Genomic DNA, 108,756 nt, shown 5'->3' with positions numbered 1-108,756 from the left:
ACCTTGTACTACTGCTGGCATCTGGTGACGATCGTGCTCGCCGCACTCGCCCTGGCCTTCGGCCTCGTCGCGACCGGCCAGGGCAGCCGCGACCTCGCGCTCTTCGCCACCGCCGGCGCTGCGCTGTTCTGCCTCTGGGGCCTTGGTATGGTCGGGCTGTTCCGCCTGCGCATCGCGCATTTCCCGCAATGGGCACTGTTCGCGGCGATCACGGCGAGCGGCACGATCGGCTTGTGGCAGTGACTGGTCTTCCCCCGCGCCGCTTCCGCCTGGGCGACTGGCTCGCGCTCGGGCTCACTGCGCTCGCCGAACAGGGGCCTTCCGGGCTGACCATCGAGGCGCTCTGCCGCCGGGCCGGCAAGACCAAGGGCTCGTTCTACGCTCATTTTCCGGCAATCGAAGCCTACCTCGCCGCCCTCGCCGGGCATTGGCGCGAGACCCATACCCTTCGCCTGATGCAGGAGGTCGACAAGGGCGGGCCGGCACAGGAGCGGCTGATCGCGCTAGACCGCATGGCGCTCGCCCTCGACGTGCGCATCGAGCAGGGCATGCGCCGACTCGCCCAGCTCGACCCCGGCGTTGCCGCGACCTGTGCCGAGGTCGATCGCGAGCGTATCGCCTATCTGGAGACTCTTCATGGCGAGAGCGGGCGCTTAGCGCCGGAAGAGGCTCTCGCGCTCGCCCGCATCGAATATGCCGCCTATATCGGCTTCCAGCAGCTCGACCTCGGCCTTTCGCCGCAGGAGCTGCATGACTGCTACGGCATCCTGATGCGGCTTTTGCACCGCCCCGCCAGCGGCTGACGGCTCAGGCGAGATGCAGCACGACCGCGCGCCGGTGCGGGCTGGTCCGGTGCTCGAACAGGTAGATGCCTTGCCAGGTGCCGAGCACGAGCCGGCCACTGCTGACCGGGATCGACAGCGAAACCGGCAGCACCGCCGCCTTGATATGAGCCGGCATGTCGTCCGGCCCCTCCGCGCGATGGGTAAGATAGGCCATGGCCGCATCGTCCGCCGGTGGCACGAGCCGGGCGAAGAAGGCGGACAAGTCACGCTGCACATCCGGATCGGCGTTCTCCTGGATCAGGAGCGAGCAGGAGGTATGGCGCACGAACAGCGTCAGCAGGCCGACATCGACCGCCGCCTCGCGTACGAAGCGGGCGACCGCGTCGGTGAATTCGTAGAGCCCCGCCCCGCGTGTCTCGATCGCGAGGCGCGTCTGCTTGCCAGCCATCACCGCTCGGTCAGCGCGAGCTTGGCGCCGAGCGCGACGAAGGCCGCCGCGAAGGTGCGCCGCAGCCAGGCCATCACCGCCGGCCGGCTCACCACCTTGTCGCGCATCGCCGCCGCGAACAGGCCGTAGAGCGCGAAGACGACGAAGGTCATCGCCATGAACACGCCCGAGAGCTCGAGCATGCGCGCCATCGGGCTGGCCTCGTTCGCGGCGATGAACTGCGGCAGGAAGGCGACGAAGAAGATCGAGAGCTTCGGATTGAGCACGTTGAGCGCAAGGCCGTCGACCAGCACGCGCCAGGCCGAGCGCTCGTCGGCCGCAGCCTCGACGCTGAGGGCGCCCTGCTCCTTCAGCGTCTGCCAGGCCATCCAGAGCAGATAGGCGACGCCGGCATATTTGACGATCGAGAAGGCCAGCGCGCTGGCATGCAGCAGCGCTGCAAGGCCCATCATCGCGGCGATCAGATGCGGCACGATGCCGAGCGTGCAGGCGAAGGACGCGAGCAGGCTGGCCTTGGCCCCGCGCGTCAGCCCGGCGGCGATGGTATAGATCGCGCCCGTCCCGGGCGAAGCGACGATGATCAGCGAGGTCAGCAGGAATTCGAGGGACATGCGTTGCTCCACTTCCTGCGACGAGGTCGGTGGCGCATCGATATCCCGGGCGTGAACGCCTTGCTAGCCCAGCCCCTCGAAGATGCCGCCGATGACGCTGACCACCGCCTCACCGGTAGCAACCACAGCGGCCCCGGCGCCCTCGACCACGGTCCCGACCACCTCCACCGCGACGCCGACCGCATCGATGGTGACGTTGCTGGCCACATCGAGCACGCCGCCGACGACGTCCCCGGCCGTCGAGCCTTCCTCTTCCTGCTTCTTCGCCTGGGGCGGAAGATTCGCCTGAAGCGCCGCCTTGGCGGCCTCGATCTCGTCCGCGGTCGGGATGCCGGCCATCTCTGCTCCTCCAAGGGAAGCCCCGATTGTGAGGCGTACCTTAGCAGAACTGTGGCGGACTGGACCGATTCTGCTTGCGCCCTGTGCCTGTCGATCGTAAAGGCAGCGCCGCGTCCCCAGGGTCAGCCGTAAGCGTCTCACGTCAGGCAACGCATCCACGAAGGCTCAGCGCCGCCGGGATGCAACAAGGCCCTGACGGCGCGGCCTGTCCTTGCAGGATGTCTCCCATGAACTCCGTCCGCAAATTGCCGACGCGCTATGGCGCGTTCGTCACACCCTTAATCCTGTCCGGCCTGATGACTCTGATCGTGTCGGGTATTTCGACCTTGCGCGTGCTCGGCCCGACGCCGGCCTTCCTGCAGGGCTGGCCCGGCGCCTGGGGCCTGTCCTGGCTGATCGCCTTCCCGGTGCTGCTGCTGGCCCTGCCGGTGGCGCGCCGGCTCACGGCGATGCTGGTCGCGCCGGCGGGGTGAGCCCGAGCGACGCGCTCAACACGTCCGCGCGATGTCGTGGACCGCGGCGAGCAGGCGCTCGATGTCGTGCTCGCTCGTGAGATAGCTGACGGAGGCACGCACGATGCCGGCGAGCCCGCGTGCCTCCATGTCGAACGGTGTATAGGCGGGCCCGTTCGCTCCCACCGAAATCCCGGCACTCGCAAGCCGGTTCTTGACCGCGTTGACGTCGAGGTCACCAACAGTGAAGGACACCAGCCCGGACCGTTGCTGCCCGAGATCATGGATGGCGACGCCGTCGATGGTCGCAAGCTCGGCCCGCAACCGCCTCGCCGTCAGGTCGATCTGGTCCCGAATCGCAGGCACGCCGAGCGCCAGCGCCTCATGCAGCGCGACGCCGAGCCCCAGCAGCAGCGCGGCCGCATGCTCGCTCGTCTCGAAGATCCGCGCATCGCCGCGCGGCACTGGCCCCTGCGCCGTCCAAGGCGCGGACAGGACATCCGAGAACACCGGGTCGAGCCACTGCCGGAACGAAGCCCGGACATAGAGGATCGCGGTTCCGCGCGGGCCGCGCAGATGCTTGCGTCCGGCACCCTTGAGCACGTCGCAGCCGATCGCCTCGACATCGACGGGAATCTGCCCGAGCGCCTGCCCGGCATCGACGAAATAGGGGATGCCGGCCGCACGCGTCACCCGGCCGACTGCCGCGGCGTCGTTGATCAGGCCGCCATTGGCCGGCAGCCAGGTCAGGGCGACGAGACGGAGGCGCTCGTCGATCATGCCTGCGAGCGCCTCCGGATCGACCGAGCCGTCCTCGCGGCAGGGGATCATCTCGATCCGCGCTCCAGAGCGCGCTGCCGCGCGCTGCATCGTCGCGAGATTGCCGCCCCATTCCTGGCGCCCGACCAGAATGCGGTCGCCGGCGCGCAGCGGCGGCAGGGCGGCGAAGGCGAGCCCCCAGCCGGCGGAGCCGCTGGGGGTGAAGGCGATCTCGGCGGGCGTGGCGTTGACAAGGCGGGCGGCATCCGCCCGTGCCTGATCCAGCCGGCCCTGGACCGCGACACTGGCCTCATGCGGGCCGTAAAGGGCCTCGCGCTGGAGTTGCTCGGTCACCGCAGCGAGCGTGCCGGCGGACATCAGCGAAGCGCCGGCGTGATTGAAGTGGATGCTGGTCGCGCAGCCCGGCGTTTCGGCGCGGAGCGTCTCGATATCGAGGCGGCTCATTGCCGAACCTGCACAAGGCGGGTTGCGTCCGTAGCCAGGGCGAGCATCAGCGAGGGGTCAGTCATCATCATCGTCGAAATCCCTTCGATCCCGACGATGGCAGCGCCGTCCGCGGCTGACCAATTCGAAACGTCCGGCGCTGCGATCGATCTGGCTCATGGGTCGAGCCTGGTCTAAGGCTTCACACTCGATGATCGGACTCCCACGACATGCGCTCCTCGCCCGTCCTGCCGCCGCTCCACGCGCTGCGCGCCTTTGAAGCCGTCGGCCGGCTCCTCAGCTTCCGTCGCGCTGGCGAGGAATTGCTGATCACGCAGAGCGCCGTCAGCCATCATGTCCGGACGCTGGAAGAGGCGCTGGGAACCATGCTGTTCGAGCGCAAGGGGCGCAGCATCGCCTTGACCGCGGCAGGCGCACGCTATCTCGACAGTATCTCGCAGGCCTTCGCTCTGGTCGCCGACGGAACCCGCGAAATCCGCTCGTACGCTACGCGCCAGGTCCTGACGGTGAGCCTGCTGCCATCCTTCGCTGCCAACTGGCTGGTGTCGCGTCTCGCCGGTTTCCGCGCCGCCTATCCGCAGATCGAACTCGTCCTCGACCCGACGCTGAACCAGGCCAACCTCGCCGCCGGGGAGGCGGATATCGCGATTCGCTACGGCGTCGGCGAATGGCCGGGCCTGCGCTGCGAGCTGCTTGCCGCCGAAAGCCTGCTTCCGGTCCTGAGCCCGGAGCTGGCGGCACGTCAGCCACTGGCGAAACCTGACGACATCCTCTCGCACACCCTGCTGACCAGCCATCGTCCCACCGAATGGGAGGCCTGGTCGCGGCATACCGCCCTCGACCTGACTTCAGCCAGCCGGCTGCAGTTGACCGACTACAACATCGTCCTGCAGGCCGCGCTCAATGGCCAGGGTGTCGCTATAGGCCGCAGCCTTCTCGTCGCGGATCATCTCCGCCGTGGCGCATTGCTCGCGCCATTGTCGGATTTCGCGACCGCGCCGGGGCTTGGCTACTGGGCGGTCCTGCCGGGCAGCGGCGCAGGCAAGCCGGCCGCGGCGATGTTCGTGAACTGGCTCAGGCGCGAAATCACCGAGGCCGGATCCGCGGGAATGTCCCGCCAAAATGAAACGGGGCGCTGAAGCGCCCCGTTCGAACTTCGCGTCAATTGTCCAGGAAGCTCCGGAGCTTGCGGCTGCGGCTCGGGTGCTTGAGCTTGCGCAGCGCCTTCGCCTCGATCTGGCGGATGCGCTCGCGGGTCACGCTGAACTGCTGGCCGACCTCTTCGAGGGTGTGGTCGGTGTTCATGCCAATGCCGAAGCGCATGCGCAGCACGCGCTCCTCGCGCGGGGTTAGCGAAGCCAGCACGCGCGTGGTGGTCTCGCGCAGATTGCTCTGGATCGCCGCGTCGATCGGCAGGATCGCGTTCTTGTCCTCGATGAAGTCGCCGAGATGCGAATCCTCCTCGTCGCCGATCGGGGTCTCCAGCGAGATCGGCTCCTTGGCGATCTTCAGGACCTTGCGCACCTTCTCAAGCGGCATGGCCAGCTTCTCGGCCAATTCCTCCGGGGTCGGCTCGCGGCCGATCTCGTGCAGCATCTGGCGCGAGGTCCTGACGATCTTGTTGATCGTCTCGATCATGTGCACCGGGATGCGGATCGTGCGGGCCTGGTCGGCGATCGAACGGGTGATCGCCTGGCGAATCCACCAGGTCGCGTAGGTCGAGAACTTGTAGCCGCGGCGGTACTCGAACTTGTCGACCGCCTTCATCAGGCCGATGTTCCCCTCCTGGATCAGGTCGAGGAACTGCAGGCCGCGGTTGGTGTACTTCTTGGCAATCGAGATCACGAGACGCAGGTTCGCCTCGATCATCTCCTTCTTCGCCTGCCGGGCCTCGCGCTCGCCCTTCTGGACCATCAGCACGATCTTACGGAATTCCTGGATCTCCAGGCCGGTCTCGGAGGCCATCGTATGGATGTCCTCGCGCAGATCCTTGATCCGGTCCTTCTCCTGCGCGACGAACTCCTTCCAGCCGCGCGAGCCGAGCTTGGAGACGCGCAGCAGCCACTTCGGGTCGAGCTCGCCGCCGATATGCTGCTTCAGGAAATCCTCGCGGCCGACGCCATAGCTCTCGGCGAGACGTAGAAGTCTCGTCTCGTGAGAAATAAGCCGCTTGTTGATGTCGTAGAGCTGCTCGACCAGCGCCTCGATGCGGTTGTTGTTGAGCGAGAGCGACTTCACCGAAACGATGATGTCGTCCTTCAGCTTCTTGTACTTGCGGTCCTGCGACGGCGAGAGCTTGGCGTTCTCCAGCCGGCCGGCAATGTCCTGGTCCTGCAGGCGGCGCAGCTTGGTGTAGTTGCTGGCGATCGAGTCGAAGGTTTCGAGCACGCGCGGCTTCAGCTCGGCTTCCATGGCCGAGAGCGACACGTTGTTCTCCATGTCGTCGTCGTCCATGCCTTCGGGCGGAGTCTCGCCCTCGGGTGCAGCCTCCTCGGCCTCAGCCACCTCCTCGCCCTCGCCCGGCAGCTGGTCCGGGTTCTTGCCGTCGGGACCGGCATAGGTCGCTTCGAGGTCGATGATGTCGCGCAGGAGAACCTTGCCCTCCATCAGCTCGTCGCGCCAGATGATGATCGCCTGGAAGGTCAGCGGGCTCTCGCAGAGTCCCGCGATCATCGCCTCGCGGCCGGCCTCGATGCGCTTGGCGATCGCGATCTCGCCTTCGCGCGAGAGCAGTTCGACCGAGCCCATCTCGCGCAGATACATGCGGACCGGATCGTCGGTGCGCTCGGTCGGCTCGAGATTGCGCTTGGTCTCGACCGGCAGCGCCGAGCGCTGCGCCTCGACCATGTCGCCGCCCTCGGCCTCGTCCTCTTCGCCGTCCTTGCCGCGGGCCGCGCGCTCTTCGCCTGCCGCTTCCGGATCCTCGTTGTCGACGACGTTGATGCCCTGCTCGCTGAGCTGGCCGAGCACGTCCTCGATCTGCTCGGAGGAGAACTCTTCCGACGGCAGGACCTCGTTCAATTCGTCATAGGTGACATAGCCGCGCTTCTTGGCGAGCTTGATCATCCGCTTGACGGCCTGATCGGTGAGATCGAGAAGCGGGCTGTCCGTGCTCGGGGGCGCCTCCGGGGAACCCGCTTCGGACTTGTCCCGCTCGCTCACTTTGGTCGCCATCAATCAGCGCTCCACCATCTTGCGCGCCGGTGCTCTGGCCCCGACGCATAAAAGGGCGCCGCGGCAGACGTCACTGCCGCGCACCCACCCAACTCATCCGCCATGGATAGCACCGACCATCGTTGATGAATCGTGCACCATCCTCAAAGCCGTCCTCGATTCTGCCGACGAAAGCAACGGGCCGGCCTGGTCATTTCTCGGGGTTGGCCTCGGTCCCCTCGATCGTCTCGAGGCGAGCCTTGACGTCCTTCATCCAGGCGAAATTGGCTTCCGTTGGTTCGTCAGCCAATGCGCGTTCGGCTGCCTTCAGCTCGCTATGTAGCGTGCGTGCGCGATGATGCAAGACGAGAGCCTGACGAATCGAATCAAAAACAGATTCAGGATCAGCCGTTTGCGCGAGTTTCAGCCGTTCGGCCGGCTGAGTGACGGCGAGCAGCGCCGCCCTCGCCTCCGCCACGCGGGTCTGCTCCAGCCTGCGCCCGAACGCCTCCTGGTCGAAGCTCCCATCGAAGGCCGCTTCGACGAGCGCCTGGCGGAAGCGCTCGGCCGCGGTCCCGTCGAGCGCAAGCTCGGCGATCTCGTCGACGCAGCGCATGACGAGGTCCGGATGGCTCGCAAGGGCCAGCAGGATGAACGCCTCGCGCGTGTTTTCGCCGTGCCTGCGCTGCATCATCTGCGAACCGGCAAGTTGCGGGCTCGGCCGCACCAGCGACAGCGGCGGCCGTTCGGAGCCACGCGGAAAGCCGCGCCCGCCGCCGCGCGCAGTACCGCCGCCGAACCCGCTCTGGCGCCGGCCCTCGAACCGCTCCTGCCGCGCCGGCGCGAAGAGCTGGCCGAGCCGCTCGTCGATCTCGCGGCGGTAGTGCCGGCGGGTGACCTCGTCGCGAATCAGGCCGAGCGGCTCCTTCAGGCGGCGCTCGAAGGCGGCGCGCCGCTCGGGCGTGTCGAGCTGGCTCGCCTCGAATTCGCGGGCCCAGAGCATGTCGACGAGCGGCTTGGCCGAACCGATCACCTCGGCGACCGCGGGCTTGCCACCCGAGCGGGCGAGATCATCCGGATCCTGCCCTTCCGGTAAAAGCGCGAAGGAGAGCGAGCGCCCCGGCTCCAGCAGCGGCAGCGCGAGGTCGATCGCCCGGCCCGCCGCCTTGCGGCCGGCCTTGTCGCCATCGAGGCAGATCACCGGTTCGCCCGCCATGCGCCAGAGCAGCGAAAGCTGGTCCTCGGTCAGCGCCGTGCCGAGCGGTGCCACCACCTGCGGGAAGCCGGCCATCGTCATGGCGATGACGTCGACATAGCCCTCGACCACGATGACCTGGCCGGTGTCGTGCGCGGCTTTGCGGGCATTGTGGTGGTTGAACAGCAGCGCGCCCTTGTGGAAGAGCGGCGTCTCAGGCGAGTTCAGATACTTGGCCGGGACGTCGGCGCTCATCGCCCGGCCGCCGAAGGCGACGACGCGACCGCGCGCATCGTGGATCGGGAACATGATCCGGTCGCGGAAGCGGTCATAGGGCACGGCGATCTCCTCGCCATGCACCAGCAGCCCCGTCTCCATCATCGCATCGGCGCCGACGCCCTTAGCCGCGAGATGGTCGCGCAGCGCGAAGCGGTCCGGCGGGGCATAGCCGATGCGGAAGAGCTGGCGCGCCTGCCCTTCCAGCCCGCGCCCCGAGAGATAGCGCCGCGCCAGCCCGCCGCGCTCCGATTGCAGCTCGGCCTCGAAGAAGCGCGCCGCCAGCTCGACCACCTCATGCAGCCCCTTGCGCTTCTCCTCCTGGATCTGCGCCTCGAAGGAGACCTTCGGCAGGGTGACGCCGGCTTCCGAGGCGAGCTTTTCGACCGCCTCCGGAAAGGACAGCCCTTCGGTCTCCATCACGAACTTGAAGATGTCGCCGTTCTTGCCGGAGGAGAAATCGAAGAAGGAGCCCTTCTGGTCGTTGACGAAGAAGGACGGCGTCTTCTCGGCATTGAAGGGCGAGAGCCCCTTCCATTCGCGGCCGGCCTTGGCGAGGCGCACGCGCTTGCCCACGACCGCCGAAACAGGCAGCCGCGCCTTGATCTCCTCGAGCACGGAGGGCGGGAACTTCATGGCTCCCTATCTGGCCGCTGCGAGCCCGCTTGCCAACTCCTGAAGGCGCCCTTGTCGGGCTTATGGTCCATATCCACAGCAAGCCCCATATGATAAAGAAAATCGCGAAAAAGGAAGAAAGCCGTGGCGCTCAACATCAAGGACCCGGAGACGGAGAAAGCGGTGCGCCAGCTGGCGCGCCGGCGCGGCCTCAGCCTGACAGAGGCCGTGCGCATGGCCGTCAGGAGCGAGCTCGACAAGGACGAATTGTCCGAGGAGGAGAAGGCGCGGCGGGTGGCGGCGGCGCATGCCTGGATGAAGGAGTTCTACAAGAAGTACGGCATCAAGCCGGCCGAGCGTTCCATGACCAAGGAGGAGATGGACGATATCGTCGGCTATGACGAGAACGGAATGTGGGGATGATCGTCATCGACGCCTCGGCAGTCGTCGCGATCATAACCGGTGAGCACGACGCTCAGGCCCTGCTCGAACGCATTGCCCTCGCATCACATCGCTGCATTTCGGCCACCAACTTGTTGGAAGCACGGCTCGTCCTCGAACTCGGCCGTGGTCTCGAATCGATTCTGTTGAACAATCTCCTGTCCCGGTGGCAGATCGAGATCGTGCCGTTCGATAAGGAAGACATCGAATTCGCCTTCGACGCCTATCGCCGCTACGGCAAGGGCCGCCATCCTGCCAAGCTGAACATGGGTGACTGCGCGGCCTACGCTTTGGCCAGGTCGCGCGGCTGGCCGCTGCTCTACAAGGGCGCGGATTTCACGCAGACCGACATCGAGCGGGCCTGATGCCGCCAGCGGTCGAGACACGGCTGCTGCGCCAGTTCATCGCCGTCGCCGAGGAATTGAACTTCCACCGCGCGGCCGAACGGCTGCACATGGCGCAGCCGCCGCTGAGCCAGGCCATCCGCAAGCTCGAGGATGCGCTCGGCTTATCTCTGTTCGAGCGCAGCAATCGCAGCGTCGCGCTGACGCCCGCCGGCGCGGCCTTCCTCATCAGCGCCCGGCGCATCCTCGCCCAGCTCGATGAGGGCATCCGCGAAGCGCGGGCCGTCGCCGCCGGCCAGGCCGGCCGGCTCGCGATCAGCTTCGTCGGCACGGCCCATGACCTGCTGCCTCTGGCGCTGCGCCGCTTCCGCGCGCAATTCCCCGACATCGAGCTCGTCCTGCGCGAGGCGACCACGGGCGAGCAGCTCGCAGCGATCACCGCGGGCGAGGCCGATATCGGCCTGATGCGCCAGCCCGGTATCATGGTGGCTCAGCTCGCCAGCGAAACCCTGCTGCGCGAGCCGATTCTCGCCGCACTGCCGGATGACCACCCCCTCGCCGGAGAGGAGAGCATCCCTCTCGCCGCCCTCGCCGGCACCGAGTTCATCGGCACGCCGCGCCAGCTCGGCATCGGCTTCCACGACCAGATCATCGGGCTCTGCCGCCTCGCCGGCTTCTCGCCGCGCATCGTTCAGGAAGCACGCCAGATGCAGACCATCGCCAGCCTGGTCGCGAGCGGCCTCGGCGTCTCGCTGATCCCGGCGTCACTGGCGCTGATACCGCGCGCCGGGGTTGCCTTCCGGCCGATCGCCGTCGAGGCGCCGCCGGAGATGACCAATATCGAGCTGATCGCGGCCTGGGATGCGACGCGTCATTCGTTGGCCCGCGACAACTTCCTCGCCGTGCTCAGGCACGTGGCCTGCGATATGCAGTTCATATCAAACTAGAACAAACAATATATTTTACCGCGATCATCGCGGCTGGCAGCCTTTCCTCGACAGCAACAACGAGGGAGCATTCGCTATGCCAAACCGCTTGCGACGATGGGGCCTGATCGGCGCGGCCCTGGCCGCGGCCGCCCTTTTCACCACCCCGACCTCGGCAACCGAACGAGTGACCATGATCGAGCAATTGCGCATCTACGAGATCTTCGAGAGCAACAAGGAGGCCTTTCACGCCCGCTTCCGCGACCACGCCGCCCGCATCATGAAGACCTATGGCTTCGACATCGCCGCGATGTGGGAGGCCAGGACCAAGGATCGCACGGAATTCATCTACGTCCTGCGCTGGCCCGACGAGGTGAGCATGCGCCAGAGCTGGGCCAGCTTCATGCAGGACGCGGAATGGTCTGCGATCAAGGAGCGCACCTCGGCCGAGCACGGCCGCCTGGTCGGCGGAATCGAGGAGCGCGTGATGCAGCGCACGAGCTATTCGCCCTGAGTAGACGCCTCTCTAAGGACACTGCAGCGGGTCGTCCGCCAGGGCTTTCGCCACGCCCTCGGTCGGCAGCAGGACGGCGGCGTCGCCGGCCCGCAATTCGATGCGCGTCGCATCGCGCAAGGCTGCCACTACCGGCTTCATCTGTGCAGCGCCGAAACTGCCGTCGGGTTTCCAGGTCAGTTCGACCTCGTCGATGCCCGCCTGCGCCGTGACCGGCACCCGCGTCGCCTTGCCGTCGGCCACGATCTCGATCGCCGACGGCAGGGCGTCCTTGAGCTGCGTCTTGGGCAGGACGGCGATCAGATAGGGGCCGCCCGCAATCGCCGGATTGGCGCGGGCCGCCGCCGCAGCGCCGCAATAGAAGGTGAGCCGCGTCCCGTCGGCACCGTTCACCCCGGCATAGGAGGTGCCCATCTGGTAGCCGGTACCCCAGCCTTCGGATTGAGCCAGAGCAGCCGAGCCATGCAGGGTCAGACCGAGCGTCAGGATAGCGATCGATCGTTTCGACATCGGAAGCCTCCTTTGCCGAAACGCTGTCCGTCGATCTGGCGAAAATGCCGCCCGCGGATCAGCCGCCCAGCAACTGCTTTACCATAGGCGAGACCTTGGCGAAGTCCATCTGGCCGGCGTAAGCCGCGCGCAGCGCGCCGATGACCTTGCCCATGTCCTTGACGGCGGATGCGCCGGTCTCGGCGATGACCTCCTCGATCGCCGCCTTGATCTCCTCGTCGCTCATCTGCTTGGGCAGGTAGGACGAGATCACCGCGACCTCGGCGCGCTCGCCCTCGGCGAGCTCGGGCCGGCCATTGGCGTCGTAGATCGCGATCGATTCCTGGCGCTGCTTGATCATCTTCTGCAGCAAGGCGAGGATTTCGTCCGGCGTCGCCTCGCCGTTGCCGGCGCCGCGCGCCTCGATGTCCTTGTCCTTCAGCGCCGACTGGATCAGGCGGATGGCAGCGACCTTGCCCTTCTCGCCGGCCTTCATCGCGGTCTTGAGGTCGGCAGTGAACTGCTCGCGCAGAGTGGACATGATGGTACGAACCTTCTTCATTCATTGACGGGGCGCGGCCGCCTGATTAAGGCTCGCGCTCCAGACCGGCAGCGCCATTTCGCGCAGCCTTCACGCTTGCCGCAGCTTCCAGCGGCCTGGACGAGACATAGACATGACCGCTCACGAAGGAAACCCCGCCGCGCAAGGCGGGCAAGAGGGCTGGGTCGAGCCGCGCGCGACTGCCGTGCTGGTGCTGGCCGACGGCACGGTGCTCGAAGGCTTCGGCCTCGGCGCGATCGCGCAGGCGCCCGGCGAGGTCTGCTTCAACACGGCGATGACCGGCTATCAGGAAATCCTGACCGACCCGTCCTATGCCGGGCAGATCATCACCTTCACCTTCCCGCATATCGGCAATGTCGGCGTCAACGAGGAGGACACCGAGACGGTCAACGCCGCCGCCTCCTCCGGCGTGCGTGGCATCGTGCTGCATGCCGAGGTCACCCAGCCCTCAAACTGGCGCGCCGCCAAGCATCTCGACGCCTGGCTCAAGGCCCGCAACATCGTCGGCATCAGCGGCGTCGACACCCGCGCCCTGACCGCGTTGATCCGCGAGAACGGTATGCCCAACGCCGTCATCGCCCATGACCCGGCCGGCGATTTCGACATCGAGGCCCTGAAGAAGGAGGCCGCCGCCCTGCCCGACATGGCCGGGCTCGACCTCGTGCCGCTCGTCGCCGCGACCCAGCGCTATGACTGGGACGAGACGCCCTGGCTCTGGCCGCGCGGCTACGGCAAGCGCGAGAGCGCGGCGCATCGCGTCGTCGCCATCGACTACGGCGTCAAGCGCAACATCTTGCGCCTGCTGGCCAAAGCCGGCTGCGAGGTCGAGGTCGTGCCCTCGACCGCATCGGCCAAGGACATCCTCGCCCTCAACCCCGACGGCGTCTTCCTGTCGAACGGCCCCGGCGATCCGGCAGCGACCGGCGAATATGCCGTGCCGGTGATCAGGGAACTGCTCGACCGCAAGATCCCGACCTTTGGCATCTGCCTCGGCCACCAGATGCTGGCCCTCGCCATCGGCGGTCAGACCATGAAGATGAAGCAGGGCCATCACGGCGCCAATCATCCGGTCCAGGACAAGACCACTGGCAAGGTCGAGATCGTCTCGATGAACCACGGTTTCGCCGTCGATCCGGCGACGCTGCCGGCCAACGCGACCGAGACCCATGTCTCGCTCTTCGACGGTTCGAACTGCGGCCTCGCCCTGACCGACCGCCCGGCCTTCAGCGTCCAGCACCATCCGGAAGCCTCACCCGGCCCGCAGGACAGCCATTACCTCTTCAACCGCTTCGTCGAGCTGATGGAGACGGAAAAGGCCAAGAAGGCCGCTTGAGGCGGCCCGTTTTCCGCAGCTGATATCAAGGTTGCGCGGTCATCCCGGGCGACGGAAGGGAGACCCGGGATCCATTCCGGCACGGTTCGGGAATGGATCCCGGCTCTTCGCTACGCTACGGCCGGGATGACACGGAGCTGGTTCATGAAGCTCCCAGGATTGACAGGCCCATGCGCCCGCGCTTTATGCGCGCCATGACCTTTGCCTGCCTGCTCGCCCGCAACTATTACGCCCCGTCCTCATAGAGGCGGTGGCATTTTCATGTCTCAACCGCCGCGCTGGCGGTTGAAATCAGGCAGTCACCCGGCATCGCGGCCCCTCCAGAGGACCACGCGATGTTTTTCCCGAATATCACCACTCCCTCCGTCGGCCTGATGGGCTTCGGCGCCTTCGGCCGGCTGATCGCCCGCCATCTCCGCCCGCATTGCCATCTGATCGCTTTCGATCCGGCGCTGCCGGCCGATGCGGCCGCGGGCGGCATCATCGCCGCCCACCCGGCAGAGATCGCCGCCTGCGACATCGTCATCCTCGCCGTGCCGGTCTCAGCCCTCTCGCAGGCGATCGCGACCTTGCGGCCGCATCTGCGCGCCGGAGCGATCGTCGTCGATGTCGGCTCGGTCAAGATCGGCCCGGCCATGACCATGCTAGCCGAGCTGCCCGAGGACGTCGGGATCGTCGGCACCCATCCGCTCTTCGGCCCGCAGAGCGGCCGTGACGGCATTGCCGGCCTCAAGATCGCGATCTGCCCGATCCGCGGCGCCAGCGCCTGGCGCATCGCCGCCTTCCTGCGCCGCGTGCTTGGTCTCAAGGTGATCATGACGACACCCGAGGCGCATGACCGGGAGGCGGCGATGGTCCAGGGCCTGACCCATCTCATCGCCAAGATACTGGTCGCGATGGAGCCGCTGCCGCGGCGCATGACAACCGCGAGCTTCGACCTGCTGATGCGCGCAACCGAGATGGTCCGCCATGACAGCCCGGCCGTCTTCCTCGCCATCGAGCAGGCCAACCCGCATGCACGGCCGGTGCGCGACCGCTTCTTCGCGCTCGCCGAGGAGATGCGGGCGCATCTCGACCGGGATGCCGCTTCGTCCTTCGACCAGCGGGACGCGGGAGCCCTCTCCTGGAAGGAGAGGGTTGGGTGAGGTGTTCGGACTGAAAACGGTGGCTTGAACCTGACCGCGCGTTGACCGCTCGTGTCACTGGTCCAACAGCCTACACTTCACCCTGCCCGCTCCTTCCAGGAGAGGGTTCCCCGAGCTCTTCCCTGCCGACGATGGCTAGGCCGCTTTCGCCTCGGTCCTCAGGAAGCCCGCGAGCTTGCCTGCCGACAGCCCGGCCTGATGCGCGATCCTTGTCGCCAGCGCGACCGCCGCCGGCCGTGGCTGCCCCATGGGCCGGTCGAGCCAGTAGGAGACCGGGTTGAGCGCCGTGCGCTGGTCGACCCTGACGATCCGCCCGGTATCGACCTGCGCCTGCGCCAGCGGCGGGCGCGATAGCGCCACGCCGAGCCCGGACGCGGCAGCGTCGAGCACAAGATTGTAATCCTCGAAGCGCCGGTCCTGCTGGCGCGGCCGGAAGTCCAGCCCCTGTGCATTGAACCAGGCGCGCCAGCCCGCGGCGTCCGAATCATGGATCAGCGGCTGGTCGAGAAAGCGCTCCGGCTTGCCCTCGCCGATCGTCCTGGCCAGCTCCGGCGAGGCGACGGGATAGCACCACTCCTCGAAGAGCTGCACCGAGACCCGGCCCGGCGTGCCGCCCCGGCCGCAGCGAATGGCGAGGTCGATGCCCTCCTCCTCGAGGTCGACCTTGCGATGGTCGACCTGCAGCATGATCCGCACGGTGGGGTCGCCGCTTTCGAGGCGCTGCCAGCGCGGCATCAGCCAGAGCGAGCAGACGGAAGGCGTCGCGCTGAAGCGCACCACCGCCGTCCCGCGCGGTTCGCTCCAACGGTCGGATGAGTCGGCGAAGACCGAGAATGCCTCCTGCGTGCGCTGGAACAGCCGCTGCCCCTCCGGCGTCAGCGCGACGCCGCGCGCCTGGCGCTCGAACACGCGCAGGCCGAGCCAATGCTCAAGCTTGGCGACCTGCCGGGAGATCGCGCCATGGGTGAGGTTCAGCGCCTCGGCCGCAGCCGAGAAGCTGCCCGAGCGGGCCGCGGCTTCGAAGGCGCGTAGCGTGTCCAGCGGCGGAAGTGGCGAGCTGTGATCCATGTTCACAGCTCGCCATCGAATTACTCGTTTGTCAATCAGCTCGCCGAGGCGCTTATCCGAAGGCGAACCGTCACCAGCCTTTGAGGCCTGCCATGACAACCGTCCCCTCCGCCGCGTCCTCCCGGCCCGGCTCCACCCTCGACGCCATGCTGCTCTTCACCATCCCCTTCACCGTGATCGCCTGGGCCTCCTCCTTCCCGGCGATCCGGGCCGGCCTTTCCGGCTTCGGCGCACTCGAGCTGGCTGCGCTGCGCTTCGCCATCGCCGGCGTGTTCGCGGCGCTCTTCCTGATCGTGACTCGGCCGAAGCTGCCCGAGCGCGCCGATATCTGGCGCTTCCTCACCGGCGGCATCGTCTTCATCGCGCTCTATGCGATCTTCCTCAATCTCGGCCAGCGCGTCGTTCCGGCGGGCGCGGCGAGCTTCATCATCAACACCAACCCGATCATGACGGCGGCGCTCGCCATGCTCGTCCTGAACGAGCGCTTCAGCGCTCTCGCCTGGGCCGGCACCGCGCTGGCCTTCGCCGGCATCGGCGTCATCGCGATTGGCAACGGGCTCGACCTCAATATCGGCGTCAGCGTCCTGCTGATCCTCGGCGCCGCTTTGTGCAACTCGGTCTCGACCGTGGTGCAGAAGCCGCTCTTTGCCCGCCACAAGCCGCTCACCGTCGCAGCGTGGAACATGGCGATCGGCGGCCTTGCCCTGACGCCGTTCCTGCCCGGCGCGCTGGAGCAGTTGCCGGCGGCCCCGGCGCAGGCGATCTGGTCGGTGGTCTGGCTTGCCCTGGTCTCCAGCGTCGTCGCCTACGGCACCTGGGCGATCACCCTCTCGCGCCTGCCGGCCGCCCGCGCCGCCAACTTCCAGTACTGCGTGCCGCCGGCGGCGATGCTGATCAGCTTTGTCTGGCTCGGCGAGGTCCCGACCGCGCTCGGCCTGATCGGCGGCGCCATGGCGCTGGCTGGAGTGGTCCTCGTCAACCTGAAGCGCTGAACCTCATCGTCATTCTCGGGCGGCGCACAGCGCTCACGCGATCCCCTCTCCCCTTGCGGGAGAGGGTTAGCGTGAGCGGTCGCGCGACGCTGATCGCAAGTCCGGCGTCGTATTTTATTGACTGTCAGGACCTGCGCGACCCCTCATCCGGCCTTACGGGCCACCTTCTCCTGCAAGGGGAGAAGGATACGCGGCTCGTCCAGCGCTCGACCGGACAGCCGTAGGTCAAGCTCGGGCACGACCTGCCTTCATTGATCGCCCTGCGCTATCGCTCAGCTCGCGTCGATCCCAGGATCATTGCCGGCGCAGGCGGTCGCCCCCCTCCCAGCGCCGCTGCGCCAAGATATCTTGGCGCAAAGATAATTATCTTGACAGGAAGATACCTCTCGATTAGATATCTTTTCGTCAAGATAACTCAGTCCGCGATCAGCCCAGGGAGGCAGCTATGTTCAACGTCCTTCGGTCCGAAGATCAGCAGCGCGGCGCCAACCGCACCGTGCGCTTCGAGGGTGAGAAGCTCGGCGGCCCGGTTTCGTTCTTCATCGTCGACGCCGAGCCGGGCCAGGGCTCGATGCTGCACGTCCACCCCTATTCAGAGACCTGGATCGTCCGCAAGGGCGAGGCCGAGTTCACTGTCGGCGGCGAAAGGACGCGCGGCTATCCCGGCGACGTCGTCGTCGCTGCGGCCGACATCCCGCACCGCTTCGAGAATGTCGGCGACGGCCGGCTCGAACTGATTTGCGTCCACCCGAACGGGCGAATCCTGCAGCAGAACCTGTGAAATCGCTCAGCAAGGAGACTGACCATGTCCAAGATGATCTTCGTCAACCTGCCCGTCGCCGACATCGGCGCCGCGACGCGCGTCTACGAGGCGATCGGCTGCAGGCAGAACCCGGATTTCAGCGATCACCAGTCGTCGAGCATGGTCTGGTCCGAGACGATCACCTTCCAGCTGCTGACCCGCGACTATTTCGCGACGTTCGTCAGCAAGCCCGTCGCCGACGCCCAAGCCGGGGCGCAGGTGCTGCTGGCGCTCACACTGGCGAGCCGCGCCGAGGTCGACGCCATGGTCGCGGCGGCAGCGGCAGCCGGCGGCAAGGCCGATCCGCGGCCGGCGACCGATTTGGGCTGGCTCTACAACCGCGCCTTCGAGGACGCCGACGGCCACACCTTCGAAGCCGTCTTCGCCGACATGGCGGCGATGCCGGCGGTTTAGCCGCGCCGCGGAGCACTGCATGAGCCGGGTTGGCCCGAGCGATGTCGCGGGCGTCGAAAGCGCCCTGCTCCGTCTGTCACGCCCGGCCTCGACAAGCTGGCAGACAGCCTGTCGCGAACAGCGACCGTGCGATGGTGAAGAGCATAGCGCGCCCAAGGACAATTCCGGGAAGTTCTTGCTCTTTGCGGCTGGACTGAACGGGCGAGTGGCTGCAGCCGCGGAGCGTCATCTGCAGCCACTCGAGTTTGCCCAGTTTCAGCTGACCGATGACGACGCATCTCGCGCTTGGTCGGGTGGTGATTACGCTCAGCCTGATGGAAGTCACCGCTGGGCGAGGCGGCCGCCAAATCGACGCGCCTCGACACGCGCCAGCGGCTGCACCTCGCGGCGTTCCACACGAAAAAGCCGACAGAAAAAGCAGTAGATTTTCACCAAAACTGATCCGGAAAGCAGGTTTCTCTTCAACAAAATCCAAAAAAACTCGACATTTCTACATTCGAAATAAAAATAAACGAACAAATAAATTGACATGCACCTCACAAAATCCTAGAAGTATTTTCGTCGATATTTGCTCGGACGGTTAGTTTTATTTTCGCGCTTCGGCGCGTTTCTGACGAACTCCCCTTTCAAAATCGTTCTGAATCCGCCGAGCATTCGCATGGCGGACGACAGGTCTTGCCAACAGGAGGGTTCTTCAATGACCACCGGCACAGTGAAATGGTTCAATTCCACCAAAGGCTTCGGCTTTATTCAGCCTGACGATGGCAGCCAGGACGTCTTCGTGCATATCTCCGCCGTCGAGCGCGCTGGCATGCGCGATCTTCAGGAAGGCCAGAAGATCGGTTTCGAGGTCGCTCGCGACAATCGGTCTGGCAAGATGGCTGCCGAGCAGCTTCAGGCTGCGTGATCCGGTCATCATTCGTCGCGGTGACCATGGATGTACCGGCACCACTGACTGGAATGATTTCCGAGGAAAGGCCAAGCGAATGCTTGGCCTTTTTTATGGCCTGACCCGGCAATCAAAACCAAATGGAGGCCAATTTGGCTGAACATTCAAGGCAACGCACCGATGCCGACAACAATTTCCTGAAGGTGCAGACACAGGCGCTGGCCCGCAATCGGATCATCTCCGAGGCAGACAGCATCGCTCAGGCCCGAGACGCGAATACTGCGAAGTTGAGGCAGCTGCGGCTGCACAAGGAGGCGCTCGACCGTGAGGCCCAGGCTCTCTCCCCGGCCAAGTCCAAGACACGCCGCAAAATCGTCCCGGCCTGATCGCCTATCGGCGGCGGGCATTCCGGCCCTGGATGGGCAGTGGCCCATCGCGCGGCCTCGGCATGGCCAGGCAGTTGCAGGATGCAATGCAGCCCCGCCCCGTTTCCTTTCTCGAATGACGGTTCAAAAGGCCTGCGGTGACAAGCCGCCGGGACGCTTGTGCTTGCCGAGAGCCGGCTCGCCTCAATCAGCCAACAGCCGCCGCTGCAATTCGTCCCAGAGGGCCGGCGTCTGCGCCGCCAGGATGCCGAAGCCCGGCTCGGCCGGCCTGTAGGGGCGCCCGTCGAAGCGCGCCGCCCGGCCGCCGGCCTCTTCGAGGAAAAGCGTGCCCGGCGCATGGTCCCAGGGCAGGCCGCGCCAGAACATCACGAAATGCTGCTCGCCGCGCACGATCGCCGGATAGTCCTCGCCGGCGCAATGCATGCCCGGCAGGATGGCGGCAAGGTCCTGGCCATTGGCCTGCACCCGCGCCGTCATCTCCGCCGGAAGGAAGCGGGTGAGCACGCCGCCGCGCAGCCCGGTCCATTGCGGCGGCTGTCCCACCCGGACGCGTTTCCCATCGACCCAGGCGCCGCCGCCGCGCTCGGCGACATGGAGCGTCCCGGTCGCCGGGCTGAGCATCCAGGAGGCGATGGGCTCACCCTCGCGCAGCAGCGCCACCATCATCGAGAAGCACGGGCTGCCCTTGACGAAGTTGGCGGTGCCATCGACGGGGTCGACGACGAAGACCGTGCCCTCGCCCAGCTCCTGCAGCAGCTCCGGCTGCGCCGAGACCGCCTCTTCCCCGATCACCCGGGAGCCGGGCAGCAGCGCCGGCAGCCGGAGAGTGAGCAGACGCTCGGCCTCCTCGTCGGCGACCGTGACCTCCTCGCCCGGCGATTTCACCCGGACGTCCGTCTCGCCCAACTTCCGGAAGCGCGGCATCACAACCTCGGCCGCGACCTCGCGCAGCAGGATCGAGACCTGCTCGATCAGCTCCTGCCTCGCCATCGTCAGAAGCCCCGCTGTTCCAGCTCGGCTTCCGCCTCGGTGATATAATCCCGGATCACCGGCACGGCGCTCTTGTGCGGGCCGAGCAGCAGCTGGAACACCATGTCGCCGCCGATATCGAAGGAGATCGAGCAGGCGGAGAGGTAGAACTCCCACATACGAGCAAAGCGCTCGCCCAGCATGGTCACCACCTCGGGCCGGTGCGCCATGAAGCGCTCGCGCCAGGCTTCCAGCGTCCAGTGATAGTGCCGGCGCCAGAACTCGCAGTCGGAATGCCAGAGGCCGGTCTGCTCGACGGCGGCAAACACCTCCGACAGGGCCGGGGCATAGCCGCCGGGGAAGATGTACTTGTCGAAGAACGGGCCGGTGAAGCCGGGTGGGCCGACCCGGCCGATGCAGTGGACCAGCGCGATCCCATCGGGGGTGAGCAGGTCGCGGATCTTCTCGAAATATTCGAGGTAATGCGCGACGCCGACATGCTCCATCATGCCGACCGAGACGACGCGGTCGAACGTCCCGGTCAGCTCGCGATAATCCTTGTTGATGAAGCTCACGGCATCGCCGACGCCGGCGGCTTCCGCCCGCTTCTGCGCCGCCGCCATCTGGTCGGGCGAGACGTTGAGCCCGGTCACCTTCGCCCCGCAGGCCTTGGCGAGATAGATCGAAAGCTCGCCCCAGCCCGAGCCGATATCGAGCACGCGCATGCCCGGTTCGATCTTCAGCTTGGCGGCGATGTGGCGGAGCTTGGCCTTCTGCGCGGCTTCGAGCCCGACCTCGGGGCTGTGCCAGTAGGCGCAGGAATAGGTCATCGTCTCGTCGAGCCAGAGCCGGTAGAACTCGGTCGGGATGTCGTAGTGGTGCTTGACCTTCTTGCCGGCGATGCCGAGCGGATTGTGCATCCGCCAGCGCCGGATCTTGAAGCGGATCTTGCGGATCGCCGCCTGCAGCGGGTGCTTGCGCAGTTCGCTGCGCTGGATCCAGAACAGCGTCAGCAGGTCATGGATGGTCGAACCGTCCTCGAACTCGATCCGCTGGTCCATGTAGCCTTCGGCCAATGCCAGCTCGGGATTGAGGAAGAGCTCGCGCTCGATCTTGGTATCCTTGAAGCGCACCGTCACCTCGCCGGCGACGACCGGCTTGCCGGCGAAGGTGAACTCAGTCCGCCCCGGCCCGAAGACATGCCGCGTTCCGTCCGGCGCGATCACGGTCAACCGGCCCTTGCGGATCGAGCGCTTCAGGAGTTTCGGCAACAGCAGCATGGTCGGGCAGGCTCCGGTCGGTCGCGCGCAAGCTATTGGCTCAGCAGCCGTGCCGTAAACCCCGCAGGCAATCAACCTGCTCTGCACGCGCAGCGCAGCCATGCTAAGGGCTAGCCGCGAAGGCGACCCTCGAAACGGAGACCCGATGTCCTGGCGTGATTTCTGGAATGGCGAGCATGCGATCTACGTTTCGGATCGTCACAAGGCCCTGCATTACCGCCGCATCGCGCAGGATATCGCCGCCGCAGTGCCCTCAAAGGACGCAAGCGTGCTCGATGTCGGCTGCGGCGAAGCGCTCTCGGCCGATCTCGTCGCCGCGGCGAGCGGCAGGCTGATCCTGTGCGAAGCTGCTCCGACCGTCCGCGAGAAACTGAGAGCCCGCTTCGGCAGGCTCGCCAATCTCTCGGTGGTCTCGCCGGAAGAGGTCGAGGCCCTGCTGGATGATTCGCTCGACCTCGTCGTCGCCAATTCGCTGATCCAGTACCTCGGCGAGGATGAGCTGAAGCGGGCACTGTCGACCTGGCTCGCCAAGCTCAAGCCCGGCGGCAAGCTCATCCTCGCCGACGTGATCCCGCCCGACCTCTCGGCCTTGACCGATGCGACCGAGCTGCTCGGCTTCGCCTGGCGCGGCGGCTTTCTCGTCGCGGCGCTCGGCGGCCTCGTCCGCACCGTCTTCTCGGACTACCGCAAGCTGCGAGCGCAATACGGCCTCTCGACCTACAGCGCCGTCGGCATCACCGCGCTCATCGAGGCCGCAGGCTTCACCGGCGTCACGCGCATTACGAATTTCGGCCATAACCCGCACCGCATGGCATTCTCGGCCAGGAAGCCGCTGGCGGCGGAGGTTCCGACGCGATGACCTCGCTCGCGCTCGCACTCACCGTCGTCACCTTGGCTCTCGCCGGCGCCATGGCCGGGTTCTTCTACGCCTATTCGATGTCGGTGATGTGGGCTCTGGATGCGGTCGATCCGAAAGCCGCGATCGCCGCGATGCAGAGCATCAACATCGTCGTCCGCAACGCCATCTTCTTTCCGGCCTTCTTCGGCACGCCGGTGGTCGCGCTGGTCGCGGCTGGCCTATGGTGGAAGCAGGGCGCCGGACAGGTCGCACTGCTGCTCGCGCTCGCCGCCATCGTCTATCTGGCCGGCACCTTCCTCGTCACCATCGTCGCCAACGTGCCGATGAACGAGGCGCTCGCCATCGCCACGATCCCGGCCGATCCCGAGCAGGCGCGGACGCTGTGGCAGGACTATTCCCGTCCGTGGACGCTGTGGAACCATGTCCGCACCGTCGCGAGCTTTGCGAGCCTGCTGCTGGTCGGCTGGGCGCTCTACGCCGCCGGCCAGGCCTGATCACGGAGAACGAGATCAATGCATATCGGCCTCATCGGCGGCATCGGCGTCGCGGCGACGGTGGTCTATTACCAGCGCCTGACCGCGGCCGCGGCGGCACGCGGCGTGCCCAGGCTCGACCTGACGATCGTCCATGGCGAGATTCACGAGCTGATCCGCAACAATCTGGCCGACCGCAAGGCCGAGCAGGCGCAGGCCTTTCTTCCGCTGGTCGCGCGCCTGAAGGATGCAGGTTGCGATTGCGCCGCCCTGTCCTCACTCGGCGCGCATTTCTGCTTCGACGAGCTGGCGGCGCTGTCGCCCTTGCCATTGGTCTCCGCCGTCACGCCGCTCGACGCCTATTTCGTCGAGCAGGGCATCAAGCGCGTCGGGCTGCTCGGCACGCGGGTGGTGATGCGTACCCGCCTTTACGGCCAGCTCGCACATACCGAGGCCTTGGCGCTGGACGACGAGATCGAGACCCTCGGCCAAGCCTACCAGGAGGTTGCCGTGGCCGGCACCTGCTCGGCCTCGCAGCAGGATCTGTTCCTCGATGCCGGGCGTCGCATGATCGCGGCCGGAGCCGACGCCATCGTCCTTGCCGGAACCGATCTCAACCTGGCTTTTGACGGGCAGGATCCGGGATATCGGGTCGTCGACGCCCTGGATGTCCATGTCGCGCTGCTCGCCGACCTGGCGGCGGGGCGCAAGACACTGAGTGATCTCTAGACCCTGGAGCCGCCGTTCACTGCGCCCGATCGGCGAAGGAGAAGAACTTGTGCCCGGCGAAGGTGAAGACCATCACGATCAGCGTGGTGACCACCTGCATCGGCAGATAGGGCAGACCGGCAACCTTGACGAAGAGGTGCATCAGCAAGCCGGTCAGCAGGAAGCCGCCGAAGGCGATCAGGCCGAAACGCCAGCTCGCCTCGCCATGGGTGCGGGTCGCCTCGAAGGTCAGCCAGCGGTTCAGCAGGTAGGAGACGACGCCGCCGAGCACGAAGCCGGCGAGCGAGGCGGCAACCGGATCGACCCGGCCGAGCTCGACCAGCCCGATCAGCAATCCATAATGCGCCACTGCCGCCATCACGCCCGAGAAGGCATAGGCGATGACCTGGCGCGTTTGGCGGGGAAGGCGGTTCAGCATCCGGGATGCCTATACCCCGGATACTGAATGGAAGCCTACGGCTATTCAGCCTGCATCGCTGCCGGCGAGATTGGCCGGCATGCCTTCGACCGGCAGGTCGAGCGCCTGCTTCAACGTCTCGAGATTGTACTCGCGGATGCGGCCGTTGGTGGGGTCGCTGACATAGGCGCTGCCGCCGACCACCGCGAGCGAGGGCGTCGGGGTCTTGGCGCCGTACTGGCAGTCGAAGGCCGGCACCGCGTCGAAGCTGGCGAGTTCCTTCCAGGCGGCGACATCATAGACCCTGAGCTTGCCATCCGGCGTCAGATTGGCGAGCCGCCGGCCATTGGTGGAGAGCTCGAACTGGCAGGCCGACTGACCGCCCGGCACCGGCAGGACATCCGCTGTCGTCAGCGATTTGGCGGTCGGATCGACCCTGAGGAGGCCGTCATAGGGCGAGGTCTTGCCGTAGTTGGCGACCATGAACCTGGCGCCGGCCTTCGCCTTGATCGCGCTGATCCGGCGCTCGTCGGGATAGGCGAGCTTGTGCGCGCTGAACTTCGCCCCGGCCTGCGACAGCACCAGCATGCCGCCGCCCTCGCCCTCGGCACAGCCAAAGACATGACGGCCATCGGCTGCGGCATGGCCGTGATAGAGCTTGCAGGAGGCGTCGGGCTTGGCCGGATCGTTGAAGCTGGCGAGCCTGGTCCAGCCACCCTTCGTCCGATCGAGAATCTCGAACCCGTCGGGCCGTGACGAAGCGCTGCGATCCTCGCCCTTCACATAGACCGGGTTCGGCACCGACATCAGCCAGCGTCCCTCGCCGAGCGGCACGACGATGCCGTGCTGCGGCCCCGGGCTCGGCCATTCCGTCAGCGCCGGCTTGTCCTTCGCGAGATCGTTGATCGCGACCAGCACCGCTTTCGCCGTGCTCGGACCGTCCCAGGGGCGGATGCCGTCATAGAACAGCGCGACCTGGCCATGGCCCGAGATGACATGGGCCGGCTTCTGGCCGGTCAGCACAAGGTCGATGAGCTTCACCGGCCCCTTCTCGATGTCGTTGTGGTCGCCATGCGACTCGATCGTCAGGCCGGTGTCGAGGAAGCGGAGCGTGCCGGCATCGTCGCCGGTCTTGATCACCACGAAGCGGCCGCCCTGCGCGGTGGCGAAGCCGGGATTGGCCTTGGGCACGTCGAAGCTGTGCGTGACCTCGCCGCTGTCGAGATCGAGCACGCGCACGACAGGTTTCTCGTGGTCGGCGAAGACCAGACGGCCGCGCAGCACGGCATGGTCATGGGCGAGCGCCGGCAGGCTCGACAGCAAGGCCGACATGGCGAGCGTGGACAACAGGGAAAGCGGACGCATTCTGGGCTCCAAAGCGAACGACGGAAAAGGGCGAGGTCTCAAGCGGCATCGGCCCGGCGCCAGGCCGGGAACGGATCGGGCAGGTCGCGATAGCGCTCGGGCTTGAAGGCGATAGTCGGGGTCTCGCCGAGCAGGCAGGCGTCGAGCCCGGTGCGGATGGCCTGTTCGTCCATCCCCGCGCCGATGAAGACCAGCTCCTGCCGGCGATCGCCCCAGACCGAGTGCCAGTGCCGGTTCAGGATCGCCTTCCATTCCGGATGGTCGGGCCAGCGCGGGCGCGGCACCGCTGCCCACCAGAAGCCCATCGCCTCGGTCCGGCAGATCGCGCCGGCAAGCGACATCTCGCCGACCCATTCGGGCCGCGTCGCCAGCCAGAAATGGCCCTTGGCCCGGATCAGACCTGGCCAGCTCTGCGCCAGGAAGGCGTTGAATTTCTCGGGGTGGAAGGGCCGGCGCGCCCGGTAGACGAAGGAGGAAATGCCGTACTCCTCGGTCTCCGGCACATGGTCCTTGAAGCCGTAGAGTTCCTTGTGCCAGAGCGGGTGCTCCTGCGCCTTCTCATGGTCGAACAGGCCGGTATCGAGGATCGCGTCCAACGGCGCGCGGCCGAAATCGGCCTCGATCAATCGCGCATCCGGATTGAGCGCCCGGATCACCAATTTCGCCTGCGCCACCGCCTCTGGCCCGGCATCGGCGACCTTGTTGAGCACGACGACATCGGCGAACTCGATCTGCTCGACCAGGAGATCGACCAGCGTGCGCTCGTCGCCCTCGCCGGCCGTCTCGCCGCGCTCGCGCAGGAAATCGCGCGAGCCGTAGTCCTTCAGCAGGTTCACCGCATCGACCACCGTCACCATGGTGTCGAGCCGAGCGAGATCGGAGAGCGAGAAGCCGTCCTCGTCGCGGAACTCGAAGGTCGCGGCGATCGGCAGCGGCTCGGCGATGCCAGTGCCCTCGATCAGGAGGTAGTCGAAGCGCCCGTCGCGGGCGAGGCGGCCGACCTCGGCGAGGAGATCGTCGCGCAAGGTGCAGCAGATGCAGCCATTGCTCATCTCGACCAGCTTCTCGTCGGTGCGCGAGAGATCGCCGCCGCCGGCTCGGACCAGGTCGGCGTCGATGTTCACCTCGCTCATGTCGTTGACGATGACCGCGACCTTGCGGCCTTCGCGGTTGTTGAGGACGTGATTGAGCAGCGTCGTCTTGCCGGCGCCGAGAAAGCCGGAGAGCACGGTGACGGGAAGGCGGGAGTCCATATCGGAGCTCATGTTTTGTTACGTTGTAACATTTCATAGCGAGAGCGAATTGCTGACGCAAGGCTGCCGTGCAGGCGCGTCGCTGGCCTTCCACAGCACGCGCCCTAAGCTCACCCTCCCGCGCTGTTGGAGGAGCCCGCGCCATGACCGAGATCGACCTGCTGGTCCGCGCCGAATTCCTCTATCCGCTCAGCCCCGGCCTGCCGGTCATCCCCGATGGCGAGGTCGCGATCGCCGGCGGGCGCATCCTCCATGCCGGCCCGCGTCAACCCGAGGGACATTGGGCACCGGCCCGCACCCTCGACGGCACCGGGCGGGCGGTTCTGCCCGGCTTCGTCAACTGCCATTCGCATGCGGCGTCATTGGTGTTCCGCAGCCAGACCGACGACCACGCCGCCAAGGCGGCGCTGCTCGAAGTCGCCTTCCGGATGGAAAAGGACATCACGGAAGATGAGTGGGCGCTGCTGGCGGAGGCTGGCTGCGCCGACATGCTCCAGGCCGGGATCACCACGATCAACGACATTTGGTACGCGCCGCACCGGCTCGCCGACACGGTCGAGGCCTGCGGCCTGCGCGCCCAGATCGCCCACAAAGTGTTCGATGTCCGCCTGCACGAGCTCTGGCGTGGCGACTACACCCACCATCCCGACATCGGCGAGGAACGCCTCCGCGATGGCATCGCCTTCGCCGAGCGCTGGCACGGCGCCGCCGACGGCCGCATCACCGCGCGCATCGGCACCCACGCCACCGACACCTGCTCGGCCGAACTGCTGCGGACGGCTCGCGCCGAAGCTGACCGGCTCGGCGTCGGCATGCATATCCATGCCGCCCAGAGCATCGCCGAGGTCGAGCAGATCAGGGCGGTCCATGGCTGCGGCCCGCTCGAGTTCCTCAGGGATGTCGGCATGCTCGGCCCGGATGTCGTGCTCGCCCATCTCGTCTTCGCCGGCACTGGCGATCTCGACGCGGTGGAGGAGAGCGGTGCGGCCTACGCGCATTGCCCGACGATCTATCCGCGCCGCGGCCGCTATCCGCCGCTCGAAGACATCATGGCGCGCGGTATTCCGACCGGCTTCGCCACCGACTGGATGCTGAACGACCCGTTCGAGGGCATGCGCAACGCCCTCAACGCGATGCGACTGCGCCTGGGAAGCCCGACTGCTCTCTCCTGTGCCCAGGCGCTGGAACTACACACGATCGGCGCCGCGCGCGTCATGGGACTTCAGGACGAGATCGGCTCGCTGGAACGGGGCAAGAAGGCCGACCTGATCATGGTCGACATCGACCGGCCGCACCTGCAGCCCTATTACGGCGACTATGCCGCGCTGGTCTACTATGCGAGGGGGAGCGACGTGGTGACCAGCATCGTCGATGGGACTGTGGTTGTGGAGGATGGCCGCCCGACCCGCCTCGACCGCGAACGGACGATGGCGCGGATCAGGGAGAAAGTACCCGGCTGGCGCGGCAAGCTGGCGGCGCTCGGCAGCCGGGCGGTGTTCGGGCCGGGATGCCTCTGCTGCGGCTGATCTAGCCGGCGGCAGCCGCCGGTTCAGTGATCAGCCTGCGAACAACGTCCGTCGCGATGTCGAGCAGAGCCCCGGCCGCCGGCGTCCGCGCTCCCGATGCCAGCAGGCGCACCTCGATCGGCGGCAGGTCCGGCAGATCATGCTCGACCCCGACATCGCGAACAGTGTCCGGCAGGCGGTGGCGGGTCCGGACCGAGACGCCATGTCCCGCCCCCAGAGCCGCCCACAGACCCGGCAGGCTCGGCGTCGTCAGCGCCAGCCGCCAGCGCAGGCGCTGCCGGTCGAGAGTCTGGAGCGCGGTCTGCCGGAACAGGCAGGGATGGTCGAACAGCACGAGCGGCAGTTCGGCAGCGCCTGGCCGCCGCATGGTCTCGGCGGCAAGCCAGACCAGTGGCAGCGTCGCGACATGCGTGCCGGCCGTCGATGACCCCGCCTTGAAGAAGGCAAGCGCGACGTCGAGCCGGCCGGCCTGGACCTCCTCCTCCAGCGCGTAGTTGCGGCCGGCTCTCACTTCGAGATGGGAGTTCGGACGTTGCTGCGAGAACAGCCCCAGCACTTCCGGCATCACATCCTCGAAGAAGTCCTGCGGCAGGCCGAGACGCACGGTCGCAGCCCCTGCGCTGTTGCCGATAGCCGCGGCGGCCTCGTCGTTCAGCGCGATGATCTGGCGGGCGTAGCTCAGCAGCGCCTCGCCGGCCTCGGTCGGCACCAAACCGCGCCCGTCCCGGCGGAACAGCGGACGCCGCGCCTGCTCCTCCAGCTTCTTGAGCTGCATGCTGATCGCCGATTGCGATCGGCCGAGTTGCGTGGCGGCGCGGGCGAAGCTGCCGAGTTCGACCCCGACCACCATCGCCCGCAGTGCGTCCATATCGAAATTCGCCGACATCGACCCGAATTCCTGAAGTCAGACTTAAGATCATTTCGTTATTCGGAATAATCTCGCATTGCTAGCGTCCTGTCCAGCGGCCTTGCGGCCGGACCAGACCATGGAGGACAGCGCATGAAGCCCGATCTGATCGCGCAACTAAAGACGCTCACCACCCCGCATCTGGCAGATGGCTGCCTGCGCTGCGGCGTGCCGATCCGTTTCGCGCCCGCCGGTTTGCGACCGCTCGCGCCGGACATGGAGGTACGCGGCCGCGCCCGCCCCGTGCGCCATGTCGGCAGCATCGACGTCTTCTTCGAGCTGCTCGAGCATGCCGCGCCGGGCGAGGTGATCGTCATCGACAATGGCGGCCGCCTCGACGAGGCCTGCATCGGCGACATCGTCGCGATCGAGGCCAAAGCCGCCGGCATCGCCGGCTTCGTGATCTGGGGCCTGCATCGCGACAACCGCGAGCTCGCCGAGCTCGGTCTGCCCGTCTTCAGCCTCGGCGCGCTGCCGACCGGGCCGCAGCGCCTGCATCCGCGTCCACACGACCTCTTCCGTCAGGCGCTGGTCGGCCAGCACGGCATCGCCGAGACCGACTACGTCGCCGCCGACAGCAATGGCGTGCTGTTCCTGCCCGAAAGCCGGATCGAGGACATCGTCGCGGCAGCGATCGGCTATCGCGAGACCGAGGCGCGCCAGCTCGCGGCGATGCGCAATGGCCGCAGCTATCGCAGCCAGACCCGTTTCGACCAGTACCTGGCGACGCGGGCGCAGAACCCGGCCTACGGCTTCCGCCAGCATCTCAAGGACATCGAGGCCGCCGGCGAGGTCTGACCGCGCCACCGCCCACTTCAGCAAACCAGCGGCATGTCAGCCGCCTCCATCACGAGACATCGCAATGACCAAGCAGATCCGCATCCACGAGACTGGCGGCCCCGACGTGCTGCGCTATGAGGACGCCACGCTCGGCGCCCCCGGCCCAGGCCAGGTCCGCCTGCGCCAGACGGCCGTCGGCCTGAACTTCATCGACGTCTACCAGCGCAGCGGGCTCTATCCGCTGCCGCTGCCCAGCGGCATCGGGCTGGAGGCGGCCGGCATCGTCGAGGCGGTCGGCGACGGTGTCGCCGACCTGCGGCCGGGCGACCGCATCGCCTATGCCGGCGGCCCGCCCGGCGCCTATGCAGACGCGCGCGTCATGCCGGCCGGCCCTCTGGTCAAGCTGCCGGACGCAATCAAGGACGAGCAGGCCGCGGCGATGATGCTGCAGGGCCTCACCGCCTATTACCTGATCCATCGGACCTATCGCGCCAAGCTCGGCGACACCGTGCTCCTGCACGCCGCAGCCGGCGGCGTCGGTCTGATCGCCTGCCAATGGCTCAGCGCGCTCGGCGTCACCGTGATCGGCACCGTCGGCAGCGAGGAGAAGGCGGCGCTGGCGCGCGCCCATGGCTGCGCCCATACGATCCTTTATCGCGACGAGAACATCGCCGAGCGGGTCCGCGACATCACGAATGGTGCCGGCGTTCCGGTCGTGTTCGATTCGGTCGGCAAGGACACCTGGGAGGCATCGCTCGACAGCCTGAGCCCGCTCGGCCTGATGGTGAGCTATGGCAACGCCTCGGGAGCCGTGCCGCCCTTCGCCGTCGGCCAGCTTGCCAGCAAGGGCTCGCTGTTCGTGACGCGGCCGACGCTCGCGACCTATATGGCCAGGCGCGAGGACCTCGAAACCGCTGCCAACGCTTTGTTCGCCGTCGTCGCCGATGGCACGGTCAAGATCGCGGCGCTGCAATCTTATCCACTCGCCGATGCTGCGCAGGCGCATCGCGACCTCGAGGCCCGCAGAACCTCCGGCTCGACGATCCTCATCCCATAACGCCGCCCCTCGGGCGGGCCGCGGATCAGACGTCGATCTTGATCCGCGGCACCGACGGGTCGCGCCGCGCCGTCTCGATCACGCTGTCGAGCAGGCCGGGGAAGCGCCGGTTGAACTCCTCGCGGCGGATGCTGAGGAAGCGCACCGTCCCCTCCGCCCGCGAGCGGGTGATCCCCGCCTCGCGCAATTTGGCGAAATGGTAGGAGAGCAGCGAGGGCGAGGCGAGCTCGGTGAAGGCGCCGCAGCGCGCCTTGTCGACCTCGTCGCAATCGGCGAGCGAGACCAGGATGCCGAGCCGGATCGGGTCGCCCAGCGCTGCGAACACGTCGGCCGGCACGACGTCCTCGATCTCTGGGTGGAAGAGCTGCTTCATCACCTCCGGCTTAATTGCATCGGCCGCTCCTGACAAGTTTCAATGATCCTTGAATTTAGGATTGACTCATGGTCGGCCGACGCCCATGATTCAACGATCATTGAAATAGTCGGCAACTCCCCACGGAGCGCTCTGCCATGGACATCCGTCTCCTTCTGCTGGCCGGCGGCGCCTTCGCCATCGGCACGGGCAGCCTCGTCATCACCGGCATCCTGCCGAACCTCGCCGCCGCCTTCGGCGTCAGCGTCGACACCGCCGGCCTACTGATCTCGATCTTCGCCATCGCCTACGCCATCGGCTCGCCGGTGCTCTCGACCCTGTTCGGCAATCTCGACCGCAAGCTCGTGCTGGTCGGCTCGCTGACGGTCTTCACCCTTGCCAATCTCCTCGCCGCCTTCACCAGCGACTTCGCCTGGCTGATGCTGGCGCGCATCGTCATGGCGCTCGGTTCGGGCGTGTTCATGCCAGCGGCGAACGCTGTCGCGGTGGCGCTCGTCCCACCGGAGCGCCGGGCGCGCGCGATCGCGCTGGTCACCGGCGGCATGACCGTCTCGCTGATCCTCGGCGTGCCGCTCGGCACCGCCGTCGCCACGCTCGGCTGGCACTTCGCCTTCCTGGTCGTGGCGCTGTTCGGCGCGCTCGCCCTCGCCGGCCTCGTGGTCAAGATGCCGGCCGGCCTGCCGCGCGGTGCCAACACGCTCGCCGAGCGGCTGCAGGTCGCGCGCCGCGGCGACGTGCTGCTCGCACTCGGCACCACCGCGCTTTGGACCACCGGCGCCTTCACGCTCTACACCTATGTCGCGCCCTTCCTCTCAGCCCATGCCGGCATCTCCGGCCATTGGCTGAGCGCGACCCTGGTGCTGACCGGCATCGGCTCGGCACTGGGCAACCAGCTCGGCGGCCAGGCCAGCGACCGCTTCGGCCCGGTGCCGACGCTGACCTTCGTCCTGACCCTGCTCGCAGCCTCGCTCGCGGCCGCCTCGCTCGTCGCAGTGACGCTGCCGCCGGCGATGGCGATCTTTGTGCTGCCGGTGATCCTGATGGTCTGGAGCGGCGCCGGCTGGGCCGGGCATCCCTCGCAGATGTCGCGGCTCGCCTCGATGGCGCCCGATGCGGTCGTCGTCGCGCTTTCGCTCAACGCCTCGGCGCTCTATATCGGCATCGCCGCCGGCGCGGCGCTCGGCCAGCAGGTGCTGCGCCACGGCGCGACCTCGGAGCTCGGCTTCGTCGGGGCGGCCTGCGAGCTCGGCGCACTCGGCCTGCTGCTGATCGCGACGCAGCGGCGCAAGGCGGCGGCGCGCGAGGCCGCCCGCGTCAGTGAGATCGCGGTCGCGCCCACCGTGCGCTGATGAGCACTGGCCGACCGACCACTCAGCCCGCTCGCCGTCACGGCGGGCGGGTTCTGCTCATCCGTCGTAGCCGGTCTCAGGCCCTGACCTCGAACACCATGTTGAACGGCGTCTCGGTGGCGCGGCGGAACCGGGTGAAGCCGGCGTCGAGCGCGACCTTGCGCAAACGCATCTCGCCGGCCTGCGCGCCGAGCCCGAGCCCGACCTCCTGCGAGAGCGAAGCCGGCGTGCAGATCATCGTCGAGGCCCCGTAGAAGATCCGGCCCACGGGATTGAGGTTCTGCTTGAGATTGTCGTGGGCAAAGGGCTCGACGATCATCCAGGTGCCGCCCTGCGCCAGCGTCTCCCTGACATGGCGGCCGGCCCCGACCGGATCGCCCATATCGTGCAGGCAGTCGAACATCGCGACGAGGTCGTAGCTCGCTGCCGGGAAGTCCTTGGCGCTGGCCCGCTCGAAAACGATGCGGTCGCCGACGCCGGCCTTGTCAGCCGCCTCCCTGCCCGTCTCGATCGAGGGACCGTGATAGTCGAAGGCGTAAAAGCGCGATTTCGGATAGGCCTGCGCCATCAGGATGGTCGAGGCACCATGGCCGCAGCCGACATCGGCGACGACGGCGCCCGCCTCGAGCTTGGCCTTGACGCCGTCCAGCGCCGGAATCCAGCTGCTGACCAGATTGGTGTTGTAGCCCGGCCGGAAGAAGCGCTCGGTGCCGCGGAACAGGCAGTTGCTGTGCTCGTGCCAGCCCAGTCCGGCGCCGGTCCGGAAAGCCTCTTCGACCTTGGGCTCGTCGACCCACATCGACTGCACCACCTCGAAGGCCCCGGCGAAGAAGGCCGGGCTGCTCTCCTCGGCAAAGGCCATGGCCTGCTCCGGCGACAGGCTGAAGCTGTCGCTGCCCTCGTCATAGTCGATGTACTCGGCCGCCGCCTGGGCCGAGAGCCATTCGCGGACATAGCGTTCCTTGAGCCCGGTCCGGCTGGCGAGTTCCGCCGCCGTCACCGCCTTTCCGTCGGCCATCGCCTTGTAGAGTCCGAGCTGATCGCCGAGGACGATGAGCGAGCCGGTGACGCAGGCTCCGACGTCCCCGACGAGACGTCCCACCAAGGCATCCAGCTTTTGCGGGTCGGATTCACGCATGGCCAAGCTCCTCTGGTTGGGGAGGGCGTGGCCGGGCCTGACGCGAACCGGCTCGACGCCATCGCGAAAGCCGATGCTATACCCCGCCGGTCACCACTCAACTGCGCAAAGGGAGAAACGCGCCACCTCTGCGCGCATGACCTGTGTGCGCATGACAGGAAGCAGCGCTTTCCGCTTCCCCCCGCCGCCTCCCCCGTCTATAGCGAGCGCCTAGCATTCATCTTCTGGCGCTCGCTGGCCCCCGCTCCTTTCGATCGGACGGGTCATGCGCGCCCGCACGGAACCGGTCGAGACCATGCCCAAGCGCACAGACATCAAGACGATCCTGATCATCGGCGCGGGCCCCATCATCATCGGCCAGGCCTGCGAGTTCGACTATTCGGGCACCCAGGCCTGCAAGACGCTGAAGGCCGAGGGCTACCGCATCGTCCTGGTCAACTCGAACCCGGCGACGATCATGACCGATCCGGAGCTGGCCGATGCGACCTATGTCGAGCCGATCACGCCGGAGATCGTCGCCAAGATCATCGAGAAGGAGCGCAACGTCCTGCCCGGCGGCTTCGCCCTGCTGCCCACCATGGGCGGCCAGACCGCGCTCAACTGCGCGCTCTCGCTGCAGAAGTTGGGTGTGCTGGAGAAGTTCGACGTCGAGATGATCGGCGCCACCGCCGATGCCATCGACAAGGCCGAGGACCGCGAGCGCTTCCGCGAGGCGATGACCAAGATCGGCCTCTCGACGCCGCGCTCGCACCACGTCAAGACGCTTGGCGCCGCACTCGACGCGCTGGAAGATATCGGCCTGCCGGCGATCATCCGGCCGTCCTTCACCATGGGCGGCACGGGCGGCGGCATCGCCTACAACAAGGGCGAGTTCATCGACATCGTCGAGCGCGGCATGGACGCCTCGCCGACCAGCGAGGTGCTGATCGAGGAGAGTGTGCTCGGCTGGAAGGAGTACGAGATGGAGGTCGTCCGCGACAAGGCGGACAACTGCATCATCGTCTGCTCGATCGAGAACATCGATCCGATGGGCGTCCACACCGGCGATTCGATCACCGTCGCCCCGGCGCTGACGCTGACCGACAAGGAATACCAGATCATGCGCGACGCCTCGCTGGCGGTGCTGCGCGAGATCGGCGTCGAGACCGGCGGCAGCAATGTTCAGTTTGCCGTCGATCCCGAGACGGGCCGGATGATCGTCATCGAGATGAACCCGCGCGTGTCGAGGTCGTCCGCCCTGGCATCCAAGGCCACCGGCTTCCCGATCGCGAAGGTCGCGGCACGGCTTGCCGTCGGCTACACGCTCGACGAGATCGAGAACGACATCACGGGCGGTGCGACACCGGCCTCGTTCGAGCCGACGATCGACTATGTCGTCACCAAGATCCCGCGCTTCGCCTTCGAGAAGTTCCCGGGCGCCGAACCGACCCTGACCACCGCGATGAAGTCGGTCGGCGAAGCCATGGCGATCGGCCGGACCTTCCAGGAGTCGCTGCAGAAGGCGCTGCGCTCGCTGGAGACCGGCCTCGACGGCCTCGACGAGATCGAGATCGAGGGTATCGGCCAGGGCGACGACAGGAACGCGATCAAGGCAGCGCTCTCGACGCCGACGCCGGACCGCATCCTGCAGGTCGCCCAGGCGATGCGCGCCGGCTTCACCGACGAGCAGATCCATGAGAGCTGCAAGATCGACCCCTGGTTCCTGGAGCAGATGCGCGGCATCGTCGACGCCGAGGAGAAGGTCCGTAAATGCGGCCTGCCGCAGACGCCGATCGCCTTCCGTCAGCTCAAGGCGATGGGTTTCTCCGACAAGCGCCTCGCGGCCGTCGCCGGCAAGAGCGAGGCCGAGGTCAAGGCCCTGCGCCGCTCGCTCAAGGTGCGCCCGGTGTTCAAGCGCATCGACACCTGCGCCGCCGAGTTCGCCTCGCCGACCGCCTATATGTACTCGACCTACGCCATGCCTTTCGCCGGCGCGCCGGCCGACGAGGCCAAGCCGTCGGACGCCAGGAAGGTCGTCATCCTCGGCGGTGGGCCGAACCGCATCGGCCAGGGCATCGAGTTCGACTATTGCTGCTGCCATGCCTGCTACGCGCTGCGCGACGCCGGCTACGAGACCATCATGGTCAACTGCAATCCCGAGACGGTCTCGACCGACTACGACACCTCGGACCGGCTCTATTTCGAGCCGCTGACGGCCGAGGACGTGCTCGAGATCCTCGAAACCGAGAAGCAGGCCGGCACGCTGCACGGCGTCATCGTTCAGTTTGGCGGCCAGACCCCGCTGAAGCTCGCCCATGCGCTGGAGCAGGCCGGCATCCCGATCCTGGGCACCACCCCCGACGCGATCGACCTCGCCGAGGACCGCGACCGCTTCAAGCGCCTGCTCGACAAGCTGCATCTCAAGCAGCCCAAGAACGGCATCGCCTACTCGGTCGAGCAGTCGCGCCTGATCGCAGCCGAGCTCGGCCTGCCCTTCGTGGTGCGCCCGTCCTATGTGCTCGGCGGCCGCGCCATGGCAATCATCCGCGATGAGGTGATGTTCGAGGATTACCTGCTCGGCACCCTGCCCTCGCTGATTCCCTCCGAGGTCAAGGCGAAGTACCCGAACGACAAGACCGGCCAGATCAACACCGTTCTCGGCAAGAACCCGCTGCTGTTCGACCGCTATCTCTCGGATGCGATCGAGGTCGACGTCGACTGCCTCTGCGACGGCAAGGACGCCTTCATCGCCGGCATCATGGAGCATATCGAGGAGGCCGGCATCCATTCCGGCGATTCGGCCTGTTCGCTGCCGCCGCGCTCGCTGTCACCGGAGCTGATCGCCGAACTCGAGCGCCAGAGCAAGGCGATGGCGCTCGCCCTCGACGTCGGCGGCCTGATGAACGTGCAGTACGCCATCAAGGACGGCGAGATCTATGTGCTCGAGGTCAATCCGCGGGCCTCGCGCACCGTGCCCTTCGTCGCCAAGGTGATCGGCCAGCCGATCGCCAAGATCGCGGCGCGGCTGATGGCCGGCGAGAAGCTCGCGAGCTTCGGCCTGAAGCAGGAGAAGCTCGAGCATGTCGGCGTGAAGGAGGCGGTGTTCCCCTTCGCCCGCTTCCCTGGCGTCGACGTCCTGCTCGGACCGGAGATGCGCTCGACCGGCGAGGTCATCGGCCTCGACCGCTCCTTCGACGTCGCCTTCGCCAAGAGCCAGCTAGGCGCCGGCTCGAAGGTCCCAGTCAAGGGCACGGTCTTCGTCTCGGTCCGTGACGAGGACAAGCCGCGCATCCTGCCCTCGATCGCAGTCCTGGCCGAGCTCGGCTTCCAGATCGTCGCGACCGGCGGCACGCTGCGCCTGCTCCAGGAGAACGGCATCCGCGCCAGCAAGATCAACAAGGTGCTGGAAGGCCGCCCGCACGTCGTCGACGCGATCAAGAACGGCGAGATCCAGCTCGTCTTCAACACCACCGACGGTCCACAGGCGCTGGCGGACTCGCGCTCGCTGCGCCGCGCGGCCCTCTTGCACAAGGTGCCCTATTATACCACCTTGGCCGGAGCGATCGCCGCGGCGGAGGGCATCAAGGCCTATTGCAGCGGCGATCTCGAAGTGAGGTCGCTGCAATCCTATTTCGCCCGCGCCGCCTGACCGGCCGCGCGGCGAAGTAGTTTTTCGACGATCGGGAGCGGTGCGGGCGCGTTGGCAAAAGCTGGCGCGGTCGTCATCGCTTTTCATAACTGGGACGGAACGATGGACAAGGTTCCCATGACGGCCGGCGGTTTCGCCGCCCTCGAAGTCGAGTTGAAGCAGCGCCAGCAGGTCGAGCGCCCGCGCATCATCCAGGCGATCGCCGAGGCGCGCGCGCTGGGCGACCTGTCGGAGAATGCCGAATACCATGCTGCCAAGGAGGCCCAGTCGCTCAACGAGGGCCGGATCATGGAGCTGGAATCGCTGATCGGCCGCGCCGATATCATCGATATCAGCAAGCTCGGCGGCGACACGATCAAGTTCGGCGCCACCGTCACGCTGATCGATGACGATACCGAAGAGAAGAAGCTCTATCAGATCGTCGGCGAGCCGGAATCGGACGTGAAGTCCGGCAAGGTCTCGATCGGCTCGCCGATCGCGCGCGCTTTGATCGGCAAGAAGGTCGGCGATTCCGTCCATGTCAACACGCCGGGCGGCGGCAAGTCCTATGAGGTCGTCAGCGTCGCCTTCCGCTAGAGCCGGATCCGATCAGATCGACTCAATCGGGTCGGTGAATCCGTCTCTCACTTTGAATTGGAGACCGTGTTACCGATCGACTTGCGGTGCAAGTTGATCGGAACCGGCTCTAAGCGGCGCTTGTGACTTGGCCAGCCCGGCGGCAGCTCCTAGATTAGGGAACTGCCTGCCGGAGACCACGCTATGACCACGCGTCGCGCATTTCTCACCGGGTCCGCCACTCTCGCCGCTAGCGGGCTCGTTTCGTTTTCGGCTTCCGCTCAGCCCGTCTCGATCGGCGCGATCAAGGTCGATGCCCGCAGCCTCGGCCCGCTCGGCTGGGGCGAGAACGCCCCGCGGATCGGCCGAGCCTTCGAAAGCCGGCTCGCCAGCGAACTTCTGCCGTTGCGTCGCCGTGGTGGCCCGACCTTGCACGTGACCGTGCGCGGGCTCTGGCTCGGCGCGGGTGTCGGCGGCGGCATGCCCGGCGACGGCGGCGGCGGCAGCGACGACAACATGGTGAGCATCATCGAGGTCGCCGATCGCGGCCGCCCGCTCGTCAGCCGCGAAATCCGTTCGATGCTGCCATCCAGCTCCGGCGGCGCCTGGTATCGCCCCGATGTTGACCAGCGCCGCATCGCCGCGCTGCTCGAAAACAACGCCCAATGGATTCGCCGATATCTCGGCGCCTGAGGCTATGCTCGCACGCCGCACCATCCTGACTGGTCTTGCCGCAGCCCTGCTGGCTGGCTGCCAGACGGCCGTGCAGACCGCCTCCCCCGTCGCGATCGGCGCGATCCGTGTCGATACCGGGCCACTTGCGGCAAAGGGACAGAGCGCCACCGCGGCCGCAATCAGGCCGATGCTGGAGAGCGAGCTCGCCAGCCTGCGCAGCGCAGCAAGGCACAGCGCGACCCTGCACGTCACCGTCACCGGGCTTTACCTGACGAGCTATGCCGGCGGGCAGTCCGCCACCCTCGGCAACGACACGCTCGAAAGCGAAGCGGTGCTGGTCGGCACCGACGGCCGCGAGCTTGCCCGCTATCCCGTGATGTCCATCATGGCGCCGAGCTTCAGCGGCGCCTGGTATCTGCCGGATATCAACCAGCGGCGGATCGACGCCCTGGTCGCAAACAACGCGCAATGGATCAGACGGGCGCTCGGGCGTTGAGCGACCGCGCTAAAGCGGCGCGATCGGCGCGTCCTTGACCCGGTCTAGCGCCAGCGCCGTGCGGACATTGCGGACATTCGGCAATGCCGTCAGGTCGGCGACGAAGTCCTGGAAGGCCTTGAGGTCGGTCGCGACGCATTTCAGGATGAAATCGATGTCACCCGACAGCGTCCAGCATTCGCGCACCAGCGACCAGCTGCGGATGCGCTCCTGGAAGATGGCGAGATCGGCTTCGGCCTGGCTGGCGAGATGGACGAAGGCGAAGCAGACGACCTCGATGCCGAGCTTGCGCTCGTCGAGCAACGCGCGATAGCCGGTGATCACGCCGGCTTCTTCGAGCGCGCGAACGCGCCTGAGGCAAGGCGGCGGCGATATGCCAACCCGGCTCGCGAGCTCGACATTGGTCATGCGCCCGTCACTCTGCAGCTCCGTAAGGATGCGGAGATCGATCTCGTCGAGTTTGGCGCGCACAAATCCTCCTGAAAAAGAGCCGCGCAGGTGTAGACGGGCCATCGAAGCGTTACAAGGCATCGACCCACGCCAATCCCGGGCCAAACCGCCGTGCCGACAGAAAAGATGCCATCCCTCTGGGTTTTGACCGACGGCAAGGCCGGCGACGAGGTGCAGTGCCTCGGCGTCGCCGAACGCATGGGCGTCGTCCCGGAAATCCGCCGCATCAATCCCGGCAAGCCCTGGAGCTGGCTGATGCCGCGCGGGCCGATCGATCCACGCGAAGCGCCCGACCGGCCAGGCAGCCCGATCCGGCCCCCCTTCCCCGACATTGCAATCGCCTCGGGCCGCCGCGCTGTCGCCTATCTGCGCGCCGTCAGGAAGGCCTCGAACGGAGCGAGCTTCACCGTCTTCCTCAAGGATCCCCGCATCGGGACGAGTGCCGCCGACCTGATCTGGGTTTCCGAGCATGACCGCCTGCGTGGCGACAACGTCCTGGTGACGATCACTTCGCCGCATCGGCTGGCGCCGGATGCCCTTGCCGCCGCTCGGGCTGCCCCGCCGCCGGCGATCGCCGCGCTACGCTCGCCACGCGCCGCGGTGCTGGTCGGCGGCGACAGCCGCCACCATAGCTTCCGGCCGGAGGATATCGAACGCTTCGCCCGCGAGCTCGATGCGCTCGCCAGATCGGGCGTTGCGCTGATGGGCTCGCGCTCGCGCCGGACGTCGCCGGCGCTCGACGTCGCGATCGGCGAGGTCTTCCGTCGTCATGGCGGCTGGTGGTGGGACGGCTCGGGCGCCAACCCCTATGTGCCGCTGCTCGCCAATGCCGACGCCATCGTCGTCACCGCCGATTCCACCAACATGATCGGCGAGGCGGCTGCGACCGGCGTGCCGATCCTCGTCTTCGAGCCGCATGGCGGGCATGGCAAGCTCGCCAGGTTCCTGGAGGCACTGAAGCGCTACGGCGCTGTGCATCACTTCCAGGGCAAGCTTGATGGCTCCCGCTACGAACCGCTAGATTCGACCGGAACGATCGCCGCAGCGGTGCTCGACGGCTGGCGGCGTCACAAGGCAGCGATGGGGCTGGCGTAAGGCCGCCCCGATACCGATATCACCGGCTCGTTCCGGCTCAGGAAGCAAAGACATGGCTCATATCCACGCCAAGGTGATGATCATCGGCTCCGGCCCTGCCGGCTACACCGCCGCGATCTATGCCGCCCGCGCCATGCTGGAGCCGGTGCTGATTTCCGGCCTGCAGGCGGGCGGCCAGCTGATGATCACCACCGATGTCGAGAACTATCCAGGCTTCGCCGACGTGATCCAAGGCCCGTGGCTGATGGAGCAGATGCAGGCCCAGGCTCAGCACATGGGCACGAAGATGGTCTCCGACCACATCGCCCGCGTCGACCTCTCGCAGCGCCCGTTCCGGCTCTGGGGCGATGGCGGCGATACCTATTCCTGCGATTCGCTGATCATCTCGACCGGCGCCCAGGCCAAATGGCTCGGCCTGCCCTCGGAACAGGCCTTCCAGGGCTTCGGCGTCTCGGCCTGCGCCACCTGCGACGGCTTTTTCTTCCGCAACAAGCAGGTCGTGGTGATCGGCGGCGGCAACACCGCAGTCGAGGAAGCGCTCTATCTCGCCAATCTCGCGTCCAAGGTCACGCTTGTGCACCGGCGCGATTCGCTGCGCGCCGAGAAGGTGATGCAGGAGCGCCTTTTCAAGCATCCGAAGATCGAGGTGATCTGGGATTCGGAGGTCGCGGAAATCCTCGGTGGGACGCAGCCGCCCTCCGTGACCCATGTGCGCCTGCGCAACCTGAAGAGTGGCGCGGTGCAGGACCTGCCGACCGACGGCGTCTTCGTCGCCATCGGCCACAAGCCGGCGACGGAGCTCTTCGTCGGCCAGCTCGCCATGCGTGATTCCGGCTATCTCGAGGTCACGCCGGGCACGACCCAGACCAATGTGCCCGGTGTCTTCGCCGCCGGCGACGTCACCGACGAGCATTACCGACAGGCCGTGACCGCGGCCGGCCTCGGCTGCATGGCGGCTCTCGACGCCGAGCGCTGGCTGATGGCCCAGGAGTTGGGCGTGCGCGAAGCGGCGGAATAGCGGGAAGCAGAACCCATCACTGGAATTGATCAGTTCCAGCACGATATTAAGGGCGAAAATCAACGGTCCCGGCAAAGGAGTCGTTGACCGGACACTGCTATCCCCCCATCATGCGTTGAACGCATAACACGGGGGGAACGCGGTGGATTGGGACCGCATCCGAATCTTCTACACGGTTGCTGAATCGGGAAGCTTCACCAAGGCCGGAGACGGGCTCGGCCTCAGCCAATCGGCTGTGAGCCGCCAGATCGGTGCGCTGGAGCGCGAATTACGCGCGCCTTTGTTCCATCGGCATACGCGCGGCCTCATTCTCACCGAGCAGGGCGAACTGCTCTGGCGCGCCGCGCGCGAGATGACGCAACGCCTGGAGCGGACACGCGCCCAGCTCTCGGAGACGCGCGAGCATCCCTCGGGCGAGCTCAAGGTCACCGCGACGCGCGGCCTCGGTGGGCATTGGCTGACACCACGTTTGGCCGAGTTCCTCGACCTCTATCCCGACATCAAGGTCGAGCTGATCCTCACCGACGAGGAGCTCGACCTCTCGATGCGCGAGGCCGACATCGCGATTCGCCTGCGCCAGCCGCAGCAGCCCGATCTGATTCAGCGCCGGCTCTTCACCGTGCACTTCCACGTCTACGGCTCGCCGGCCTATATCAAGCGCTTCGGCGAGCCGAAGACCTATGAGGAGCTCGACAACCACCGGCTGCTCTCCTTCGGCGCCTCCTCGCCGTCCTATCTGACGGCAGTGCACTGGCTCGGCACGCTTGGCCGCGACCAGCGCAATCCGCGTCCGATCCATCTCACCGTCAACAACATCACGGCGATGAAGCGTGCGGTCGATTCGGGTGCCGGCATCGCGATCCTGCCCGACTACCTGATCGAGGCCGGCTCCCCGCTCGTGCAGTTGATGCGCGAGACCGAGATGCCGCAGCTCGAAAGCTATCTGGTCTATCCCGAGGAGATGAAATCGGTCGCCCGCGTGCAGGTCTTCCGCGATTTCCTGATCCAGAAGGCCCAGCGCTGGACCTATTGAAAAACAGGCGGGCGCTGCCGCAAATCGCGGCAGCGCCCTGCCGTATGCCGGCTCCGCATGCGTACCACGCGCGGTCTCTTGGGAATTGTGACGAATTATAGCAATGAGTCATGTCGCCAGCGCATAACCGACCCGCCCAATGCTGCATTGCGAAAAGGCAGGGAGTGCCCGATATTTCACTCACGGTTGTTCGGAACGGGCTCCGCATCTCCTCCCGGCGTTGAGTTCGTTCCAGCCGTTCCCCTCTGAGATGTTTGGCGCTTTTGCGCTGGATGTTTCAAACTTTCAGGCCGGCTCCTTCGGGACGCCGGCCTTTTTTCTTGCCTTCTTCGGCGCTATCTTTTCAGACTAGTCCACGCGCCGTCCCATGGGGATGAACCGCGCCGTCATTCGGGGCGGCCTGCAGCGCCGAGCCCCTATGCGCTACCTGTTCAAAAAAGAGCTCCGTCATCTCGGTCGCAGCGAAGCGGAGCGCCGGAATGACGAGGGCGAAGGAATAGGCCCGAGCGCCTATTTCGCGGTCCTGACCTCGCTGCGAAACAGCGTGATCCAGTCGTCCGAGCCGATGCCGCGGCATTCTCCCATCATGCTGAACCCGGTCAGGGCGAAGCCGGTGCCGGTCCAGGCATAGCCGCCCAGGGCGCCGCAATCGCCGATGCCGCGCCCCTTGGCGAAATACTCGATGCGGCCGGTCTTCGGCTCGAACGCGCCATTGACCAGCGTGTTCTTCTCGCTGTCGTCGGTCCAGGGGAACTCGACGGGCCGGGCGCTCGCCACGGCACCGTTCTCGACGATCCAGAAGGCGTTGGAGGCATTGTAGGCGCCGAGCGAGCAGGTCAGCGAGACCAGGCTGCGCCTGGCATCGAGCCGCCAGGCCATGTCCTGCTTCGTGGTCATCTCGCCATCTTCGCACTGGTCGGGATCGCGCTGCTTGATCTGCCTGCGCAAGGCCGCCGCGAGCGCCTTGGCATCCTTCTCCGAGAGCGCACCGCTGGCGGGCCTGGCCGTGATCACCGGCATCGCCGGAGCGGCCGGAGCAGTTCCGACGCTGCCCTTCCGGATCAGGGCCGTCGGCGTGTTGAGCCTGCCCTGCTGCTCGTCGATCCAGAGCAGCGCCGCGACGGCGCCGGAGAGTGAAACCTCGGCCGTAGCGCCAGGAATGACGACCGACAGTTTCGTCGCCTTGCGCGCCGCATCGATGAACGCCGTCATCTCGGCCGGCTGGAAGGTCACTGTCGCCAAGTCGGCATCGGCCGCGACCGGCATGGATTTGCCGCCGGCCGGGAAGGCCGCGCCATCGAGCTTGAGCTCGACGGTGAGCGGCGGCTTCTGCCATTCGCCGCGCAGCCGCAGGACCAATTTGGCAGCCCCTTCCGGCCCAGCCGGGCGCTCCAGACGCAGATAGGCGATCGTGTCGGTGCCGTCGGAGGGGACGGACAGCGCCGTGCAGCTCTTGAGATTGTCGCAGCCGGCCATCCAGTCGCGGAAGCCCTTCGGCTGAGGCACAGCCGCCAAGGCCAGCGCCGGCAGCATAGCGAGCGCACTCCCTGAAGCGAGCGCCCTCACCCGATCAGGAACCCTGTTCCCAGCGCTGTGCCGCATCGTCGTCATCCGCCTTGGCTTCGACCCAGCCGCCGAGCGTGCCGTCGGCGAGATGCTCGCGCTTCCAGAACGGGGCGCGGGTCTTGAGGTAGTCCATCAGGAAATCGGCGGCTTCGAAAGCCTCGCGGCGATGGCTGGAGGCCGCGATGACCAGCACGATCTGCTCGCCCGGCCTGATCAGCCCATAGCGATGGATGGCGACGAGACCCGAGAGCGGCCAGCGTTCGGCCGCCTCGGCGGCGACTCGGGCGATCTCGGCCTCGGCCATCCCCGGATAGTGTTCCAGCTCGAGCGCCGCGAGCCGGCCGCTCTCGTCGCGGCAGAGGCCGGCGAAGCTGACGACAGCGCCGATATTCGTACTGCCTGATGTCAGCGCCGCCATCTCGGCGCCGATGTCGAAATCCTCGCTCTGGATGCGGACGAGCGGCGTCATGTCCGGCCCTGCAAGGTCAGCCGCCGGTCATCGGCGGGAAGAAGGCGATCTCGCGTGCGCCGGCGATGGTCGTGGCCGGCTTGGCGTGAGTCTGGTCGATCGCTGCACGCACGATCGATTCGTTCTCGAAGGCGAGCTCATAGCCCTCGCCGCGGCTTTTCAGCCAGCGCACCAGGTCGGCGATGGTCGCCGTGCCGGCGGGCGGCGTCACGGTTTCATCGGTGAGCCCGACGCGCTCGCGCACCCAGGCGAAATAGACCAGCTTCAGGCTGGCGGGTTCGGTGGTTGCCATGGTCATGACGCGCGCTCGTCCTCCTCGACGAGATGGCGGATGCCGGAATTCAGGTAGTCCCAGCCGGTATAGATCGTCAGCAGCGCCGCGACCCACAGCATCACGATCCCGATCTGGGTGTTGTACGGCAGGACCTTGTCCCCGGCCGGGCCGGCGACGAGAAAGCCGAGCGCGAACAACTGCGCCGTCGTCTTGTATTTGGCGACCTTGCTGACGGGAACGCTGACCTTCAGCTCGGCCAGGAACTCGCGCAGGCCCGAAACCAGGATTTCACGGCAAAGGATGACGATCGCCGCCCAGATCGCCCAGCCCTTGATCGTCTCGGTGTGGACCAGCATCAGCAGCAGGGCGCAGACCAGAAGCTTGTCGGCGATCGGATCGAGCATGCGCCCGATCGCCGATTGCTGGCCCCAGCTTCGGGCGAGCCAGCCGTCGAGATAGTCGGTGACGGCGGCGACGACATAGATTCCCAGCGCGGTCCAGCGGGCCCAGTCGTCCCAGGGCCAGAACAGCAGCGCAACCAGCGCCGGAATCGCGACGATCCGGCCGTAGGTGAGAAGGTTCGGCAGGGACCATGGTCCCCGGCGGCGGATGGCTTCGTTGAGACTCGTCACGACGCTCACCAAAGCAGCCCCTTCATGACAGCGTCAACACGCAAGAGTGTGACCCCGCCATTCCGCTCAATGCTCATGGAAGTGGGCATGCACCGCCTTCGCCGTCGCGGCGTTGACGCCGGGGGTCCGCATCAGGTCGTCGAGCTTGGCGCGCTGGATCGCCTTCACCGTGCCGAAATGCAGCAGCAGTGCCCGTTTGCGCGACGGGCCGATGCCCGGAATCTCGTCGAGTGGGTTGGTCTTGATGTCGCGCTTGCGCTTGGCGCGATGCGTCCCGATGGCGAAGCGGTGGGCCTCGTCGCGCAGGCGCTGGATGAAGAACAGGGCCGGATCGCGCGGCGGCAGCTTGAACGGCTCCTTGCCGGCCATGAAGAAGGTCTCGCGCATGGCGTTGCGGTCTTCGCCCTTGGCGATGGCGACGAGCGCGATATCGGTGACGCCGCATTCGGCCATGATCTTGCGAGCAGCCTCGAACTGCCCCTTACCGCCGTCGACGATGACGAGGTCGGGGCGCGACGGGAAGGTTGAGTCGTCGGGTTCGACGGGCTCTGATACTGCCGAAAGAGGGGCCTCCTCTCCCTGCTTGCGGGGAAGAGCCAGAGAGGGGGGTATGCCACCCTCGACATCTGGTGGGCTGGCCTCAGGAGCGTTCGCTGGTGCGATACCCCCCTCCGCCAGAAGGGGAGAAGGCTCCCGCGCCTCGTCCGGCACGGTTGAAGCCGTCCCGCTCTCCTTCGCCAGCCGTGTGAACCGCCGCTTCAGCACCTCGCGCATCATGCCGAAGTCGTCGCCGGCGATGGTGTCGGACGAGATATTGAAGGTGCGGTAATGGCTCTTCATGAAGCCGTCCCGCCCGGCGACGACCATGCCGCCGACCGCATTGGTGCCCATGATGTGCGAGTTGTCGTAGACCTCGACGCGGCGTGGTGCTCTCTCGAGGCCGAAGGCGGTGCCGAGCGCATTGAGCAGGCTCTGCTGGCCGGCGCTGTCGGCGAGCTTGCGGGCGAGCGCCTCATGCGCGTTCTTCTGGGCATGGGCGACGAGATCGCGCCGCTCGCCGCGCTTGGGCGTCGCCAGCTCGACCTTGCGGCCGGCGCGCTCACACAGGGCCTGCGCGATCAGGTCGGCCTCAGCCAAATCATGCGAGAGCAGCACCAGCTTCGGCGGCGGCTTGTCGTCGTAGAACTGGGTGACGACGGAAGCGAGCACCTCGGCCGGGGTCAGGCTCTTGTCGGCGCGCGGGAAGAGCGCGCGATTGCCCCAGTTCTGCTTGTTGCGGAAGAAGAAGATCTCGACGCAGAACTGCCCCGCCTGCTCGTCGATGGCGAAGACGTCGGCCTCCTCGACCCCTTGCGTGTTGATGTCCTGCCCGGCCTGCACGGCGGAGAGCGCCGCCAGCCGGTCGCGGTAGCGCGCCGCCTTCTCGAATTCGAGCTCCTCGGCCGCCGCCTGCATGCGCCTGGAGAGCAGTTCCTTCACCGCCGAGGAACGGCCGGAGAGGAAGGCGCGCGCCTGGTCGGCGAGGCCCTGATAATCGGTATGCGAGATCTCGCCGGTGCAAGGGCCGGAGCAGCGCTTGATCTGGAAGAGCAGGCAGGGCCGCGTGCGGTTCTCGTAATAGCTGTCCGAGCAGGAGCGCAGCAGAAACGCCTTCTGCAGGGCGTCGATCGTGCGCTCGACCGCCCAGACCGAGGCGAAGGGGCCGAAATAGTCGCCCTTGCGCTGGCGCGAGCCGCGATGCTTGGCGATCTGCGGCGCCGGATGGTCGCCGGACAGGAAGATGTAGGGGAAGGATTTGTCGTCGCGCAGCAGCACGTTGTAGCGCGGCCGCAGCTGCTTGATCAGGTTCGATTCGAGCAGCAGCGCCTCGGTCTCGGTGCCGGTGGTGACGAACTCCATGTTCGCCGTCTCGGCGATCATGCGCGCCACGGCACTGGTGTGCGCCATGCCGCGGGCATAGGCCGTGACGCGGTTCTTCAGGCTCTTGGCCTTGCCGACATAGAGCACCTCGCCGGCGCGATCGAACATCCGGTAGACGCCGGGCCGGTTCGGCAGGTGCTTGGCGAAGTCGGCGATCACCTCGATGCCGGCCTTCAGCGCGCTGGGGGCGGCTTCGCCGAGGTCGAGCCCGGCTTCGGGCGGGGGAAGGATGTCCTCCTCGTCCTTGAAGTCGTCGTCCGGCAGCTCTTGCTCCGGTGGCTCTTGGCGTTCGCGATTCATGACCTGCATGTAGGATGCCGCAGCCGCTTCGTCATGTCAGGAGCGCGGCGGAATTCGGCAACGTCTCATTCGCCATTCCGAAGGGTTGCGCTTCGGGTGACCTGCAAGGTGCGGTAGAAGCAGGCCTTCGCTCCCTTCGAGATCACACCATGGCTGTCGATTGGCTCGTAAAGGCTGCATTGTTCGTCCCGGCCTTCATGGCGATCACCGCGCTTTGCGTCTGTCTGCAGCGGCGGCGGGCGCGGCGGCATGGCGAATGGCGCTATCTGACGCCCGGCCCGTATCTCTGGCTCGGCCTGTTCTCCGGCCTCCTCGTCACCGCCGTCGCGACACTGGTGGTCTGGGGCGAGCGCGTCGATCGGACCTCCGGCCTGCTCTTCACCAGTGCCTCCGCCGGCCTCACCCTCTTCCTCGCCGCCAGCGCCCTGATCGAGCAGGTGCGCTGGAACGGCGAGCGCGTCGAGCGCCGGACGGTCACCGGCCGAGTGATCTCGCTGAGTTGGAACGAGCTTGCGCGGATCGGTGTGGACTGGTCGAGCTATCTTTGGATCTCCTCCTTCGACGGGCCGCGCCTGCGCATCTCGACCTATGACAACGGCTTCGACGAGCTCGCCTTGATGATCCGGGACCATCTGCCGACGGACTTGCCGCCGGCCTCGCCGGAACTCGACGGAGAGCCGATGCTGGCGGAGGCACGGGCACGTGGCCGGGCTTGAGCGCGGCTCTCTGACCACTTGACCGGGATGCCGTGCCGCCTGCATCACCGCACCGCGCAACCCGGACCCCTCGCCCATGCCCGTCTTCGCCCTCCCGTTTCCGGTGATCGACCCGGTCGCGCTGCAGCTCGGCCCGCTCTCGATCAAATGGTATGGGCTCGCCTATGTCGTCGGCCTGCTCGGCGGCTGGTGGTATGCGCGCAAGCTCGCCGCGGCCGAGGCGCTCTGGGGAGGACGCAGGCGGCCCGAGGTCGATTCGCTCGACGATTTCCTGCTGTTCGCTGCGCTCGGCGTCGTGATCGGCGGCCGGCTCGGCTTCGTGCTGTTCTATAATCTCGGCGAGTACCTCGCCAATCCGCTGGAGATCTTCGCGGTCTGGAAGGGCGGCATGTCCTTCCATGGCGGGCTCGTCGGCGCTGCGGTCGGCCTGTGGGTCTTCGCCATCAGGCGCGGCTACCCGCCGCTCTCGGCGCTCGATCTGGGTGCTGCGGTCGCGCCGATCGGCCTGTTCCTCGGCCGCATCGCCAATTTCGTCAATGGCGAGCTCTGGGGCCGCCCGGCGCCGGACGTGCCCTGGGCGATCGTGTTTCCGCATGGCGGCCCGGTGCCGCGCCATCCGAGCCAGCTCTACGAGGCCTTCAGCGAAGGGCTGCTCCTGCTGGTGCTGCTGATGATCGTCGTCCGCGTGGGGGGCCTGAAGCGCCCCGGTCTCGTCGCCGGGCTCTTCGGCATGGGCTATGGCATCGCCCGCACCACCTGCGAGTTCTTCCGCGAGCCCGATCCGCAGCTCGGCTTCCTGTTCGGGACGAGCTGGCTGACAATGGGCATGGTGCTGTCGGCGCCGCTGTTCTTCGCCGGCCTCGTCCTCGTCCTCCGGCGTAAGGAGCCGGCTGAAGCGTGAGCCTCCTGGCGCAGGAACTCGCGGAGCTGATCCGCCAGGAGGGACCGCTCGGCGTCTCCCGCTACATGGCGTTCTGCCTCGGCCATCCCCGCCACGGCTACTATATGAAGCAGGACCCGTTCGGCGCCGACGGGGACTTCACCACCGCACCCGAGATCAGCCAGGTCTTCGGCGAACTGATCGGTCTCTGGGCCGCGAGCGTCTGGCAGGCGATGGGTGCGCCGGCCTCGATCCGCCTGGTCGAGCTCGGGCCGGGGCGCGGCACGCTGATGCAGGACATGCTGCGGGCGGCGGGGGCGCTGCCGGCCTTTCGCGAAGCGCTCTCGGTTCATCTGGTCGAGACCAGCCCGGTGCTGCGTGAGCGGCAAAGAGAGGCGCTGGTTGCGAGCGTAGCGCAGCCGCACTGGCATGATCGGATCGACCAGGCGCTGGACGGCCCGGCGATCGTCGTTGCCAACGAGTTCCTCGACGCATTGCCGCTCGACCAGTTCGTGCGCACGCCGGAAGGCTGGCGCGAGCGGCTGATCGGGGTGGATGACGAAGGCGAGCTCGCATTCGGCTTGGCGGGAGAGGCCGACAACTCGCTTTCGGGCGGTGCTCCGGTCGGCTCGGTGCTGGAACAGCCCACCGCCGCATTGGAAGCGGTCGCGGCCATCGCCCGCCATGTCGCAACCGCAGGCGGCGCCGGGTTGTTCATCGATTACGGCCCGGCCCGCTCCGGCTTCGGCGATACGCTGCAGGCGCTGAAGCGCCATGCCTTCGTCGACGTGCTGGTCGAGCCGGGCGATACCGACCTCACAGTCCATGTCGACTTCGCCCGGATGGCGCAGACGGGGCTCGCGGCCGGAGCGGCGGCGCACGGCCCGGTTACGCAGCGCGACTTCCTGTTGGCGCTCGGGCTGCAGCAGCGCTTCGAGGCGCTGTCCCGCCGCGCGACGCCGGCACAGGTCGAGACCCTCGCCAGCGGAATCGAACGTCTGATCGAGACCGGGCCGGCGGCGATGGGCGAGCTCTTCAAGGTACTGGCGGTGGCCGACCCGAAACTGCCGCTGCTGCCCGGATTTGACCTTCATCGCCTGCCAGAGCAGGGCCGCCCCTGAGAATGGATGCACCGCCATGTTCATCACCTCGCCCGAGCTCGCCCAACAACCGGGTATTCGCCACGCCTTCTTCACCCGGGAGGGCGGCGTCTCCGGCGGGATCTACGCTTCGCTGAATGGCGGGCTCGGCTCGAATGACGACCAGGCCCATATCGCCGAGAATCGCGCCCGCATGGCTAGGCAGATGGGCGTCGAGCGCGACCGGCTGGTCAGCGTCCACCAGGTGCATTCGCCGGATGTGGCCGTGGTCACCGGCCCCTGGCCAGGGGAGCGGCCCAAGGCCGATGCGATGGTCACGATCGCGCATGGCGTCGCGCTCGGCATCTCCACCGCCGATTGCGGCCCGATCCTGTTCGCCGACTCCGAGGCCGGTGTGATCGGCGCCGCCCATTCCGGCTGGAAGGGCGCCTTCACCGGCGTGATCGGCGCCACCGTGACCGAGATGGAGAAGCTCGGCGCCAGGCGCGAGCGGATCATCGCCGTGCTCGGCCCGACGATCAGCGCCGCGGCTTACGAAGTCGGCCCGGAGTTCATCGAGCGCTTCAAGGGCGAGAACGCAACCTTCTCCCGCTTCTTCCACGCTTCCGAGCGGCCGGCACATGCAATGTTCGACCTGCCGGCCTTCATCGCCCATCGCGCGCAGGAGGCGGGTATCGGCCGCTTCTACGACATGGCCCTGTGCACCTATGGCGACGAGGCGCGCTTCTACAGCTACCGCCGCACGACTCACCGGCAGGAGGCCGATTACGGGCGACTGATCTCGGCGATCGCGCTCGGCTGAATCCCGCTCGAACTGTTCTGTATAAGAGAGCGGATGACGCTTCCGGTGGCTAAGTCCAAGCAACGTCGCGTTGCATGATTGGCTTTCCGGCGAGTTCGAGTTGCATGCACTCTGGCGCAGGCGCATCCTCCCTTTGCCATCCACCTTGGCTGAGGGATTGAACATGGAACAGATCCTGATGAACCTGGTCGCAGGCGCGATCGGTGGCAATGCGGCCGGCAAGGCCTCTCCTACCTTTGATATCGGTACCATCGGCAACACCATCGCCGGCCTGGTGGGCGGCGGTGTGCTCGGGCAGCTCATTCCCATCGTGTTGCCTGCGATTTCGGCTGCGGCGATGGGCGGCAATCTCAGCGTCGGCGGCGTCATCACCAACCTGATCAGCGGCGGCGCCGGTGGTGCCATCCTCACCGCGATCATCGGCGCCATCAAGAACAAGGCCGCGGCCTGATCCTTCCGCCTCGGAGCTGCCGCCCCGGCGGCGGCTCCCCTTGCGACAGGATCAGTCGACGATGTCTGGCGTGCGCCAGGCAATGTGCTGGCCGGCATCGACCGCGATCATCTGGCCGGTGATCGCCTTGGCGCGCGCCAGATAGAGCACGGCCTCGGCAACGTCGTCCCCCTCGACCTTGCGCCCGAGCGGCGTGCCGCCGACCTCCGCCGCCAGCCGCGCTTCGCCGTCATGCGGATTCGCGAAGGTCGGGCCCGGGCCGACCGCGTTGACCCGGATGCGCGGCGCGAGGGCCTGCGCCATCGTCGTCGTCGCCGTGAGCAGCGCAGCCTTGGTCAGCGTGTAGGAATAATATTGCGGCGTCAGCTTCCAGACGCGCTGGTCGACGATGTTGACGATCGCGCCCCGGCACTCCGCCGGCAGGCGATTCGCCATTGCCCCGGCAAGAACGGAGGGCGCCCGCAGATTGATCGAGAACTGGCGATTCCAGGTGGGCACATCCAGTGCGGTCAGATCGTCGACCAGGAAACTCGAGGCGCTGTTGACGAGCAGGCTGACGGGACCGAGCGCGGCTTCCGCCTCCGGCACGATCCGCTCGACCGCCGCGGGATCGACGAGGTCGGCGACGACGACATGGGCCCGGCCGCCTGCCGCGCCGATCTCGTCCACCAGTGCCAGCGCCTCGGCGCGCGAGCTGTTGCAGTGGACGGCGACCGCATAGCCGGCCTCGGCCAGGCGCAGGACAATGGCGCGGCCGATGCGCCTTGCCCCGCCGGTGACGAGGGCGACCTCAGCCACCGGGGCCTCCATTGCCGTTGCCGCGGACGCTGCGACGCTGCAGCCGGCGCTCCCAATGCTTGGCGACGCGCAGATAGCGGTAGAAGGCGTAGTTCATCGCGGTCATGAAGCCATAGACCCCGCGCAGCATGTGACGCCGCCCGATATAGGCCTTGATGAAGTTCGCTGGAAATTCCGCGACTAGGCGGAAGACGGACAGCGTCTCGCCGCGCGCGTCGAGATCGTCGGCCTGCGCATCGCTGTAGGCATTGAGCTTCTGCATCTGCTCGCCGAGCGAACGCACCGAATAATGATGGATCGTGCCCTTGAGCTTGCCGACGCGCGCGCCTGGCGCAAGGTCGACACGGTCATGCACCGGCGACGGCGAATAGCGCCCCTTGTCGGCCCGGTAGAGACGGACCGGCGAGAGCGCATAGGCGAAGCGGTGCGGCGCCCCCTCTCCCGGGAAGATCTCGGCGATGCGCAGGCGATAAGCGTCGCAGGCCGGCTGGCCCTCGGCGAACAGCGCGGCGATCTCTGCGACGAGCTCCGGCGGCGTCACCTCATCGGCGTCGAGGTTGAGCAGCCAGGGATGGCGGCATTGCTCCTCGGCGAAGCGCTTCTGCGGTCCATAGCCCGGCCAGCCACGCTCGATCACGCGCGCGCCCAGATTCATGGCGATATCCTGGGTGCCGTCGGTCGAGCCGGAATCGATCACGACAATGTCGTCGCTGAGGCCGCGGACAGCAGCGATCGTGCGCCCGATGCGGTCGGCTTCGTCGCGCGCGATGATGAAGATCGAAAGCGGTGGCACGCAGGTCTCGGCGGGAAAGGCGGGGCCAGTCGGCTAAAGCATGGGTCGGAGCGGCCTGCAAGCAGTCGGCGCATGACGGGGCTGCACTTGCGAGGGAACCAAAAGCCGATCCAGGCGATTATGTGATCGTGGCCCGTAGTCGCTGCCGTTGCGTTAGTATTCGGTTAGCCAATTCACACTGCCTTAACAAAGACTAACCGAAATTGATCAATATGCCTTGCCTGTTCCGGATCGTGCCGCAATTTCGCCTCGGTCTGACCAGCACATGTGTTCTCGCCGCAACAGACACGGCCCGTCACCTGCCTTATAACGAGGCTACTGAAATCACCCGCCGGCCAGCGCCGGGAATACGATGACTAAGGAGTTTGTCATGAAGAAGTATCTGCTTTCGGGCGTTGCGGCCCTCGGCCTCATCGCTGCCGGCGCTGCCTCCGCTGCCGACCTGCCGAGCCGCAAGGGCCCGGTCGTTGCTCCGGTTTACGTTCCTGCCTTCACCTGGACCGGCTTCTACGTCGGTGCCAACGCCGGCTACGGCTGGGGCAACATGGACTCGCGTGGCGTCAGCGCCTTCGGCGATCTCGACGGCTTCGTCGGCGGTGGCCAGATCGGCTACAACTACCAGCTCGGCCAGATCGTCCTCGGCGTCGAAGCCGACTTCCAGGGCGCTGACCTGAAGGCTGGCCCGAGCTTCGCCGGCCTCGGCATCGTCAGCGAAGGCAAGACCGAGTGGTTCGGCACCGTCCGCGGCCGCGTCGGCTTCGCCTTCGACCGGTTCCTGCCCTACGTCACCGCTGGTCTTGCCTACGGCAACGTGAAGACCACCCTTGTCCCGGGCGTGACCATCAACGGCCTGAACTCGGACTCGAACACCCACACCGGCTGGACCGTCGGCGGCGGCGTCGAGTACGCCTTCACCAACAACCTGGTCGGCGGCGTCGAGTACCTCTACGTCGACCTCGGCGACAAGCGCGTCTTCAATGGCGGCGACAAGGTCAGCACGGACTTCTCGGTGGTCCGCGCCCGCCTCAGCTACAAGTTCTGATTTTCTCCTCCCGGAGACGGAACGAACCCGGTGGCCTAGGCCACCGGGTTTTTTGTTGTCTTGAAGCGTTGGAACATCGTTCTGGGTAAGCTGCAGGGCCAATTCAGCCGCAGCGAAACGGAACGCCAGAATCCATCCTGGGGTTCAGCGACCTACGAAGATTTCCGGAGCTGCGCGGATCCGCCGCTAATCCGGAATGACGACACATTCTGATTAGGCGAGCGCTAGCCCTTGAAGCGTGTCGCCTCGAAAGCCGGCACCTTGGCCGCGAAGCCGTCGAGCCAGGCGACCAGAGCCGGATGATCGGCGCGCCAGACCCCGTCGAAGCGCAGATCGAGATAGCCGAGAGCGCAGGCAAGCGCGATCTCGCCGATGCGCGGGCGCTCGTAAGCGGGCGGCGCGGCTTCGAGCGTAGCCAGCGCCCGGGCGATCTTGCCGGCCTGATTTTCGGTCCAGGGCCGGCTCCGCATCTCAGGTGATCGCAGGCGAACCTCGTAAACCTGCAGCAGCCCGGCATCGCAGATGCCGTCGGCGAGCGCCTGCAGGCGCAGTTGCGCGAAACGCGCCTCCCCGGCCGGGAAGAGCCTGTCGCCGCCGACGAGGTGATCGAGATACTCGATGATCACCCGGGAATCGAACAGCGTCGAGCCATCCTCGAACACCAGGGTCGGGACCTTGCCGAGCGGATTCTGGCGCCGCAGCGATTCCGCCGGATCGTTGGTGTCGGCCGGCACCACCTCGACCCGCCCCTCCAGCCCGAGTTCGGCAATGGCGATCTTGACCTTGCGGCCGAAGGGCGAGGTCGGGGAGGAGCGCAGGATCAGCATCGGTGCAGCCTTCGGGTTGGCAGGACGAGCGGTCAGCCGTCGGGGCGAATCGCCTCGCAGCGATAGCGCGGGCGCGGCCCCTGCGCGAGCCGTTCGCACAGGGCCGGCAGCAGGATCTCCGCCTCCTGAGCCAGCAGCCAGGGCGGATTGACCAGGAGCATGCCGGTTGCGCTCAGGCCACCGGCAGCGTCGGGGCGATCGACGTTGATCTCCATCCGGAGCAGCCGCCCGATGCCAGCATCGAGAATCGAATCGAGCAGGCCTTCGACTGCACGCTCCTCCTTGATCGGATACCAGAGCGCGTAGATGCCGGTCGGCCATTTACGATGCGCCGCGATGAACTCGGCGGCGAGCGTCGCGAACTCGTCCTTCTCCTCGAAAGGCGGGTCGATCAGGACCAGGCCGCGCCGCTCCTTGGGCGGGACATTGGCGCGCAGCGCGGTCCAGCCGTCGATCTCGAGCGCCTTGCAGCGCTCGTCGCGGCCGAGTGCCTGGCTCAGCTTGCGGAAGGTATTCTCATGCAGTTCGGCCGCGATCAGCCGGTCGTCCGCGCGCATGGCATGGCGGCAAAGCCACGGCGAGCCCGGATAGGTCTCAGCGCCGTACCGGCTGCGTGCAGCCGAGAGCGCCTCGCGCCAGGGTTTCAGCAGGGTCTCAACCTGCGGCGCGAGCGGCGCCTGGTCGAGCCGCGCGACGCCGTCGCGCCATTCATGGGTCTTCAGCGCCTCCTCGGAGCCGAGATCGTAGCGGCCGGCACCGGCATGGGTGTCGATCACGCGCCACGGCTTGTCCTTGGCGTTGAGATGCGTGAGCACGCGCATCAGCACGACATGCTTGAGCACATCGGCAAAATTGCCGGCATGGAAACCGTGGCGGTAGTTCATCTCGTCAGCGAATCGCGTTGACGCGGAAATCGCGGGCGCGGCAGCCGGAACGATCGACCTCGCCACAGCTGCGGAAGCCGCGCAGGTCCTTGCTGAAGCAGATGCGCACCTCCTCCAGCACGCCGCGCCGGCAGGAAACCGACATCATGTCGGTGCGCAAGCCCGGATTGGCGTCGACGAAGGCCCGTTCGAGATCGAGCACCGTCCAGTTCCTCTCGCTGTCGACGCGCGCCAGCGCCGGCGGAAGCTTGACCTTCTCCCGGGCGCGGCGGACATCGGCGAAATAGTCGGACGGGCTTGAGCCGGAGCAGGTGCCGTGCTTGCGCCACTGATAGCGCGCGAGACTTTCGGTCGGGAACAGGCCCTCGGCCTGATCCATCGCCATGCGCGACGGGCTTCGGCCGGAGGGGCCGCAATCGCTCGGAAATCCCCGCTCATATTGCGGCCAGAGGCCGTGCACGACGAAGCCGAGATTGGCGCCCGGGGCGCATTGCTCGCGATTCCGTCCGCGCCCGCCGTCGATCTCGCAGAAGCCCGGCGACCAGGACAGGGCCAGGACGTAGAAATCGAAATCGCCCGGTGTACCGCCGCGATCGTGGCGGCCTTGCGCCAGGGCGGTGCCGCCGAGCGCGCAGAAGGCAAGCAGGCCGGCGGCGATTCGCTTCAGTCGCATATCTGCGCTTTGATCAGGGACGGGCCATCTTGCAATCGGGAGCATAGGAGCGGTGGCGATCGAGCCCCGAAACGCACCAGTTGACGTTCCAAGTGTAGCCGAACAGGCCGAGATTCTCGCGCACCGAATAATCGACCCGTCGCAGCACGCCGTCATTGGTCAGGACGCGCGCGGTACAGAAGCGGCGCGGGATGAAATCATCGCCCCAGGGACGCCAGGCGATCGGCTGGACGCGGTCGAATGTGACCGCCTGCAACGGACCCCAGAACTTGGCCTCGCGCGAGTTGAAGCGGCTGGTGATCTCGCCGAGCACCGCCGGATCCTCGCAGGCCGGCAGATTGCCATACATCGGGATGATGCGCTCTTCCGCCCGGTCGGCGGGATGGACGTAACGTCCGCCTGCCGCTTGGGCGGACAGGCCGCTCAGGCAGATCGCGGCTGCAAGGGTGGAGAAAAGGGAAACCCGGCGCATGGGGGCCTCGTGCGGGGAAGAGTCAGCTGCCATCACGATGGCGACGGGGCCGGTCCCGGTCAAGGCGGCGGAGCGCTCGCACCGCCTGTCGAGCGGCCTCTGTGGTATTTCGATCGTGCCGGATGCGCCGCCAGGGCGGAGCCCGGACACGGCATCAGCGATTTGTCGCGAAGTCGCCATGCTCGCGGGACGGCGAGCATGGCGATGACGAGATATGACTCAGGCCGCAACCTTGGAAGCCTGCCGGACCTCGTCCGAATAGTCTTCCATGATCACCTTGCCCATATTGCCGGTGACGAACTTGTAGGGGCCGATCTCGGAGACCAGCGTCACCTCGGCAGCCGAGCCGGTGATGAAGCACTCGGCGAAGCCTTCGATCTCTTCCGGCCGGATGCGGCGCTCGACCACCTCGAAGCCGCGCTTCCGGCACAGGTCGATCACCGACTGTCGGGTGATGCCGTTGAGGAAGCGGTCGGCCAGCGGGGTGTGGACCACGCCGTCCTTGATGAAGAAGATGTTGGCGCCGGTGCACTCGGCGACATTGCCTTCCCAGTCGAGCATCATCGCATCGGCATAACCGGCGCGCTCGGCCTTGTGCTTGGAGAGCGAGCAGATCATGTAGAGCCCCGCCGCCTTGGCGTGGACCGGCGCGCAGGCCGGATCGGGCCGGCGGTATTCGGCAAGGTCGAGCCGCACGCCCTTCAGCTTCTGCGCCATGTCGAACATGCTCGGCCACTCCCACACCGCGATCGCCGTGTGGATGGTGTTGTTCATGCCCGAGACCGCCATCATCTCCGAGCCGCGCCAGGCGACCGGGCGCAGATAGGCGTCCTTGAGGCCGTTCTCCTTCAGGCAGAGATACTTGGCGGCATCGATCTCCGCGACCGAATACGGGATCGTGAAATCCATGATCTCGGCCGACTTGTGCAGGCGCTGCGAGTGCTCGGTGCACTTGTAGATCACGCCGTCATAGGCGCGCTCGCCCTCGAAAACGCAGGAGCCATAGTGCAGGCCATGGGTGAGTACGTGCACCTTGGCCTCCTTCCACGGCACGAGCTTGCCGTCGAACCAGATGACGCCGTCGCGCTGGTCGAAAGGAATGACAGACATGATACAGTCCTCCAGGTGCTTTTCTTGCCGCCACTCCGCCACAGGCCGGAAAGGCGTGCAAGCGCGGTATCTATGCTGCGCCGAGACCGGCACTTGCGACATAATCGGTCGCCCCGCGTGCTTGACCGGTAATCTTACGTCTGAGATATGTCAACAAGGCTGACATAAAAAATGAGCGTGATGGTGAGCACACCCGTATTGCATCCAGCGTCTGCCGTCCCATCCGAGGCGCCTGATACCTCAGTGCCTTACGAGTTGATCGAGCTGTTCTTCTTCGCCTATCGCGACTTCGTCGGCGATCCCGACCGCATCCTCGCCGATTACGGCTTCGGCCGCGCGCATCACCGCGTCCTGCATTTCGTCGAGCGCCGGCCGGGGCTGACCATCGCCGAGCTCCTCGACATCCTGCAGATCACCAAGCAGAGCCTCAACCGCGTCCTGAAGGAGCTGGTCGAGACCGGCTTCGTCGAGTCGCGCACGGGAACGCAGGACAAGCGCCAGCGCAACCTCTACGCCACCCAGGCCGGCCGCGAGCTCGCCGTCAGGCTGGCGCAGCTGCAGGGCAGGCGCATCAACGGCGCGCTCGCCCAGGTCGGACCTGAGGCGGGCGAGATCGTCGCACGCTACCTCGCGGGCTTGATCGACCCATCCGAGCGCAGGAAGGTGCAGGACGCGCTCGCCGGGCCGCGGTGACGAGACGACGACACAGGATGACGATGCGCAGGATTCTCTTCGGCTTCGCCGCCATGACGGGCTTCGTCACAGCAGCGGCAGCGCAGGACGTGACCGGCAACCTCAAGGGCCCCGCCGCCGAGAGCGTGACCCGCTATCTCAAGCAGACCCGCATCCCCTGCTATACGCAGAAGGGCGAGGAGACGTGCCGGATCATCGATACTGCCAGCGATGCCAGCCTGTTCCATGGCAGCTTCAAGAATGATCCGACGCCCCATGCCGTCGCCTTCGTCAGCTATCAGTACGACCAGACCGGCAACGCGATGAACCAGATGGCGATCGTGTTCAGGGAGGCCGGTGGCCGCTGGATGCCGGTCGGCCGCGTCGATGAGACGGTCGGCACGGAGCCCCGCCAGGTCCAGTTCGGCCAGGGCGTCATCGCCTATACCGGCACGGTCCTCGGCCCGAACGATTCCCGCGCCAATCCGACCGACCGCGGCCGCTTCAGCCTCAAGGTCACCGACCGGGGCGTGACCTTCGGCAAGGCCGGCCGGTGAGAGCAGATCGCGTCCGGCGGCAGGCCAGGCACGCCAGACGCGTTGCAGAACGTTAGACAATGTTATCTGGGACCTCCCCAGGTGCGGGCCTGAGTTCGGGCGGCCTATGCTATCCTGATGCGAAGGCAGTGGCGCATCGGCCGGTGCCGGAGGCGGAAAAAGGAGCCCAGATGGCGGCCAGCGTGCTCAAGCCAGTGCCCGACGAGGCCCCGCATATACTGGTGGTCGATGACGATCGCCGCCTGCGCGACCTGTTGGCGCGCTTTCTCGGCGACCATGGCTACCGCGTCACCACCGCTGCCAACGCCGCTGACGCCGATAATCGCCTCGGCCATCTCGTCTTCGACGCCATGGTGCTCGACGTGATGATGCCCGGGGAGAACGGCTTCGACTTCGCCCGCCGCCTGCGCAAGAGCTCGCAGGTGCCGATCCTGATGCTGACCGCCCGCGCCGATTCGAACGACCGCATCAACGGCCTGGAGATCGGCGTCGACGACTATCTCTCAAAGCCCTTCGAGCCGCGGGAGCTGATCCTGCGCCTCGGCAATGTCCTCAAGCGCAACGCCCAGCCCGAGGCGCCGTCTGCGCCGATGCGGCCGGACTATGTCCGCTTCGGCCCCTTCATCTACGGCCTCGCCCGCGGCGAACTGCGCCAGGGCGAGGAGTCGATCCGCCTGACCGAGCGCGAGCGCGAGATCCTGACCACATTGGCCGAACGCGCCGGCGAGCATGTGCCGCGCGAGCAGCTGGCCAACCAGGGCTCCGCCGCCAACGACCGCACCATCGACGTGCAGATCAACCGGCTGCGCCGCAAGATCGAGCGCGATCCCGCCGACCCGCTTTATCTCCAGACCGTGCGCGGCATCGGCTACCGCCTCGTCGTCGACAGGACCTGACCGGCATGGCCGACGCTTCGCTCAGGCGTCGCCTTGTCCCGCTCGCCGCGCGGACGCTGGCGAAGCTGCGCATCGCCAGCGGCAAGGGCATGTCGGCACTCTCCGCCGCGATAACGCCGCTCCGGCGCCTGCCGGAGCGCTGGCTGCGCCCGGTCGCGCGCATCATGCCCAAGGGGCTCTATCCGCGCGCCCTCGTCATCGTCATCGCGCCGGTGGTGCTGCTGCAATCGGTCATCGCATATGTCTTCATGGAGCGGCATTGGCAGACGGTGACGCAGCGCCTGTCCTCGGCCGTCTCGTCGGAGATCGCGACGCTGATCGACGTCTATGAGAGCTATCCGCAGGACGACCAGGCGACGGTGATCGGCCGCATCGCCGAGGAGCGGCTCGGCATGGATGTCGAGATCCTGCCCGATACCGACCTGCCGGCGCCCGGCACCCGCCCCTTCTTCTCGCTGCTCGACAGTGCGCTCTCGGCCGAGCTCGCCCAACAGGTCAAGCGGCCTTTCTGGCTCGACACGGTCGGCCGCTCCAGCCTGATCGAGATCCGGATCAAGATCGGCAAGGACGTGATGCGGGTGCTGACCCGCCGGAGCCAGGCCTATGCCTCGAACAGCCACATCTTCCTGCTCTGGATGATCGGCACCTCGCTGATCCTGCTCACCATCGCAGTGCTGTTCCTGCGCAATCAGATCCGGCCGATCCTGCGTCTGGCCGACGCCGCCGAAGCCTTCGGCAAGGGCCGCGACGCCGATTTCCGGCCGCGCGGCGCACGCGAGGTCCGCCGTGCCGGCAATGCCTTCATCGAAATGAAGCGGCGCGTCGAACGCTCGATCGGCGAGCGCACCATGATGCTGAACGGCGTCAGCCACGATCTGCGCACCATCCTGACGCGGTTCAAGCTCTCTCTTGCCCTTCTCGACAAGTCGCCAGATCTCGAGGCTCTCGAGAAGGATGTCGACGAGATGAGCCGCATGCTCGAGGATTATCTCGCTTTCGCGCGTGGCGATGCCGGCGAGGCACCGGTCGAGACCGATATCCGCGCCTTGCTGGAGACGCTCAAGGCCGATGCCGAACGCCAGGATCACCAGACCGAGCTCACCGTGGTCGGGGACCCGCTTGTCGTCGTCCGGCCCGACGCGATCCGGCGCCTGCTCACCAATCTGGTTTCGAATGCCGCGCGCTTCGGCGACCGCATCGCCATCCGCGCAACCCATGACGCGCGCTATCTGATCGTCATGGTCGATGATGACGGCCCGGGCATCCCGCCCGAGTTGCGCGAAGACGTGTTCAAGCCATTTTTCCGCGCCGACGAGGCCCGCAACGTCGACGGCGGCGGCACCGGCCTTGGCCTCGCCATCGCGCGCGACATCGCCCGCTCGCATGGTGGCGACATCATGCTGGGCGAGTCGCCGCTCGGCGGCCTGCGCGCCACGGTCAGGCTGCCGGTCTGAGCGTGCGGCTTCCACAGGCGGCTCGCGTAACCGCACTGTATTTCCGGGGCTTTGCACAGCAAAGAACCCGGAACCCATGAACACCTGCCACCACAACATGGATGCGGCCGTCACCGCACCCTTCCGGCAGCATCGTGTTCACGGGTTCCGGGCTCAGGCCTCCGGCGTACCCCGGAATGACAGGCGGTGGTTCAGTGGCTCCACAAGGCCTTGCGGGCCGAGCTGTTCACCCGCTCGACGTCGCTGCGGGAGAGGGCGATGTCGTGAAGCGCCACGTCGTCCATGCGGTAGAGCGCCCGGGCGCTGGCCCGCGCCGTCAGCCAACCCTCGAAACGCAGGAACAGCCCGGCGAGCCCATGAACATGGTGCGAAGTCGAAAGCGAAAGATTTTCTGTGGTGGCTTCGGCCGGCATGACGGCCTCCTTTGATCTCGTTTCTGCCAGGAAATTTGGGGCTTGTGAGCCTTGGAAGCAAATGAGAACTTCTTTGCCTCAGCCCAAGCAAAACTTGGCCGCCCAATGTCCCGCCGCCACCTGCCACCCCTGACCTCGCTGCGCGCGTTCGAGGCTGCCTCACGGCACCTCAACTATGAGCGGGCGGGCGACGAGCTCGCCGTCACCGCCAGCGCCGTCGGCCAGCAGGTCAAGACGCTCGAGGCCTGGCTCCAGCGCCCGCTCTTCACCCGGCTGCCGAGCAAGGGCATCGCGCTGACGCCGCTCGGCCAGCGCTATGCGACGTCGATCTCGCAGATACTCGATCAGCTCGACGAGGCGACCGCGAGAGCCTTGCGGCCCGACACCGCCAACATCCTCACGGTCAGCACCATGCCGAGTTTCGCGCTGAGCTGGCTGATACCGCGCCTCGGCGTGCTCAAGCAGCGCCACCCCGAGCTGGAGGTGCGCATCTCGGTATCGATGCATCTCACCGACTTCGCTCGCGAGGATGTCGACATCGCAATTCGCTATGGCGAAGGCGCCTATACCGGGCTGCATTCCGAGCTGCTGATGACGGAGACTTTCTTCCCCGTCTGCAATGCGGCCCTGCTCGACGATCCCGACCGGCCGCTGCGCGAACCATCGGATCTGCGCTACCATACCCTGCTGCACGAGCTTGCCGAAGGCATCCCGAAATATGTGACCTGGCCGCAATGGCTTGCCTATGCCGGCGTCGACGATATCGACGCCTCGCATGGCCCGCGCTTTTCACACACCTTCCTTGCCCTGCAGGCCGCTTCTTCCGGCCAGGGCATCGCGCTCGCAACCAGCGCCCTGATCGGCGACTATCTCGAAGCCGGCCGCCTGGTGCGCCCCTTCCCGCAGCAATTGCCCGGCGCTTACCAGTACTATGTCGTGTGCCCCGAGGCCGTGGCAGAGCGGCCTGCGATCGCGGCCTTCCGCCGCTGGATCCATGAGGAGGCGGCCGAGCATGCGACGCTGCGCTGAGCCTGAGCTCAGCTCCCGAGCCTGATCACCGGAAGCTGCTGCAGCCTTGCCGCGGCGAAATCGAGGAAAGCTCGGACCTTGGGCTGGAGGTGCTGCCCGCTCGGCACGACGAGTTGCACCGGCGAGGCAGCAGGCTCCCATTCGCGCATGACCCGCACGAGTGTGCCGGCCGCGATATCGGGCGCGGCCTGATAGGATAGCGCCCGCGCCAGACCGCGGCCGGAGCGCGCCGCGATCAGCACCGCTTCGATCTCGTTGACGATCAGGCGCGGCGTGACCTGCACTGTCGCGCTGCGCGCATCGCCGGCGAAGCGCCAGAGCATGCTCTGGCCGGCGGCGATGCTGACGATGGTGTCATGGCCGGCGAGGTCGGCCGGTCGCTGCGGCGTGCCGCGGCGCTCCAGATAGGCCGGCGCCGCGACCAGCACGCGTCTGACCTCGCCGACCTTGCGGGCGACCAGCCGCGAGCTCGGCAGCGCGCCGATGCGGACTGCCAGATGCAGCCCCTCCTCGATCAGGTCGAGATTGCGGTCTGCCAGCACCAGCTCGATCTGGATCTGCGGATGCAGGTCTAGGAACTCGGCGACCACCGGCGTGACGTGGCGCCGGCCGAAGGCGGTCGGAGCCGTGATCCGGATCAGGCCGCGCATCGGTGCCGCCGTCACGCCCGAGAGCGAGGCCTCATACTCCGCGAGGATGTTGCGGGCCGCGGCGGCCAGCTCCCGTCCCGCCTCGGTCGCCATCAATTGCCGCGTCGTGCGCGCGATCAGCCTGACGCCGGCCCGCTCCTCCAGCGCCGCCAGCGCCCGCGTCACCGCAGGACGCGAACGCCTGAGCTGGCGCGCCGCGCCGGCGAGGCTGCCGGTGTCGATGATCGCGACGAAGATGGCGAGCTCGTCGAGCCGATCCATGATCATTCCATCATGCGAAATTCTGATTTGCCAACCTACCAGCTATCGACGCCAAGTTGAAACAATCAGATTGGAGCCAGCACCACCGCGAGGCCCTGATGACCCAAGCCAAGATCACGCTGCACGGCACTGCCCTCTCCGGCCATACCCACCGTGTCGAATTGCTGCTGCGCGCGCTCGGGCTGGACTTCGATGTCGTCCCGGCACCAGCGGACGTCCGTCGCAGCGATGCTTTCCGCAAGCTCAACCCGTTCGGCCAGATCCCGGTGCTGCAGGACGGCGACCTCACCTTGGCCGACAGCAACGCCATCCTGGTGTATCTGGCCAGGCGCTACGCGCCGGAGAGCGACTGGCTTCCGCAGGAGCCGGTTGCAGCGGCGCAGGTGCAGCGCTGGCTTTCGATTGCCGCCGGCGAGGTCATGCACGGCCCGGCGGTCGCCCGGCTGATCGCGCAGTTCAAATACGACGACGATCCGGCCAGGGCCGAGCGCGTCGCCTCCCGGCTGCTGGCGTTCATGGAAGAACATCTTAAGGGTCGCAGCTTCCTCGCCGCCGAGCATCCGACGCTTGCCGACCTCGCCTGCTATTCCTATGTCGCGCATGCCCCGGAGGGCGGCATCCCGCTCGATCCCTATCCGGCGGTGCAGGCCTGGCTCAGGCGCGTCGAGGCCCTGCCCTTCTTCAAGCCGATCCCGCCCTCGCCCATTCCAGTGAAGGCCTGAGACGATGGACGCCTCGCCCTTCCATGACGGCGAACTGGAGGCGCAGGCGCTCGCCGGCGAGAGTTCGCGCGGAACCGGCATCCGCGACTTCATGCCGGACCAGCATCGCGACTTCTTCGCGCTGCTGCCCTATCTCTTCGCGGCGGGGCGCGATGCTCAGGGCAAGCCGATCGCGACGATCCTCACCGGCCCGGAAGGCTTCGTCACCAGCCCGACGCCGAACGAACTCGCGATCGCCGCCCTGCCCGCTTCGAGCGATCCGGCCGATGCCACGCTGAGTGTGGGCGCATCGGTCGGCCTCCTCGGGCTCGATCTGCGCACCCGACGGCGCAACCGCGCCAATGGTGTGATCAGCGGGCGTGACGGACACGGCCTGAGAATCGCGGTGAGCCAGAGTTTCGGCAACTGCGCCAAATACATCCAGCTCCGGCAGCACGAGCCCGCATCAGCGTCTGCTCCCGCAGTCGAAGCTCTCGATACCCTCGATCCGGCAGCCAGCGCCCTGATGACGGAGGCGGATACGCTCTTCATCGCCAGCGGCTCGGAAACCTGGCTCGACATCTCGCATCGCGGCGGCAGGCCGGGTTTCGTCCGGATCGAGGGCGAACGGCTGGCGATCCCGGACTTCGCCGGCAACAGCTATTTCAATACATTCGGCAATCTGCTGCGCGAGCCGGCGACATCGCTGCTCTTCATCGATTTCGCCAAGGGCGACGTGTTGCAGCTGCAAGGCACGGCGAAGATCATCTGGAACGGGCCGGAACTGGCCGCCTTCGCAGGCGCCAAGCGCCTGCTCCATGTCGAGGTCACGCGCGCCTGGCGGCGAAAGGCGGCTCTGCCCTTGCGCTGGAGCGAGCCGGAGTCGGCGCCGACCACGCTCGCGACGGGAAGCTGGCGGCAGGATCAAGCCGCCTGAGCCAGTAACGGGCTTCTACCTGCTTTAATAAAAAGGGCGCGGTCGTCCCGGGCGGAGCGCAGCGCAGACCCGGGACCGATTCCGGAACCTCAATCGGAAAGGCTCAGGAATGGATCCCGGATCGGCGCCGCTGCGCGGCTTGTCCGGGATGACACTACGGGAGATGTCGAGGCCGCCCTCTTCGGGGCAATCGCTCCCAAAGGCGTTAGTCCTAATCAGTACAGCCGCCCGCCGGCGGGCACCTCGAGCGATGGGCCGATCAGCACGACCTCGCCATCGCCATCCGGCACGCCGAGGGTCAGAACCTCCGACATGAACTTGCCGATCTGGCGCGGCGGGAAATTCACCACCGCCAGCACCTGCCGGCCTGGGAGTTCCTCGGGCCGGTAGTGCTTCGTGATCTGCGCCGAGGATTTCTTGCGGCCGATCGTCCCGCCGAAATCGATCACCAGCTTGATTGCCGGCTTGCGCGCTTCGGGAAAGGGAGCGGCTTCGACGATGGTGCCGACGCGGATGTCGACCTTGAGGAAGTCGTCGAAGCCGATCTCAGCGGCGATCTCGCTAGGCGTACTCAAAATTCCTCCCAGCCGCGATCGCCGCCATTGGCAACCTTGCGCGCGGCGCTGCCATGGTTCGAGGCAGGCGCGGCCGCCATGGCGCGCGCCGGGCGCGGCGCAGGCGCCGCAGCCTGCGCCATCTTGCCCGCCATCGCCTTCAAGGCAACCACGTCGCCGCCGAGCCTGAAGCGCCCGACCAGCGCGGCGAGCCTGTCGGCTTCCTGGGCCAGGGCCTGCGAGGCGGCGGTCGACTGCTCGGCCATGGCGGCGTTCTGCTGCGTCGCCTGGTCCATCTCGTTGACTGCGGTGTTGACCTCCTGCAGCCCCGTCGCCTGCTCCTGGGCGGCCGAGGCGATCTCGGCGACCAGCGAGGTGGCGCGGGTGATCTCGCCCGACATCCGCTCCAGCGCCGTGCCGGTCTGGCCGACCAGCGCGACACCCTTCTCGACCTCGACGCTGGAGGCGGTGATCAGGCCCTTGATCTCCTTGGCCGCATCCGCCGAGCGCTGCGCCAGCGCCCGCACTTCGGAAGCGACCACCGCAAAGCCCTTGCCGGCATCGCCGGCGCGCGCCGCCTCGACCGAGGCGTTGAGCGCCAAGAGATTGGTCTGGAAGGCGATCTCGTCGATGACGCCGACGATCTGCGAGATCTCCTCGGAGGATTTCTCGATGCCGCTCATGGCGGCGACGGCTTCGCGCACGATCTGGCCGGACTGCTCGGCCTCGCCCTTGACCTGGGTGGTGGCGTGGCTCGCCTGGCGCGCGCCCTCGGCGGTCTGCCGCACGGTCGCGGTCAGCTGGTCGAGCGCCGTCGCAGTCTCCTCGACGGAGGAAGCCTGCTGCTCGGTGCGGCTGGCGAGGTCGTCGGCCGCCTGGCTGATCTCGCCGGCGCCCGCCTTCATGCTCTCGGTATTGGTCGCGATCTGACGCATCGTCTCTTCGAGATGCGCCATCGCGGCGTTGAAGTCGTTCTTGAGCTTGGCGTATTCGGCGCTGAAGGAAACCTCGATCCGGTAGGTCAGGTCGCCCTCGGTCAAATGCTCCAGACCGGCGCCGAGCGCGTCGACGACAACCGCCTGCTTCTTCGCCTCCTCGCCGCGCTGCGCCTCGTTGAGGCTCCGCTGCGTATCGGCTGCGCGGCGCTGTTCGCCGGCATCGGCTTCGGCCTGCGCCTTCTCGGCCTCGACCTGCTGCTTCGTCAGCGCCGCGTCGCGGAAGACGACGAGGGCGCGCGCCATGCTGCCGACCTCGTCCTGGCGCTCCTGATAGGCGATCGGCGCCTTGAGATCGCCGGCGGCCAGCGTGCTCATATTGCCGGATACCGTGCGCAGCATCCCCGAGGCGCGGCGGCTCAGGAAGACGACGAGGCCGAGCAGCAGCAGCGCCAGCGGCACCAGGACGACCGCGACATCCTTGATCAGGCCGTAGAACGAGGCTTCGACGGCGTGGACATGCATGCCGGTGCCGATCGACCACTGCCACTTCGGCACGCCGACGACATAGGAGATTTTCGGCGTCGGCTCCTTGTCGCCCAGCTTCACCCACATGTAGTCGACGAAGCCCGCCCCCTTGTTCCGCGCCGTGTCCGTCAGTTCCTTGACGAAGAACTTGCCGGTCGGGTCCTTGAGCGGCGACATGTCGGTGCCGACCAGCTTCGGATTGGCGTGGGCGACGTTGAAGCCGTCATAGCGGATGACGAAGAAGTAGTTGCCGTCGTCGAAGCGGGCGTTGGCGATCGCGTCGAGCGCGAGCTTCTGGGCGTCGGCGTCCTTGAGTTCGCCCTTCTCCACCTTCGCCACATAGGCGTTCACCGTGGAGGCGGCGGCCTCGACCGCGTTCTTCACCTCGGACCGCTTGAGATCGAGCATGTCGATCCGGGCCTGATTGAGCGTCACCGCGACGCTCGCAACCGTGACGACGGCGGCCAGGATGGCGACCAGCCCGAACGAACGGCTGATCGACAGCCCGGTAAGCTTCTTCAACGCAGACATGTCGCCCCTCGCGAACGTGATTCTTCACATTCGCCAACGGTGGCTAATGCCTGCTTAACGCTGTCACTTTTTTGCCACAATCACCGGTTGCCAAACACAACCGAAGATTGCATCAGATGGCCGCCGCGTAGTCGTCGCTTTCCTCGTTGCGCATACGCTCGCGCCGCGGTGTGCGCCGCACGCCCGAGCAGAGCGAGCGGGCGAGCCCGCGCAGCGGCGCCGTCAGCCGGTGGACGTCCTCGACGCGCGCCATGATCTGCCCGGCTGTCTTCAGCTCGCGGTCGAGCTTGGCCATGGTGCGCGACAGCTCCGGCTCGTCGTCTTCCAGCCAGGTGTCGAGCACGCGCGCCATCAGCAGCGTCGCGCCACGGACACGGACGGAGCCCAGATCGTCCTCGGTCGGGATGCCGGCGGAAGCGAGCAGATAGCGCCAGGAGTTCAGCGAATTGCGCCCGAGCGCGGCGAGCGCCAACGGCTGGCGGCGCAGATGCGGCATCACTGCCTTGAGCCCGACCTTGTAGGGCGCGAGCGCATCGAGCCGGCGCATCACAAGATCGAAAACGCGCTCCCTATAGGATTCCTCCATGAGATCGTCGGAGCTGCCGGCCAGCACCGCATCGTCGAGGATACGGCCGAGGCCGCCGAGGATGGCGAGCTTGGAGGGGAAGAGCCCGCGGAGCTCGGCAAGGCTGAGACCGGCCTCGCGGGCGATCGCCGGCAATTCGATCTCATCCCAACCTTGCGCCGCCGCCAGCCGGAACAGGGCATCAACGACGGCGCGGCGCGGGTCAGGCTTCGCAGCCGGCTTATCGGCCTCGGAGGAAACGGGTTTGCGCGCCATCGACGTCTCTCCTGTCGCGAGCTGATGCGAGAGAAGCTAAGGCGTGAGATGGGCGGTTGAAAGGCCGCGTCAGCCGGAAAGCTCCTCGGCGCGGCATTTGGCGGCAGCGACGGCGCGTCGCATCAGCGGTGCGAGGCCGTTGTCGGCCATCAGCACTTCGAGCGCGGCCGCGGTCGTGCCCCCCGGCGAGGTCACGTTCTGGCGCAAGGTCGCCGGCGGCAGCGGCGACTGGAACAGCATCTCGCCGGCGCCCTCGACCGTCGCCCGCGCCAGGCGCTCGGCGATCTCGGCCGGCAGGCCCGCCGCGACACCGGCAGCCGCGAGGCATTCCACCATGTTGAAGACATAGGCCGGCCCCGAGCCCGAAACGGCGGTGACAGCGTCGATCAGCCCCTCGTCGCCGAGCCACTCGACCTTGCCGACGCCGGCGAGCAGAGCATCGGCCAATTGCCGCTGCGCCTCGCTGACGCCTGTGCCCGCCGCAGCGGCGGTGATCCCGCGCCGGACCGAAGCCGGCAGATTCGGCATGGCCCGCACGATCGCGTTTGCATTGGGCAGGCGGGCGGCGAGGTCGCCGAGCGTCTTGCCGGCGAGGATCGAGATCAGCAGCGTCTTCGGGCCGATCAGCGCCTGCACGGCAGGGGCGGCCGTGTCGAGCATTTGCGGCTTGGTCGCCAGGACCACGACCTCGGCGGGAGCCGGCGCGGCGGGGTTGACGCTCATGCCATGGGAGGCGGCGAGCCCCTGCATCTCCTCGGAAATATGCGGGTCGATCAGGGCGATCCCAGCGCCCTTAACGCCTATGCTGAGCCAGCCCTCCAGCATGGCGCCGCCCATCTTGCCGGCGCCGACAAGGGTGAGGGTCTGCGGAAGCGGGCTGGCCATGGCGTGTCTCCGGTCGATGCGCGGTTGCGCATGGACCTGAACCGCCAAGCAAGGTTCCGGTCAAGCCCGGACCAGCTGGCTTTCACGCCTCGCCGACCGTCTCCAGCAGCGCGCCCTCGAGCGCCTCGCGAGCGTTCTTGCCGGCCCAGACGACGAACTGGAAGGCCTGGTAGTAGCGCTCGCAGGCGTCGATCGCCGCCTTGATCAGGCCCGCGGCCTGTTCCTCGGTCGGCTCGGCCCCGCCCGAGAGCAGCAGCGCATGGCGGTACATCACCACATTCTCGCGGCTCCACAGGTCGAAATGCCCGAGCCAGAGCTGCTCGTTGACCAGGCTGACGAGGGTCATCACCTCGTTGCGGCGCCGGTCCGGCACCCGAAGGTCGAAGGCACAGGCGATGTGCAGCGACTCGACTTCCCCGAGCCAGGTGATCGCGACATGGTAGTCGGCCCAGCCACCGGTAACGGAAACCGAGAGTTCGTCATCGCTGTCGCGATCGAAGCTCCAGTCGTTCAGTGCGGCGAGGCGTTCGACAAGATCGAGCGGGTTGGAGGGGCGTTCGGTTTCAGCGTCCAGATCAAGGTCCATCATGCCCAGGGTCCAACAGCCGGCGCTGGCCCTGACGGCAGGCGCGGCCTGTTCAAGAACGGGAACACGGCGACTGGAAAAGCGTAAGGCACGCAACCCGACCAGAAGATCACTGATATGATCTTCGCTTCATCGGCGGGCTCTCAAGTAGAGCCTACCGACGAATCACCTCTCTTCATCGACGATAGCTCAGGCGAGTCAGGAGCCCTAACAGAACCTGCGCGGTTCTGATCGAGCCCATCGGCACCCGGTACGCGACGCAAGCTCTGCGGATTCGACGCCGGTCTCAATCCCTTAGCGGGACTGTCCACAACGCGAAGCTGTTGGCTGGCCGCTGGCCAAACTTGACAGAGGCGTTACTTCGACTCGGCCTTGGCCTCGAGCGCCGCCAGCCGGGCTGCGAGCTTGTCGTTCTCCTCACGCGCCAGCAGCGCCATCTCGCGCACCGCCTCGAATTCCTCGCGTGTCACCACGTCGAGATCGCGCAGCAGCCGCTCGATCTGGGTCTTGACCACGGTCTCGACCTCGCGGCGCACGCCCTGCGCCGCGCCGGCGGCATCGGTCGCCAGCCGGGCGATGTCGTCGAGGATACGGTTGGACGTGCTGACCATCGGAACTCTCCGGCAGGCGCTCCATGCGCCCTCCCGGGAGATATGGCGAAGGAGCGCCGGGAGCGCAATCGCCGCGGCCCAACCGGCCCGGCGGGGCCCTCGCCTGCCCTGTCTGGACCTTGGGGATCGTTGCGCCTAAAACGGTCGCCGCAGGGAAGACCAGCAATCCAAGCCCGAACAAAGGGCGGGAGGCGTCATGTCGGTACGTTTTAACGGCCTCGTTCTGGGGCCGCTCGCCGCGCTTGCGCTAGCGGGCTGCCAGGAAACCACCACCGCGACCGCGCCGCGGCCGCGTGTCGATGCGCCGGGTGTTCCGGTCTCGGTCCAGAGCATCTCGGGCGCGCCCGACCAGGTGACGGCGCATTTCGCCGGCCTGCTCGGCGAAGCTGCGGCCGAGCGCAAGATGGAGATCGTCCCCGGCGACAAGCCGGCCCGTTTCCGGGTTCGCGGCTATCTCACGGCCCAGCCGACCGAGGACGGCCAGACCGCGCTTGCCTTCGTCTGGGACGTCTATGACGAGAGCAAGAAGCGCGCCCAGCGCGTCCAGGGCGAGAGCCTCGGCCGCCGCGCCGGCGGCGGCGACCCCTGGGCCGGCATCGACCAGACCATCGTCGCCAAGGCTGCGTCCGAATCGGCCGACGCGATCGCAGGCTTCCTGACGACCGCGCCGGTCCCGGAAGCGAAGCCGGACGCGAAGAGCAAGACCCGCACCGCTCAGGCGGATGCGGAGAAGAAGCGCTAGCAGCTCGGAGCCACCCGGAAGCCCTCTCCCGGAACGGGGGGGTTGGGAGGAGAAGGAGCCGACGCTCATCGACCGTAGCGCCACCCCTCTCCCCGTTTAGGGAAAGAGGACCTGACGCGCTTCCGAAGCACGCCCCTTCGGCCTCCCGTGGAACGTGCGCCGCGCCTCATTGCAGTGCAGCATTTGCATGGGGATGTCGCACCTCTTTGGTCGACTCGGCGTCATCACACTGTTATGAGCCCTTCGAAACTGGACCGCCCCCGTTCGGACGGCTCACCTTTATCTGCGTTTCGGGTGCACCCGGCATGGCCTCCTCCTTCAAAGTCGTCGCCGGCAATTCCAATCGCCCGCTCGCCGAAGCCATCTGCGGCCATCTCGACGTCCCGCTCGCCCGGGCCCAGGTTCGGCGCTTCGCAGACATGGAAATCTTCGTCGAGATCCAGGAGAACGTTCGCGGCCAGGATGTCTTCATCATCCAGTCGACCTCGTTCCCGACCAATGACCACCTGATGGAGCTGCTGATCATCACCGACGCGCTGCGCCGCTCCTCGGCCAGGCGCATCACGGCGGTGATCCCCTATTTCGGCTATGCGCGGCAGGACCGGCGCGCGTCGGGCCGCACTCCGATCTCGGCCAAGCTCGTCGCCAACCTGATCGCCCATGCCGGCGTCGACCGCGTGCTGACGCTCGACCTGCATGCCGGCCAGATCCAGGGCTTTTTCGACATCCCGACCGACAACCTGTTCGGCGCACCGCTGATGGCGCGCGACATCAAGGACCGGCTCGAGTGGAAGAACGCCATGGTCGTCTCGCCCGACGTCGGCGGCGTGGTGCGCGCGCGGGCGCTGGCCAAGCGCATCGACGCGCCACTCGCCATCGTCGACAAGCGCCGCGACCGGCCGGGCGAGTCCGAGGTGATGAACATCATCGGCACGGTCGAGGGCCGCTCCTGCATCCTGCTCGACGACATCGTCGATTCCGGCGGCACGCTGGTGAACGCGGCCGAGGCTCTGCTCGCCCAGGGCGCCCGCGAGGTCTACGCCTACATCACCCATGGCGTGCTCTCCGGCGGGGCTGTGGCGCGCATCGCCTCCTCCAAGCTCAAGGAGCTGGTGATCACCGATTCGATCCTGCCGACCGAAGCGGTGAAGGTGGCGCGCAATATCCGCGTCATCTCCATCGCCGGGCTGATGGGCGAGGCGATCGAGCGCACCGCAAGCGAGTCGAGCGTCTCCAGCCTGTTCGATTGAGGGAGCTGCCGGCAGGCTGCCTTTCTCTCCAAGGTTTGACTGACCCTTGCGGGTCATCCCGGACCCAGCAAAGCCGAGATCCGGGACCCATTCCGGAGCTTTTCCGAATAAGGCTCCGGAATGGATGCCGGGTCTCCCTCCGGTCGCCCGGCATGACTCGCGGACTTGGATGCAGAATGAGAAAGGACCGGCCATGACCTCGCGTGCCCTCGTCCTCTTCTCCGGTGGCCAGGATTCCACCGTCGCCCTGGCCTGGGCGCTGGAGCGATTCGCTGCCGTCGAGACCGTCGGTTTCGACTACGGCCAGCGCCATCGCGTGGAATTGGAGTGCCGCGAGACGATCAGGGCAAGGCTGCCCGGCCTCGCGCCGGCCTACGCCGACCGGCTCGGGCCGGACCATCTGATCGACCTGAAGACGCTGGGCGCGATCTCCGACACCGCGCTGACCAGCGAGAGCGAGATCGCCTTCGCAGAGACCGGTCTGCCGACCACCTTCGTTCCCGGCCGGAACCTGATCTTCCTGAGCTTCGCCGCGGCGGTGGCCTATCGCCGCGATTGCAAGCACATCGTGCTCGGCGTCTGCGAGACCGATTATTCCGGCTATCCCGACTGCCGCGACGACACGATCAAGGCGATGCAGGTCGCGCTCGGACTCGGGCTCGACCGAAGGCTCGTGCTGCATACGCCGCTGATGTGGCGCGACAAGGCACAGACCTTCGCCCTGGCGAAGGAGCTTGGCGGCGAGCCCCTGCTCGAACTGGTGGTCGAGGACACGCATAGCTGCTATCTCGGCGACCGCAGCAAGCGCCATCCTTGGGGTTATGGCTGCGGCCATTGCCCGGCATGCGACTTGCGAGCCAGAGGCTTTGCGGCTTATGAGGCCGCGCCGGACGACAGTGGACCCAGAGGCTGTTAGTGACCATGACGATTGATCGGCAGCGCCAGATCGAGGGCTACGTCGCCCTCGCCCTCTTCACCCTGACCATCCCGCTCGCCAACTGGATGATCGGAAACGTCGGCACCGTCTGCGTGCCCGACGGGCCCTGCCTCGTGCCCGTCGCGCCCGGCATCAAGGCGCCGAGCGGCGTGCTGATGATCGGGCTCGCGCTCGTGCTGCGCGACATCGTCCAGCGGCGCCTCGGCCCGCTCGCCGGCCTCGGCGCGATCGCGATCGGCACGCTGATCTCCGGCGTGCTGGCGCCGCCGGCCATCGTGCTGGCCTCGACCACGGCGTTCCTGCTCTCCGAGCTCGCCGATTTTACGGTCTATACCCCGCTGCAGCGCCGCCATTTCGTCGCGGCCGTCGCGGCCTCCAGCGTGCTCGGCCTCGTCGTCGACAGCCTGGTCTTCCTCTGGCTCGCCTTCGGCAGCCTGGACTTCCTGACCGGCCAGATCATCGGCAAGGCCTGGATGGTCCTGCTGGCGTTGCCGCTGATGCATCTACTGCGCCGGCGCGACGAGCGGATCGGGCTCTCTCCCGCCTGAGATTCGAAAAACCGACAATTCGACCTAAGCGGGAAACGGCGATTTCATGCCCGTGCGGCATGATGGCTCCTCCCGTTCCGCCGAGTGTCCCGATGCGCCGTCACGATTCCGTCGAGCGTCTGCAATCCCTGCAAAACGCCATCCTGGAATCGATCGCACGCGGTGAGGAACTGGCGGCGATCATGGCCACGCTGTGCAAGCGGGTCGAAGCGCTCGCTCCCGGCGTCGTCTGCTCGGTCGTCACCATCGACGACGATTTCCAGCTGCGGCCGCTCGCAGCGCCGAGCCTGCCGCGATCCTATGGCGAAGCGATCAACGGCATCCCGATCGGCCCTCGCGTCGGCTCCTGCGGCACCGCGATCTACCGCAAGAGCCCGGTCGAGGTGACCGACATCGCCAATGACCCGCTCTGGGAGGGCTATCGCGCGCTCGTGCTGCCGCTCGGTCTGCGGGCCTGCTGGTCGAGCCCGATCGCTGCGCGCGACGGCCGCGTCGTCGGCAGCTTCGCCTTCTATTATAGCGAGCCACGCGGTGCGACACCGTTCGAGCGCCGGATCGTCGAGACCTGCGTGCATCTCTGCGCCATCGCGATCGAGCATGAGGAGGTGAACGCCCGCAATCACCGCCTCGCCTATTTCGACACGTTGACCGGCCTGCCGAACCGGGCCCGCTTCAACGAGGCGATCGCGCAGGCGACACGGCAGCCCTCGTCGCGCTTCGGCCTTATCCTGATCGACATCGACCACCTCAAGGCGGTCAACGACACGATGGGCCACCCCGTCGGCGATCGGCTGATCGAGGTCGTCGGCGACCGCCTCGCCAGCGTGGCACCGAAGGGAACCGCCTTCAGGATCGGCGGCGACGAGTTCGCCGTGCTGGTGCCCGGCTGCGACAAGGCCGGGCAGTTGCGCGGCGTCGCTGGTGCCATCCTCGCCGCAATGCATCTGCCGATCGATTGCGAGGGGACGAGTATCGTCCCGAGCGTCACCATCGGCGGCGCCATCGCCGGGGAAGACGGTGCCGATAGCGTTACCTTGCGCCAGAATGCCGATTTCGCGCTCTACCACGCCAAGGAGACGCGGCGCGGCGGTTATGTCCGCTTCAAGGGCGGCCTGCGGACCTCGATGACCCGCCGCATCCAGACGATCCGCAGCGTCGGCGACGCGCTCAGCGCCGGCCGCCTGATTCCCTACTACCAGCCGATCGTCCGGCTCGACACCGGCGAGGTCCGGGGCATGGAGGCGCTGGCGCGCTTGCGTCTCGACGACGGGCGCGTGGTGGCCGCCGGCGAGTTCCAGGACGCCCTTCTCGATCCGAAGCTCGCCCATCGCATCTCCAACCAGATGCTTCCCGCGATCGCCGGCGACATGGCGCATTGGCGGCGCGAGGGCCTGTCGATTCCCTTCGTCGGGCTCAACGTCACCTCCGCCGACTTCCAGAAGGGCGATCTCGTCCAGCGCATCGTCAGGGCGTTCGAACGGGCGCAGGTACCGCTCGAGCACCTCGTCGTCGAGATCACCGAGCAGGTGATCATGGGCGGGCGCCGAGACGGGGTCGCGCGGACCATGGAAGCCCTGCGCGAACGCGGCATCCTCGTCGCGCTCGACGATTTCGGCACCGGCTTCGCCTCGCTCACCCACCTGCTCGATTTTCCGGTCGACACGATCAAGATCGACAAGTCCTTCGTCGCCGGCATCGAGGGTGGAACCAGGAACAGCGCCATCGTCGAGGCGCTGATCGGCGTCGCCAGCCGGCTCGGCATGCGGATCGTGGCCGAGGGCATCGAGACCGACGGCCAGGCCCGGCGCCTGGCCGCAATGGGCTGCTGCCTCGGCCAGGGCTATCATTATTCGCGGCCGATGCCGGCCGAGGCGGTCCCCGCCTTCGTCGGCAGTTTCAGCTGCTCGCTGTCGAGCTCGCCGGCGCGCCCGTCCGCCAGCGCGGCCTGAAATCCGGCTCCGGACTTGAGATTGTCCCCGGTTTCGCCTATGAGCCTGCCTGCGCCCCACTGACACCCTTGGAGGCAGGGGCGCAAACCGCAATGGCCGCCGGCAGGCGGCCATGTCTTTTGAAGAACTAAGGATCAGACACATGACCGCCGTGAAGCAGATTCAGGCTTCGGCGCGCGCCCAGGTCGGCAAGGGGGCCGCCCGGGCAGTTCGTCGCCAGGGCCTCACTCCCGCCGTGATCTATGGTGCGGGCGAAGCCCCCGTCGCCATCGCGCTCGATGCCAACAAGACCCGCCAGATGATCTATGCTGGTCACTTCCTGACCACGCTGTTCGAGATCGACGTCGCCGGCAAGAAGACGCGCGCCATTCCGCGCGACTACCAGCTCGACCCGGTCAAGGATTTCCCGATCCACGTCGACTTCCTGCGCGTCGCCGCCGGCCAGACCATCAAGGTCGAGGTTCCGCTGCACGTCGTCGGCCAGGAGCAGTCGCCGGGCCTGAAGAACGGCGGCGCCCTCCAGATCGTCGCGCACTCGCTCGAGATCGAAGTTGCTCCCGAGAGCATCCCCGAGTTCATCGAGGTCTCGGTCGCCGGACTCGAAGTCGGTGATACGCTGCACATCGACGCGCTGAAGCTGCCGGCCGGCGTCAGCCTGACCTCGACCAAGGATCTGACCCTGGTCACGATCATTCCGCCGACGGTCGAGGACGAGGAGCCCGTCGCCGCCGAGGGCGAAGCCGAAGCCGCCAAGGCCTGAGCCTGGCGCCTCCTTCGGGACTATGCTTGCGGACGGCCGGGCATGCCCGGCCGTTTTGCTATGACACCCGCTGCGGAACCGAACGATGCTGATCTTCGCCGGCCTCGGCAATCCCGGCCAACGCTATGCCTGCAACCGCCACAATATCGGCTTCATGGCGGTCGCGGCGATCGCCCGCGCCTGCAACGCCTCGCCCTGGCGCGCCCGCTTCCAGGCTTACGCCTGCGAAGCGACGATCGGCGGCGAGAAGGCTCTGCTGCTGCTGCCGCAGACCTATATGAACGAGTCCGGCCGCGCGATCGGCGAAGCCGCGCGCTTCTTCAAGGTCGCTCCCGCCGACGTCGTCGTCTTCCATGACGAGCTGGACCTTCCCCCTGCCAAGCTGCGGGTGAAGCTCGGCGGCGGCAATGCCGGCCACAACGGCCTGCGCTCGACAACGGCCGCGATCGGCAACGACTATCGCAGGGTGCGGATGGGCATCGGCCATCCCGGCGACAAGGCGCTGGTCCATGCCTACGTGCTCAATGATTTCGGCAAGGCCGAGGAGCCCTGGGTCGAGGACCTCTGCACGGCCTGCGCCGACAATGCAGCCCTGCTCGCCGCCCATGACGATGCCGGCTTCCAGAACAAGGTCCATCTCTTCATGGACGCGCGCGGCCATGGCGCGGTGAAGCGCCTCGGCGAGAAGTCCGAATAAGGCTCTCCTCAGAGCGGCAGCTGAGCGCCTGCCTTGGCGATCGTCACCCGGTTGCTCGACAGGCTGCCATCGGCTTGCCGGCTCGCCGTCAGCACCACCTGCGCGCCCGCCACGAGATCGGCAGCCTCCGCCGGCGCGGCCATGATGATGTTGGCCTCGGGCGTGACCGCGATGGTCTGCTCGCCGCCCGGATAGGTCAGCGTGACGCTGCCGCCGTCGACCCGCGAGACCGTTTCGGCCACTGTCGCGTTCGTCATCGTCGCCTCTGGCAGCACGGCCCAGGGCCGGTGCCCCTCGCCCGTGCCGCGCATCGCCTCGGGGAAGATGAAGACCTGCACGGCCGACAGCCCGCCCCCGGGCAACATGCGGGCGCCGACGCCGATGAAGCTGCCCTTCTTGATGTCGGCTATCCCGGCCTTCACCACCGCGCCGACCGAATAGTTCGAGGCAAGAGCGACCGCCGTCGTGCCTTCCTGCGTCTTGACGGTGAGCGACTGGCCGTCGAGCCGCTCGACCGTACCGCGTATGCGGGTCTGCGGCGTCTGCGCCTGCACGCCGGCGGAGAAGAGTGTAACGAGGCCGATCAGGGCGAGCGAGGCAAGGCGCATGGGGCAGCTCCGGCAGCCGGTCTTTTTTCCGTCGCGCCCACTCGTGCGCGCTCGGCAAAGGCGCCGCCATGCACGTTCGCGTGAGCCGCGCCGCAACCCGCCATCTTGTCTTTTGCTGCTCTGGACCCAATAAGGCCCGGGAGAACCGAGATACGTTTCCGCGGCGACGAAATCCGCCGCGATGCACTGGACGGGCACCATGGGCTTCAAATGCGGTATCGTCGGCCTGCCGAATGTCGGCAAGTCGACCCTCTTCAACGCGCTGACGCAGACGGCGGCGGCGCAGGCGGCCAACTATCCCTTCTGCACCATCGAGCCGAATGTCGGCGACGTCGCCGTGCCCGACGAGCGGCTGGAGAAGCTCGCCGCGATCGCCGGCTCGAAGGAGATCATCCCGACCCGGCTGACCTTCGTCGACATCGCCGGGCTCGTGCGCGGCGCCTCCAAGGGCGAAGGCCTCGGCAATCAGTTCCTCGCCAATATCCGTGAATGCGACGCCATCGCCCATGTCGTGCGCTGCTTCGAGGATGGCGACATCACCCATGTCGAGGGCAAGGTCTCGCCCGTCAACGATATCGAGATCATCGAGACCGAGCTGATGCTGGCCGATCTCGAAAGCCTCGAGAAGCGCGTCCTGCCGCTGGAGAAGAAGGCCAAGTCCGGCGACAAGGAAGCCAAGGAAGCAGCCGACCTGATGAACCGCTGCCTCGTGCTGCTGCGCGAGGGCAAGCCGGCCCGCCTGGTCCAGGTCGCGGCCGATGAGCGCAAGGCGTTCGAGATGCTCGGCCTGCTCTCGTCCAAGCCGGTGCTCTATGTCTGCAATGTCGAGGAAGCCAGCGCCGACAAGGGCAATGCCTTCTCCGAGCAGGTCAAGGCGCGCGCCGCCGAGGAAGGCGCGGTCGCCGTCGTCGTCTCCGCCAAGATCGAGAGCGAGATCGCGGTGCTGCCGGCCGCCGACCAGAAGGACTATCTCGAAGCCGTCGGCCTCGACGAGCCCGGCCTCAACCGCGTGATCCGCGCTGGCTACGCCCTGCTCAACCTCGTCACCTATTTCACCGTCGGGCCGAAGGAGGCCCGCGCCTGGACGATCGAGAACGGCACCAAGGGCCCCGCCGCCGCCGGCGTGATCCATACCGATTTCGAGAAGGGCTATATCCGCGCCGAGACCATCGCCTACCCGGACTACATCGCCAACAAGGGCGAGGCCGGCGCGCGCGAGGCCGGTAAGTTCCGCCTTGAAGGCAAGGAGTATGTCGTCGCCGACGGCGACGTGCTGCATTTCCGCTTCGCCAATTGAGCTCGCGCCGCCGGAGCGGAAACCGCTCCCGCGCCATGTGCAGTGAGCATTCGGAGTTTGCGCGTTTTCCACTCGATCATGGGCGTGCTCCCGCGCAGGATGCGCGCTTGATCAACGAGATGGACTAGCGATGCTCTACTTCGAGGACTTCGTCCCGGGCTCGGTCAACGAGTACGGCTCGCTTCCCGTCTCGCAGGACGACATCCTCGCATTCGCAGGGCGTTTCGACGCGCAGGACTTCCACATCGATCCCGAGAAGGCGAAGACGAGCTTCGTCGGCTCGCTGATCGGCTCGGGCTGGCACAGCTGCGCTCTGCTAATGCGGCTGGTGGCCGAGGCTTTTCTCCTCGATGCGACCTCGATGGGCTCGCCCGGCATCGAGGAGGTCAAATGGCTCCGCCCGGTCAAGCCCGGCGACACGCTGCGCCTGCGCTGGACCGTCGCCGAGACCAAGGAATCGCGCTCGCGACCGGAGATGGGGCTGGTGAAGTTCCGTTTCGAGCTGCTCAACCAGCGCGGCGAGCCGGTGGTCGAGCAGACCAACTGGGTCATGTTCGGCCGCCGCGGCTCAGGTTTCGAGGCGGCACGCGGCGACTGGCTGGCACATCCCGCCAGCTATCAGGCACCGGAGCTGACCACTGCGGTCGCGCCACCCGCGCAGCCCACCGCCCCTCCCCGCTATTTCGACGAGCTCGTGATCGGCGACAGCTACGAGCTCGGCAGCCTCGTCTTCACCCCGCAGGAGATCGTCGCCTTCGCCCGCTCCTTCGACCCGCAGCCTTTCCACATGGACGAAGAGGCGGCGAAGAAAAGCTCCTTCGGCAGCCTCTGCGCCTCCGGCTGGCATACGGCGGCGGGCTGGATGGCGGCGATGGTCAGCCACCGCCGCCGGCAGGAGGCCATGCTCGCGCCGGCCGCAGCCCCGCGGCTTGGCCCCTCGCCCGGCTTCAAGAACCTGCGCTGGCTGAAACCCGTCTATGCCGGCGACCGCATCACCTATCACTCGGCCGTCGCCGACAAGCGCCCGAGCGTCTCGCGCCCGGACTGGGGCCTGTTCTTCCACCACAACACCGGCGTCAACCAGAAGGGCGAGACGGTGCTCAGCTTCGACGGCTGCGTCTTCATCGAACGCAAGCCGGCCTGAGGCCCTTCGACTGACCCCCTTCTACCCGGCAATGCACCGGGGAACCGCTGGTGCCGGCAGGCTCGCCAGCTCGATGCGGTCGCGGCCGTTGCGCTTGGCGGCGTAGAGCGCCTCGTCGGCATTGGCGTGTAGGCTGGTGCCGTCCAGCGGCCCCCTCCCGGCGCACAGGCCGATCGAGACGGTCACGCCGGTCAATTCGTCATGAAGCAGGCGCCAGGGCACGCGCCGCAGGGCGCGGCGGATGGTCGTCGCCACCTCCTTCGCAGCCTCGATCGACGCGTCGCCGAGCAGGACGCCGAATTCCTCGCCGCCGATCCGGGCGACCAGCGCCGAAGCCTGGGTGACCTGGGCCGCGATGACTTCGGCGATGGCCTTGAGGCAGGCATCTCCGACGAGATGGCCGAAGCGATCATTGATTGTCTTGAAGTGGTCGACGTCGATCATCATCAGCGCCAGCGGCTCCGGCCGGGCGGCGGCATCGGCGAGGCGGGTGACGAAGCGGCGGCGATTGGCGAGGCCGGTCAGGCCGTCGGTTTCCGCCAGCTCCGCCAACGCCGCATTGGCCCGGCGCAGCGCCTCCTGCGCTTCCAGCAGTTCCATCTGCTGGCGCTTGGCGACGGTGATGTCGGCATGGGTGAAGAAGCTGACACCACCCTTGCCATGCCGCGCGATCAGCCGGAGCCAACGCTGGCCCGGCAACTCGATCTCGAAGGGCACGCCGTCATAGCGCAGACCGTTGCTGATCGCCGCGCGCCAGGCGCCCATGGGCGAGGCGCCGCGCCAGCACCAGGCGATGATCTCGTCCAGCGTGCGGCCGACCACAGGAGTGCCGCTGGGCAGGTCGTAGAGCCGCCGGAAGGCGTTGTTGGTCGCGATCACCCGCTGCTTCGCATCGAGAATGGTGGCGCCGTCGGGGATGAAGCGAAGCGCGTCAATGACCGGCAACACCAGTTCGGGGGCCGCCTCGGAAGGCGTCTCGACATCGAGTGTCTGCCAGAGCCGCACGCGGCCGCCATCCGGAGCCCGCAGCGAGGAGGCGCGCAGCTTGCGGCCGTTGTGGATGAATTCGAAGGGCTGTGTCTGGTTCTCGTGGCGGGTCACGCCTTCGGCGACATGCCGCGCGATCTCCGGCATCTCCTCGGGCGAGAGACGGAGCCGATAGAAGCGCTGAAGATTGTCGGCATAGGGTTCACCGACATAGATCTCGCCCACGTCCTCGGGGAATATCTGCAGGAAGGTCTGGTTCCAGCACAGCGCCCGCATCTCGCCATCGTATTCGCAAACGCCGATACCGAGGGCGTCAAGCGAGTCGAGCAGATAGCGCGAGAGCTTCATCCGGCCCCCTATAGCGCAGAGCCGTTAACAACCGGTGAGATCGGCTCTTAAGATCAGCCGACCTTGCCGTAACCTGCGAACTTCGCCGAGACGCGCTCCATCTCCGCCGCATCGAGGATGACCGGCTCGAGCCCCGAGGCGAGCAGGTCGAGATACTGCCCGGCGAGGTTCTCGACCTCGGCGACGATGGTGTGCGCCCCCGCCAGGCTCGCGCCCAGCGCGATCACGCCATGATTGGCGAGCAGCACCGCCTTGCGTCCCTCCAGCGCACTAACCGCATTCTCCGCCAGTTCCGGCGAGCCGAAGGTGGCGTAGTCGGCGCAGCGGACGTCGGCGCCGCCGCAAAGCGCGATCATGTAGTGGAAGGCAGGGATGCCGCGCCGCGCGCAGGACAGCGCCGTGGCGCGCGGCGAATGGGTGTGGACGATCGCCTGCGCATCAGGTCGCGCCTTGTAGATCGCGACATGGAACGGCCATTCCGATGACGGCTTTCGGCTGCCGCTCAGGACCGTCCCGTCGAGGGCGACGTGGATCAGGTCCTCCGGCTTGGTTCGCGCATAGGGCAGGCCCGACGGCGTGAGGAGGAATCCGTCGCCGAAGCGGGCGGAGACATTGCCGGATTTCGACGGGCAGAAGCCAGCCTTGTCGATCGCCTGCGCGACCGCGACGATGTCCTCGCGCAATGCCTGTTCGCTCATGCCGCTTGTCCCTGTGCGAGGTCCGGAAACAGCCGGGCCAGGCCCTCGGCACTCGCCGGCGCGATGCCACGTTCGGTGATCAGCCCGGTGACGAGCCGCGCCGGCGTCACGTCAAAAGCCGGATTGCAGGCCGCGCTGCCCGGCGCCGCGACCTGGAAGAAGCCGGTGCGACCATCCTCAGCCTGTCCGAACAGGTGCGTGACCTCGCGCTGGCTGCGTTCCTCGATCGGAATGTCTTTCAACCCGTCCTGCAGCGTCCAGTCGATCGTCGGTGAGGGCAGCGCCACATAGAACGGCACGCCGTTGTCCTTGGCCGCCAGCGCCTTGAGATAGGTGCCGATCTTGTTGGCGACGTCGCCGCTGGCGGTCGTCCGGTCGGTGCCGACGATCACCATGTCGACCTGCCCGTGCTGCATCAGATGGCCGCCGGCATTGTCGACGATCACCGCATGCGGCACGCCATGGCTGCCGAGCTCATAGGCTGTCAGCGCCGCGCCCTGGTTGCGCGGCCGGGTCTCGTCGACCCAGACATGGACCGGGATGCCGGCATCGTGAGCCAGATAGATCGGCGCCAGCGCCGTGCCCCAGTCGACGGTGGCGAGCCAGCCGGCATTGCAATGGGTCAGGATGTTGACCGGCTCGCCTGCCGTCTTTCTCGCCGCGATCTCGCGGATCACGCCGAGGCCATGCTCGCCGATGGCATGGCAGAGCGCGACATCCTCGTCGCAGATCGCCCCCGCCTCGGCATAGGCCGCAGCGACGCGCTCGGCTTGCGGCAGGCCGGTCAGGCGCCGCCGCATCCGCGCCAGTGCCCAGTGCAGGTTGACCGCCGTCGGCCGGGTCGCGCCGAGCAATGCAAGCGCCTGCTCCAGGGCCGCGTCGGAGGCATCGACGCGCAAAGCCAGCGCGACGCCGTAGGCCGCGGTCGCGCCGATGAGGGGGGCGCCCCGCACAGTCATGTGGCGGATCGCATGCGCGGCTTCTTCGGCCGTCGCCAGCCTCACCGTCTCGAAATGGAAGGGCAGCCGCGTCTGGTCGATGACGACAACGCCCCAGCCGTCCTCGTCGAGCCAGATGGTGCGGTAATGCCGCCCGTGGATCTTCATCGCCTCAATGCCCCCCGAAGGAGACCAGCGTGCGCACCGGCACGCCGAGCCGCCTGACCCTGTCGGCGCCGCCGAGGTCCGGCAGGTCGATGATGAAGCAGGCGGCGACGACCTCGGCCCCGAGCGAAGAGAGCAGCTTCACCGCCGCCTCGGCCGTGCCGCCGGTGGCGACGAGGTCGTCGACCAGCAGCACCCGCTCGCCGCGCGAGACCGCGTCCCTGTGCACCTCGATCTCGTCGTCGCCATATTCGAGCGAATACGGCATGCCGACCGTCTCATGCGGCAGCTTGCCCTTCTTGCGCACCGGCACGAAGCCGGCCGAGAGCTGGTGCGCCACGGCGCCGCCGAGGATGAAGCCGCGCGCTTCGATCCCAGCGATCTTGGCGATCTTCAGCCCGGCGAAAGGCTGCACCAGTTCGTCCACGGCACGACGGAAGGCACGGGCATCGCCGAGCAGCGTGGTGATGTCGCGGAACTGGATTCCCGGCGCCGGATAGTCGGGGATCGTCCGGATCGCATTCTTCAGATCGTCGAGCGCGCTGCGGTCCATGACAAAGTCCATCGGCTGGGGCGGCTCCTCTTAACCCGAGGTGGCCGGTCCGGGAAAGCCGGCGCAGTGTCAGCCCTGCGCCGTCAGCACGCGCCCGGCCACCGCGTCGAGCTTGGCCACGAGGTTGGGGTCGCGATGCTCTGGTGCCGTGACGATGGCGAAGTCCAGCGCGTTGTGCGAGCCGGCCGGGCAGGCTTCGCGCTCGCGCGGGAAGTCGGCGGCGAGCCGCGCCACCAGCCGGCGGGCCTTGTCGGCATTGGCGTGCAGCACCGCGATCACGGAGGCGACGTCGACCGCTCCATGCTCCTCGTGCCAGCAATCATAGTCGGTCACCATTGCGACGGTGGCGTAGGTGATCTCGGCCTCGCGCGCGAGCTTCGCCTCCGGCATCGCCGTCATGCCGATCAGGTCGTAACCGAGGCCTTTGTAGGTCAGCGATTCCGCCAGCGTCGAGAATTGCGGGCCTTCCATGGTGACGAGCGTACCGCCCTTGACGAACGGCAGGTCCTCCGCCGTCGCCGCAGCGGCGATCCGCCCCTGCAAGGCCGGGCCGACCGGATGCGCCACCGAGACATGGGCGACGCAACCCTTGCCGAAGAAGGAGCTGGCGCGACCTGCCGTGCGATCGACGAACTGGTCGACCAGCACGAACAGGCCGGGATAGAGCTCGGCCTTGTAGGAGCCGCAGGCCGAGAGCGAGACGAGATCGGTCACCCCTGCCCGCTTCAGCACGTCGATATTGGCGCGGTAGTTGATCTCCGAGGGCGGGATCGCATGGCCGCGGCCATGGCGGGGCAGGAAGACGATTCTGGTCTCTCCCATCCGCCCGATCCGGAGCACGTCGGACGGCTCGCCCCAGGGGCTCTCGATCCGCTCCTCGCGCAGATCTGTCAGGCCCGGCAGGTCATAGATGCCGGACCCGCCGATGATGCCCAGAACCGCTTCAGCCATGCCTCAGCCTCCGATGATTGCCCGGATAAGGATCGAGATTCGTGACAGCCGTAACACGGCTGCGCAGACGATCGAATGTGGCCGATAAACGAAAAGGGCCCCGTCTCCGGGGCCCTTTCGAACTCAGATCTCGCTCAGTGCGCCGAGGCGTGGTCGGGCAGGCGCGACCAGATCTTCTTCTTGGTGAAGTAGAGCAGGCCGGCGAAGAGCGCCAGGAAGATCATCACCTGGAAGCCCATGCGCTTGCGCGCCTCGAGATGCGGCTCCGCCATCCAGACCATGAAGGCGGCGACGTCCTTGGAGTACTGCTCGACCGTCTCCGGCACCGGCGACTTGCCGTCCGCACCCTTCGGGTACTCGACCTGGCCGTCGCTCAGCGGCTTCGGCATCGCGATCAGGTGGCCGGGCATGTAGTTGTTGTAGTTCTGCCCCGGCAGCAGCGTCACGCCGGCCGGCGGCTCGGCATAGCCGGTCAGGAGCGCGACGATATAGTCCGGCCCCTGCTCCTGATACTGGGTGAAGATGTCGAAGATGAAGGTGGGGAAGCCGCGCGTATAGGTGCGCGCCTTGGCCAGCATGTCGATCGGCGGCGGATAGGCGCCGCCATTGGCGGCACGAGCCGCCTGCTCGTTCGCGAACGGCGCCGGGAAGGCGTCGGCCGGACGGCCGGGGCGCTCGAACATCTCACCCGCGTCGTTCGGGCCGTCCTTGATGTTGGTGTAGCTCGCGGCGAGCGCCGCGACCTGCGACGGGGTGAAGCCAGGGCCGCCCGGCTGCGACAGGTTGCGGAACCGGATCAGGTTCATCGCGTGGCAGTTGGCGCAGACTTCCTTGGCGACCTTGAAGCCGCGCTGCAGCTGGGCCTGGTCGAACTTGCCGAACGGACCGGCGAACGACCAGCTCTGCGCCGGCGGCTTCGGAGCGCCTTCGGCAGCCAGGACAGGCGCGGAGACGGCAAGGGTCAGGCCAGTGACGAGACAGGCGAGCGACAGGCGGAGGGACATCTTGCTCATGGTCTCGTTCAGCCCTTGGCCTGCGGTGCCGCGGCGGTGGCGTGGCCGAGGCGCGCGCCCGAGCCGCCGAGCACCGAGTCGGCGATGGAGGTCGGCAGCGGGGCCGGCCGTTCGAAGATGCCGATCAGCGCCAGCGCCACGAAGAAGCCGAAATACAGCACCGTCAGGATGCGCGAGATCGTCACATAGGGCTCGTCCGCCGGCATGGCGCCGAGATAGCCGAGGCCGATGCAGACCAGGACGAACATCCAGAAGAACTGGCGCGCGATCGGGCGGTAGGTCATCGACTTGACCTTGGAGGTGTCGATCCAGGGCAGGAAGGCGAGGATCACGATCGCGCCGCCCATCGCCAGCACGCCGCCGAGCTTGTCGGGAATGGCGCGCAGGATGGCGTAGAACGGCAGGAAGTACCATTCCGGCACGATGTGGGCAGGCGTCGAGGCCGGGTTGGCCGGGATGTAATTGTCGGCGTGGCCCATGAAGTTCGGCTGGTAGAAGACGAACCAGGCGAAGACCAGCATGAAGCAGACCATGCCGAACAGGTCCTTGATGGTCGCATAGGGCGTGAAGGGAACGGTGTCCTTCTTGACGTCCTTGACCTCGACGCCGGTCGGGTTGTTCTGGCCGACATGGTGCAGCGCCCAGATGTGCAGGACGACGACGCCCGCGATCATGAACGGCAGCAGGAAGTGCAGCGAGAAGAAGCGGTTCAGCGTCGGGTTGTCGACCGAGTAGCCACCCCACAGGAAGGTCACGATCGTCTCGCCGATCACCGGCAGCGCCGAGAACAGGTTGGTGATGACGGTCGCGCCCCAGAAGGACATCTGGCCCCAGGGCAGCACGTAGCCCATGAACGCCGTGGCCATCATCAGCAGGAAGATGATGACGCCGAGGATCCAGAGCACCTCGCGCGGCGCCTTGTACGAGCCGTAGTACAGGCCGCGGAAGATGTGGATGTAGACCGCCACGAAGAACATCGAGGCGCCGTTGGAGTGCAGGTAGCGCAGCAGCCAGCCGAAGTTCACGTCGCGCATGATGTGCTCGACGGAGTTGAACGCCATGGTCGCGTTCGGCGTGTAGTGCATCGCCAGGATCACGCCGGTGATGATCTGCGCCACCAGCATGAACACCAGGATGCCGCCGAAGGTCCACAGCAGGTTGAGATTGCGCGGCACCGGATAGGAAACCGCGGAATCGTGCATCAGCCGCACGATCGGCAGCCGTGCATCGAGCCAGCGCTCGATCCCGGTCTTCGGTTGGTAGGTGCTGTGACCGCTCATGCTCGCCTCAAGCTCTCTCAAATCCGCTCGATGCCGTCCTCGCCTTCAGGAGGCTCAGCCGATCTTGATCTTGGTGTCCGCGGTGAACGCGTAGGGCGGCACCGGCAGGTTCAGCGGCGCGGGACCCTTGCGGATGCGGCCGGAGGAATCGTAGTGCGAGCCGTGGCAGGGGCAGAACCAGCCATCGAACTCGCCCTTCGGCTCGCCGGCGGCGTTGCCGAGCGGCACGCAGCCGAGATGGGTGCAGTTGCCGTAGACGACGAGATAGCGCTCATGGCCCGCCTTGGTGCGCTGTTCGTCGGTCTGCGGATCGCGCAGCGTCGCGACATCGACGGCCTTGGCCTCGTCGATCTCCTTCTTGGTGCGATTGCGCACGAAGATCAGCTTGCCGCGCCAAAAGAGCTTGATCGCCTGGCCTTCCGCGATCGGGGCGAGGTCGAGATCGATCGGAGCGCCGGCGGCAACGACCTGCGCGTCGGGAGCCAGCTGGCCGAGCAGAGGCACGACGAGGGCGGCGGCGCCGACGGCGCCGAAAGCGCCGGTCGTCAGCATCAGAAAATCGCGGCGGGTGGGTTCGGTGCCAGTCGTATCGGTCGCGTGCGCCACGATCCAGTTCCCTGCTCGGCGGCCGGCCTGGCCGGCTGAAACAAATCAAGCGCCCCACAGGGGCGCGGGCACACAGCCCGCCTTGCGGCGGCGCGTCGCCTGCCGCGCTCTTTGGCATGCAGTTTTGACGAAGTCTACTGTCGCGCGTGCCGCAGCCCACTGCATCGCAGCAATGCCGCCGTGCAGCCGGCTCAGGCCGGAATCCGCTCGCTGTCGGCCAATGCGAGGAAGCCACCGGACTGCCGGGCCCATAGGCGGGCATAGAGCCCGCCGCGCCGCACCAGCTCGTCATGGCTGCCCATGTCGACGATCCGGCCCTTGTCGAGCACGATCAGCCGGTCGAGCGCGGCGATGGTCGAGAGCCGATGCGCGATCGCGATCACAGTCTTTCCTTCCATCAATGTGGAAAGCTGGGCCTGAATTTCGGCCTCGACCTCCGAATCGAGCGCAGAGGTCGCCTCGTCCAGGATCAGGATCGGCGCGTCCTTGAGCAGCACGCGGGCGATCGCGATGCGCTGGCGCTGGCCACCGGAGAGCTTCACGCCGCGTTCACCGACACGCGAATCGAAACCCTGGCGTCCGTCCTGGTCGGAAAGTCCGAGAACGAAGTCGTGCGCCGCCGCCCGCTTGGCCGCCGCCGCGATCTCGTCCTGCGTCGCGCCGGTCCGGCCATAGGCGATATTGTCGCCGATCGAGCGGTGCAGCAGCGAATTGTCCTGCGTTACCATGCCGATCTGGCTGCGCAGCGATTCCTGCGTCACATGGGCGATGTCCTGCCCGTCGACCAGGATGCGGCCCGAATCGAGCGGGTAGAGGCGCAGCAGCAGGTTGACCAGCGTCGACTTGCCGGCTCCGGACGGGCCGACCAGCCCGATCTTCTCGCCCGGCTTGATCTCGAGGTCGAGATTCTCGAACAGTCCCTGCGGCTTGCCGTAATTGAAGCGGACATGCTCGAAGCGCACCCCGCCCTGAGTCACCTGGAGCGGCACCGCGTCCGGCGCATCCGGCAGGTCGTGCGGCTTGGCGATCGTCTCCATGCTCTCCTGCACCGAGCCGATATTCTCGAAGATGCCGCGCACCAGATGGATCAGCCAGCTCGACATCTGCACGAGGCGCAGTACCAGGCCGATCGAGGCGGCGACCGCGCCCGGCGTCATCTCGCCTTGGCTCCAGAGGTGCAGGCAAAGCCAGGCGGTCGCCACGACCAGAAGGCTGTTCATCGTCTGCAGGATGACGCTGACGCCGGTGATCAGCCGCGACAGGTTGAGGAAGGAGGCGTTCCAGCGCGTCAACGAGTCGCGCACGGCCGAGCGCTCGGCGTCGGCACGGGCGAAGAGCTTCACCGTCAGAATGTTCGTATAGGCATCGACGATGCGCCCGGTCGTGCTCGAGCGACCGAGCGAATTCGCCTCCGAGCGCTTCTTGGCCCGCGGCACGAAATAGATCAGCAGCGCCACATAGGCCGCCAGCCAGACGATCACCGGCATGGCGAGCCAGAGGCTGGTCGAGCCGAAGAAGCCGATCGCGACCGAGGCGAAGATCAGCGCGTACCAGAGGTCGTCGATCACCTCGATCGTCGCGCCGCGGATCGCCTGCCCGGCTTGGATCACACGCGACGAGAGCCGGCCGGCGAAATCGTTCTGGAAATAGGAGAGCGCGTGGCCGAGCGTGTAGACATGGTTGCGCCAGCGGATCTGGTTGGTGATCTGCGGCACCACCACCTGGTCGACGATGGCGTGGTTGGCGAAATAGATCAGCGGCCGCGCCACGGTGACCACGAGCGCCGCGCCGATCAGCAGCCAGCCATGCTCGCTGAAGACCTGTTCCGGTGAGTTCTTGGTCAGAAGATCGACGAACCAGCCGACCATCAGGTACATCGCGGCCTCGATGCCGGAGAAGCCGAGGCCGGTCAGCATGATCAGGGCCATCCAGCCCTTCACGCCCTTGATGTGGTGCCACATGAAGCGGAACACGCCGGTCGGCGGCGTCTGCCGCTCGTCGAAGGGCGCGAACACGTCGATGCGGCTTTCAAGGAAACGGAAAAGCGGGGCGAACATGGAGTTAGGGTGGCCCTCCTCGGGCAGCTGGCGATGACGACGCTTCGTTATATGGGTCGACTGCCAAATGAAGGCCAGAGCATGGCCGAGCTGCCGCTTGACGTGCGCCCTGCGCAGACAGCATGACCCCGCCATGCTGCGCCTCGCCCTCTACCAGCCCGACATTCCGCAGAACGCCGGCACCATGATCCGCCTGGCGGCGTGCCTCGGCATCGCCGTCGACATCGTCGAACCGGCCGCCTTCGACGTGTCCGACCGCAATTTCCGCCGTTCCGGCATGGATTACATCGAGCGGGCCGCGGTGACCCGGCATGATTCCTTTCGCGCATTCGAGGACTGGCGGCGGCAGGCCGGCCACCGCCTCGTCCTGGCCGAGACCGACGGCGCCTGCGCCCATACCGACTTCGCCTTTCGCCCGGGCGACATCGTCATGGTCGGCCGCGAGAGCGCGGGCGTGCCGCCCGAGGTCTATGCTGCGGCGCAGGCCAGCGTGCACATCCCGATGCGCCGCGATTTGCGCTCGCTCAATGTCGCCATGGCCGCGGCGATGGTAGTGGGCGAGGCATTGCGGCAGCTGCGCGCCTATCCCGCACCGGCCGACGCCTGACGAAGAGACCGCACATGACCGCACAAGCCACGCAACCCGCAGCCGTCGACCCCGCCACGGTCGAGGCCATGAAGCCGCGCGCCGCCGCCTGGTTCGAGAGCCTGCGCGACCGCATCTGCGCCGCCTTCGAGCAGGTCGAGGAGGAGGCTGCCGGCCCTTTTCCCCCTGAGACCGACAAGCCCGGCCGCTTCGTCCGCACGCCCTGGCAGCGCAGCAACCATGACGGCGCGCCGGGCGGCGGCGGCGTGATGGCGCTGATGTCGGGCCGCGTCTTCGAAAAGGTCGGCGTCCACGTCTCGACCGTGCATGGCAGCTTCGCCCCGGAATTCGCCGCGCAGATCCCGGGCGCGGCCGAGGACCCGCGCTTCCACGCCACCGGCATCTCGCTGATCGCCCATCCCTGGAACCCGCACGCGCCGACCGTGCACATGAACACCCGCTTCGTCGTGACGACCAAGCCCTGGTTCGGCGGCGGCGCCGACCTCACTCCGGTGCTCGACCGCCGGCGCAGCCAGGACGACCCCGATGCGCAGGCCTTCCATGCCGCGATGCGCAGCCCCTGCGAGGCCCATGCGGGTGTCGCCGACTACGAGCGCTTCAAGGCCTGGTGCGACGAGTACTTCCACCTCAAGCATCGCAACGAGCCGCGCGGCATCGGCGGCATCTTCTACGACTATGTCTGGACCGGCGATCCGGAAGCCGACCTCGCCTTCACCAGGGCGGTCGGCGAGGCCTTCCTCGACATCTACCCGCGCATCCTGCGCGGCAATCTGGCAACGCCCTGGACGGATGCCGAGCGCCATGAGCAGCAGGTCCGCCGCGGCCGCTATGTCGAGTTCAACCTGCTCTACGACCGCGGCACCATCTTCGGCCTGAAGACCGGCGGCAACGTCGCCTCGATCCTGTCCTCGATGCCGCCGACGGTCAGGTGGCCGTGACGTGAGCGCCGGCCCGTTGCGCGTCCTCCGCCAAATGAAGGACGCGTCCGGGAGAATCCTGCCTTAGGCCACGGTGACGGAGCGGTCGATCACGGCGGGAACGATATGGCGAGACTGACACACCAGCTTTTCGTCCGGGCCAATGAGATCACCCTCGGCGACGCGGCGGTCGACAACGAGACAAAGCAGCAGATTCGCGCCAAGACGCTCAACGTCACCGACCGTCTGGAGCAATGCGCCGTCAACGACGGAGCCAATATCCATCAGGGCAAGCCGCCCGGGCCGCATGTCCGCATCGTTCACAGAGCCCTGATGAAGCTGCGTGAAGCTTCCGCGGCGAGCCCGGATCTCAACCTCGACGAAGTCGAGGGCGAGAGCTTCAACGCGATGATCAAGGCGCTGAAGGCGACGCCGCCGATCTCGCCCGACGAGCTGAAGCGCGGCAGCTATGGCCCGTCCACGCTCGCTCTGGTCTACGCCTACAAGAAGGCCAGGGACATCCGACGCTCGGCGCAGGCAGGCGTGGACAAGGTCGTCGGCATCCAGACGATCCGCTCGCTCGATGCGGATCTCAACCTCGCCGATGCCAAGCCTGCTCCGGCTCCGGAACCGCAGGTTGCGAAGCCGATGGATATCTTCATCAAATACAGCGGCTTCGGCAAAGGCATCGCCCCGGGCTCGTGGGACCATGTCACCGACAACCTCTTTCAGAGGACATTCGTGACCCCGGCCTATCTCAATACTCACGAGAAGCCGATGATCGCCACCTTCTTCGGTGGCCGGGGCGGGCAGGATCCGACCGCAGAGGTCGTCAAGAGAGTCAGGGCCGTGCGCAGCCGCGCGCCCAAGGGGGTCACGGTCGTCGTCGCCTTCAGCGCCGGTGGGTTTTCGGCCTTGCACACCGCCGCCAAGCTGACTGGTCTCGGTATCCGCATCGATTTCGTCGGCATCGCCGACGGCGCCTTCTTCGTCGAGGATGGCGACGTGGTCGGCCTGTCGCCGGCCCGGATCAAGGCGCCGGGCAGGATCAATGCCGTCAAAACCCTCAACACCTTCCAGCAACTCGGCCACGAAGTGCTCCGCGGCAAACCGCCCAACGTCAACGCCATGGGGCTTCTGCCGGGAACTGAGGTGCATGGCTCGATCCCGGGGCTGACAGACGACGAGCTGACGGAAGCGAACGACCGGACGATCAGGGAGCTTTCTCTGAGTTCCGACAGGATCATCGAAATCCCGATGATCAGGAAACATCGTGTTTCCGATCCTGCGCACATCCGGGCCGTCGCCGCCGGCCAGGACAAGATCAGCGCCGAGGTGTCCCGCCTGTTCGCGCCTTGACCTCGGCGCCGGCGGCCTTCGCCAGCAGCGCCATCTGCTCGTCCCGCCCTGCCGGACAGCCCGCCTCGATCCAGGCCTCCCGCGCCGCTTCGAGCACCTGCCCGACCTTCGGACCGGCGCCGACACCGAGCGCCAGCACATCCTTGCCTGTCGGCAGGAAGGGCGGCGTCCGCGCCAGATCGGCGATCAGCGCCTGCTTCTCGGTCGATGCGCCATCCGCTCCCAGCAGGACCAGCCCGCCAGCGACGGCATCATTTCCGATGCGATGAGCCAGGCGGCGCAAGCGCGCGATCTCCGATAGCTTTCCTCTTCCCGATAGCGCCTCCAGCGCCGCGGCGATGCCGGAAATCCGCTCGAACTCGGAATTCGAGAGCCGCAGCCGCTCGCGCAGCCGGAGCGCATCCTCGCTGACGGCAACTGCAAGCGCCGCCAGCCGGAAGGCCGGATAGACGCCCTCCCCCGGCTCCTCGGCGATCGCAGCGAAGCGCGAGAGGCGGGGCACGCCGCCGATCACCGGCATCAGCAGGCCAGCGCCTGCCATCGCTCGCAGGGTTTCGGCGGCATTCGGCGCCGCGAGCAGCTTGCGAAGCTCCGCCCAGACCCGCTCGCGCGACAGTCCATCCAGACCGGCGCGCCCCGCGATGCAGGCGTCGAGCGCTACGCGATCCGGCTCGCCGACGCCATAGCGGGCATGGAAACGAAAGAAGCGCAGGATGCGCAGGAAATCCTCGGCGATCCGCTCGCCTGCCACACCGATGAAGCGCACCCGCCGCGCTGCGAGGTCGGCAAGCCCGTCGGCATAGTCGTGCAGCGCATCCGCCGCATCAAGACCGAGCGCATTGATGGTGAAATCGCGCCTGAGTGCGTCCTCGCGAAAGTCGCGGCCGAAGGCGACAACGGCGTGGCGGCCGTCGGTCTCGACATCGCGCCGTAATGTCGTGACCTCGAAAGGCGTGCCGTCGATCACGACGGTGACCGTGCCGTGCTCGACTCCGGTCGGCACCGCCTTGAAGCCGGCGGCGCGTACCCGCCGCATCGTCTCGTCAGGCAGGCAGGTCGTGGCGATGTCGATATCGGCGACCGGCTCGCCCAGCAGCGCATTGCGCACGGCGCCGCCGACGATGCGGGCCTCCTCGCCGTCCCGGTTCAGCGTGGAAAGCAGCGCGGCGGCATCGGCGCGCGCCAGCAGTCCGGAAAGCCGTTCGCGCTCGACGCCGGTCATCGCTTCGGCCGGTCGTCGAACTCGCCGGGGACCAGCCTGCCGTTCTCGACATGCGGCGGCACGAACGGCCCGGTATGCCGCGGCGCGACCAGGCCGGCATAGACGAAGGAGCCGATTCCGAGGATGAGCCCGACTACTGACAGCCAGAACAGATGGCGGCTCCAATGCTCGACATCGAACGGATTGCGCCGCCGGATCACGAGATAGCCCGCGAACAGGCAGAACGGCAGGACGAAGAGCAGGAACTCCTCGGTCAGCGTGCGCAGCATCCGAAATAAACCTCTTTAACCGGCGAGCCGCTCGTAGAGATTGCGGATCATGCCGGCAGTCGCTCCCCAGATATAGCGATCACCATGCGGCATCGCATAGTAGGTGCGATAGCGCCCGCGAAATTCCCGGCCATGGCGCTGGTGATTGGCCGGATCGAGCAGGAAGGCGAGCGGCGTCTCGAAGGCCTCGTCGACTTCGTGCGGGTTGATCGTCAGCGCCAATGGCGGCTCGACCAGCCCGACCACCGGCGTGACGCGATAGCCGGTGCCAGTGAGATAGGCGTCGAGATAGCCGACCGCCCTGACTTTGCAGGGGGAGAGTCCAACCTCTTCTTCCGCCTCGCGCAAGGCCGCCACCAAGGGCGACCCGTCGGTTTCATCGACGCGCCCGCCCGGGAAGGCGATCTGCGCGGAATGCTTGCGCAGCGCCGCGGCGCGCTGGGTCAGGAGCACGGTCGGCTCGCCGGGATGCAGCACGATCGGGATCAGCACGGCAGCCTCGATCGCGCTGGCCTCGTCCGGAATGTCGATCGGCTCGGATTGGAGATCGTGATCGCCGCGCGGCCGCGCGATCAGGTCGCCATGGGCGGGCGGCTCGGCCCGCAGGGCGCGCAGCAGCAGCGCCTCGATATCGCCGCCGGTCCAGAACGGCGTCTCGGCAAGCTGCTTGGCAGGATGCTGCATCACAGTCCCTCGATCTCGCTCGCCGGCGCGACGATATGGAAGGCACCGCCGGCCGTAATGCCGAACTGGGCCTGCCCATCGATCTCGCTGATCTCGCCGAGCGCCAGGAGATCATAGGTCAGCGCCCGCGTGAGCCGGGCCCAAAGCCCGCGCCGGACATGCACATAGGGTTTCACGCCCTCGTTCGCAGCCCTCTCGAAACGCAGGGCGTTGTCCGGCCCGACCGTGACGAGGTCGTCGGTGCGGGTCCGGAGGGCGATGCTGCGCTTGTCGCCCTCGCCCTCCACCGCCATCTCGACCGCTTGGAGCGGCGCATCCTCGACCTTGATCCCGACCTTCTCGACCGGGGTCACGAGAAAGTAATCGTCGCCCTGGCGCTTCAGCACCGAGGAGAACAGCTTGACCAGCGCCGGCCTGCCGATCGGCGTGCCCAGATAGAACCAGGTACCGTCCGCGGCGATGCGCATGTCGAGATCGCCGCAAAAGGGCGGGTTCCAGCGCTCCACCGGCGGCAGCCCGCGGGCAGGCCCGGCGCCGAGCGCGCCCAGCAGGCGATTCATCGCGCCTGCGGCCTCGGCAGTCATGTCACCTCGCGCTTTCGTCATCGGCATGCCGGTTGCATCGCTCTCTCGCCTTGAACTCTACATAATCGTGAAGCGGACTGTTGTGCACCGCCGCTCTCTGCCCCTTGAGCATGCTCCCCGCGAGGGTCACAGTTTGGAATCGGACAGGAAGGCCCGCGAACGCGAGGCTGAAGGAGATCGACATGGTGGCGCAAGCCCGTGATGCCAACGCCCCGATCAACCTCGACACCGGCATCGTCGAGGCGGCGGAAGCGGCCCTCGCCGCCATCGGCGCCGCCCGCACCGAGATCGGCCAGGTCATCTTCGGCCAGCAGAAGGTCGTCGATCTCTCGCTGATCACCCTTCTCGCCGGCGGCCATGGCCTGCTCGTCGGCGTGCCCGGCCTCGCCAAGACCAAGCTGGTCGAAGCGATGGGCACCGTGCTCGGCCTCTCGGCAAGGCGCGTCCAGTTCACGCCCGACCTGATGCCCTCCGACATCCTCGGCTCCGAAGTGCTCGACGAGAGCGAGGGCGGCAAGCGCCACTTCCGCTTCATCAAGGGCCCCGTCTTCGCCCAGCTGCTGATGGCGGACGAGATCAACCGCGCCTCGCCGCGCACCCAGTCGGCCCTGCTGCAGGCGATGCAGGAGCATCACGTCACCGTCGCCGGCGAGCGTCACGACCTGCCGGCGCCCTTCCACGTCCTCGCGACCCAGAACCCGATCGAGCAGGAAGGCACCTATCCGCTGCCGGAAGCCCAGCTCGATCGCTTCCTCCTGGAGATCGATGTCGGCTATCCCGACCGAGAGGCCGAGCGCCGCATTCTGCTCGAGACCACCGGCGCCGCCGAGCACAAGCCGGTGCAGGCGATGACGGCCGAGACCCTGATGTCGACGCAGCGCCTGGTCCGCCGCCTGCCGGTCGGCGAGGCGGTGGTCGACGCGATCCTCGACCTCGTCCGCTCGGCCCGCCCCGGCGACGGCGAGAAGGCGATCACCGACAAGCTCGCCTGGGGCCCCGGCCCGCGCGCCAGCCAGGCGCTGACCCTCGCCGCCCGCGCCCGCGCCCTCGTCGAAGGCCGGCTCGCGCCGTCGGTCGACGACGTCGCGGCACTCGCCGCCCCTGTCCTGAAACACCGCATCGCACTGACCTTCGCCGCCCGCGCCGATGGCGAGACGGTCGAGGGTGTCGTCGCCAAGCTCGTGGAGCGTCTGGGTTGAGGGCATTCTGATGCTGCGCACCCGCGTCCTCGGCCAATCCGAGCGCCAGCCGGGCCAGCCGGTCCTCAAGGCATCGCTCGATCTCGCCGCCCGCCTGCCCAGGCTGGTGCTGGAGGCGCGGCGGGTCTCGGCCAGCGTGCACGGCATCCATGGTCGCCGGCGCTCCGGCCCGGGCGAGACCTTCTGGCAATACCGGCCGCTGGTGACAGGCGAATCCGCCTCGCGCATCGACTGGCGTCGCTCCGCACGCGACGGCCATCTCTTCGTCAGAGAGCGCGAATGGGAGGCCTCGCACGCGATCTGGCTCTGGATCGATCGGTCGCCCTCGATGGGCTTTTCCTCCTCCCTCGCCCAGGTCAGCAAGGTCGACCGCGCCTTGATCGCCGGCTTCGCCTTGGCCGAAACGCTCGTCGAGGGTGGCGAGCGCGTCGGCCATCTCGGCCTGACCCGTCCGATGGCCTCGCGCCGCATCGTCGAAATGCTGGCTCAGGCGATCCTGGCCGATCGCCGCAATGGCGAGGCCGATCTGCCGCCGGACGAGCCGCTGCCGCGCCTGGCCGACGCGATTCTGATCACCGATGGCCTGACGCCGGCGGCGGCGCTCGCCAAGCGCATCGCCACGCTCGCGAGCAGCGGCGCCAGGGGGCATATCCTGCTGATCGCCGATCCGATCGAGGAGACCTTCCCCTTCTCCGGCCAGGCCGAATTGTTCGACCTCGAGGACGGCCTGACATTGCGGGTCGGCGATGCCGGCAAATGGGGCGAGGATTATCGCGAGAGGCTACAGGCCCATCGCGACGCCATCCGCGAAGCCTGCCGCCATGCCGGCTGGACGCTGACCCTGCACCGCACCGACCGACCGGCCAGCGAAGGCGTGCTGCGCATCGCCAGCCTGATCGCCGCCTCGCGCGGCGGCCCGGCGGGTTGAGGGAGAACGGACGATGCTCTCATCGCTGCCGATCGCCTTCTCCGCGCCGCTGGCCCTGATCGCGCTGGCCGTCCTGCCCGTGCTCTGGCTGATCCTGCGGGTGACACCGCCGCGGCCGAAGCGCATCGACTTCCCGCCGCTGAAGATCGTGCGCGACCTGATCCCGCAGCGCGAGACGCCGGCGCATACGCCCTGGTGGCTGCTGGCGCTGCGCATGGCGGTGGCGGCGCTGGCGATCCTCGCCGTCGCCGGCCCGGTCTGGAATCCGGTGCGCGACGCCGCCGCCCTGCGCGGCCCGCTGCTGCTGCTGGTCGACAACGGCTTCGGCGCCGCGACCGACTGGCTGGAACGCCAGGCCATCGCCGAGAGCCGCATCATGGCCGCCGGGCGCGAAGGCCGGCCCGTCGCGGTCGTCGGCCTTGCCGAAGCCCCAAACGAGATAGCCTTGGCCGAGCCGCAGGGCGCCCTCGAACGCTTGCGTGCACTCGCCCTGCAGCCGCATGCGCCCGATCGCGGCGCCCATCTCCAGCGGCTCGAAGCCTTCTGGCGGGCCCAGCCCCAGGCCGAGACGGTCTGGGTCGCAGACGGGCTCGGCGTCGGCGGCGGTGACGCCGATTTCCTGGCCAGGCTGAAGCAGGAAGCTGGCGCGAGCCGCCTCTCGATCCATGCCGGCCCGGCCGATCAGCGCGCCCTCGCCGCGCCCGAGAACCTCGCCGGCGCGCTGACGGTCAAGGTCCTGCGCCCGACGACGAATGCTGCGGCGAGCGGCCAGGTCCGCGCGCTCGACCTCAAGGGCCTGCCACTCGGCGACGCGCCTTTCGTCTTCGGCGGCAATGAGCTCGAAACCACCGCGCGGCTGACCTTGCCGATCGAGGTCCGCAACGCCGTCTCGCGGCTGGAGATTGCCGGCGAGCGCAGTGCCGGCGCCGTCGCTCTGCTCGACGACCGGGCCAAGCGCCGCCGCGTCGGCATCGTCTCGGGCGCCACCGCCGACACCGCCCAGCCGCTGCTCTCGCCGACCTATTACGTCTCGCGCGCTCTGTCGCCCTTCGCCGAGATCCGTGAGCCCCGCGCCGGCTCGACCGACCCGGTCGGCGAATTGCTGGCGCAGAACCTCTCCGTGCTGATCCTGGCCGATATCGGCGCGCTCGACGGCGACACCGCCGCCAAAGTCTCGACCTTCGTCGAGCGCGGCGGCGTGCTGCTGCGCTTCGCCGGAGCCCGGCTTGCCGCCTCCTCCGACGAGCTGACGCCGGTGCGCCTGCGCCGCGGCGGCCGCACCCTTGGCGGCGGCCTCTCCTGGGAAGCGCCGCGCAAGCTCGCGCCCTTCACCCGCGAGAGCCCTTTCTTCGGCTCGTCCCTCGCCGAGGACGTCCGCGTCACCCGCCAGATCCTGGCCGAGCCGGAGCCCGACCTCGCCCGCAAGACCTGGGCGGCATTGGAGGACGGCACGCCGGTCGTCACCGGCGAGCGTCGCGGCGACGGCGTGCTCGCCATGGTCCATGTCACCGCCGACACGACCTGGTCGAACCTGCCGCTCTCCGGCCTGTTCGTCGAGATGCTGCGCAAGGTCGTTGCCATGTCCGGCACGAGCCCCGCCGAGAGCCAGGGCGGCGAGATCAAGGTCGAGACCCTGTCGCCGACCCGTGTGCTCGACGGTCAGGGCGCCTTCCGCTCGCCTCCTGCGACCGCACAACCTGTCGCCCGCAACTTCACCGGCCGCGCCACGCTCGCGCATCCGCCCGGCATCTATGGCCCGACCGACGGCGCCATGGCGGTCAACACACTCGCCCCTGCCGACACGCTGGCGGCGCTCGATCTCGCCGCACTGGGAGCGCCGATGCTGCCGATCGACCAGCCCGTCGCCCGCGATATCCGCCCGCAGCTCCTCGTGCTGGCATTGCTCCTCCTCGTCGCCGACACGCTGGCGACGCTCTGGCTCGGAGGCCGGATGAACCTCGCCCGCTTCCGACGGGCGGCGCCCGCTGCGCTGCTCCTCGCTGTCGCCCTCGCGACCCTGCCCGGTCCGGATACCGCAAAGGCGCAGCAGCCGGCCCCGCCTGCCCCGCCGGCCGATCAGCGGCCGCCGGTGCCGCGCGATCTCGTCACTGCCGCGAGCGCGACCCGCCTCGCCTATGTCCTCACTGGCGACAGGACGGTCGACGACATGTCAAAGGCCGGCATGGCCGGTCTCAACATCGTTCTGGGCGCCCGCACCGCGCTGGAGCCGGGCGAGGCTGCCGGCGTCGACGTCTCCCGCGACGAGCTTGCGCTCTACCCGATCCTCTATTGGCCCGTGGTCGCCGGCCGGCCCATTCCCCCAGCCGAGACGCTGCGCAAGGTCGAGGCCTATATGAAGGGCGGCGGGCTGGTGATCTTCGACACGCGCGACGCGATGAGCACCCGCCCCGGAGGCGGCACCACGCCGGAGGGCGATCAATTGCGCCGCATGCTGCAGACGCTCGACATTCCCGAGCTGGAGCCGATCCCGCGCGACCACGTCCTGACGAAAACCTTCTACATCCTCGACGGCTTCGTCGGCCGCTATGACAGCGGCACGACCTGGGTCGAGGTGCTGCCGCCCGCGAGCGAGGACGGCCGCCGCCCGGCCCGCGCCGGCGACAACGTCTCGCCGATCGTGATCACCTCGAACGATCTCGCCGCCGCCTGGGCCGTCGGGCGGCGCGGCGAGGCGCTCGTGCCGATGTCCGGCTCCGATCCGCGCCAGCGCGAGATGGCGCTGCGCGCCGGCGTCAACCTGGTGATGTACGCGCTGACCGGCAACTACAAGGCCGATCAGGTCCATGTCCCGGCCCTGCTCGAACGCCTCGGTCAGTAGCGAAGGAAATCCCGCCCGATGTGGAGCCTGACCTTCGCCCCGCTTGTCCCGCTGTCGCTGCTGATCGGCCTTGCCGTTCTGGCCGCAGTCGCCGCCGGCATGGCGCTCGTGCTGGCTGGACGCAGCGCGATCCTGCGTGCGCTCGCGCTCACCGTGCTCGCCATTGCCCTGGCCGACCCCTCGCTCGTCTTCGAGGATCGCGAGCCGGTCAAGGACGTCGTCGCCGTCGTCGTCGACAGATCCGCCTCGAACCGCCTGGCCGATCGCTCGCAGCAGACGCAGGCCGCCCAGGCCGAGGTCGAGCGGCAATTGCGCGGCATCGCGGGTGTCGAGGCCCGTACGATCGAGGTCACCGACCAGCAGGGCGCCGGCGACGGCACCCGCCTGTTCGAGGCGCTCGCCTCCGGCCTTGCCGACGTCCCGTCCGAGCGCGTCGCCGGCGCGATCGTGCTGAGCGACGGCCTTGCCCATGACGCGCCTGCCACGGCCGAGGCGCTCGGCCTGCGCGCCCCCTTGCATGTGCTGACCACCGGCCGCGAGCGCGAGATCGATCGGCGCATCGTGCTGGTCGATTCCCCGCGCTTCGGCATCGTCGGCAAGGAGCAGAATGTCCGCCTGCGCGTCGTCGAGAAGGGCGGCCCAGGCCGGGCCGCGATCACGGTGCGCCGCGATGGCGAGATCATCGCGCGGCGCGAGGCGATCGCCGGTGAGACCGTCCAGGTGCCAGTTCGCATCGACCGCGGCGGACCGAACGTCATCGAGATCGAGGCCGCCCCGCTCGACAACGAGCTGACGCTCGCCAACAACCGCGCCGTCATCACCATCGACGGCGTCCGCGACAAGCTGCGTGTACTGCTCGTCTCGGGCGAACCGCATCCGGGCGAACGCACCTGGCGCAACCTGCTCAAGGCCGACGCCAATGTCGATCTCGTCCATTTCACCATCCTGCGCCCGCCGGAGAAGCAGGACGGCACGCCGATCAACGAGCTCTCGCTGATCGCCTTCCCGACGCGCGAGCTGTTCCAGGTCAAGATCAAGGATTTCGACCTGATCATCTTCGACCGCTACGCCAACCAGTCGATCCTGCCGCTGGTCTATTTCGACAATATCGTCCGCTATGTCCGCGACGGCGGCGCGCTCCTGATCGCGGCCGGGCCGGAATATTCCGGCGCCCAGTCGCTGGCGCGCACCCCGCTCGGCCAGATCCTGCCGGCGCAGCCCGATGGCAGTGTCTTCGACGAAGCCTATCGCGCAAGGGTCAGCGAGCCCGGCAAGCGCCACCCCGTCACGCGCGACCTGCCGGGCTCGGAGGTCGAGCCGCCGCGCTGGGGCGAATGGCTGCGCCTCGTCGGCTCCCGTGCCCGCTCGGGTTCGACCGTGATGACCGGCCCCGGCGATCGTCCGCTCTTGCTGCTGGCGCGCGAGCAGAAGGGCCGCGTCGCGCTCTTCCTCTCCGACCATGCCTGGCTCTGGGCCCGCGGCTTCCGCGATGGCGGCCCGCATCTCGATCTGCTGCGCCGGCTCGGCCACTGGCTGATGAAGGAGCCGGACCTCGAGGAGGAGGCACTGCGCGCCAGCGCCCGGGGCCGCAATATCGAGATCGAGCGCCAGACGCTCGGCGACAATCCCGCGCCTGCGATCATCACCGCGCCCGACGGCTCGACCCGCACCGTGCCCTTCGAGCCCGGCCGCCCCGGCCTCTTCGTCGCCCGCACCGCTGCGAGCGAGTTCGGCCTGCACAAGATCACCACCGAGAACCTGACCGCCTTCGCCAGCATCGGCCCGGAGAACCCGCGCGAACTGATGGAGGTGGTCAGCGATCCCGGCAAGCTCCAGGCGTTGGCCGAGGCGACTGGCGGCTCCTCGCGCCGGATCGGGCAGGAGAACGGCTCGGGCGTCACCATCCCGCGCATCGTGCCGGTCCGCTCCGGGCGGCAGTTCGCCGGTGCCGACTGGATCGGCCTGCGCATCAGCGATTCCGGCATCGTCCGCGGCGTCTCGATCTCACCGCTCTTCGTCGGGCTGATCGGCCTTGCCATCCTCTTCGGCGCACTGGTCGCTGGCTGGATCGGCGAGAGTGGGCGGAGATTCAAGCGCGAGGCTTGATCAGCGCAGCGCCACCACCGCGCCCTTGCGCTGCGCCAGCACGCCGTCTTTGAGCTCCAGCGCCAGGAAGCGCCCGGGATCGGCCGGGCCGGGCAATACGAGATGGCCGGGCTTCACCGGCTTGAAGCCGAAGCGGGCGTAGTAGGGCGCGTCGCCCACCAGCAGGATCAGCTCGTGGCCGCGTTCGCGCGCTGCCTCGATCGCGGCATTCATCAGCGCAGCGCCGATGCCGCGGCCCTCGAAGGCCGGATCGACGGTCAACGGCCCAAGCATCAGCCCCGGCCCGCCACCGGCGAGGATCGGCGTCACCCGGACCGAACCAACCAGGAAGGTGCCGACATGGCTGGCGAAGGACAGCGCTGGATCATGCGGCGCGCCTTCGCGCAGGCGCGAGGCGGTGCGGGCATAGCGGCCCGGCCCGAAGGCACGCTCGTGCAGGCGCTCGATCGCCGCGGCGTCGCCCGGCAGCTCCTGGCGGATGGTGAGGGGAAGCGAAGTCATGGTCGGGATCGCGGCATGGCCGAATTCGGCGCGGTTGGCAATGGCTTCAGACCGGCCGCGCCCAGAGGTCCTGATGGCCGACGCTGACGGAGGTCGCGCTCCGCTTCGCCTCCAGCCAGCTCGCGATCGCCGCCGGCGCGACATGCCCGGTCTCGGCAACGGCAGCGGCGATCCCGGCCGCCAGTTCGCGAACGAGATCGGCATGATCCACGCCAAGCTGCCATGGGCTCTCGCCGACCGTCACCGCCGTGCCGGCCTTGCGAAAGGCTTGCGCCAGAGCCTCCGTGGCCTCGGGCCCGGCCGCGGGGCCAAAGCCCTTGTCGGTGTGCTGGTGATGGTTGAAGGCGGCGAGCATGCGCTGGTCGTCAGGATGCGCCGGCTGCCAGCTCTCGCGCCCGTCATAGGTCAGCACCGTATAGAGCGGCAGCCGCATGCTGACGAGCGAGGCGACGAAGCGCTCGAGCCAGCGCACCGAGGAAAGGTCGAACAATGCGGCGGCCGTGACCAAGTCGGGCTGCCAGCCGAGCACCCATTCGAGCTCCTTGTTGAGGTCGGCCTGCCGGAAATCGACCGTCAGCGTCTTGTCCTCCTTGCGCAGGACCAGCTCCTCGCCCTGCTCCTGCGCCTCGTCGGCCCATTGCGCGAGCTTGCGCCGCGCTACCGACAGCAGGCGGCTGTCGGCATCGACCAGTGTCCAGTGCTGGCGCACCGGCAATGCGCTGTAGCTGCCGCGCAGGTTCGAACCGGTGCCGCAGCCGAGGTCGATGATCGACAGCGATTGCCGGCCGGCAAAGGTCGACCCCACCGCCGCCAGAACCTGCGGATTGCGGGCTGCATGGTCGGCCGGTTCGCGCAAGGCGAGCCAATCGGGGGAGAATCCGCTCATGGAATAACCTTCGCACAGACTTCAGCAACGATCGTTGCAGTCCCGCGCCAGCGCGGCAATGTGCCGGCTGCTTGCCAGGCTGCATCGGAGCGCTGCACGCGCTCCTGCTTGTCATCCAACAACCGTACCAGCCCGGCACGCAGTGCCGCGACATCGCCCGGCTGCACCTTCAGCGCAGCCGCGTCCGGCGCCGTCTGCGCCGCCGCGCCGCCGGTGGTGCACAGGATCGGCAGCCCGCGCGCCAATGCCTCGGTCAGCACCATGCCATAGCCCTCGAACAGGGAGGGCATGACGAAGAGGTCGGCCTTGGCATAGGCCGCGTCGAGTTCGGCCTGTCCAAAAGCTCCGGCAAGCCTGATCCGCTCCGCCAGCCCGGCAGCGGCAATCTGCGCCTGCAAGGAGGCCGCGGTCCCGGGAGCCCGATCATCGGCACCGACGATGGTCAGGCGCCATGGCCTGTCGGCCACCCCCTCAAGCGCTGCGATCAGGACGTCGTAGCCCTTGCGCGGCACGAGCGAGCCAACCGCCAGCAACGCGATGGTCTCACCATCAGAGCCAGTCGCCCTCGCGGCCGAATCGACACCCGGTTCCGCCACAGTGATCTTCTCCGCCGGGACGGCGAAGTCGGCGACGAGCAGCCGCTTGGTCGTCTCGCTGGTAGCGATGACCGCAGCCGCATAACGCAAGGCTGCCGCCTCGCGCCTGACGAACTCCGCCGCCTGCACCGGTGACAGTCCGGTCTCGAGGCCGAGCGGATGATGCACCAGCGCGACGACGCGCCCTGCAAGCCCGGCCGCGACGCTCTCCGGGAAGGCGCCATAGGCGAGCCCGTCGATCAGCAGCACACTGTCATAGGGCTGCGACAGGATCGCCCGGCCGGTCTCTGCCAGATCAGCCTCGTCCGGATTGGGAAAACTCCCCGGCAGCGGCAGGTGCCGCGCCGCGACGCCCATCTCGCGCCATTCCGCCAGCAGCCGCCGATCATAGCCGTAGCCACCGGTCGGCAGCGAGAGATCGCCGGGAATGGCGAAGACGATCTCGCTCACGCGAGCGCGCCCTCATAGCTCGCCCTGGCGAGATCGGTCTCATGCAGCGTGACGCGGATCTTCGCGAGATCGGCCGCATCCGCCCCAAGCTTGCCGGTGCGGGCCGCCAATGCCATCGCGTCGAAGATGTACTTGCAGAGGAATTCGGTGGTGGTCAGCACGCCCTCGAACTGCGGCAGCGTGTCGAGGTTCTTGTAGTTCAGCGGCTTCAGCGTCTCGTTCAGCACGGTCAGCGCCGCGCCGATGTCGACCACGACGTTCTGGCGCGTGAGGCTCTCGCGGAAGAAGGCGACGTCGACGACGAAGGTCGCGCCGTGCATCGCCTGCGCCGGGCCGAAGAACGGATCGGGCAACGAATGGCCGATCATGATGCGGTCACGGACTTCGACGGAAAACATGGGGCGGTCTCCTTTAGCGGCCGCAGTCTTGGCGAAGCCCGGGGCGCGGCGTCAATAGCGCAGGACGGCGGTCAGCCCCGCGCCGGCGAATAACGCAGGCAGGCGTGTCGGCGCATCCTCGAAGGCGATCTCGTCGGTGATCAGCGCATCGAGCCGCTCATCCGCCAGCAGTACCAGCGCCGCCTGCATGCGGCGGGCGTAGTCGAAGCGCGCCCGCCGCGAGGGCGAGACCTGCCCGACCTGCGAAGAGATGAGCTGCAGCCGACGGGCGTGGAAGGCGCCGCCGAGCGGGGCCGCGACGCTGCCTTCGCCATACCAGCTGAGCTCGACGATCCTCGCCTCGAACCCGGCTGCGCCGATCGCGGTGGCGAGGCCGGCGGCGCTCGCACTGGCGTGGAAGACAAGATCGGCATCCTGCGGACAGTCCGCCGGCAGCGCGAAGCGGCAGCCGAGCGCCCGCGCGAGCCCGGCACGGCCATCGTCGAGATCGACCAGCGTCACCTCCGCGCCCGGCAGCCTGGCCGCGATATACGCCACGAGCAGCCCGAGCACGCCGCCGCCGACCACGACGATGCGGTCGGCCGGGCCGGAGCCGGCATCCCAATGCGCATTGAGCGCGGTTTCCATATTGGCAGCGAGCACGGCGCGCCTTGCCGAAAGCCCCTCAGGCAGCGGGGTCACGCGATCCGCCGACACGACGAAGCGATCCTGATGCGGATGCAGGCAGAACACCGTACAGCCAAGCAGCCGTTCAGGCCCCGCATCCACCGTCCCGACGGCGCAGTAGCCGTATTTCACCGGAAACGGAAAAGCGCCCTGCTGGAGAGGCGCCCGCATGCGCTCATATTCGCTCTCGGGCACGCGCCCCTCGAAGACCAGCCGCTCGGTGCCGCGGCTGATGCCGCTCCAGAGCGTGCGGACCAGGCATTCGCCCGGTCCCTGCGCCGGCAATTCTTCGGTGTTCAGGACACATTCACCCGCGGCGGCATACCAGAGCGCCGTCGCCTGTGCGCTTGCTTCGTTCGCAATTGCCGGCTTTACCACGCATCGCCCTCCGCGCCGTTCCCCGCCAGCCTGATGAGCCCATGACGGAAACCGCCATGAACCAGCGCCCCGCTCCGACCACGTTCCAGGCGGCGGCGCAAGAGGACTTGCGGCTGACGCCGGCAGGACTGCAGTCGGTTTCGACCTTGCGGGTGCGGCGCGGGCTCGTCGCCGGCCTGAACCTCGTTACGCTGGCGGCCCTGCTCCGGGGCCTCGCTCATGTGCTCTCGGCCGGCGGCTGGAGCCTCGCGGATATCGCGATCTTCGTCGCCTTCCTGTTCGGCGCGCCCTGGACCGTGCTCGGTTTCTGGAACGCCGCGATTGGGCTCTGGCTGCTGCACGGCAGCAAGGACGGGCTCGATCAGGTCGCGCCCTTCGCCGCCGCCGGCGAGGCCGATACACCGCTCGCGATCCGCACCGCCGTGCTGATGACCCTGCGCAACGAGGATCCCGCACGCGCCTTCCGCCGGCTCGAGATCGTCAAGCAGAGCCTCGACGCCACCGGCCAGGGCGCCTGGTTCGACTATTTCGTCCTCTCAGACACCAATGACCCGGGCGTTGCCGCGGCCGAAGCAGAGCTCGCCGCCGCCTTCGCCGCGCGCATCGGCGAACAAGGTCGCCTGACCTATCGCCGCCGCAGCGACAATGCCGGCTACAAGGCCGGCAATGTCCGCGAATTCTGCGAGCGCTGGGGCGATCGCTACGAGCTGATGCTGCCGCTCGACGCCGACTCCGTGATGTCGGGGCAAGCCATCCTCGCCCTCGCCCGGATGATGCAGGCCTATCCTAAGCTCGGCATCCTGCAGAGTCTGGTCGTGGGCATGCCGAGCAAGTCCGCCTTTGCGCGCATCTTCCAGTTTGGCATGCGCCACGGCATGCGGCCCTACACCATGGGCTCTGCCTGGTGGATCGGCGATTGCGGCCCGTTCTGGGGCCATAACGCCATGGTGCGGATCGCGCCCTTCCGCGATCACTGCCATCTGCCGGCCGTGCCGGGCGGGCCGCCGCTCGGTGGTCCGATCATGAGCCATGACCAGGTCGAGGCGACCTTGATGCGCCGCGCCGGCTACGAGGTCCGGGT

117 protein-coding genes (2 of these 117 only partly in view) are annotated in these 108,756 nt (G+C 67.4%); 60 read left to right on the top strand and 57 right to left on the bottom strand.

Translation table 11 applies throughout. From position 1 onward, the window contains the following. Both V7S63_RS09770 and V7S63_RS09765 read left to right on the top strand, forming a co-directional pair. A protein-coding gene (locus V7S63_RS09770; RefSeq protein WP_100964011.1) for a hypothetical protein crosses the window boundary here: on the top strand, positions 1-243 show its 3' portion. 129 nt of this gene lie to the left of the window's left edge; the window shows 243 of its 372 coding nt (coding positions 130-372); its start codon lies beyond the left edge, outside the window; it ends in the stop codon at positions 241-243. Beyond that, a complete protein-coding gene (locus V7S63_RS09765) occupies positions 240-803 on the top strand; it encodes a TetR/AcrR family transcriptional regulator (protein ID WP_336530070.1) in 564 nt (187 codons plus the stop codon). The genes V7S63_RS09770 and V7S63_RS09765 overlap by 4 nt, the downstream gene beginning before the upstream one ends. Before the next feature lie 4 nt (positions 804-807). On the opposite strand, the gene V7S63_RS09760 is transcribed toward V7S63_RS09765, so the two are convergent. The 3 genes from V7S63_RS09760 to V7S63_RS09750 form a co-directional block, all read right to left on the bottom strand. Continuing rightward, a complete protein-coding gene (locus tag V7S63_RS09760; protein WP_336530069.1) occupies positions 808-1,233 on the bottom strand; it encodes a secondary thiamine-phosphate synthase enzyme YjbQ in 426 nt (141 codons plus the stop codon). Next, positions 1,233-1,844 carry a LysE family translocator gene (locus V7S63_RS09755; RefSeq protein ID WP_091842785.1) on the bottom strand — a complete coding sequence of 204 codons (612 nt, stop codon included), beginning with the start codon at positions 1,842-1,844 and terminating at the stop codon, positions 1,233-1,235. Before V7S63_RS09755 ends, V7S63_RS09760 begins: the two co-directional genes overlap by 1 nt. Before the next feature lie 63 nt (positions 1,845-1,907). Next, positions 1,908-2,183 carry a hypothetical protein gene (locus V7S63_RS09750; RefSeq protein ID WP_336530068.1) on the bottom strand — a complete coding sequence of 92 codons (276 nt, stop codon included), beginning with the start codon at positions 2,181-2,183 and terminating at the stop codon, positions 1,908-1,910. Between the two features lie 227 nt (positions 2,184-2,410). On the opposite strand from V7S63_RS09750, the gene V7S63_RS09745 reads away from it, so the two are divergent. Further along, positions 2,411-2,656: a DUF2798 domain-containing protein gene (locus V7S63_RS09745; protein ID WP_336530067.1), complete on the top strand. Its 246-nt coding sequence runs from the start codon at positions 2,411-2,413 to the stop codon at positions 2,654-2,656. A 15-nt stretch (positions 2,657-2,671) separates the two neighbouring features. On the opposite strand, the gene V7S63_RS09740 is transcribed toward V7S63_RS09745, so the two are convergent. After that, positions 2,672-3,859 (bottom strand): aminotransferase class V-fold PLP-dependent enzyme, encoded by a 1,188-nt coding sequence (locus V7S63_RS09740; RefSeq protein WP_336530066.1) that lies wholly within the window; start codon positions 3,857-3,859, stop codon positions 2,672-2,674. Between the two features lie 209 nt (positions 3,860-4,068). Here V7S63_RS09740 and gcvA (V7S63_RS09735) point away from each other — a divergent pair, with 209 nt between their 5' ends. Beyond that, positions 4,069-4,998, top strand: a complete 930-nt coding sequence (gene gcvA, locus V7S63_RS09735; RefSeq protein ID WP_336530065.1) for a transcriptional regulator GcvA — start codon at positions 4,069-4,071, stop codon at positions 4,996-4,998. A 22-nt stretch (positions 4,999-5,020) separates the two neighbouring features. Here gcvA (V7S63_RS09735) and rpoD read toward each other — a convergent pair whose 3' ends face one another. Then, positions 5,021-7,033, bottom strand: a complete 2,013-nt coding sequence (gene rpoD / locus V7S63_RS09730) for an RNA polymerase sigma factor RpoD (protein ID WP_100964026.1) — start codon at positions 7,031-7,033, stop codon at positions 5,021-5,023. 190 nt (positions 7,034-7,223) lie between these two features. Beyond that, complete coding sequence (gene dnaG / locus V7S63_RS09725; RefSeq protein WP_336530064.1) at positions 7,224-9,119, bottom strand: DNA primase; 1,896 nt, start codon at positions 9,117-9,119, stop codon at positions 7,224-7,226. 123 nt (positions 9,120-9,242) lie between these two features. On the opposite strand from dnaG, the gene V7S63_RS09720 reads away from it, so the two are divergent. The 4 genes from V7S63_RS09720 to V7S63_RS09705 all read left to right on the top strand — a co-directional run bounded on the left by V7S63_RS09720 (position 9,243) and on the right by V7S63_RS09705 (position 11,323). Next, positions 9,243-9,521 carry a type II toxin-antitoxin system VapB family antitoxin gene (locus V7S63_RS09720; RefSeq protein ID WP_336530063.1) on the top strand — a complete coding sequence of 93 codons (279 nt, stop codon included), beginning with the start codon at positions 9,243-9,245 and terminating at the stop codon, positions 9,519-9,521. Continuing rightward, a complete protein-coding gene (locus V7S63_RS09715; protein ID WP_336530062.1) occupies positions 9,518-9,904 on the top strand; it encodes a type II toxin-antitoxin system VapC family toxin in 387 nt (128 codons plus the stop codon). Before V7S63_RS09720 ends, V7S63_RS09715 begins: the two co-directional genes overlap by 4 nt. Continuing rightward, on the top strand, positions 9,904-10,830 hold the full coding sequence (locus V7S63_RS09710; protein ID WP_336530061.1) for a LysR substrate-binding domain-containing protein: 927 nt from the start codon (positions 9,904-9,906) through the stop codon (positions 10,828-10,830). Before V7S63_RS09715 ends, V7S63_RS09710 begins: the two co-directional genes overlap by 1 nt. Positions 10,831-10,906: 76 nt before the next feature. Continuing rightward, entirely contained in the window at positions 10,907-11,323 is a 417-nt protein-coding gene (locus V7S63_RS09705; RefSeq protein ID WP_336530060.1) for an NIPSNAP family protein, read from the top strand. Positions 11,324-11,335: 12 nt separating this feature from the next. On the opposite strand, the gene V7S63_RS09700 is transcribed toward V7S63_RS09705, so the two are convergent. Beyond that, a complete protein-coding gene (locus V7S63_RS09700; RefSeq protein ID WP_100964034.1) occupies positions 11,336-11,833 on the bottom strand; it encodes a hypothetical protein in 498 nt (165 codons plus the stop codon). A gap of 58 nt (positions 11,834-11,891) precedes the next feature. Continuing rightward, positions 11,892-12,353, bottom strand: coding sequence for a GatB/YqeY domain-containing protein (locus V7S63_RS09695; protein ID WP_336530059.1), 462 nt, complete (start codon positions 12,351-12,353; stop codon positions 11,892-11,894). A 133-nt stretch (positions 12,354-12,486) separates the two neighbouring features. Here V7S63_RS09695 and carA point away from each other — a divergent pair, with 133 nt between their 5' ends. Continuing rightward, positions 12,487-13,707 (top strand): glutamine-hydrolyzing carbamoyl-phosphate synthase small subunit, encoded by a 1,221-nt coding sequence (gene carA / locus V7S63_RS09690; protein ID WP_336530058.1) that lies wholly within the window; start codon positions 12,487-12,489, stop codon positions 13,705-13,707. Between the two features lie 335 nt (positions 13,708-14,042). After that, positions 14,043-14,852: a prephenate dehydrogenase gene (locus tag V7S63_RS09685; RefSeq protein WP_336530057.1), complete on the top strand. Its 810-nt coding sequence runs from the start codon at positions 14,043-14,045 to the stop codon at positions 14,850-14,852. Between the two features lie 135 nt (positions 14,853-14,987). Here V7S63_RS09685 and V7S63_RS09680 read toward each other — a convergent pair whose 3' ends face one another. Then, on the bottom strand, positions 14,988-15,920 hold the full coding sequence (locus V7S63_RS09680; RefSeq protein ID WP_336530056.1) for a LysR substrate-binding domain-containing protein: 933 nt from the start codon (positions 15,918-15,920) through the stop codon (positions 14,988-14,990). 92 nt (positions 15,921-16,012) lie between these two features. On the opposite strand from V7S63_RS09680, the gene V7S63_RS09675 reads away from it, so the two are divergent. From V7S63_RS09675 to V7S63_RS09650, 6 genes are all read left to right on the top strand, one after another. After that, positions 16,013-16,912, top strand: coding sequence for a DMT family transporter (locus tag V7S63_RS09675; protein WP_336530055.1), 900 nt, complete (start codon positions 16,013-16,015; stop codon positions 16,910-16,912). Between the two features lie 445 nt (positions 16,913-17,357). After that, positions 17,358-17,693: a cupin domain-containing protein gene (locus V7S63_RS09670; protein ID WP_326875180.1), complete on the top strand. Its 336-nt coding sequence runs from the start codon at positions 17,358-17,360 to the stop codon at positions 17,691-17,693. 24 nt (positions 17,694-17,717) lie between these two features. Next, positions 17,718-18,128, top strand: a complete 411-nt coding sequence (locus tag V7S63_RS09665) for a VOC family protein (protein WP_336530054.1) — start codon at positions 17,718-17,720, stop codon at positions 18,126-18,128. A 266-nt stretch (positions 18,129-18,394) separates the two neighbouring features. Next, entirely contained in the window at positions 18,395-18,712 is a 318-nt protein-coding gene (locus V7S63_RS09660; protein WP_336530053.1) for a hypothetical protein, read from the top strand. A 113-nt stretch (positions 18,713-18,825) separates the two neighbouring features. Continuing rightward, the gene (locus V7S63_RS09655) at positions 18,826-19,035 is read left to right on the top strand and encodes a cold-shock protein (protein WP_076441136.1); all 210 of its coding nucleotides are present in this window, start codon (positions 18,826-18,828) and stop codon (positions 19,033-19,035) included. Between the two features lie 134 nt (positions 19,036-19,169). Then, complete coding sequence (locus V7S63_RS09650; RefSeq protein ID WP_100964046.1) at positions 19,170-19,403, top strand: hypothetical protein; 234 nt, start codon at positions 19,170-19,172, stop codon at positions 19,401-19,403. Between the two features lie 183 nt (positions 19,404-19,586). Here V7S63_RS09650 and V7S63_RS09645 read toward each other — a convergent pair whose 3' ends face one another. Together V7S63_RS09645 and V7S63_RS09640 are read right to left on the bottom strand one after the other, a co-directional pair. Then, positions 19,587-20,393: an inositol monophosphatase family protein gene (locus V7S63_RS09645; RefSeq protein WP_336530052.1), complete on the bottom strand. Its 807-nt coding sequence runs from the start codon at positions 20,391-20,393 to the stop codon at positions 19,587-19,589. Positions 20,394-20,395: 2 nt separating this feature from the next. Further along, entirely contained in the window at positions 20,396-21,652 is a 1,257-nt protein-coding gene (locus tag V7S63_RS09640) for a cyclopropane-fatty-acyl-phospholipid synthase family protein (RefSeq protein ID WP_336530051.1), read from the bottom strand. Between the two features lie 145 nt (positions 21,653-21,797). On the opposite strand from V7S63_RS09640, the gene V7S63_RS09635 reads away from it, so the two are divergent. The 3 genes from V7S63_RS09635 to V7S63_RS09625 are packed head-to-tail and all read left to right on the top strand — an operon-like array spanning position 21,798 to position 23,713. After that, positions 21,798-22,511 carry a class I SAM-dependent methyltransferase gene (locus tag V7S63_RS09635; RefSeq protein ID WP_336530050.1) on the top strand — a complete coding sequence of 238 codons (714 nt, stop codon included), beginning with the start codon at positions 21,798-21,800 and terminating at the stop codon, positions 22,509-22,511. Beyond that, positions 22,508-23,005 (top strand): anthrone oxygenase family protein, encoded by a 498-nt coding sequence (locus V7S63_RS09630; RefSeq protein WP_336530049.1) that lies wholly within the window; start codon positions 22,508-22,510, stop codon positions 23,003-23,005. Before V7S63_RS09635 ends, V7S63_RS09630 begins: the two co-directional genes overlap by 4 nt. A gap of 18 nt (positions 23,006-23,023) precedes the next feature. After that, complete coding sequence (locus V7S63_RS09625) at positions 23,024-23,713, top strand: aspartate/glutamate racemase family protein (RefSeq protein WP_336530048.1); 690 nt, start codon at positions 23,024-23,026, stop codon at positions 23,711-23,713. Between the two features lie 16 nt (positions 23,714-23,729). Here V7S63_RS09625 and V7S63_RS09620 read toward each other — a convergent pair whose 3' ends face one another. Genes V7S63_RS09620 through zigA form a run of 3 tightly spaced genes read right to left on the bottom strand, consistent with a single transcriptional unit; the run spans position 23,730 to position 26,728 of the window. Next, a complete protein-coding gene (locus tag V7S63_RS09620) occupies positions 23,730-24,131 on the bottom strand; it encodes a GtrA family protein (RefSeq protein WP_336530047.1) in 402 nt (133 codons plus the stop codon). Between the two features lie 45 nt (positions 24,132-24,176). Next, positions 24,177-25,475 carry a YncE family protein gene (locus V7S63_RS09615; protein ID WP_336530046.1) on the bottom strand — a complete coding sequence of 433 codons (1,299 nt, stop codon included), beginning with the start codon at positions 25,473-25,475 and terminating at the stop codon, positions 24,177-24,179. A gap of 38 nt (positions 25,476-25,513) precedes the next feature. Then, positions 25,514-26,728, bottom strand: coding sequence for a zinc metallochaperone GTPase ZigA (zigA, locus tag V7S63_RS09610; protein ID WP_336530045.1), 1,215 nt, complete (start codon positions 26,726-26,728; stop codon positions 25,514-25,516). Between the two features lie 143 nt (positions 26,729-26,871). Here zigA and V7S63_RS09605 point away from each other — a divergent pair, with 143 nt between their 5' ends. Further along, entirely contained in the window at positions 26,872-28,254 is a 1,383-nt protein-coding gene (locus V7S63_RS09605; RefSeq protein WP_336530044.1) for an amidohydrolase family protein, read from the top strand. A 1-nt stretch (position 28,255) separates the two neighbouring features. Here V7S63_RS09605 and V7S63_RS09600 read toward each other — a convergent pair whose 3' ends face one another. Continuing rightward, on the bottom strand, positions 28,256-29,140 hold the full coding sequence (locus V7S63_RS09600) for a LysR substrate-binding domain-containing protein (protein WP_336530043.1): 885 nt from the start codon (positions 29,138-29,140) through the stop codon (positions 28,256-28,258). 114 nt (positions 29,141-29,254) lie between these two features. Here V7S63_RS09600 and V7S63_RS09595 point away from each other — a divergent pair, with 114 nt between their 5' ends. Together V7S63_RS09595 and V7S63_RS09590 are read left to right on the top strand one after the other, a co-directional pair. Continuing rightward, entirely contained in the window at positions 29,255-29,959 is a 705-nt protein-coding gene (locus V7S63_RS09595) for an RraA family protein (protein WP_336530042.1), read from the top strand. A gap of 64 nt (positions 29,960-30,023) precedes the next feature. Further along, the gene (locus V7S63_RS09590) at positions 30,024-30,998 is read left to right on the top strand and encodes a quinone oxidoreductase family protein (RefSeq protein ID WP_336530041.1); all 975 of its coding nucleotides are present in this window, start codon (positions 30,024-30,026) and stop codon (positions 30,996-30,998) included. 25 nt (positions 30,999-31,023) lie between these two features. Here the strand turns inward: V7S63_RS09590 and V7S63_RS09585 are convergent, their stop codons facing one another. After that, entirely contained in the window at positions 31,024-31,407 is a 384-nt protein-coding gene (locus tag V7S63_RS09585; RefSeq protein ID WP_244544067.1) for an ArsR/SmtB family transcription factor, read from the bottom strand. A gap of 101 nt (positions 31,408-31,508) precedes the next feature. On the opposite strand from V7S63_RS09585, the gene V7S63_RS09580 reads away from it, so the two are divergent. Next, a complete protein-coding gene (locus tag V7S63_RS09580; protein ID WP_336530040.1) occupies positions 31,509-32,720 on the top strand; it encodes an MFS transporter in 1,212 nt (403 codons plus the stop codon). A gap of 76 nt (positions 32,721-32,796) precedes the next feature. On the opposite strand, the gene V7S63_RS09575 is transcribed toward V7S63_RS09580, so the two are convergent. Beyond that, on the bottom strand, positions 32,797-33,858 hold the full coding sequence (locus V7S63_RS09575; protein ID WP_336530039.1) for a class I SAM-dependent methyltransferase: 1,062 nt from the start codon (positions 33,856-33,858) through the stop codon (positions 32,797-32,799). A gap of 295 nt (positions 33,859-34,153) precedes the next feature. Here V7S63_RS09575 and carB point away from each other — a divergent pair, with 295 nt between their 5' ends. The 4 genes from carB (at position 34,154) to V7S63_RS09555 (ending at position 39,212) form a co-directional block, all read left to right on the top strand. After that, the gene (gene carB / locus V7S63_RS09570; RefSeq protein ID WP_336530246.1) at positions 34,154-37,486 is read left to right on the top strand and encodes a carbamoyl-phosphate synthase large subunit; all 3,333 of its coding nucleotides are present in this window, start codon (positions 34,154-34,156) and stop codon (positions 37,484-37,486) included. Between the two features lie 102 nt (positions 37,487-37,588). Beyond that, positions 37,589-38,062 (top strand): transcription elongation factor GreA, encoded by a 474-nt coding sequence (gene greA / locus V7S63_RS09565; protein ID WP_091842894.1) that lies wholly within the window; start codon positions 37,589-37,591, stop codon positions 38,060-38,062. A gap of 183 nt (positions 38,063-38,245) precedes the next feature. Continuing rightward, the gene (locus V7S63_RS09560; protein ID WP_336530038.1) at positions 38,246-38,734 is read left to right on the top strand and encodes a hypothetical protein; all 489 of its coding nucleotides are present in this window, start codon (positions 38,246-38,248) and stop codon (positions 38,732-38,734) included. Between the two features lie 4 nt (positions 38,735-38,738). Next, positions 38,739-39,212, top strand: coding sequence for a hypothetical protein (locus V7S63_RS09555; RefSeq protein WP_336530037.1), 474 nt, complete (start codon positions 38,739-38,741; stop codon positions 39,210-39,212). A 9-nt stretch (positions 39,213-39,221) separates the two neighbouring features. On the opposite strand, the gene V7S63_RS09550 is transcribed toward V7S63_RS09555, so the two are convergent. Further along, entirely contained in the window at positions 39,222-39,683 is a 462-nt protein-coding gene (locus tag V7S63_RS09550) for an Lrp/AsnC family transcriptional regulator (protein ID WP_091842906.1), read from the bottom strand. Between the two features lie 105 nt (positions 39,684-39,788). Here V7S63_RS09550 and V7S63_RS09545 point away from each other — a divergent pair, with 105 nt between their 5' ends. The 3 genes from V7S63_RS09545 to V7S63_RS09535 all read left to right on the top strand — a co-directional run bounded on the left by V7S63_RS09545 (position 39,789) and on the right by V7S63_RS09535 (position 42,808). Further along, positions 39,789-40,757 carry a mitochondrial fission ELM1 family protein gene (locus V7S63_RS09545; protein WP_336530036.1) on the top strand — a complete coding sequence of 323 codons (969 nt, stop codon included), beginning with the start codon at positions 39,789-39,791 and terminating at the stop codon, positions 40,755-40,757. Positions 40,758-40,809: 52 nt separating this feature from the next. Beyond that, the gene (gene trxB, locus V7S63_RS09540) at positions 40,810-41,775 is read left to right on the top strand and encodes a thioredoxin-disulfide reductase (protein ID WP_336530035.1); all 966 of its coding nucleotides are present in this window, start codon (positions 40,810-40,812) and stop codon (positions 41,773-41,775) included. Positions 41,776-41,917: 142 nt separating this feature from the next. Further along, a complete protein-coding gene (locus V7S63_RS09535) occupies positions 41,918-42,808 on the top strand; it encodes a LysR family transcriptional regulator (protein WP_091842916.1) in 891 nt (296 codons plus the stop codon). A 510-nt stretch (positions 42,809-43,318) separates the two neighbouring features. Here the strand turns inward: V7S63_RS09535 and V7S63_RS09530 are convergent. From V7S63_RS09530 to uvrC, 5 genes are all read right to left on the bottom strand, one after another. After that, the gene (locus V7S63_RS09530; protein WP_336530245.1) at positions 43,319-44,314 is read right to left on the bottom strand and encodes a DUF1176 domain-containing protein; all 996 of its coding nucleotides are present in this window, start codon (positions 44,312-44,314) and stop codon (positions 43,319-43,321) included. 64 nt (positions 44,315-44,378) lie between these two features. After that, positions 44,379-44,843: a molybdenum cofactor biosynthesis protein MoaE gene (locus tag V7S63_RS09525; protein ID WP_336530034.1), complete on the bottom strand. Its 465-nt coding sequence runs from the start codon at positions 44,841-44,843 to the stop codon at positions 44,379-44,381. A gap of 16 nt (positions 44,844-44,859) precedes the next feature. After that, a complete protein-coding gene (gene moaD / locus V7S63_RS09520) occupies positions 44,860-45,111 on the bottom strand; it encodes a molybdopterin converting factor subunit 1 (protein ID WP_091842978.1) in 252 nt (83 codons plus the stop codon). Between the two features lie 26 nt (positions 45,112-45,137). Then, on the bottom strand, positions 45,138-45,749 hold the full coding sequence (gene pgsA, locus V7S63_RS09515) for a CDP-diacylglycerol--glycerol-3-phosphate 3-phosphatidyltransferase (protein WP_199777558.1): 612 nt from the start codon (positions 45,747-45,749) through the stop codon (positions 45,138-45,140). 66 nt (positions 45,750-45,815) lie between these two features. Then, the gene (uvrC, locus tag V7S63_RS09510) at positions 45,816-47,969 is read right to left on the bottom strand and encodes an excinuclease ABC subunit UvrC (protein ID WP_336530244.1); all 2,154 of its coding nucleotides are present in this window, start codon (positions 47,967-47,969) and stop codon (positions 45,816-45,818) included. Between the two features lie 149 nt (positions 47,970-48,118). Here uvrC and V7S63_RS09505 point away from each other — a divergent pair, with 149 nt between their 5' ends. From V7S63_RS09505 to V7S63_RS09485, 5 genes are all read left to right on the top strand, one after another. Then, complete coding sequence (locus V7S63_RS09505) at positions 48,119-48,685, top strand: hypothetical protein (protein ID WP_100964083.1); 567 nt, start codon at positions 48,119-48,121, stop codon at positions 48,683-48,685. A gap of 76 nt (positions 48,686-48,761) precedes the next feature. Beyond that, entirely contained in the window at positions 48,762-49,586 is an 825-nt protein-coding gene (gene lgt, locus V7S63_RS09500; protein ID WP_336530033.1) for a prolipoprotein diacylglyceryl transferase, read from the top strand. After that, the gene (locus V7S63_RS09495; protein WP_336530032.1) at positions 49,583-50,686 is read left to right on the top strand and encodes a class I SAM-dependent methyltransferase; all 1,104 of its coding nucleotides are present in this window, start codon (positions 49,583-49,585) and stop codon (positions 50,684-50,686) included. The genes lgt and V7S63_RS09495 overlap by 4 nt, the downstream gene beginning before the upstream one ends. Before the next feature lie 16 nt (positions 50,687-50,702). Beyond that, positions 50,703-51,467 (top strand): peptidoglycan editing factor PgeF, encoded by a 765-nt coding sequence (pgeF, locus tag V7S63_RS09490; RefSeq protein ID WP_336530031.1) that lies wholly within the window; start codon positions 50,703-50,705, stop codon positions 51,465-51,467. A gap of 163 nt (positions 51,468-51,630) precedes the next feature. After that, a complete protein-coding gene (locus V7S63_RS09485) occupies positions 51,631-51,918 on the top strand; it encodes a hypothetical protein (RefSeq protein WP_091842939.1) in 288 nt (95 codons plus the stop codon). Between the two features lie 51 nt (positions 51,919-51,969). Here V7S63_RS09485 and V7S63_RS09480 read toward each other — a convergent pair whose 3' ends face one another. Continuing rightward, positions 51,970-52,716, bottom strand: a complete 747-nt coding sequence (locus tag V7S63_RS09480; protein WP_336530030.1) for an SDR family oxidoreductase — start codon at positions 52,714-52,716, stop codon at positions 51,970-51,972. After that, positions 52,709-53,509 (bottom strand): glycosyltransferase family 2 protein, encoded by an 801-nt coding sequence (locus V7S63_RS09475; RefSeq protein WP_336530029.1) that lies wholly within the window; start codon positions 53,507-53,509, stop codon positions 52,709-52,711. Before V7S63_RS09475 ends, V7S63_RS09480 begins: the two co-directional genes overlap by 8 nt. Positions 53,510-53,879: 370 nt before the next feature. On the opposite strand from V7S63_RS09475, the gene V7S63_RS09470 reads away from it, so the two are divergent. Continuing rightward, positions 53,880-54,551 (top strand): outer membrane protein, encoded by a 672-nt coding sequence (locus V7S63_RS09470; RefSeq protein WP_100964093.1) that lies wholly within the window; start codon positions 53,880-53,882, stop codon positions 54,549-54,551. 224 nt (positions 54,552-54,775) lie between these two features. Here V7S63_RS09470 and V7S63_RS09465 read toward each other — a convergent pair whose 3' ends face one another. The 5 genes from V7S63_RS09465 to V7S63_RS09445 all read right to left on the bottom strand — a co-directional run bounded on the left by V7S63_RS09465 (position 54,776) and on the right by V7S63_RS09445 (position 58,517). Continuing rightward, on the bottom strand, positions 54,776-55,378 hold the full coding sequence (locus tag V7S63_RS09465; protein ID WP_336530028.1) for a glutathione S-transferase: 603 nt from the start codon (positions 55,376-55,378) through the stop codon (positions 54,776-54,778). Positions 55,379-55,410: 32 nt separating this feature from the next. Then, the gene (locus tag V7S63_RS09460; protein ID WP_091839367.1) at positions 55,411-56,262 is read right to left on the bottom strand and encodes a 23S rRNA (adenine(2030)-N(6))-methyltransferase RlmJ; all 852 of its coding nucleotides are present in this window, start codon (positions 56,260-56,262) and stop codon (positions 55,411-55,413) included. 4 nt (positions 56,263-56,266) lie between these two features. Continuing rightward, positions 56,267-56,935 carry a ribonuclease T2 family protein gene (locus V7S63_RS09455; RefSeq protein ID WP_442896444.1) on the bottom strand — a complete coding sequence of 223 codons (669 nt, stop codon included), beginning with the start codon at positions 56,933-56,935 and terminating at the stop codon, positions 56,267-56,269. A gap of 13 nt (positions 56,936-56,948) precedes the next feature. Next, positions 56,949-57,407, bottom strand: a complete 459-nt coding sequence (locus V7S63_RS09450) for a hypothetical protein (protein WP_336530027.1) — start codon at positions 57,405-57,407, stop codon at positions 56,949-56,951. A 219-nt stretch (positions 57,408-57,626) separates the two neighbouring features. Further along, the gene (locus V7S63_RS09445) at positions 57,627-58,517 is read right to left on the bottom strand and encodes a branched-chain amino acid aminotransferase (protein ID WP_336530026.1); all 891 of its coding nucleotides are present in this window, start codon (positions 58,515-58,517) and stop codon (positions 57,627-57,629) included. A 180-nt stretch (positions 58,518-58,697) separates the two neighbouring features. Between V7S63_RS09445 and V7S63_RS09440 the strand changes: the two genes are divergently transcribed. The 4 genes from V7S63_RS09440 to V7S63_RS09425 all read left to right on the top strand — a co-directional run bounded on the left by V7S63_RS09440 (position 58,698) and on the right by V7S63_RS09425 (position 62,096). Beyond that, positions 58,698-59,210, top strand: a complete 513-nt coding sequence (locus tag V7S63_RS09440; protein ID WP_425285466.1) for a MarR family winged helix-turn-helix transcriptional regulator — start codon at positions 58,698-58,700, stop codon at positions 59,208-59,210. Positions 59,211-59,233: 23 nt separating this feature from the next. Beyond that, positions 59,234-59,746: a hypothetical protein gene (locus V7S63_RS09435; protein ID WP_336530025.1), complete on the top strand. Its 513-nt coding sequence runs from the start codon at positions 59,234-59,236 to the stop codon at positions 59,744-59,746. 170 nt (positions 59,747-59,916) lie between these two features. After that, entirely contained in the window at positions 59,917-60,642 is a 726-nt protein-coding gene (locus V7S63_RS09430) for a response regulator (protein WP_091839347.1), read from the top strand. An 89-nt stretch (positions 60,643-60,731) separates the two neighbouring features. Further along, positions 60,732-62,096 carry an ATP-binding protein gene (locus tag V7S63_RS09425; protein WP_100964264.1) on the top strand — a complete coding sequence of 455 codons (1,365 nt, stop codon included), beginning with the start codon at positions 60,732-60,734 and terminating at the stop codon, positions 62,094-62,096. A 191-nt stretch (positions 62,097-62,287) separates the two neighbouring features. Here V7S63_RS09425 and V7S63_RS09420 read toward each other — a convergent pair whose 3' ends face one another. Continuing rightward, a complete protein-coding gene (locus tag V7S63_RS09420; RefSeq protein WP_336530024.1) occupies positions 62,288-62,509 on the bottom strand; it encodes a DUF1127 domain-containing protein in 222 nt (73 codons plus the stop codon). Positions 62,510-62,614: 105 nt separating this feature from the next. On the opposite strand from V7S63_RS09420, the gene gcvA (V7S63_RS09415) reads away from it, so the two are divergent. After that, the gene (gcvA, locus tag V7S63_RS09415; RefSeq protein WP_336530023.1) at positions 62,615-63,538 is read left to right on the top strand and encodes a transcriptional regulator GcvA; all 924 of its coding nucleotides are present in this window, start codon (positions 62,615-62,617) and stop codon (positions 63,536-63,538) included. Between the two features lie 8 nt (positions 63,539-63,546). Here gcvA (V7S63_RS09415) and V7S63_RS09410 read toward each other — a convergent pair whose 3' ends face one another. Further along, positions 63,547-64,449: a LysR family transcriptional regulator gene (locus tag V7S63_RS09410; RefSeq protein ID WP_336530022.1), complete on the bottom strand. Its 903-nt coding sequence runs from the start codon at positions 64,447-64,449 to the stop codon at positions 63,547-63,549. A 98-nt stretch (positions 64,450-64,547) separates the two neighbouring features. Between V7S63_RS09410 and V7S63_RS09405 the strand changes: the two genes are divergently transcribed. Together V7S63_RS09405 and V7S63_RS09400 are read left to right on the top strand one after the other, a co-directional pair. After that, positions 64,548-65,171 carry a glutathione S-transferase family protein gene (locus V7S63_RS09405; protein ID WP_336530021.1) on the top strand — a complete coding sequence of 208 codons (624 nt, stop codon included), beginning with the start codon at positions 64,548-64,550 and terminating at the stop codon, positions 65,169-65,171. Between the two features lie 4 nt (positions 65,172-65,175). Then, positions 65,176-66,087 (top strand): pyridoxamine 5'-phosphate oxidase family protein, encoded by a 912-nt coding sequence (locus tag V7S63_RS09400; protein WP_336530020.1) that lies wholly within the window; start codon positions 65,176-65,178, stop codon positions 66,085-66,087. Positions 66,088-66,302: 215 nt separating this feature from the next. On the opposite strand, the gene V7S63_RS09395 is transcribed toward V7S63_RS09400, so the two are convergent. The 6 genes from V7S63_RS09395 to V7S63_RS09370 form a co-directional block, all read right to left on the bottom strand. After that, a complete protein-coding gene (locus V7S63_RS09395) occupies positions 66,303-66,662 on the bottom strand; it encodes a tRNA-binding protein (protein WP_336530019.1) in 360 nt (119 codons plus the stop codon). Further along, positions 66,659-68,635 (bottom strand): methyl-accepting chemotaxis protein, encoded by a 1,977-nt coding sequence (locus V7S63_RS09390; protein ID WP_336530018.1) that lies wholly within the window; start codon positions 68,633-68,635, stop codon positions 66,659-66,661. The genes V7S63_RS09395 and V7S63_RS09390 overlap by 4 nt, the downstream gene beginning before the upstream one ends. Positions 68,636-68,747: 112 nt before the next feature. Further along, positions 68,748-69,476, bottom strand: coding sequence for a TetR/AcrR family transcriptional regulator (locus V7S63_RS09385; protein ID WP_336530017.1), 729 nt, complete (start codon positions 69,474-69,476; stop codon positions 68,748-68,750). Positions 69,477-69,545: 69 nt separating this feature from the next. Continuing rightward, positions 69,546-70,361, bottom strand: coding sequence for a pyrroline-5-carboxylate reductase (gene proC, locus V7S63_RS09380; protein WP_336530016.1), 816 nt, complete (start codon positions 70,359-70,361; stop codon positions 69,546-69,548). Between the two features lie 82 nt (positions 70,362-70,443). Further along, positions 70,444-70,950: a type III secretion system chaperone family protein gene (locus tag V7S63_RS09375; RefSeq protein WP_091839316.1), complete on the bottom strand. Its 507-nt coding sequence runs from the start codon at positions 70,948-70,950 to the stop codon at positions 70,444-70,446. A gap of 353 nt (positions 70,951-71,303) precedes the next feature. Continuing rightward, entirely contained in the window at positions 71,304-71,558 is a 255-nt protein-coding gene (locus V7S63_RS09370; protein ID WP_092156027.1) for an accessory factor UbiK family protein, read from the bottom strand. Between the two features lie 196 nt (positions 71,559-71,754). Between V7S63_RS09370 and V7S63_RS09365 the strand changes: the two genes are divergently transcribed. From V7S63_RS09365 to pth, 7 genes are all read left to right on the top strand, one after another. Next, positions 71,755-72,300: a hypothetical protein gene (locus V7S63_RS09365; RefSeq protein ID WP_091839310.1), complete on the top strand. Its 546-nt coding sequence runs from the start codon at positions 71,755-71,757 to the stop codon at positions 72,298-72,300. A 305-nt stretch (positions 72,301-72,605) separates the two neighbouring features. Continuing rightward, complete coding sequence (locus tag V7S63_RS09360) at positions 72,606-73,550, top strand: ribose-phosphate pyrophosphokinase (protein WP_091839305.1); 945 nt, start codon at positions 72,606-72,608, stop codon at positions 73,548-73,550. Between the two features lie 193 nt (positions 73,551-73,743). Continuing rightward, positions 73,744-74,466, top strand: a complete 723-nt coding sequence (gene queC / locus V7S63_RS09355; RefSeq protein ID WP_336530015.1) for a 7-cyano-7-deazaguanine synthase QueC — start codon at positions 73,744-73,746, stop codon at positions 74,464-74,466. Positions 74,467-74,471: 5 nt separating this feature from the next. Continuing rightward, on the top strand, positions 74,472-75,035 hold the full coding sequence (locus V7S63_RS09350; protein WP_336530242.1) for a VUT family protein: 564 nt from the start codon (positions 74,472-74,474) through the stop codon (positions 75,033-75,035). A 92-nt stretch (positions 75,036-75,127) separates the two neighbouring features. Continuing rightward, the gene (locus V7S63_RS09345) at positions 75,128-76,984 is read left to right on the top strand and encodes a putative bifunctional diguanylate cyclase/phosphodiesterase (RefSeq protein WP_336530014.1); all 1,857 of its coding nucleotides are present in this window, start codon (positions 75,128-75,130) and stop codon (positions 76,982-76,984) included. 142 nt (positions 76,985-77,126) lie between these two features. Further along, complete coding sequence (locus V7S63_RS09340) at positions 77,127-77,744, top strand: 50S ribosomal protein L25/general stress protein Ctc (protein ID WP_091839295.1); 618 nt, start codon at positions 77,127-77,129, stop codon at positions 77,742-77,744. 85 nt (positions 77,745-77,829) lie between these two features. Beyond that, positions 77,830-78,441 carry an aminoacyl-tRNA hydrolase gene (gene pth / locus V7S63_RS09335; RefSeq protein WP_336530013.1) on the top strand — a complete coding sequence of 204 codons (612 nt, stop codon included), beginning with the start codon at positions 77,830-77,832 and terminating at the stop codon, positions 78,439-78,441. Positions 78,442-78,449: 8 nt separating this feature from the next. Here the strand turns inward: pth and V7S63_RS09330 are convergent, their stop codons facing one another. Continuing rightward, entirely contained in the window at positions 78,450-79,049 is a 600-nt protein-coding gene (locus V7S63_RS09330) for a hypothetical protein (protein ID WP_336530012.1), read from the bottom strand. A gap of 199 nt (positions 79,050-79,248) precedes the next feature. Between V7S63_RS09330 and ychF the strand changes: the two genes are divergently transcribed. Further along, a complete protein-coding gene (gene ychF, locus V7S63_RS09325) occupies positions 79,249-80,346 on the top strand; it encodes a redox-regulated ATPase YchF (protein ID WP_091839282.1) in 1,098 nt (365 codons plus the stop codon). Positions 80,347-80,476: 130 nt separating this feature from the next. Further along, on the top strand, positions 80,477-81,490 hold the full coding sequence (locus V7S63_RS09320) for a MaoC family dehydratase (protein WP_336530011.1): 1,014 nt from the start codon (positions 80,477-80,479) through the stop codon (positions 81,488-81,490). 21 nt (positions 81,491-81,511) lie between these two features. Here the strand turns inward: V7S63_RS09320 and V7S63_RS09315 are convergent, their stop codons facing one another. The 9 genes from V7S63_RS09315 to V7S63_RS09275 all read right to left on the bottom strand — a co-directional run bounded on the left by V7S63_RS09315 (position 81,512) and on the right by V7S63_RS09275 (position 91,086). Continuing rightward, on the bottom strand, positions 81,512-82,825 hold the full coding sequence (locus V7S63_RS09315; protein ID WP_336530010.1) for a GGDEF domain-containing protein: 1,314 nt from the start codon (positions 82,823-82,825) through the stop codon (positions 81,512-81,514). 53 nt (positions 82,826-82,878) lie between these two features. Then, a complete protein-coding gene (locus V7S63_RS09310; RefSeq protein ID WP_336530009.1) occupies positions 82,879-83,523 on the bottom strand; it encodes a class II aldolase/adducin family protein in 645 nt (214 codons plus the stop codon). Next, positions 83,520-84,629, bottom strand: coding sequence for an S-methyl-5-thioribose-1-phosphate isomerase (mtnA, locus tag V7S63_RS09305; RefSeq protein ID WP_336530008.1), 1,110 nt, complete (start codon positions 84,627-84,629; stop codon positions 83,520-83,522). Before mtnA ends, V7S63_RS09310 begins: the two co-directional genes overlap by 4 nt. A 4-nt stretch (positions 84,630-84,633) precedes the next feature. Continuing rightward, positions 84,634-85,179, bottom strand: coding sequence for an adenine phosphoribosyltransferase (locus tag V7S63_RS09300; protein ID WP_336530241.1), 546 nt, complete (start codon positions 85,177-85,179; stop codon positions 84,634-84,636). 69 nt (positions 85,180-85,248) lie between these two features. Further along, entirely contained in the window at positions 85,249-86,130 is an 882-nt protein-coding gene (locus V7S63_RS09295; RefSeq protein WP_336530007.1) for an S-methyl-5'-thioadenosine phosphorylase, read from the bottom strand. 134 nt (positions 86,131-86,264) lie between these two features. Continuing rightward, positions 86,265-87,143, bottom strand: a complete 879-nt coding sequence (locus tag V7S63_RS09290; protein WP_336530006.1) for a cytochrome c1 — start codon at positions 87,141-87,143, stop codon at positions 86,265-86,267. Positions 87,144-87,151: 8 nt separating this feature from the next. Then, positions 87,152-88,423, bottom strand: coding sequence for a cytochrome b (locus V7S63_RS09285; protein ID WP_091839256.1), 1,272 nt, complete (start codon positions 88,421-88,423; stop codon positions 87,152-87,154). A gap of 54 nt (positions 88,424-88,477) precedes the next feature. After that, positions 88,478-89,029 (bottom strand): ubiquinol-cytochrome c reductase iron-sulfur subunit, encoded by a 552-nt coding sequence (petA, locus tag V7S63_RS09280; protein WP_280141487.1) that lies wholly within the window; start codon positions 89,027-89,029, stop codon positions 88,478-88,480. Positions 89,030-89,220: 191 nt separating this feature from the next. Further along, positions 89,221-91,086 carry an ABC transporter ATP-binding protein gene (locus V7S63_RS09275; RefSeq protein WP_091839253.1) on the bottom strand — a complete coding sequence of 622 codons (1,866 nt, stop codon included), beginning with the start codon at positions 91,084-91,086 and terminating at the stop codon, positions 89,221-89,223. 133 nt (positions 91,087-91,219) lie between these two features. Between V7S63_RS09275 and V7S63_RS09270 the strand changes: the two genes are divergently transcribed. The 3 genes from V7S63_RS09270 (at position 91,220) to V7S63_RS09260 (ending at position 93,969) form a co-directional block, all read left to right on the top strand. Further along, positions 91,220-91,693, top strand: a complete 474-nt coding sequence (locus V7S63_RS09270) for a tRNA (cytidine(34)-2'-O)-methyltransferase (RefSeq protein WP_336530005.1) — start codon at positions 91,220-91,222, stop codon at positions 91,691-91,693. 68 nt (positions 91,694-91,761) lie between these two features. After that, positions 91,762-92,631: an oxygen-dependent coproporphyrinogen oxidase gene (gene hemF, locus V7S63_RS09265; protein ID WP_442896449.1), complete on the top strand. Its 870-nt coding sequence runs from the start codon at positions 91,762-91,764 to the stop codon at positions 92,629-92,631. A gap of 105 nt (positions 92,632-92,736) precedes the next feature. Continuing rightward, positions 92,737-93,969, top strand: coding sequence for a hypothetical protein (locus V7S63_RS09260; RefSeq protein WP_100964141.1), 1,233 nt, complete (start codon positions 92,737-92,739; stop codon positions 93,967-93,969). Here the strand turns inward: V7S63_RS09260 and V7S63_RS09255 are convergent. From V7S63_RS09255 to V7S63_RS09240, 4 genes are read right to left on the bottom strand one after another with little or no spacing between them, the layout of a single operon-like run. Then, positions 93,935-95,191: a CCA tRNA nucleotidyltransferase gene (locus tag V7S63_RS09255; RefSeq protein WP_336530003.1), complete on the bottom strand. Its 1,257-nt coding sequence runs from the start codon at positions 95,189-95,191 to the stop codon at positions 93,935-93,937. The two genes, V7S63_RS09260 and V7S63_RS09255, sit on opposite strands and share 35 nt — an antisense overlap. Continuing rightward, a complete protein-coding gene (locus V7S63_RS09250) occupies positions 95,188-95,460 on the bottom strand; it encodes a DUF6111 family protein (protein WP_336530002.1) in 273 nt (90 codons plus the stop codon). Before V7S63_RS09250 ends, V7S63_RS09255 begins: the two co-directional genes overlap by 4 nt. 15 nt (positions 95,461-95,475) lie before the next feature. Further along, entirely contained in the window at positions 95,476-96,144 is a 669-nt protein-coding gene (locus V7S63_RS09245) for a CoA pyrophosphatase (protein ID WP_336530001.1), read from the bottom strand. Further along, positions 96,144-96,728: a DUF1285 domain-containing protein gene (locus V7S63_RS09240; protein ID WP_442896443.1), complete on the bottom strand. Its 585-nt coding sequence runs from the start codon at positions 96,726-96,728 to the stop codon at positions 96,144-96,146. The genes V7S63_RS09245 and V7S63_RS09240 overlap by 1 nt, the downstream gene beginning before the upstream one ends. Positions 96,729-96,910: 182 nt before the next feature. Here V7S63_RS09240 and V7S63_RS09235 point away from each other — a divergent pair, with 182 nt between their 5' ends. The 4 genes from V7S63_RS09235 to V7S63_RS09220 are packed head-to-tail and all read left to right on the top strand — an operon-like array spanning position 96,911 to position 103,800. Then, complete coding sequence (locus V7S63_RS09235; protein WP_100964148.1) at positions 96,911-97,927, top strand: AAA family ATPase; 1,017 nt, start codon at positions 96,911-96,913, stop codon at positions 97,925-97,927. A 10-nt stretch (positions 97,928-97,937) separates the two neighbouring features. Next, complete coding sequence (locus tag V7S63_RS09230; protein WP_336530000.1) at positions 97,938-98,855, top strand: DUF58 domain-containing protein; 918 nt, start codon at positions 97,938-97,940, stop codon at positions 98,853-98,855. A 13-nt stretch (positions 98,856-98,868) separates the two neighbouring features. Beyond that, on the top strand, positions 98,869-101,694 hold the full coding sequence (locus V7S63_RS09225) for a DUF4159 domain-containing protein (protein ID WP_336529999.1): 2,826 nt from the start codon (positions 98,869-98,871) through the stop codon (positions 101,692-101,694). An 18-nt stretch (positions 101,695-101,712) separates the two neighbouring features. Next, positions 101,713-103,800: a hypothetical protein gene (locus V7S63_RS09220; protein ID WP_336529998.1), complete on the top strand. Its 2,088-nt coding sequence runs from the start codon at positions 101,713-101,715 to the stop codon at positions 103,798-103,800. Here V7S63_RS09220 and V7S63_RS09215 read toward each other — a convergent pair whose 3' ends face one another. From V7S63_RS09215 to V7S63_RS09195, 5 genes are read right to left on the bottom strand one after another with little or no spacing between them, the layout of a single operon-like run. Beyond that, positions 103,801-104,301 carry a GNAT family N-acetyltransferase gene (locus V7S63_RS09215; RefSeq protein WP_336529997.1) on the bottom strand — a complete coding sequence of 167 codons (501 nt, stop codon included), beginning with the start codon at positions 104,299-104,301 and terminating at the stop codon, positions 103,801-103,803. It lies immediately after the preceding gene. A 46-nt stretch (positions 104,302-104,347) separates the two neighbouring features. After that, positions 104,348-105,187, bottom strand: coding sequence for a class I SAM-dependent methyltransferase (locus V7S63_RS09210; protein WP_336529996.1), 840 nt, complete (start codon positions 105,185-105,187; stop codon positions 104,348-104,350). Further along, complete coding sequence (locus tag V7S63_RS09205; protein WP_336529995.1) at positions 105,184-106,233, bottom strand: glycosyltransferase family 4 protein; 1,050 nt, start codon at positions 106,231-106,233, stop codon at positions 105,184-105,186. The genes V7S63_RS09210 and V7S63_RS09205 overlap by 4 nt, the downstream gene beginning before the upstream one ends. Continuing rightward, a complete protein-coding gene (locus tag V7S63_RS09200) occupies positions 106,230-106,631 on the bottom strand; it encodes a 6-pyruvoyl trahydropterin synthase family protein (RefSeq protein ID WP_091839201.1) in 402 nt (133 codons plus the stop codon). Before V7S63_RS09200 ends, V7S63_RS09205 begins: the two co-directional genes overlap by 4 nt. A 51-nt stretch (positions 106,632-106,682) precedes the next feature. Beyond that, positions 106,683-107,675 carry a zinc-dependent alcohol dehydrogenase gene (locus tag V7S63_RS09195; RefSeq protein ID WP_442896442.1) on the bottom strand — a complete coding sequence of 331 codons (993 nt, stop codon included), beginning with the start codon at positions 107,673-107,675 and terminating at the stop codon, positions 106,683-106,685. Between the two features lie 56 nt (positions 107,676-107,731). Between V7S63_RS09195 and mdoH the strand changes: the two genes are divergently transcribed. Beyond that, a protein-coding gene (gene mdoH, locus V7S63_RS09190) for a glucans biosynthesis glucosyltransferase MdoH (RefSeq protein WP_336529994.1) crosses the window boundary here: on the top strand, positions 107,732-108,756 show its 5' portion. The gene runs 784 nt beyond the window's last position; 1,025 of the gene's 1,809 nt are visible here — the first part of the coding sequence; the start codon lies at positions 107,732-107,734; the stop codon falls past the right edge of the window.

It is taken from the genome of Allobosea sp. CCNWLY174, from assembly GCF_037120455.1.
Lineage (GTDB): Bacteria > Pseudomonadota > Alphaproteobacteria > Rhizobiales > Beijerinckiaceae > Allobosea > Allobosea lupini.
The sequence above is the reverse complement of the archived record's forward strand: the minus strand, read 5'-3'. Positions and strand labels throughout refer to the sequence as shown.

Bases quoted from the DNA above. Each gene is read 5' to 3' on its own strand.
- V7S63_RS09310 (WP_336530009.1), bottom strand. From the start codon at position 83,523: ATGAGCGAACAGGCATTGCGCGAGGACATCGTCGCGGTCGCGCAGGCG.
- uvrC (WP_336530244.1), bottom strand. From the start codon at position 47,969: ATGAATCGCGAACGCCAAGAGCCACCGGAGCAAGAGCTGCCGGACGAC.
- V7S63_RS09665 (WP_336530054.1), top strand. From the start codon at position 17,718: ATGTCCAAGATGATCTTCGTCAACCTGCCCGTCGCCGACATCGGCGCC.
- ychF (WP_091839282.1), top strand. From the start codon at position 79,249: ATGGGCTTCAAATGCGGTATCGTCGGCCTGCCGAATGTCGGCAAGTCG.
- V7S63_RS09315 (WP_336530010.1), bottom strand. From the start codon at position 82,825: ATGAAGCTCTCGCGCTATCTGCTCGACTCGCTTGACGCCCTCGGTATC.
- V7S63_RS09640 (WP_336530051.1), bottom strand. From the start codon at position 21,652: ATGCTGCTGTTGCCGAAACTCCTGAAGCGCTCGATCCGCAAGGGCCGG.
- V7S63_RS09345 (WP_336530014.1), top strand. From the start codon at position 75,128: ATGCGCCGTCACGATTCCGTCGAGCGTCTGCAATCCCTGCAAAACGCC.
- V7S63_RS09670 (WP_326875180.1), top strand. From the start codon at position 17,358: ATGTTCAACGTCCTTCGGTCCGAAGATCAGCAGCGCGGCGCCAACCGC.
- V7S63_RS09230 (WP_336530000.1), top strand. From the start codon at position 97,938: ATGCTGCGCACCCGCGTCCTCGGCCAATCCGAGCGCCAGCCGGGCCAG.
- V7S63_RS09645 (WP_336530052.1), bottom strand. From the start codon at position 20,393: ATGGCGAGGCAGGAGCTGATCGAGCAGGTCTCGATCCTGCTGCGCGAG.
- V7S63_RS09215 (WP_336529997.1), bottom strand. From the start codon at position 104,301: ATGACTTCGCTTCCCCTCACCATCCGCCAGGAGCTGCCGGGCGACGCC.
- V7S63_RS09635 (WP_336530050.1), top strand. From the start codon at position 21,798: ATGTCCTGGCGTGATTTCTGGAATGGCGAGCATGCGATCTACGTTTCG.
- V7S63_RS09235 (WP_100964148.1), top strand. From the start codon at position 96,911: ATGGTGGCGCAAGCCCGTGATGCCAACGCCCCGATCAACCTCGACACC.
- V7S63_RS09370 (WP_092156027.1), bottom strand. From the start codon at position 71,558: ATGGTCAGCACGTCCAACCGTATCCTCGACGACATCGCCCGGCTGGCG.
- V7S63_RS09590 (WP_336530041.1), top strand. From the start codon at position 30,024: ATGACCAAGCAGATCCGCATCCACGAGACTGGCGGCCCCGACGTGCTG.
- V7S63_RS09250 (WP_336530002.1), bottom strand. From the start codon at position 95,460: ATGCTGCGCACGCTGACCGAGGAGTTCCTGCTCTTCGTCCTGCCGTTC.
- V7S63_RS09240 (WP_442896443.1), bottom strand. From the start codon at position 96,728: ATGACTGCCGAGGCCGCAGGCGCGATGAATCGCCTGCTGGGCGCGCTC.
- V7S63_RS09470 (WP_100964093.1), top strand. From the start codon at position 53,880: ATGAAGAAGTATCTGCTTTCGGGCGTTGCGGCCCTCGGCCTCATCGCT.
- V7S63_RS09375 (WP_091839316.1), bottom strand. From the start codon at position 70,950: ATGATGGACCTTGATCTGGACGCTGAAACCGAACGCCCCTCCAACCCG.
- V7S63_RS09410 (WP_336530022.1), bottom strand. From the start codon at position 64,449: ATGGATCGGCTCGACGAGCTCGCCATCTTCGTCGCGATCATCGACACC.
- V7S63_RS09290 (WP_336530006.1), bottom strand. From the start codon at position 87,143: ATGAGCAAGATGTCCCTCCGCCTGTCGCTCGCCTGTCTCGTCACTGGC.
- trxB (WP_336530035.1), top strand. From the start codon at position 40,810: ATGGCTCATATCCACGCCAAGGTGATGATCATCGGCTCCGGCCCTGCC.
- V7S63_RS09715 (WP_336530062.1), top strand. From the start codon at position 9,518: ATGATCGTCATCGACGCCTCGGCAGTCGTCGCGATCATAACCGGTGAG.
- pth (WP_336530013.1), top strand. From the start codon at position 77,830: ATGCTGATCTTCGCCGGCCTCGGCAATCCCGGCCAACGCTATGCCTGC.
- V7S63_RS09760 (WP_336530069.1), bottom strand. From the start codon at position 1,233: ATGGCTGGCAAGCAGACGCGCCTCGCGATCGAGACACGCGGGGCGGGG.
- V7S63_RS09660 (WP_336530053.1), top strand. From the start codon at position 18,395: ATGACGACGCATCTCGCGCTTGGTCGGGTGGTGATTACGCTCAGCCTG.
- V7S63_RS09210 (WP_336529996.1), bottom strand. From the start codon at position 105,187: ATGAGCGGATTCTCCCCCGATTGGCTCGCCTTGCGCGAACCGGCCGAC.
- V7S63_RS09625 (WP_336530048.1), top strand. From the start codon at position 23,024: ATGCATATCGGCCTCATCGGCGGCATCGGCGTCGCGGCGACGGTGGTC.
- V7S63_RS09425 (WP_100964264.1), top strand. From the start codon at position 60,732: ATGTCGGCACTCTCCGCCGCGATAACGCCGCTCCGGCGCCTGCCGGAG.
- V7S63_RS09580 (WP_336530040.1), top strand. From the start codon at position 31,509: ATGGACATCCGTCTCCTTCTGCTGGCCGGCGGCGCCTTCGCCATCGGC.
- V7S63_RS09405 (WP_336530021.1), top strand. From the start codon at position 64,548: ATGACCCAAGCCAAGATCACGCTGCACGGCACTGCCCTCTCCGGCCAT.
- V7S63_RS09710 (WP_336530061.1), top strand. From the start codon at position 9,904: ATGCCGCCAGCGGTCGAGACACGGCTGCTGCGCCAGTTCATCGCCGTC.
- rpoD (WP_100964026.1), bottom strand. From the start codon at position 7,033: ATGGCGACCAAAGTGAGCGAGCGGGACAAGTCCGAAGCGGGTTCCCCG.
- V7S63_RS09485 (WP_091842939.1), top strand. From the start codon at position 51,631: ATGGAACAGATCCTGATGAACCTGGTCGCAGGCGCGATCGGTGGCAAT.
- greA (WP_091842894.1), top strand. From the start codon at position 37,589: ATGGACAAGGTTCCCATGACGGCCGGCGGTTTCGCCGCCCTCGAAGTC.
- V7S63_RS09700 (WP_100964034.1), bottom strand. From the start codon at position 11,833: ATGTCGAAACGATCGATCGCTATCCTGACGCTCGGTCTGACCCTGCAT.
- V7S63_RS09200 (WP_091839201.1), bottom strand. From the start codon at position 106,631: ATGTTTTCCGTCGAAGTCCGTGACCGCATCATGATCGGCCATTCGTTG.
- V7S63_RS09300 (WP_336530241.1), bottom strand. From the start codon at position 85,179: ATGGACCGCAGCGCGCTCGACGATCTGAAGAATGCGATCCGGACGATC.
- V7S63_RS09285 (WP_091839256.1), bottom strand. From the start codon at position 88,423: ATGAGCGGTCACAGCACCTACCAACCGAAGACCGGGATCGAGCGCTGG.
- V7S63_RS09330 (WP_336530012.1), bottom strand. From the start codon at position 79,049: ATGCGCCTTGCCTCGCTCGCCCTGATCGGCCTCGTTACACTCTTCTCC.
- V7S63_RS09630 (WP_336530049.1), top strand. From the start codon at position 22,508: ATGACCTCGCTCGCGCTCGCACTCACCGTCGTCACCTTGGCTCTCGCC.
- V7S63_RS09400 (WP_336530020.1), top strand. From the start codon at position 65,176: ATGGACGCCTCGCCCTTCCATGACGGCGAACTGGAGGCGCAGGCGCTC.
- pgeF (WP_336530031.1), top strand. From the start codon at position 50,703: ATGTTCATCACCTCGCCCGAGCTCGCCCAACAACCGGGTATTCGCCAC.
- carA (WP_336530058.1), top strand. From the start codon at position 12,487: ATGACCGCTCACGAAGGAAACCCCGCCGCGCAAGGCGGGCAAGAGGGC.
- V7S63_RS09620 (WP_336530047.1), bottom strand. From the start codon at position 24,131: ATGCTGAACCGCCTTCCCCGCCAAACGCGCCAGGTCATCGCCTATGCC.
- V7S63_RS09275 (WP_091839253.1), bottom strand. From the start codon at position 91,086: ATGTTCGCCCCGCTTTTCCGTTTCCTTGAAAGCCGCATCGACGTGTTC.
- dnaG (WP_336530064.1), bottom strand. From the start codon at position 9,119: ATGAAGTTCCCGCCCTCCGTGCTCGAGGAGATCAAGGCGCGGCTGCCT.
- mtnA (WP_336530008.1), bottom strand. From the start codon at position 84,629: ATGAAGATCCACGGGCGGCATTACCGCACCATCTGGCTCGACGAGGAC.
- proC (WP_336530016.1), bottom strand. From the start codon at position 70,361: ATGGCCAGCCCGCTTCCGCAGACCCTCACCCTTGTCGGCGCCGGCAAG.
- V7S63_RS09270 (WP_336530005.1), top strand. From the start codon at position 91,220: ATGCTGCGCCTCGCCCTCTACCAGCCCGACATTCCGCAGAACGCCGGC.
- V7S63_RS09390 (WP_336530018.1), bottom strand. From the start codon at position 68,635: ATGTCTGCGTTGAAGAAGCTTACCGGGCTGTCGATCAGCCGTTCGTTC.
- V7S63_RS09455 (WP_442896444.1), bottom strand. From the start codon at position 56,935: ATGCGACTGAAGCGAATCGCCGCCGGCCTGCTTGCCTTCTGCGCGCTC.
- V7S63_RS09505 (WP_100964083.1), top strand. From the start codon at position 48,119: ATGGCTGTCGATTGGCTCGTAAAGGCTGCATTGTTCGTCCCGGCCTTC.
- V7S63_RS09245 (WP_336530001.1), bottom strand. From the start codon at position 96,144: ATGCAGCATCCTGCCAAGCAGCTTGCCGAGACGCCGTTCTGGACCGGC.
- V7S63_RS09600 (WP_336530043.1), bottom strand. From the start codon at position 29,140: ATGTCGGCGAATTTCGATATGGACGCACTGCGGGCGATGGTGGTCGGG.
- V7S63_RS09255 (WP_336530003.1), bottom strand. From the start codon at position 95,191: ATGACCGGCGTCGAGCGCGAACGGCTTTCCGGACTGCTGGCGCGCGCC.
- V7S63_RS09605 (WP_336530044.1), top strand. From the start codon at position 26,872: ATGACCGAGATCGACCTGCTGGTCCGCGCCGAATTCCTCTATCCGCTC.
- V7S63_RS09360 (WP_091839305.1), top strand. From the start codon at position 72,606: ATGGCCTCCTCCTTCAAAGTCGTCGCCGGCAATTCCAATCGCCCGCTC.
- V7S63_RS09615 (WP_336530046.1), bottom strand. From the start codon at position 25,475: ATGCGTCCGCTTTCCCTGTTGTCCACGCTCGCCATGTCGGCCTTGCTG.
- V7S63_RS09750 (WP_336530068.1), bottom strand. From the start codon at position 2,183: ATGGCCGGCATCCCGACCGCGGACGAGATCGAGGCCGCCAAGGCGGCG.
- V7S63_RS09450 (WP_336530027.1), bottom strand. From the start codon at position 57,407: ATGCGCCGGGTTTCCCTTTTCTCCACCCTTGCAGCCGCGATCTGCCTG.
- V7S63_RS09225 (WP_336529999.1), top strand. From the start codon at position 98,869: ATGCTCTCATCGCTGCCGATCGCCTTCTCCGCGCCGCTGGCCCTGATC.
- V7S63_RS09295 (WP_336530007.1), bottom strand. From the start codon at position 86,130: ATGGCTGAAGCGGTTCTGGGCATCATCGGCGGGTCCGGCATCTATGAC.
- V7S63_RS09695 (WP_336530059.1), bottom strand. From the start codon at position 12,353: ATGTCCACTCTGCGCGAGCAGTTCACTGCCGACCTCAAGACCGCGATG.
- V7S63_RS09430 (WP_091839347.1), top strand. From the start codon at position 59,917: ATGGCGGCCAGCGTGCTCAAGCCAGTGCCCGACGAGGCCCCGCATATA.
- zigA (WP_336530045.1), bottom strand. From the start codon at position 26,728: ATGGACTCCCGCCTTCCCGTCACCGTGCTCTCCGGCTTTCTCGGCGCC.
- V7S63_RS09465 (WP_336530028.1), bottom strand. From the start codon at position 55,378: ATGCTGATCCTGCGCTCCTCCCCGACCTCGCCCTTCGGCCGCAAGGTC.
- V7S63_RS09545 (WP_336530036.1), top strand. From the start codon at position 39,789: ATGCCATCCCTCTGGGTTTTGACCGACGGCAAGGCCGGCGACGAGGTG.
- V7S63_RS09740 (WP_336530066.1), bottom strand. From the start codon at position 3,859: ATGAGCCGCCTCGATATCGAGACGCTCCGCGCCGAAACGCCGGGCTGC.
- V7S63_RS09560 (WP_336530038.1), top strand. From the start codon at position 38,246: ATGACCACGCGTCGCGCATTTCTCACCGGGTCCGCCACTCTCGCCGCT.
- V7S63_RS09575 (WP_336530039.1), bottom strand. From the start codon at position 33,858: ATGCGTGAATCCGACCCGCAAAAGCTGGATGCCTTGGTGGGACGTCTC.
- hemF (WP_442896449.1), top strand. From the start codon at position 91,762: ATGAAGCCGCGCGCCGCCGCCTGGTTCGAGAGCCTGCGCGACCGCATC.
- V7S63_RS09445 (WP_336530026.1), bottom strand. From the start codon at position 58,517: ATGTCTGTCATTCCTTTCGACCAGCGCGACGGCGTCATCTGGTTCGAC.
- V7S63_RS09655 (WP_076441136.1), top strand. From the start codon at position 18,826: ATGACCACCGGCACAGTGAAATGGTTCAATTCCACCAAAGGCTTCGGC.
- V7S63_RS09365 (WP_091839310.1), top strand. From the start codon at position 71,755: ATGTCGGTACGTTTTAACGGCCTCGTTCTGGGGCCGCTCGCCGCGCTT.
- V7S63_RS09685 (WP_336530057.1), top strand. From the start codon at position 14,043: ATGTTTTTCCCGAATATCACCACTCCCTCCGTCGGCCTGATGGGCTTC.
- V7S63_RS09525 (WP_336530034.1), bottom strand. From the start codon at position 44,843: ATGACGCCGCTCGTCCGCATCCAGAGCGAGGATTTCGACATCGGCGCC.
- V7S63_RS09745 (WP_336530067.1), top strand. From the start codon at position 2,411: ATGAACTCCGTCCGCAAATTGCCGACGCGCTATGGCGCGTTCGTCACA.
- V7S63_RS09385 (WP_336530017.1), bottom strand. From the start codon at position 69,476: ATGGCGCGCAAACCCGTTTCCTCCGAGGCCGATAAGCCGGCTGCGAAG.
- carB (WP_336530246.1), top strand. From the start codon at position 34,154: ATGCCCAAGCGCACAGACATCAAGACGATCCTGATCATCGGCGCGGGC.
- V7S63_RS09420 (WP_336530024.1), bottom strand. From the start codon at position 62,509: ATGCCGGCCGAAGCCACCACAGAAAATCTTTCGCTTTCGACTTCGCAC.
- lgt (WP_336530033.1), top strand. From the start codon at position 48,762: ATGCCCGTCTTCGCCCTCCCGTTTCCGGTGATCGACCCGGTCGCGCTG.
- gcvA (WP_336530065.1), top strand. From the start codon at position 4,069: ATGCGCTCCTCGCCCGTCCTGCCGCCGCTCCACGCGCTGCGCGCCTTT.
- V7S63_RS09320 (WP_336530011.1), top strand. From the start codon at position 80,477: ATGCTCTACTTCGAGGACTTCGTCCCGGGCTCGGTCAACGAGTACGGC.
- V7S63_RS09220 (WP_336529998.1), top strand. From the start codon at position 101,713: ATGTGGAGCCTGACCTTCGCCCCGCTTGTCCCGCTGTCGCTGCTGATC.
- V7S63_RS09340 (WP_091839295.1), top strand. From the start codon at position 77,127: ATGACCGCCGTGAAGCAGATTCAGGCTTCGGCGCGCGCCCAGGTCGGC.
- V7S63_RS09555 (WP_336530037.1), top strand. From the start codon at position 38,739: ATGCTCGCACGCCGCACCATCCTGACTGGTCTTGCCGCAGCCCTGCTG.
- V7S63_RS09595 (WP_336530042.1), top strand. From the start codon at position 29,255: ATGAAGCCCGATCTGATCGCGCAACTAAAGACGCTCACCACCCCGCAT.
- gcvA (WP_336530023.1), top strand. From the start codon at position 62,615: ATGTCCCGCCGCCACCTGCCACCCCTGACCTCGCTGCGCGCGTTCGAG.
- V7S63_RS09460 (WP_091839367.1), bottom strand. From the start codon at position 56,262: ATGAACTACCGCCACGGTTTCCATGCCGGCAATTTTGCCGATGTGCTC.
- V7S63_RS09350 (WP_336530242.1), top strand. From the start codon at position 74,472: ATGACGATTGATCGGCAGCGCCAGATCGAGGGCTACGTCGCCCTCGCC.
- V7S63_RS09440 (WP_425285466.1), top strand. From the start codon at position 58,698: ATGGTGAGCACACCCGTATTGCATCCAGCGTCTGCCGTCCCATCCGAG.
- V7S63_RS09705 (WP_336530060.1), top strand. From the start codon at position 10,907: ATGCCAAACCGCTTGCGACGATGGGGCCTGATCGGCGCGGCCCTGGCC.
- V7S63_RS09260 (WP_100964141.1), top strand. From the start codon at position 92,737: ATGGCGAGACTGACACACCAGCTTTTCGTCCGGGCCAATGAGATCACC.
- V7S63_RS09675 (WP_336530055.1), top strand. From the start codon at position 16,013: ATGACAACCGTCCCCTCCGCCGCGTCCTCCCGGCCCGGCTCCACCCTC.
- V7S63_RS09680 (WP_336530056.1), bottom strand. From the start codon at position 15,920: ATGGATCACAGCTCGCCACTTCCGCCGCTGGACACGCTACGCGCCTTC.
- queC (WP_336530015.1), top strand. From the start codon at position 73,744: ATGACCTCGCGTGCCCTCGTCCTCTTCTCCGGTGGCCAGGATTCCACC.
- V7S63_RS09755 (WP_091842785.1), bottom strand. From the start codon at position 1,844: ATGTCCCTCGAATTCCTGCTGACCTCGCTGATCATCGTCGCTTCGCCC.
- V7S63_RS09435 (WP_336530025.1), top strand. From the start codon at position 59,234: ATGCGCAGGATTCTCTTCGGCTTCGCCGCCATGACGGGCTTCGTCACA.